We start from the raw sequence: 111,321 nt of genomic DNA, 5'->3' as shown, positions 1-111,321 counted from the left end.
ATCGATATTCTACGGCCCACCGGGCACAGGGAAGACGTACATCGCCAGACAGATTGCATTAAATTTGGCTGGTCATCCAGATAGGGTGAAGGAAATCCAATTTCATCCGTCCTATTCCTATGAAGAGTTTATTCAGGGTATAAGACCGAAATATGACACGGGGGCGGGAGTCCTGAAGTATCCTCCACAATCTGGACATTTCGTAAATTTCTGTGAAAAAGCTGGTCAAGAAAGTACTGAGAACTTCGTTCTATTTATTGATGAAATCAACAGAGCGGAAACGGCTGCTGTATTCGGGGAACTCCTCTATGCGCTCGAAGACAGGGGCCTTCGAAAGGTGGACCTCCCGTATCAGACGCCTGATGGAGACTCTATTGAATTCAGCATTCCCGAAAACGTCTACATAATCGGCACAATGAATACTGCCGACCGCTCAATTGCACTCGTTGATTATGCCCTCCGGAGACGGTTTGCGATGTTCGAGATTCTGCCGAAGTATGAGACTCTCGAAATATACCATGAAAGCACTGGAATCGACGTGAGTGGCCTTATTGATGTTTTAAAAGAAATCAATCAAAAAGCGATTGGAAATCAGGATCAATATTTGGGTATCACATACTTCCTCCGTGATGATTTGGACGAGACACTACCCGATATCTGGGAGACAGAGGTGATGCCATATCTAAAAGAATACTTCGTCGAGGATATCGAGCAGGCGAAGCAGTATGAGTGGGAGAAGGTTCAGGATGACATTGACATATCGTGATGACAGAATCGAAACTCGAATCTTTCTATAGCGACTTGGAGGAAGACTACGACGCCTTTCTGGACTACTGGGAAGAGCATAGAGAGGAGATAACTGAGGGCTTCGACCGGCAACGAATTCTTCTTCCTGAGAACATCCAGACGCCCATCCCGCAATCCGGAAACAAATATGACCTTCCAGGTTTAACTAACGAAAATGTCCGAGAACTCTTGAGTGCATACGGGAGTCTGGTAGGTGTTACCTTTCCAGCCGAAAATACAGATAATATCTGGGTGCTTACAAATGAGGGATACGCAGGGAGTGCGGTCCTCTCTGGTGGGTGGTCAATTGAACTAAGACCAAAGGTACCGTTTGATAACATTCTATCAGTCGAGTCATATGTTGGAGGTCTCGAATCCTTTGAATTCTATGAACAATTTGACCGTGTAGAATCGGTCGAAGGTGTTTACGAACGTTTGGCAGAAATATTAGCAAGCGAGGTCTCCACCCTTGGCAATCGTGGGTTAGACAAATCGTATGAGACTCAGGAGGTCCAGTCTTCTTTCATCCGAGGGAGTATCGACTTCTCCAAAAGCAGCCGAGAGGCGTGGAACCCACAGCTTCATATGAAAACCCGAGAGCTGACCACAGATACGGAAAACAACCAACTAATTCTGTGGACGCTACATAAGATTCTTGAAAGCCATCAGTTCTCCCCTGAGATTCGGCATAATATCCGGCGAGCGTACAAGATTTTGGAAAATCATGTTTCTCTCGAACCCTATTCACCCCAGGATTGTCTGAGGAAAGTATACAACCGCCAGAATCAGATTTACGAGAAAATCCACGGTCTCTGCTACTTTTTTCTGAAGGCACTCGGACCTACAATTCAAGCTGGTGAACGAATCACGAGACCTTACACGGTCCACATGCCAACACTCTACGAGGAGTATATCTCGAAATGGTTAGATGAAGAATTTCTTCCAGAATTCCAGGTGGAGTCCAAGGTCAACGTCCAGATTGATGATGACTTCAAGAAGCGGTTTGAGATTGACTTTCTGCTGTTCAAAAGAAATGAACCAATTTGCGTGATGGATGCAAAATATAAGATTCCGAGTGGTCCATCTCCTGAGACCTTGCAACAATTGGCTGCCTATGCTATTTCTCAAGGTCTGAACGAGGCACTCATTATTCACCCTTACTCTTTCGAAAACCGGGTGAATATGTGGGTTGGACCAGTTCGAATACGGGATATCGTATTCCCTCTTTCAAGCGATATTCATTCAGCCGGTATCGAATTTAATGACGAATTTTCTAACCTATCTAACTCATTTTTGCTGTAAGGCCTGTTATTTGATTCCCCGATGCCGACATAGAATGTCTTATTATCTAACATGTTTTATGTTCTAATAGGGACCACAGAATAACCCGCTCTGGTCAGTCACGGTCAGAGGAACCCGGTGCGAGGACACCGGGCAACTGTGGTTCCCAATGGAGAGCGAACCACGTATGAGTTCATCCACTGGCAAGACTAAGGTTTCACGGTCAATCGCACAGGGCGACAAAGACACGATTCTCGAACGACACCTGGCGCAGGTCAACGGTCACGACCTCGCCAAGTGCGAAGGTTGGGAAGGCCCGCTTACTCCCGAGGAGCGACGGCAGGGAGTCAACCAGTGGTACACCTTCTACGCCTGCGAGAACTGTGCCACGGAGACGACTCTGCCACCCCACCGCTGGGAAACCATCGAGTGCGAGGGTCAGCGATGAGTGGGAATCTGCCACCGGGCGTCACCGCCTCGGACATCGACCGTCACTACGGGGGCGGCATCCCGGACCACGAACACGAGTGGGTTCCGGTCCAAGGGCTGTCGCCAGTCCTCGAAGACATGGCCGCTATCTTTCACGAACAGTGCCACTGGGCCGAGGTCGTCAACTCCTATACCGACCACCGACGCGACGAAACCTACTACGAAACCGGTGCCGAGTGTGAGGCCGAGCGCCACTACCGGTTCGAACTGACCTACGTCGAACTTCCCTGCGGACAACGCCTGGACCGAGACGATATCGACCGGCTGGAAGCAGGGGGCGACGAGTCAATGTTCGAGGCTATGCTGGACGCCGTGATAGGGGCCGAGCGAGCCTTCCCCGAGGATACTGAGGTCGTGGACATCGACCCCTACCCCGAGGTTGGGCAGGTGGTCGTGCGTCACGACGGATACGAACTCGGTTACGGGGGTGAGGCCTGATGTCCTCAGAATCGGTTCAGCCCGAGGTCGAACCCCGAACCATCCGAGCGGCTACTGAGCATATAACGATTATCGAGGAAGCCCGGTCGCTGTTCTCGGTCACCACGGAGTCAGGGTCCGAGTACACGGTGGACCTCCGAGAACCTGCCTGTACGTGCCCGGACTTCGAGCATCGAAGCGAGCAACTGGGTGAGCAGGGTTGCAAGCACATTCGACGGGTCCGCATCGAGGTCGGTCAAGTCGATACCGACGGGCTCAAAACCCGACTCGCAGAGACGGCTGACGACCTCGACGCGAACGCCGCTGACCTCGAACAGCATGCCCTGGAACTCAGGGAAACCGCCGACAAACTCCGTGATACCCTGGACCGGTTAGGGGAGGTGTCGAGTGATGCTTGAACGGTTCGCCTACTGGACTGTGGTGTTGGCCCCTCCGGACGTTCTACTACCCTGCCATCCGTCCGCTGGGACGATTTACGGGACGTAAAGAGCGGGCGGAACGTCTCATCGAGGTTTTAGCGAGGAGAACATCGAGCGTACGATGGACGCGCTGGAGGGAGACGAATGAGCCGTCCTGACCCTGAGGCGGCACTCTCAGGAGTCAGTACGGGTCATATCTGTGACCGATGCAACCGCCGCATCCAGCATGGCGACAAGGCTGGTATATACGTGACGTGGTACGACGAGGGTGGTTGGACACCCCGGCGAACGTGGTGCCTCGACTGTTGTCCCGACGAGGTGAACCCTGGAACAGACGGAGCCGACGAGGCCATTCTACTGGGGGTATTCTTCGCACACAAGCTCGTGGGTGTGACCGTCAGAGACAGGAGCCGTCCGGCCACACTGTAGGGGATGGGACTGACCGGATGAGGCCTTCGTCCTATCACGGCCATGAGGAGGGTAAACATCTCAGACTAAAATATTAAGTGACCGGTGAAGATTTTGTCAGACGTGAATAGACTCCGCAATATATTGCTCGCAATTCGGGAGAGAATAATTCCTATTTTAGCGTCTGTTCCATTAATTGCCTTAGGTATCTTCGCTATGTTGGAATACGTAAATGAGATAAATTACCTGAATATACAGTTCCCACTCGATTCTACTGAGTTTGGACAACTCTCTGGGGCATTTATCTCGATTTTCCTTACGTATGCGCTGGTGATACTGTACTGGCAACAAAAGCGCGTTCAGGAAAACCAGCAGGAGTTATTAGAGCAACAGCATGAGCCGCTTCTGAGTGGGGAAGTGGCAACACTCCATATCGTCTCAGCCCAGTTTCGGATACGGAATACCGGTTCAGCACCAGCTTATGAAGTTGAAGCTAACTGGGAAATCGCCGGTCAATCACGGACATGGGAAATTCCGACGTTGGTGCCCGGAGAGTCATTCGGTTTTCCAATTCTTGTAGATGACAACGATAACTGGCTTTTGAACACGGAAGAGATTGATGAATACCTACAGGACAAAGGCTCCGATGGGAAAATCTCGTATACTATTTCCTGTACGAACCCACAGAAGGAAACTCGAACATTTGAGGGCATTGTGGACTTTTCAATCCTCTCAAAACGCTCTGAAGCTAATGAGCTTTGGGAGACAGAACCATTAGAAGAAATTTCGAACGAGATTGGAAAAATGAGAAAAGATATTCGGAAGATATCTCGATATACTGAGAAAGAAAAGAAAGAGGTTAATTGGCAAGTTAGAGCAACTCAAACTGAATTGATTCTTAGATATATTAGGGAGTTCGGTCCCTTAGATGTCGAAGAGCTTCAAGGATTAACCGGCATTAGAGAGCATGACCTACGGCGGAAAATTGAGCGACTTAATGAATTAGGTGAAATAGCCCACGATGAAAGGACAGATACTCTCAAAATAGGGCCAAGTTCAGGACCCAATCGAACCATAGATGACGATTACAACTAACCATGTTTTGGAAGCTCGGCCCTGGCAATTTTGTGCATTTTGTGATAAGACTGAATCACACTATACAATCTCTGCTTTGCCAGAACAAGATACCTCTGACGACCGGTACCTGAGAGCGTGCATAGACTGTTTCAATGATTTAGTGGCTAATTCTAGCCCATCTGGATGCGCCTACTGTGGAAACTTAGCCCAATATGGTTCTACGCGAGCAGAACGATTCAATAAGTTTGGCTCAAGAACTTCTGTCGATATACGGCACGTACCTGACGAGCGGGTTCTCTGTGAGCACCACTTTACAGAGCTACGTGACCGATTAGAAAAAGAGCGAACACAATACACGCTTGACGATTTTTCCTAACTAAATAGCCGGTACACCCAAAGAGTAATAGAGACATGACACGCGCTCACTGCTAACAGAAGAGTTGGAACTCGGTCAGTACGTTCTGGAGCTACCACGTACCACCTACAGTACGTAGGAGTCCCGCAACTCATTCTGGCTGAAAGAGATTGTGCGAGGATAAACACTAATTCCCATCGATGTGTCGTGCCCACTAACTCAATGACTCGACGCCAAGACCTCGATAGATTCTATTCTTTACTGGATGAGTTAGAGAAGACAGTCGGCGGGAAGCGGAAGCTCAAGAACTGCCATGGTCGGATGGACTGGCCGGACCGAGGAATCTACTTTTTCTTCCACCCGAGCGAAACCAGGGAGTCAACTAACCAGCTACAGCTAACGCGAATAGGGACCCACGCCGTTTCGACAGGGAGTGGAACCTCACTCTGGAACCGGTTGCGAACGCATCGAGGTGCCAAGCGTGGAACCTACGAAGATGGAGGCAATCATCGGGGGTCAGTATTCAGGAAACGTGTCGGAGAAGCACTGATAGAACGGGACGGACAGCACGAGGAGTATCCTGAATGGGGTGTCGGGTCAAGCGCCGCGCGTGAATTACGATTAGAAGAACTGGAAATGGAACAGCGCGTCAGCGAATACCTGCGTGACCTTCCGTTTCTATGGGTGAAGGTCGATGATGAACCCGGCCCAGAGAGTGACCGTGCCTACATTGAGCGAAATTCGATTGCATTGGTGAGCAATGTCGGTAGCGAATTAATCGACCCCAGGGACGAGGAGTGGCTCGGTCACCACAGTCCAGTATCGGATATTCGAGAGTCGGGGCTATGGAATATCAATCATGTCTCTGAGAACTATCGACCTGAGTTTTTGGACACCCTTGCTGGATACATCGACGCCACTCCGGCACTCGACTAAATCCGTTCATTGTACCAGGCGAGTGTCTCCCCGTAGCGCAGGCCGTCAGTAGGCGTCTCGATACCTACCCCGGTATCTGTGAGCAGTGGAAGAAGTTTCTCGGTATAGTCACGTCCAGCATGGAGCACCAGTCTGTTGTCCTCCACGAGCAAACCCTCTCTCTGTAGCTGTTCGTAGATTGTTTGCGACCACTCTCGCTTCCGGCTCACCGATGCCCCGTTCAATGTCTCTTCGTACGGCTCGATAGTTGGTCCGTCAGGGTGGAGCAGATGATGTTTTGCGGAGAGGATGTACCATGCGCCGTGATTCGCTTCGACGTATTCTCGGGCCTTCCTGAAGAACGCTGACTCAGTGTAGAGTTCGGCGGGTTTGGCGGCCTGCTCTAGTTTGCTCTTCGTACAGCTTACCAAACCAATCTCCATGATTGAGATAGATATGGAGACGCTGGGGTCAAGTGCTTTTCTTAGTTAGCGACACGAGCATCTGCTAACAGGAATGGCGGCCTAAAATATCCCGTTTATAGGGTACACGTCTTTCACTCATTCCGGCTATGACGAAACACCACCAGATTATTGCTAATTCGACATGTATTATATTGTGTAATCGCACCACTCAAAGCCATGATGACGAAACGGGTTGAACTCTCGATTCTCTCAAACGGCGAAAATCGAGGGTTTCAATCCAATGGTGAAAATCCACAATCGCAGGAAAGCAACGGGATACCCCGCAAGGGGCTATTGAGATTCAAAGACGGAAGTACATGGACTCGCCGGGATTTGAACCCGGGGCCTCTTCCTTGCGAAGGAAGCGATCTGCCACTGATCTACGAGCCCGCATCTCCCTCTCAAACGCGGGGTCGTAAAAACCCTGCGCGTGAGGGCGTACTTCGATAGCGATTCACACGGAACGTGGTGTGGGTGTGTCCCGGCGTGCGATTCGGGGCGGGTAACGGTGTCGACGCGGCCTCGATTCAGGTCCGAAAGACGTGCGTCTTTCGGCCTTCGTGAGGCGGGTGCCTCACTCAGTCTTCGAGGACGATTTCGATGGAGACGTCGTTGGGCACCTGGATGCGCATCAGTTGGCGCAGCGCCCGTTCGTCCGCATCGATGTCGATGAGCCGCTTGTGGACCCGCATCTCCCAGTGTTCCCACGTCGCGGTCCCCTCACCGTCGGGGGACTTGCGGGTGGGGACTTCCAGCGTCTTCGTCGGGAGCGGGACGGGGCCGGAGAGTTCGACGCCCGTCTTCTCCGCTATCTCCCGCACGTCGGCGCAGATGTCGTCGAGGTCCTCGGGGCTTGTGCCCGCGAGCCGAACGCGTGCCTGCTGGGACATGTGTTATCGCTCGTTGACGCTGAGGACCTTGCCAGCGGCGATGGTCTGACCCATGTCGCGGATAGCGAACGAACCGAGCTCCGGAATCTCGGAGGACGGCTCGATGCTGAGCGGCTTCTGGGGTCGGACCGTGACGACTGCGGCGTCGCCGTTCTGGATGAAGTCCGGGTTCTCCTCGGCGACCTCGCCGGAGGACGGGTCGATCTTCTTGTCGATGGACTCGACGGTACAGGCGACCTGCGCGGTGTGCGCGTGGAAGACCGGCGTGTACCCTTCCGTGATGACGGAGGGGTGCTGCATCACGACGATCTGGGCCTGGAACGTCTCGGCGACCGACGGCGGGTCCTCGGCGGGACCACAGACGTCACCGCGGCGGATGTCGTCCTTGCCGACGCCGCGGACGTTGAACCCGACGTTGTCACCGGGTTCGGCCTGCGGAACCTCTTCGTGGTGCATCTCGACGGTCTTGACCTCGCCAGCGACGTCAGACGGCTGGAAGCTGACGTTGTCGCCGGTCTTGAGGATACCCGTCTCGACACGGCCGACCGGGACCGTCCCGATGCCGGAGATGGTGTACACGTCCTGAATCGGCAGTCGGAGCGGCGCGTCCGTCGGCGGCTCCGGGGCCGGAAGGTTGTTGAGCGCTTCGAGGAGGATTTCGCCGTCGTACCAACCCGTGTTGTCGGAGGCTTCGGCGATGTTGTCGCCCTCGAAGGCCGAGATCGGGATGAACTCGGCGTCGTCGGTGTTGAAGCGGACCTGGTTCAGCAGTTCCTTGACTTCCTCGACGGTCTGCTTGTAGTCGGACTCGCTGTAGTCGACGAGGTCCATCTTGTTGACGGCGACGATGAGTTCGCCGATGCCCAGCGTACGGGCCAGGAAGACGTGTTCCTGCGTCTGCGGCTGAACACCGTCGTCAGCGGCGACGACGAGGACGGCGTTGTCGGCCTGGCTCGCGCCGGTAATCATGTTCTTCACGAAGTCGCGGTGACCAGGACAGTCGACGATGGTGAAGTCGTAGGTGTCGGTGCTGAACTCCTGGTGGGCGATGTCGATAGTGACACCGCGTTCGCGCTCTTCGGCGAGGTTGTCCATGACGTAGGCGAATTCGAAGCCGCCCTTGCCCTTCTCCTCGGCCTCTTCTTTGTGCTGTTCGATGACGTGCTCCGGTACCGATCCTGTCTCGTAGAGGAGTCGGCCGACGAGCGTGCTCTTCCCGTGGTCAACGTGGCCGATGATGGCCAGGTTCTGGTGTTGTTCGTCGCTCATTGTTATTTCTCACGCGCAGGGGCGCTATATCGGAGTCTTTGGCCGGTGGTTCATAAAACGATTTCGAAACCGTTCCTTCGAGAGACGGCCGCTGTCTGGCGATTTGGGAGGGAGTGTCACGCGGGACGGTCGAGAGAAGTAGGCGACGGCTTACAGTTCCGGCAGTCGACCGACGTCTGCGAGGACGGCGCTCGCGGTTTCGGGACCGCCCGCACCGCGTCCGGAGATGTTGAGCCGTCCGGCGTGTTCGGTCTCCAGTTGGACGATGTTGCGAGTCCCGGTGGGGGCGAGCGGCGCGTTCTCGGGGACGAGTCGCGGACCGACGCGAATCGACCCGCCGGCCACTTCGGCGATGAGACGGACGGTGCGGCCGTCCTCGGCGGCCAGTTCCAGCGCGCTCCCCTCGATGTCCTGAATTCCCTCGACTTCGGCGTCTTCGAGGGTGTACTCCTCGTCGTCACCGGCGAGGACGTTCGCGACGATGACGCCCTTGAGGGCGGCGTCGGTGCCGTCCACGTCGAACGTCGGGTCGGCCTCGGCGACGCCGAGGTCTTGGGCTTCGGCGAGGACGTGTTCGTATCCGAGACCCTCGGCGCCCATCCGCGAGAGGATGAAGTTCGCCGTGCCGTTGAGAACGCCGCGAACCGCGTTGATGTGCTCGGGGTCGAAGTCGTCGATGGTCGAGAGCACCGGCATCGCGCCGCCGACAGTGGCCTCGAACAGGACCGCCCCCGCGCTCTCGCGTTCGAGGGCGCGCACGTCCGCGTACCGCTCGGCGACCGGCCCTTTGTTGGCGAGGACGACGTGCCGGTCGCGTTCGAGGGCCGCCTCGACGTGGCCGAACCCGGGTTGGGCGTCGCCGAGCGTCGTCGGCGTCGCCTCGACGAGCACGTCGTACGCGGCGTCGAGCGCATCCGCGGGGCCGTCGTCGCCGACGATGCCGTCGGTCGCCTTCCGGTCGAGGACCGCCTCGGCGTCCAGTCCGTCGGCGTCGACGGCCGCGCTCTGGGAGTCGGCGTAGGCGGTGACAGTGTGGCCGTAGTCTGCGGCGAGTTCGACGACCGAGGAACCGACCGCACCGGCCCCGAGGACGGCGAGTCTCATAGGTCACCTCCCGCCGCGAGGGGTTCGATGACGCGTAAGTCCTTCTCCGCGGCGACCTCCCGAACGGTCGCCATCACGTCCTCGGCCGCACCCTGTTCCGTCGCCAGTCGGATGCGGGCGCTGGAGGCGTCCTCGGTGCCTTCGGGGGCCGACAGCGAGAGGTCGGTCACCGTCGCGTTCGTCGTCCCCTGCACGCGCGAGAGCGTATCCGAGAGGTCCGTGTTGATGAGGTGGCCCGAGAGCACGACCGTCAGCGTCTCGCTGTAGCGTTCGGCCCCGGCCTGGATGACGTTGATACCGGCCTCGCGGACGGCGTCGACGATGCCCTCGAAGCGCTCAGGCGTCGCCTCTAAGTCCACTTCCACGGGGATGTGCCCGCGAGGGGTGACGTTCCCTCGCTCGTGGAAGATAGAGAGGAGGTTCCCCCCGTTGTTCGAGATGGGTTCGAGCGCGCGGAGCAACTCGCCCGGTTCGTCGACCAGCTCCAGTCGCAGTGTGTAGGACCGCACCTCTTCGGTCGAGTCGCTCATCGCCCGCTCACCTCCTGTTGAGTAGTACCGCTCATTGTGGGTCACTCAGCAGGGGCACGTATAAGAAACCGTCCGTTTGGTCGGGCCGGTCAGGGGAGATACCGGTCGTAGATGTCGTCTATCACGTCGTTGAACTGCTCGCCGCGCGGCGACCCCCACGGGTTCCGCGAGAAGTAGTAGATAGCCGCGAACAGCGTCGCAATCCAGAGCGCGACGGCGGGCGGGGCGACGAGGCCCCACAGGTATGTCGAGGACCCGGCGATGAGCGCCGCCACGAGTAAGTCGACGAGTTGGTGGAGTCGGTTGCTCATACCCACCGCTTCCCCGCCGACCGGCCTAAACGTGTGGATGCCCGGCAGTCGCGGCCGTCGGGGGGCTGTCCGGTCGAAACAGCCCCGCGTCACACAGCGTATGCAGACGTGTGACAGTCGCGGTGTGACGAGCGACACGACAGCGGCGGCGCAGTCGATTCGCTCGAAACGGCCGAAATAGCGAGTTTAGCACCCACTTAATCACGGATTATGTCCTGAGTAGGTATCACCGTGGGGGGCCAGTGTTCGAGTAGGACACACCGACGGTGGCTACCGTCACGACGTCCACCAACAACGACCAATGGCTCAAATCATGTGGGACGACGTCAGCTACGTCATCAGCTCCGAGTACAGAATCGCGACGCTGCGCCGACTCGCGACGGGACCAGCGACGCCCTCGAAAATCGCCGCCGACACCGACATCGCTATCGCGCACATCTCCCGCGCGCTACAGGAACTCCGGGAACACGACCTCGTGGAGTTGCTCGTCTCCGAACAGCGCCGGAAGGGGCGCGTCTACGGCCCCACCGAAGTCGGGGACCGCGTCTGGACACAGATAACCGAACAGCAGATGGTCTGATTCGCTAGGCGGTTCGCGACGGCGACCGCTATTCGAACTGGGCCACAGAGAGAGGAGAAGACGGAGAAACCGCCGACAGCGGGCGAGACGCTTAGAAGTAGTCGATAGCGGCGGGCAGTTCCGTCTTCATGCCCTTGCGCTCGCGAATCTCGGTGATTTTCTCCGGCTGGAGGTTGTCGGCCATGACCTGGAAGCCAGCGTTTTCGGTGTTCCAGGAGGCGCGGCCCTCGGTGGCCGAGCGGATGTCGGAGGAGAACCCGATCATCTCGTCGACGGGCGCGACGCCCTCGACGACCATCAGGTCCCCTTCCTGGTACATGTCGTCGACGCGGCCACGGCGGCCCTGGATCTCGCCGGACGCGGCGCCCATGTGGTCGTTAGGCACGTCGATGCGGACCTGCTGAATCGGCTCCAGCAGTTTGATGTCCGCGTCGATGAGAGCGTTGTGAACGGCCTCGCGCACCGCGGGGATGACCTGCGCCGGACCGCGGTGGATAGCGTCCTCGTGGAGGCGGGCGTCGTGGAGACGGATGAGCGACCCCTGGACCGGTTCGGCGGCCAGCGGACCGTCGTCGAGCGCCTCTTCGAGGCCCTCGATGACGAGTTCCATCGTCTCGTTCAGGTGCTGGATACCCTTCGTGTCGTCGATGAGGATGTTCGTCCCGTGGATGTGCTCGACTTCCTGGGAGGTTTCCTTATCGAGACCCGCTTCCTGGAGCGCTTCGCGGCGCTCCAGTTCGGGCATATCCATCGACGCTTCGCCGAGTTTGATGGTCTCGACGACATCCTCCGGCAGCGGTTCGATGGTGATGTAGAACCGGTTGTGGTTGTTCGGCGAGCGGCCTTCGACCTCGCGGGACGCGCTCTGGGGAGCCTCTCGGTAGACGACGATAGGCTCACCGGTGTTGATGGGGATGCCCTGGTTGCGCTCGATACGCTGGCCGATGACTTCGAGGTGGAGTTCACCCTGTCCGGAGATGAGGTGTTCGCCGGTGTCCTCGTTGATTTCGACCTGAATCGTCGGGTCTTCCTTCGCGACCTGCTGGAGCGTCTGGATGAGTTTCGGCAGGTCGTCCATGTTCTGTGCCTCGACGGACTTCGTGATGACCGGCTCCGAGATGTGCTCGATGGACTCGAACGGCGTCATCTCGACGGAAGAGACGGTGGAACCGGCGATGGCGTCCTTGAGGCCGGTGACGGCGGCGATGTTTCCGGCGGGAACGCGTTCGACTTCCTCGCGCTCGCCACCCATGTAGATGCCGACGCTCTGGATGCGGTTCGTGCCCGCGGTCCCGGAGACGTAGAGGTTCTGCCCCTTCTCCAGCGTGCCGGAGAAGACGCGGCCAGCGGCGATTTCGCCCGCGTGGGGGTCGACGCCGATGTCGGTGACCATCAGGACGACTTCGCCGTCCTCGTCGACCAGACGCATGCTCTCTGCGAGTTCGGACTCGGCGTCGCCGCGCCAGATGCGCGGGATACGACGGGGCTGGGCGTCGACGGGGTTCGGGAAGTGCTCACAGACCATGTCGAGCACGACGTCCGAAAGCGGCGTGCGCTCGTGGAGTTCCTGGCGCTTGTCGGCGCGCTCCAGTTCCATGATTTCGCCGAAGTCCATCCCGGTGCGCTGCATCGACGGCATCGAGACGCCCCACTTGTACAGGGCGGACCCAAAGCCGACGGTACCTTCCTCGACGGAGACGGTCCAGTCCTCGACGTCGTCCATCTCCTCTGTCATCCCGCGGATGAGTTCGTTGACGTCCTGGATGACGGCGAGGAGGCGCTGTTGCATCTCCTCGGGACCCTCTTGGAGTTCGGAGATGAGGCGGTCGACTTTGTTGATGAACAGCGTCGGCTTGACGCCCTCGCGGAGCGCCTGTCGGAGCACCGTCTCCGTCTGGGGCATGGCCCCTTCGACGGCGTCGACGACCACGAGCGCACCGTCGACGGCGCGCATCGCGCGGGTCACGTCGCCACCGAAGTCGACGTGGCCCGGGGTGTCGATGAGGTTGATGAGGTGGTTCCGGTCCTCGTACTCGTGGGTCATCGAGACGTTCGCGGCGTCGATGGTGATACCGCGTTCCTGTTCGTCCTCTTCCGTGTCCATGGCCAGCTGCTGCCCGGCCGTGTCGTCGGAAATCATGCCCGCGCCAGCGAGCAGGTTGTCGGTGAGCGTCGTCTTGCCGTGGTCGACGTGAGCGGCGATGGCGATGTTCCGGATGTGCTCCGGGTCGTCCATCAGTGTCTCACATTCTTGCACGATTTTCTTGCGTCGGCCCATTATACAGAAGCGTATCAACAGGAGGGTCAAAAGGATAGTGTTTCCTCGTGAGCGTGTCAGAGACACGCGAACCACGACGGGAGCGACGGCTGTCGAATCCGCTGTTGCTCGTCGGCGTCGGCGGGACGCCGCCGAAGACGGCCGGGACAACCCGGTGACCCACAGTTATGCGGGTGCTACCGAATCGAACGCCCGCAAGAACCATACGGCGGAGCACCGTGTGAACAACACACATGGATGTGCACGTACAGGGCGGTCCGGCCGAACCGTTTCTCGGCGCTCGCAACCTCTTCTCGACGGAGTACGACCTCGAACGCCCGGTGACGGTGCGGATCAAGGAAGACCCGGACGAACGGACGCGCGTCAGCCACGACGACCACGGCCATCGCCTCACTATCTCGCGACAGGCGGCCACCAGCGCGGTGGCCCGCGAACTCGCCCTCCACGAGTTCGCGCACATGCACCACTACGAGCAGGGCCACCCCTCGCACACGCAATCGACCGAGGAAGCCATCTACCTCGCGCTCCCCGGACGTTCCGTCGAGCGGCGAAAGCTCATTCACTGCTACCAGATAGCGAACCACATGAAGGACGTCTACGCCGACGACGTGTGGATGGCGATGGCCCCCGGCGACAAACTCGTCGGCCTCTTGGAGTCCAGCCTCGCGGCCGCCGTCGCCGACCGCCCGGCCGACCCCCCGGCGTGGGAACGCGTCGACGCCGCGCCGCCGCGTCACGAGTGGCCCCTCGAACCCGCGACCAGACTGACCGCCGCCTCGGACCCCGAGATTACGGCGGTCAACGCCGCGTTCGCGCTGGCGCTGTGTGAGCGCCACGACCTCGTGGAGGACGACCACCGACTCTACGACCTCGCACACGCGGCCGCGCACGACGCGACAGACGTGAACTTGGCGGAGTTTAAACGGCACTTCGCGTCACTCTCGCCGGACCCCGACGAGTCGGAGTTCCGGAAGGCGCTGGTCGACGTGACCCGAGCGTACGCGACGGCCAACGGCGGTGCCGCCGCCGACTAGACGAGCGTCAACACCGGCGACAGCGTCAGGGCGACGCCGAGCGCCAGCACAGGGTAGTCGAGTCGCCCGAACGCGAGTCGCGGAAGCGTCGGGTTCCACGCGAAACAGCGTGCCCGGAGCGCGACGGCGAGGCCGTCCGAACGGTCCAGCGTCCGGGCGAGTGACTGCACCGTGAGCACTCGGGCGCGCGTCCACGGCCGCCGCCGGTCGCCGCCGCGGGCCCGAATCGCGTCCCGGACCTCCCGCACGTCGCCGAGGACGACCGGAAACAGGCGGACGACCAGCGCCATCCCGACGCCGAGCAACTGCCCGGCTTTGCCCGGCACGAGGCGCTGGACGGCCGCCCGCGTCTCCCGGACCGGCGTCGTCGTCAGATACGCGGCGCTGACGAACAGCACGGGCACGACCCGGGCGACGAGACGGAGCGAGCGCAACGCGGGGTCGACCCGAAACCACGGCGGCCCGAGCGCCAGACCAGCGAGCAGCGGCGCGAACGCGAGGACGAGGAAGACGGTGCGGTACGAGCGGAGTACCGCGAGCGGCGATAGCCGCGCGGAAGCGAGCGCGAATAGACCCACGAGCGTCGCCCCCGCCAGCCCCGAAACCGTCGGGTACGCGACCACGGCGATAGCGAGGCCGAACTGCACCAGCAGTTTCGACCGCGGGTCGAGGCGGTGGCCGACCGTCTCGCCCGGCCGATAGCTCAGCATCGCGGGTCCCGGACACCGAGGTCCGCGACGCGGTCGAGCGCCGTCGTCGGGTCGTCGTCGAGGACTACTTGCCCGTCGTCGAGGCCGACGATGCGCTCCGCTCGCTCGTGGAGGTCCCGCAGGTCGTGCGTGACGACGACGAGGGCGGTTCCCTGCTCGTGGAGGTCCCCGAGGTGAGCGAGCACCGTCTCGCGGGCGGGCCAGTCCAGTCCCGCGAGCGGTTCATCGAGGACGAGGTAGTCCGGGTCCATCGCCAACGCACCGGCGATTGCCGCCCGCGCCTGTTCGCCGCCGGAGAGTTCGTCCAGTCGCTCGTCGCCCCGCCCCGCGAGGTCCACGGCCGACAGCGCCGCTTCGACTCGTCGGTCGATTTCCTCGTGGGAGAGCCCGAGATTCTCCGGGCCGAAGGCCACATCCGCGCCGACCGTCGACGCGACGAACTGGTCGCGGGGCTGTTGGAACACCATCCCGACGCTCGTCCGGGCGACCACCGGCCGTTCGGTCACGTCGGTCCCGTCGACCGTGACGGTTCCCGACTCCGGCGTCAGCAGGGCGTTGAAGTGCCGGACCAGCGTGGTCTTGCCGCTCCCGTTCGGCCCGACCAGCAGGCAGAACTCGCCGTCGGGAATCGACAGCGAGAGGCCGTCCAAGACGGTCCGCTCGTCGTATCGGAACGTGACGTTCCGGGCTGTTATCATCGCCGCGCGAGGTAGCCACCCTCGACGATGGCGACCGCGATGCCGAGTTTCAGGAGGTCCAGCGGAACGTAGGGAGCCATCACGACGGCGGCGCGGGGAAGCGGGAGACCGGTCACGGCGCTCAGCCACGGGACGCCGATGGCGTAGACGACGACGACGGCGGCGAACAGGCCCGCGACCTGCACGGGGACCGACACCGACGAGAGGTCGCGCGGTTCGACGCCGCGGTGGACGATAGCACCGGCGACGATAGCGCCGACGAGGAAGCCGACGAGGAAGCCGCCGGTCCCCTGTCCGACGAGCACGTACCCGAGTCCCGCGTTCCCGTTGGAGAACACCGGGAGGCCAGCGATGCCGACGAGCAGGAACAACCCGAGCGCCAGTCCGCCCCACACCGGCCCGAGCAACAGTCCGGCGAAGAACATCCCGAACGGCTGGAGCGAGAACGGCGGGAGCGTTCCGGGGAGCGGTATCGACACCTGCGAGAGCGCCGCCGTCAGCGCCGCGAGGAGGACGGCCATCGTGAACTGCTTGACCGTCTCGTCGCCGACGAGTTCGACGGTGCTGTGTTGCTGTGACATGTCCCTACCTCCCACGTCAACCGGAATATAGCCGACGGTTCACAGCGTGGGCGGAAACCACTACGTGACCGGACGTAGAAGTGACGGCATGGGTCCTGACGACACGGCAGACGACCGCCTCGACCGTCGCTGGTGGAAGGAGGCGGTCGTCTATCAGGTGTATCCCCGGAGCTTCAACGACAGCGACGGCGACGGCCTCGGCGACATTCCGGGCGTCACCGAGCGGGTCGGCTACCTCGACGCACTCGGCGTCGACATCGTCTGGCTCTGTCCGGTGTACGACTCGCCGATGGCGGACAACGGCTACGACATCCGCGACTACCGCGCCATCGCCGACGAGTTCGGGACGATGGCCGACTGGGAAGCCCTGCTCTCGGCGCTCCACGACCGAGACATGCGCCTCATCATGGACCTCGTCGTCAACCACACCTCCGACGAACACGAGTGGTTCCGCCGCTCCCGTCGGGGCGACGAGCAGTACGAAGACTACTACTACTGGCGCGACGGGCGACCCGTCGACGCGGCCGACGACGCCACGAACGAGGGGCCCCCCGGAGAAGCCCCACCGAACAACTGGGGGTCGTACATGGGCGGGTCGGCGTGGTCCTACGACGAGGAGCGCGGCCAGTGGTACCTCCACTCGTTCCACGAGAAACAACCGGACCTGAACTGGCGGAACCCCGACGTGCGCGACGCCGTCGCCGAGATGGTGACGTGGTGGCTGGAGAAGGGCATCGACGGGTTCCGCCTCGACGCGATTCAGTGCCTCTCGAAGGCCGATGGCCTCCCCGACGGCGACCCGAACGACGCACCAGTCGGCCTGGCGCAGTTCACGTACGGTCCGCGCATCCACGAGTACCTCCGGGAGTTGTACGAGCGGACCTTCGCGAACTACGACGTGACGACCGTCGCCGAGATGTCCGGGACCACCGTCGAGATGGCCGCCGACTACCTCGGCGAGGACGGCGACGGCCTCCACAGCCTCATCCAGTTCGAGCACATGGACATCGACGCGGGACCGGGCGGTCGCTGGGACCCCGAGGGCTGGGGCGAGTGGTCGCTCCCGGAGTTCAAACGCGTTCTGAGTCGCTGGCAACGGGCCGACGACGTGTGGACGGCGACGTACCTCGGCAACCACGACCAACCCCGTATCGTCTCGCGGTTCGGCGACGACGAGGCCTCCCGAGAGGCGAGCGCGAAACTGCTGGCGACGTTTCTCCTGACGACCCGCGGGACGCCCTACGTGTATCAGGGCGACGAAATCGGCATGACCAACACCGACTTCGAGACGCTCGACGAGTTGGACGACCCGATGACCGTCGGCGCGGTGGAGGACATCATCGAGTCGGGCGCCGCCGACTCCTACGAGGACCTCAGAGCGTTCGTGAACTACACCACGCGCGACCAGTCCCGCACGCCGATGCAGTGGGACGACTCGGCGAACGCCGGGTTCACCGACGGCGACCCGTGGTTCCCGGTCACCGACACCTACCGCGAGGTCAACGTTGCGGCGGCCCGCGCGGACGAGGACTCCATCTGGCACTACTACCGACGAGCGATCGAACTGCGCCACGAGTCTCCCGTACTCGTGTACGGCGACTACGACCTGCACGTGCCCGACGACGAGCAACTGTTCGCGTACACACGCACCCTCGACGACGAGCGGGCGCTCGTCGTCCTCAACTGGTCGGGCGAGCGAGCGACGTTCGACCCCGACGGCCTCGGAGTTGGAGACGCACGCGTCGCGCTCGCGAACTACGACGACCCGCCGACGGCACCGGTCGGAAGCGAGTTCCGACCCTACGAAGCCGCCATCTACCGCTACTGACCGTGGAGAAAATCGAAAACGTAGTCCCGCAGATTAGCGAGCGGCGGCCGCGACGCGCTCTTTCTCTTCTTTCTGGTTGACGGAGTACGTCTGGACGTCGTCGTTGGCGGCACCGATGAGCTGCTGGGCGAGCGCCTCCTCGGCGCTGGTGGTCGTCTTGTACGTGCTGCCGTAGACACCTTCAGCGATGTACTTCAGCGCTTGGTCGACGCGGCGCTGGGGTGCGACGTCGACGGCCTTCGGGACGGAGATGCCACCGTACTTCAGGCGGACCGTCTCCTCGCGGGGCGCGCTGTTCTCGACGGCGCTGACGAGGACCTGCACCGGGTTCTCCTCGGTGCGCTCGTGGACGATGTCGAAGGCGTCCTGCACGATGGACGTCGCCAGTTGCTTCTTGCCCGTGTTCTCGTCGGTCTGCATCAGGCGGTTGATGAGACGCTCGACGACGCTGATTTCGGACTTCTTGAACTGCTTGTCGGCGTGGCGGCCCATCGTGTGCGCGATGGGGGTGACCGTGATGTACCGTTCCGTCGACGGGTCGGTGTACTCGATGTCGGTCACGGACCACTTGCCGAACAGTTCGGCGCGGGCCGTCTCGTCGTCTGTGCCGGCGGGGGCGTCGGGTTCAGGGGTTTCGTCTTCTGCACTCATGATTATCGGACCGGTTTTTCGGCGTTGCCGCGGACCAGTTCGATCATGGAGACGCCGTTGACCTTCTCCACTTTGTAGTTGACACCGGAGAGGTCGCCCATCGCGCGACCCTTCGCACCACCGATACCGGCGATGGTGACCTCGTCGTGTTCGTCGATGAAAGAGATAGCGCCGTCACCGGGACAGAACGCGGTGACCTGTTTGCCGTTCTTGATGAGTTGGACGCGAACGCACTTTCGAATCGCGGAGTTGGGCTGCTTTGCTTCGATGCCCACCTTCTCTAAGACGATACCTCGACCCTGCGGCGCGCCCTCCAGCGGGTCGGACTTCTTGCCCAGCCCGCGTTCGCGGCGCGCGTAGTCAGAGTCGGACCACCGGTGCTTCTGGCGGTCCTTCTTGAGCTTGCGCGCGGCGTATTTGCCGTTTGCCATAGTACGCGTGCTTATCCTGCCGAGGTACTTAAGACTCCTCTTTTCTCGGCGCCGTACCGCCCGCGTGTGGCGGTCTCCCCCACGTGAGACGGTCACATTCGGTCCCGCCCCGATAATTGCTCGTGATAACCGGGGAGTAGGGTTTACAACAGGGGTTGAAAAAGTGATGGCAACGGCGCCGGGGGGCGAGAGCCCGCTGGCCGAGGATTCAGCATGAACAGCGACTCACTCCTTCCAGACGCCATCCGTCGGAGCTACCTTCGGAAGTTCGCGCTCGCCGTGGCCGTCATCGCCGTCGTGGTCACGAGCGCGGGACTGGTAGCACAAAGCGCGATTGCGACGGAACTCACAGAACAGCGGAACAGCGAACTCGCCACGACCACCGAACAGGAGGCCCAGTCGATGTCCGACTGGCTGGAACGGCAGACGCGGACGACCCGACTGCTCTCGAATCACTACTACGTCGCGGGCGCGACGGCGACGCGCGCGCAGGGGACCTTCTCGTACGCACAGCGTCGCCTCAACGGGTCGGTGCACGCCATCAACTACGTTTCGGCGTCGACCAATCACATCGAGCGGAGCACCGTCGACAGCTACCGTAACCAGACGCTGGGCGACTTCGGTGTCGCGTGGCTCCGTGGGATGCTCGTCTTCGAGAACGCCGACGACGTGGCTCGGTCCCGCGTGTTCCGACACGACGACCACTTCTACATCGCCTTCGCGAGCACGGTCCCGGAGAGCAACTACCACACGGTCATCTTCTACAACGTCAGCCAACGCTCCGAACAGTTCAGCCACTCCATCGAGGGGAGCGAGACCGTCGTCGTCGAGTCCGCCAGCGGACGCAACGAAATCGTCTTCGCGGACAACGAGTCGCGCATCTTCAAGCGCTACGATGGCGAGACGAAGTCCGCCGCCATCGCCGAGACGGCGAACGGAACCGGCGGCATCGTCGAAGCCGACGGGCAACTCCTCAGCTACGCCCCCGTCGCGGGGACCAACTGGGCCGTCGTGAAGGAGGCCCCGACGGCGAACGCCTACGCACTCCGCAACCGGGTCCAGCGGGACCTGTTCGCGCTCATCGGACTTGCGCTCGTCGGCGTCGTCGCCTTCGGTGCGTTCGTCGGCCGAGACATCCGCCGGTCGCTGACGCGGGTCACGGAGCGGGCCGAAGCGCTCGCAGACGGGCGTCTCGACGACGGCGCCGAGTCGAGCGACCGCCTCGACGAAATCGGGCAGGTCGAGCGCGCGTTCACCGACATCCAGTCGTATCTGGGAACCGTCGCCGACCAAGCGGACGCCCTCGCCCAACAGGAGTTCGACGACCCCGTCTTGGACGAGGACGTGCCGGGCCGCCTCGGCGAATCCCTCTCGGCCATGCAGACCGAGCTCGAACGGTTCATCACCGAAATCGAGGACGCGAAGGCCGACGCCGAGGCCGCCCAGCGCGAGGCCGAACAGCTGGCCGACTCGCTGGAACGAGAGGCCGAAGAGTTCTCGGCGGTGATGCGCGAGGCCGCCGACGGCGACCTCAGTCAGCGTCTCGACACCGGCACGGACACCGACGCGATGCGAGAAATCGCACAGGCGTTCAACGACATGCTCGCTCAACTCGGCCAGACCGTCGTCCACATCCGCGAGTTCGCCGCCGACGTCGACGGCTCCGCCGACCAGATTACCGCGAGCGCCACCGAAGTTCGGAGCGCCAGCGAGGAGGTCAGCACGTCGGTGCAAGAAATCGCCTCTGGCGCGGACCGCCAGCACGAGAACCTCCAGCAGGCCGCCGACGAGATGTCGAACCTCTCGGCGACCATCGAGGAAGTGGCCGCGCAAGCCGACCAAGTGGCCGGGACCGCAGACGAGGCCGCGCGCATCGGCGAGACGGGCAGCGAACGGGCCAGCGAGGCCATGTCCGTGATGAGCGACATCGAGGAACGGGCCGACGAGACCATCGACCGCGTCGAGGCGCTCGACGAGGAGATGGCCCACATCGGCGAGGTGGTCGACCTCATCGACGACATCGCCGAGCAGACCAACATGCTCGCCTTGAACGCCTCCATCGAGGCCGCGCGCGCTGGCGAGGCCGGTGAGGGCTTCGCCGTCGTCGCCGACGAGATCAAGTCGCTGGCCGCGGAGACCAGCGACGCCACCGACGAGGTGTCGGCGGTCATCACCGATGTGCAGGATTCGACGGACGAAGCGGTGACCGACATCCAGCAGATGGGCGACAGCGTCACCGACGGTATCGACACCGTCGACGACGCCATCGAGTCCTTAGAGCACATCGTCGACCGCGTCGACGCCGTCAACGACGGCATCCAGTCCATCAACGACGCGACCGACGAACAGGCCAGCGCCACCGAGGAGACGGTCGCGATGGTCGACGAAGTCGGCTCTATCAGCGAGGAGACCGCCAGCCAAGCCGAGAGCGTCGCCGCCGCCGCCGAGCAACAGACCGCCACCATCAACGAGGTGACCACGAGCATCGAGTCGCTGTCCGGACAGGCGACGAACCTGCGCGAACTGCTCACGCAGTTCGACGTGCAGACCGGCCAATCGTTCGACGGCGACACGGACGTGTACGACCCCGACGTGGGCGACGCGCCGCTGCCGGAGCAAGACGACTGAGCGCGAAAAGGAATTTGGGACGGCTCAGGTCAGTTCGATGCCGTCGATTTCGAAGTGCCGTTTCGCCAGTTGGCGAGCGGCGTCGATGTTGCGCCCCTCGCGACCGATTGCCGCGCCGCGGTCTTCCTGTGCCACCTCGACGTAGGCGACGGTATCGCCGTTCTCCGAGACGGTGACGTTGTACACCGCCGCGGGGGCCAGCGCGTTCGCGACGAAGTTCTCCGCCGTCTCCGCGTCCTCGACGAGTTTCACGTCCCGGCCGAGTTGCTCCTCGACGACGCCGACGGTCTGTCCGCCGGGGCCGATGGCCTCGGCCATCTCGCCCCGCTTGACGAGATAGACGACTTGGTCGTGAGTCTCGTCGACGACGCAATCCCGGACGGTGACCTCTGCCTCGTCCTCGAAGAGGGCGACCAGTTGGCGCGCTTCGTCCGAGATTTCGACCCGCATGTCTCAGTCCTGACTGGCGCCCATCCGGAGGTCCACGTCCCCCGTTCCGAGTTTGATGGGCTTGCCGACGATGACGTTCTCCGTGACGCCGTCGAGTTCGTCGACTTCGCCGTGGATGGCGGCGTCGAGCAGGTGGTTGACCGTCACCTCGAACGCCGCGCGGGCGAGCACGGAGTCTTTCGACCCGGAGATGCCGTGGCGGCCGATGGACTCGATGGTCCCCTCGTTGGTCATGATGTCTGCGACCAGCATCAGGTGACGGACGTTCACGTCGTCCAGCCCCTGCTCTTCGAGGGTGTTCATCGTCTCGTTGATGAGCGTCTCGCGGGCCGCTTCGACGCCGAGGCTGCGGTAGATTTCGTGGATGTTGTTACACGTCGTCCGGGAGGCGTCCACGCCCTCGATGCCCAGCACTTCGCCGAAGTCCGACCCTTCGGTGTAGAGGACGAACTCCTCGCCGTCCTCCAGTTCTTCCTTGCGGATGACGACGCGGGAGATCTCCTCGATGCCCTTGAACACGATGTCGCGCAGTTCCTCGACCAGTTGCAGGAGGTCGCGGTAACTCGGTTCCTCGGGACCGAACTCGATGACTGTCCCGGCCTGCCGGGCCCCGACGCCCAGTTTCGACTCGATGGTCTCGGCTATCTCCTCAGCGATGGCCTCGGTGTCGCCCACCGTCGGCCACCGTTCGAGCAGGGTATCCTCGTTGAGGTCGATCTGGACGAGCATGTCCGCGACGTTCGTCGAGATGTCGCCCAGCGCGAGGATGCGCGTCGCCTCAATCTTCCAGACGACCTCGTGAGCCTTCTCGCGGTCGTCGGCGTACTCCTCGTCCAGATGGACGGTCATCATCGGCGTGTCCGGCGTCTTCCGGGCGTCCACGAGTTCGATGAGGCGCGGCAGGCCCTGCGTCACGTCGATTTCTGCGACCCCCGCGTAGTGGAACGTGTTCATCGTCATCTGCGTTCCCGGTTCGCCGATGGACTGGGCCGAGACGGTCCCGACCGGGTCCAGCGGGTCGACCCGCGTGTCCATGTAGCGGGACTCGACGGCCTTCGCGACGCGGTCGGCGTCCTCGACGCCGAGGTCGCGGGCGTCGATAGTGCTGTACACCTCGTCTTTCAGCCGTCGGGGCAGGTCCGTGTCCTCGACGACCGCTTCGATGTCTGCGGAAACGTCAGTTGTCGTCATGGTTAGTCATCACCCTCGGCCATCCACCAGTCGTCGGCGTGTTCCGAGAGGTTGGTCCGCTCGGTGCGCTGTCCGAGGAAGCTCTCCTTCTGTTTCTCGCTCTCGAACTCCTCGTTGAGGACGCTCTCTGCGATTTGGTCCACGTCGACGGCCGCCTCGTCCTGATTCGAGGACACGTCGACCGGCGACGTGCCGTCCTCGCCGAACTCGAACTGGACGATGGTGTCGGAGGTGTCCCGAACCGTCCCGTCGTACTGGGTCTCCAGTTCGGAGAGGGCGTTGATGAGACGGCGCTGGAGGTACCCGGACTTCGAGGTCCGGACTGCCGTGTCGACGAGGCCCTCGCGGCCACCCATCGCGTGGAAGAAGAACTCCTTGGGCGAGAGGCCCGTTCGGTAGGAGGCTTCCACGAACCCGTGAGCGTCCGCCGAGAGGTCGCCCTCCTCGAAGTGCGAGAGGGTGCGGTTCTCGTAGCCGCGGTTGATTCGCTCGCCCCGGACTGCCTGCTGGCCGACACAGCCAGCCATCTGGGTCAGGTTCAGCATCGACCCACGCGCGCCGGACTCGGCCATCACGACGGCCGGGTTGTCGTCGTCGAAGTGGTCTTCGGCGATGTCACCGGCGGAGTCACGCGCCTTGCCCAGCGTCTGCATGATCTTCATCTCCAGCGTCTCGTCGACGGTCCGGCCCGGCAGGGATTCGAGGTCGCCGCGCTCGTAGGTCTCGATGAGTTCCTCGACGCGGTCGTAGGCGTTGTCGATGGCGTCGTTGATCTGCTCCTCGGCCGCCCGCGGGATGGACTCGTCGTCGATACCGATGGAGAACCCGAAGTGCATGATGGAGCGCATCGCCAGCGCGGACACCTCGTTGACCAGGATGCGTGCGCGGGTCTTCGAGTAGTCCTTGGCGATGGTGTCGACGACTTCGCCGCCGAACGCGCCGACGGCGTCCTCGTCGATGGTCCCGCTGGTCATCTCGCCGTCCTCGATAACGACCGTGTCACCGGCGGAGGACGTGAACTCCAGGTTCAGGTCGTCCGGCAGGAGTTCCGAGAACAGCGTGCGGCCGGTCCAGTACTCCTCGCCCGCGTCGTCGACGCCGTCTGCTTCCGGCAGTTCGTCGATGCGGGTCGCCCGAAGCAGGTCCAGCGCCTGCGTCTCGTTGAACTGCGGGTTGGTGTGCGTCAGCAGATAGGTCCCGCTGATGTGGTCCTGAATCGCACCGATGATGTTCTCACCGAAGCGCGGCGAGAGCATCTGTTCCTGCACGCGCATGAGGACGCGGGCCTCGGCCCGGGCCTCCTCGTTCTGGAGGGCGTGCATGTTCATCTCGTCCCCGTCGAAGTCTGCGTTGTACGGCGGGCAGACGACGGTGTTCAGGCGGAACGTCTTGTACGGCATCACGACCACTTCGTGGGCCATGATGGACATCCGGTGCAGCGACGGCTGTCGGTTGAAGATGATGACGTCGCCGTCGACCAGATGGCGGGACACTTCCCACCCGGGTTCGACTTTCTCGGCTAGTTCCTCGCAGTTCTTCTCGGTGACCTTGAGGCGGCGGCCGTCCGGTCGGCGGACGTAGTTCGCGCCGGGGTGGCCCTCGGGGCCGTTGGCGACGTAGCGGCGAGCGTTCTCCAGATTCCGCTCGTTGACGTTCATCGTCTGGGTCATCTCGCGGGCGACCCGTTCGGGGACGCCGACTTCGTTCAGCGAGAGGGTCGGGTCCGGCGAGATGACGGTCCGTGCCGAGAAGTTCACGCGCTTCCCGGACAGCGAACCACGGAAGCGCCCTTCCTTGCCCTTCAGGCGCTGGGAGAGCGTCTTGAGCGGGCGGCCAGAGCGGTGGCGCGCCGGCGGCGTGCCCGAAATCTCGTTGTCCATGAACGTGGTGACGTGGTACTGCAGGAGTTCCCAGAGGTCCTCGATGATGAGTTGGGGCGCACCGGCCTCGCGGTTCTCCATGAACCGCTGGTTGATGCGGATGATGTCGACCAGTTTGTGGGTCAGGTCGTCCTCGGAGCGCTGGCCGTTGTCCAGCGTAATCGAGGGGCGAGCGGTGACCGGCGGCACGGGAAGGACGGTCAGAATCATCCACTCGGGCCGCGAGCGCTCGGGGTTCATCCCCAGCACTTCGATGTCCTCGTCCGGGATGTCCTCGAACCAGTCGCGGATGTCCGAGGGCATCAGTTTGTTCATGTCCTCCTCGGTGAGGTCCACCGAGAGGGCCTTCTCCAGGGCGCGGCGGTCCTCCTGTCGCGGGCGGAACTCGCCGCTGAGAATCTCCTGCACGCGGCCGCTGTCGATGCCCGTCTCCTCGGCGAGGTCCGTCGGCGAGATGCGCTCGTCGGACTCCTCCATCGCCTCGGCGATGCGGTCTGGGTAGTCCGCCGCGAGCACCTGCTGGACCTCGTAGTAGGTCGTCGGCTTCTCGTGTTTGATGTCGTACTGCTTCTCGCCGCAGAACGGACAGCGGTCCTTCTTGCGGGCCTGTCGGATGGCGGCCTTCGTCACGTCGTTCAGGTCGCGGCCGAGGTCACGGGAGCGCTGGAGTCGGTCGCGGAACTCCTCGCGTTCCATCTCGTCGAGACAGAGGCGCGAGCAGTCTCGGCAGGTCCCGCGCAGGAGCCGTCGGATGAGCTTCGCGAACCCGACGTGGATGACCGGCGCAGCGAGTTCGATGTGGCCGAAGTGGCCGTTACACGACCCGCTGTGTTTCCCGCAGGTCTTACACTCCAGTCCGGGGTCGATGACGCCGAGACGGGGGTCCATCAGCCCCATGTCGATGGGGAAGCCGTCGTCGTCGTAGGTGTCGGCCGTGATGACCTTCGTGGCCGACATCTCGCGGTACTCCTCGGGGTCCATCAGCCCGAAACTGAGCTGACCGATTTCCTGTGGTGTCTGTTGGGAACTCATGCTAGACTGCGTCCTCCAGTTCGATTCGCGGAGCGATGCCGAGCGCCTTCATCTCGTCGAGCAGGAGTTTGAACGCGTAGGACATCTCCACCTCGTGGATGTCCGTCTCCTCCTCGCAGTTCGGGCAGTAGATGCGGCGTTGCTCGACGTTCTCCACGGCGGTCATGCCACACTGGCCACAGACGTTGATCCACTCGCGGTCAGACTCGTCTAAGAGTCGTTCCTTGAGGGCCATCGCCGCCCCGTGGCCGATGAGCACGTCCCGTTCCATCTCACCCACACGGAGACCACCCTCGCGGGCGCGTCCCTCCGTGGGCTGGCGGGTGAGCACCTGCACCGGCCCGCGCGAACGGGCGTGCAGTTTGTTCGAGACCATGTGGTAGAGTTTCTGGTAGAAGATGTCGCCGACGAAGATGTCGGCTTCAATCTTCTCGCCGGTGACGCCGGAGTACATCGTCTCCTTGCCGCTGGAGTCGAAGCCGTGGGCTTCGAGCGAACCGCGGAGTTCCTCCTCGTCCTCGCCGGTGAAGGCCGTCCCGTCGACGCGGCGGCCTTCGAGCGCGCCGACCTTCCCGCCGATCATCTCCAGAATGTGGCCGACGGTCATGCGCGAGGGGAGCGCGTGCGGGTTGATGACGAGGTCGGGGACGACGCCCTCCTCGGTGAAGGGCATGTCCTCCTGCGGTGCGATGTGGCCGACGACGCCCTTCTGGCCGTGACGGCTCGCGAACTTGTCCCCGAGTTCGGGGATTCGCTCGTCGCGCACGGACACTTTCGAGAGCTTCGAGCCGTCTTCGCCCTCCATCAGCGTGACGGTGTCGACGACGCCGGATTCGCCCGAGCGCATCGTGACGCTCGTCTCGCGGCGCTTCTGCGGGGAGAGGCCGCCCATGTCGTCCGGTTCTTCGAGGAACCGGGGCGGGCTGGTCTTCCCCAGCAGGACGGCGTTCTCGCCCACGTCCGTCTCGGGGTTGACGAGGCCGTCGTCGTCGAGGTGGGTGTACGCTTCCTCGCCGCGAGCGCCCCGCACCTCGTCGTCGGGCATCTCGAAGCGGTCCTCCTGCCCACCGGGGTAGCGTCGTTCCTCGCCCTCGTACGTCCGGAAGAAGTGCGACCGGGCGAGCGCACGCTCGACGGACCCTTTGTTCATGACGAGTGCGTCCTCGATGTTGAACCCCTCGTAGCTCATCACGGCGACGACGAAGTTCTGCGCCGCGGGTCGGTCGTCGTAGCCGATTTGCTCCGTGGTCTGGGTCTTGACCATCGAGAGCTGCGGGTAGTGCAGCAGGTGCTGACGGGTGTCCGGGCGGATGCGGTAGTTCGCGCTCGGCAGGCCGAGCGACTGCTTGATCATCCCCGACCCCATCGTAATGCGCGGGCTGGCGTTGTGTTCGGGGTACGGAATCATCCCCGCGCCGATACCGAACATCAGTTGCGGGTCGACTTCGAGGTGCGTGTGGTTCTCGGTGAGTTCGTCCTCGTCGACGCCGACGAGGATGTCCTCCTCTTCTTCGGCGTCGATGAACTCGACCACGCCCCGCTCGACGAGTTCCTCGAACTGAACGTCGCCGTCCTTTATCTCCTCCACTTCCTCCTCGGTCATCAGCGGTTCGCCGTCCTCGACGACCAGCAGCGGTCGGCGGGCGCGGCCCGCGTCTGCGTTGATGATGACCTCGTCCGTGCGGTCCTTCACAGAGACGTTGACCATCTGGGAAACGTCTCCTCGGCGTCGGGCCTGTCGGACCTGTTCTGCGAGCTGTTCGGGGTCGGGGTGTGTCCCGACCAAACTGCCGTTTACGTATACTTTGGCTTCGCGTCCCTGACTCATGTTAGTCGTCCGCGGGCTGTTGTTCGATAGACTCGATGCCGGGGATGCCCTGAACCCCCATGTCAGCGAGTTCCTGTTTCAGTCCCTGTGCGTCCTCGACGTCCTGTGACAGCTCCATCGCCTGCGCGAAGTTCTTCACCAGCCCACAGTTCGGGCCCTCCGGCGTCTCGGAGGGGCAGATGCGACCCCACTGGGTCGCGTGCAGGTCCCGCGCCTCGAAGTGCGGTTGCGAGCGCGAGAGCGGCGAGCGCAGACGGCGCAGGTGAGAGAGAACCCCCATGAAGTCGGTGCGGTCGACCAGTTGGGAGACCCCGGACCGGCCGCCGACCCAGTTCCCCGTCGCGATGGGGTGTTCGAGCCGTTCGGTCAGCACGTCGGAGCGGACCACCGTGGAGACAGACAGTTGGCGGTTCCGCATGTTCGCGCGTTCCAGCTGGTACTTCACGTCCCGGGCGAGCTTGTTCAGCGCCGTCCGGAACAGGTCGGTCATCAGGTCGCCGCTGACCTTCAGCCGCTTGTTGGCGTAGTGGTCCTTGTCGTCGGACTCGCGGCGCTCCAAGGCGAGTTCGAAGCACGCCTCGGCCATCCGGCAGAGGTAGTAGGCCTTGTTGATGCGGACCTCTTCCTCGTCGACGCCCTCCTCGTGGAGGTGCGGCAGGAGGTAGCGGTCGATGACGTAGTTGGCGCGTTTCAGCTGGTAGTTCTTGCCCTGCCCGGAGGCGACGCGCTTGCCCAGCGTCTCGATGGCCTCTTCGGTCGTCTGGACCTCGGCCTCCTCCAGGTTCTCCAGCATGAACTTCACGATTTCCGGGTCCTCGGAGACGCGGTGGACGATTTCCTCGTCGGACTCGAGTCCGAGTGCCCGCACCAGCGTCACGAAGTCGATACTGCCGGAGACGGACGGGAACGAGACTTCCAGCAGGCCGTCGCGGGTCCGCTCACAGAGAACGAGCGCGCGGTAGCCACGGCGCTGGGAGAACGTCTTGGCGACCTGCACCTCGTCGCCGTACTTCGTGTCGTACTCGGCGAGAATCTTGTTCGGCGCGAGGTCCTCGCTGGTCATCAGGACTCGCTCGGAGCCGTTGACACAGAAGTAGCCGCCGGGGTCGGCGGGGTCCTCGCCGATGTCGATGAGCTCCTCGTCGGAGAACCCGGCGATGTTACACTTGTTCGAGCCGACCATGATGGGCATCCGGCCGATCTTCGTCTCGGTGCGGTCGACGACTTCCTCGGGTTCCTCCTCGCCGCCGCGGACGATAGCCATCTCCATGAACACCGGCGCGGAGTAGGTGATGTTTCGCAGTCGGGCCTCCTGCGGATAGAGCAGTTCCTCGCTCCCGTCGGCCTCTCGGACTCGGGGCGTGACGACGCGAACGTCGCCGAGTTCCACCCACACCGGCTCCTGACCCTCTTTGTCGCCGATGTCCGTCTCGATGGTCTCTTTCTCGTCGACCACCTGTTGCATCCCTCGGTCGAGGAACGCGTTGAACGAGCGGAAGTGGTGTTCTGCGAGCCGTTCCTTTGCGAAGTACTCACGCGAAATAGCGCGTCGGTCCTGTGTGTCCATTATTCGACCACCAGTCGATAGACGACTGCTTCGTCGGTTGTTCGCGAATCCCGAACGATTCGGATGACATCGCCGACCTCCGCGTCGTCCGGAAGTCCCGGGTCGGCGCGTTTGATTTTGGGGAGGTCGGTCTTCCTGATGTCGTACTCGTCGAGCACTGCCTCGAGGTCGTCCTCGTCGACGACGCTGTGGTCGGGGACGAGGTCGTGTTGACTTACATCTACCATGTGTGTGTGCGTGCGTGGGGCCTGCTACTGGAGAAGGTGGCTGTCACGAGATACTACAGGTCGTTATTGTCGGCACGCATATAACACTTACCAACTCTGACGGCAGTAGCTACTCGACCCCACGACCCGCACACGGAATCCGTGGGATGGCCACTCGTACCAACCCTTTCGAGCAGACGAAGTATAGAAGTTTGGGTCCCGCCACGGGTACACATCCCAGAGCGCCTTCCTTTGGAAAGTCTTAATACTACCACCCAGATACGATGAAGTGCAGCAAGGCAGCGTGCCCGGATGGTGTAGTGGCCCATCATACGACCCTGTCACGGTCGTGACGCGGGTTCAAATCCCGCTCCGGGCGTACTTTTGCGACGAACGAATCCGTGAGTCGAAAATCCGTATCGAGCGGATTTGACCCCTGACAGTCGCGTACAGCGAACGACGTGAGCGAGCACGTCTGTTTCCGGTTCAAATCCCGCTCCGGGCGTCTTCTACTGCGAACAACTCCAGCGAGCGTCGCGTGTGCTCGGCCCTGTGAGCAACGAAACGCCGAGAGGGATGTGAACCACGCGAGACGAACGCAGTGCGTCTCGCCCGGATGCAAATGCCGACGGCGCAGTCCGTCGGCGGTCACGCCGTAGAGCGCTCACTCCCGTCGCGAGCGTCTGTCGTTCTGGAATTGCCGTCCGAGTAGCGACCGCGGAACACCAATTCTCGCCGTCGATATCGCGGCTAGCGGACACATAACCATACGGGACCCTCGAGAAGCGCGGCACGTGAGGGGGAGTGGCCCCCTCTCCCTGTCATAGGCCCGCCCCGAGAGGCGGACGTGCGGACAGTCACCACACATCGGCATATGCTTTGTCCCCGCTGACTCCCGAGTCCGCCGCCGACAGACTGTTTAGGCGGCATCACGGAACGTGCCCTATGGACGACGTGGATGGCGAGGAGATGCCGGGGGCCATCGTCGAGGCGTTCCTCGAACGCGAGGAGGGCGTGCGAGCGCTGCTCGAAGAACTGGAGAAGCTGACCATCGAGGGGCGACACGACGAGGTGCGAGAGCGGGTCCGGAACCTCGCCGACAACAGTGAGTCGGTGTTCTACACCGTCGCGTTCAGCCTCACGAACTCCCGGCAGTTCTTCGGCGACGTGGAGGCTCAACTCGACGTGACCGCGGCCGACCGTCTGCGGGCCCTCGCGGAGACGTACCCCACCCTCGCCGGCCCGTTCAACATCGTCCGGACCGAACGGGCCGAGAACCGCCGGAACCCGGTGACCGACACGAGCTATACGGTGACCTACCACCACACCGTCGAGTCGCCGATGGTCACGTACAGCCCGCTCTCGGGCGACCGAGAACTGTACGAGTCCCGCGGGACGCCCAGCGAAGTGCTCCGGGTGTCGACGGACCTCGCGGCGGCGACCACCGACGCCCTGGACGTGGCGCTGGAGAACGACTACTCGGTCAACACCGAGGAGTTGAGCACGCTCATCGACCGCCGCGAGGAGTTAGAGACCGAACTGTCGCGTCTGCGCGACCAACTGGACGAACTGCGGCGCAAACCGGTCGAGGAGTAGCCGCTGGCGGCCGAAGAGCGTCCCGACCCACAACGGCGGCGTTTATGTACCGTCACACAATACGGATACGTAGATTCTCATGGGTCTGGAGAGACTAGCTAATCAGGTCGAGAAGGAAAGCCGCGACTTGGCGATTCTCGAAGTCGTCATCGAACAGGGACCGATTGGCATCGTCCGCCTCTCGGAGGAGACGGGCATTCCGGAGCACAAAGTCCGGTACTCCCTGCGCATGCTGGAGGACGACGAACTCGTCGACCCGACGCCGCAGGGGGCGATTCCGGCCGACGACATCGAGACACGCGTCGCCACAATCAACGAGGGTATCGACGGCCTCGTCGAGCGCTTAGAAGAACTCGAAGAACTGTTTCCCGCGGTCGAAACCGCCGACTGACCAGTTAACCGTTTTGACGACGGCGGCCGAATCTTCGGTATGGACCTCGCGCTCATCAGCGACACGCACATCCCCTCGCGGGCGACGGCGGTTCCCGAGCCGTTCCGCGAGCGCATCGAAGCCGCCGACCACGTCATCCACGCCGGGGACTTCGACAGCGAGGGGGCGCTGTCGAACGTCCGGGCGATGGCGGCGCGACTGACCGCCGTCGGCGGGAACATGGACCCGCGCATCGGCCTGCCGGACGTGGCGACGGTGGAACTCGGCGGCGTCACCTTCGTCGTCACGCACGGCACGGGGTCACATCGGGGCTACGAGGACCGGGTCAGGGGCATCGTCCGCGAGGAAGCGGGGCCGGACGCCGTCGGCGTCTCGGGGCACACCCACGAGGTGCTGGACACGACCCACGGCGGCGTGCGCCTGCTGAATCCGGGGAGCGCCACGGGAGCGTCACCGGCCGACCGCGCGACGATGATGACCGCCACCGTCGGCGACGGCGACCTCAGCGTGCGTCTGCACGAACTGTAGCGGCCGTCTCGAACAGGGCATCGGCCGCGTCCTGCGTGGGCGCGAAGGCGGAGAGCGGCCCCTCGTCGTCGACGGCGGTGACCGCCGCGCCGAAGGTGGAGATGCCCGCGACGAAGTTGTTCGTCCCGTCGAGCGCGTCGACCCCATCGCGTGCAGGAGGAGGAACGCCGCGAGACGGGCGTCCATACCGGCGTTCGGGGGTCGGCGCGCAAAACCGCCACGGACCCCGACCGGACCGCGCGGTCCGCTACCGGCATCGATTGCCACCGTCGGACGCGCTTGCTACTAACGGCGTCCTTTTTCCGGCGGAACCCGCAGAGAGGGTATGGAAGTGTTCGCAGTCGAGGGGTTGCCGGAGGTCCGCCCCGGTGACGACGTGGCCGAACTCGTCGCGGAGCGGGCGGACCTGCGGGACGGCGACGTGGTCTGCGTGGCGAGCACCATCGTCTCGAAGGCCGCGGGTCGGCAGGCGAACCTCGACGACTACGCGCCCGGCGAGCAGGCCCGGCGCATCGCCGACACCATCGGCGCGGTCACGGACGAGGAGAAGGACCCGCGGTTCGCCCAGGCCGTCGTCGAGGAGAGCGAGGAGATTCTGGTCGAAGCGCCGTTCATCCTCGCGGTCACCCGCTTCGGCCACATCACGGTCAACGCGGGCATCGACCGCTCGAACGTGCCCGACGCTGACCTCCTTTTGCTCCCCGAGGACCCCGCCGACTGCGCCGAACGGATTCGCACCGGCATCCGCGAACGGACCGGCGCGGACGTGGCCGTCGTCGTCACCGACACGTCGGGCCGCCCGTTCAGACTCGGCCAGCGCGGCGTCGCACTCGGGTGGGCCGGTGTCCCGGCCGCCCGGGACTGGCGCGGCGAACGCGACCGCGAGGGTCGAGAACTCGGCGCGACGGTCCAAGCCGTCGTGGACGAACTCGCCGCCGCCGCGAACCTCGTGACCGGCGAGGGCGACGGCGGGACGCCGGTGGCCGTCGTCCGCGGCTTCGAGTTCGGCGACCACGCCGGGAGCGACGACCTGTACCGAGACCCGGAAACCGACGTGGTCAGAGACGCACTCAGCGAGTGGTCACATGTACGCGATTGAACTCACCCCCGAGCACCCCGTCGCACAGCTAGCCGACTTCGCCGTCGAAGCCGAAGCCAACGGATTCGACGCCGTCTTCGCCAGTCACCACTACAACAACCGCGACCAGTTCATGGCGCTCGCGTCCATGGCGGAACGGACCGACGACGTGTTACTCGGGCCCGGCATCGCCAACCCCTACGAGACCCATCCGGTGACGCTGGCCTCGCGGGTGGCGACCCTCTCGGAGATGAGCGACGGCCGCGCCCTCTTCGGCGTCGGCCCCGGCGATAAGTCGACCATCCGCAACCTCGGGTTCGACCACGAGAACGCCCTTCGTCGCGTGCTGGAGACGTTCAAAGTCGCCCAGCGACTCTGGGACGGCGAGCGCGTCGACCACGACGGGACCTTCCGGGCGGACGACGCGGGCCTGAACTACGACGCCGGTGAGATTCCCGTCTACGTCGGCGCGCAGGGACCGCACATGACGCGGATGGCGGCGAAGCACGCCGACGGCGCGCTGTACAACGGCGCGCACCCGAAGGACCTCGCGTGGGCACGGGAACAGGTCGATGACATGGCCGACGACAGAGTGGCCGAGGGCAAGTTCGACCTCGCGGCCTACGCCAGCGTCTCCGTCGCCGAGGACGCCGACGAAGCACGGACCGCCGCCCGCCCGCCGGTTGCGTTCGTCACCGCGGGGTCGCCGCCGCCGGTGTTAGACCGCCACGGCATCGACCGCGACGCGGCGAGTGACATCGGCGACGCCATCTCCGCCGGGGAGTTCGAGAGGGCGTTCGACCTCGTGACTGCGCCGATGCTGGAGGCCTTCTGTATCGCTGGGACGCCGGAAGACGTGGCCGAGCGCGTCGAACAACTGCGAGAATACGCAGACAGCGTTGTGTTCGCGTCGCCGCTCGGCCCGGATGTCGCCGAGGCTATTGGGCTTCTTGGGGCGGCGACCGACCGCTTCCCGGCCGAATGAACAGCGAGAAGAACGCGCCCAGCGAGAGGTAGCCGAACACCGCCGAGGCGACTCCGACGAACAGCGCGCCGAAGAGGATGAGAACCGCCGACAGCGGGTCCGCCAGCGCGACGTCTACGAACCGGCCCGGCATGTCGATGATGCTCTGAACGAGTTCCGTGAGTAACCCTTGCATACGCTGGGGTTAGCGGTGCCCCCACTTTGCGCTTCCGCTCGCGGCACGGCGTCACACAGGTATTTGGCGCTCCCGTCCGGACAGAGTCTCATGGACGAAGACGCTTCTCTCGACCGGTTCCTCGGCGAGGAGGGCGACGACCCGGAGCGCGAGGGACGTGCCGACGGTGCTGAATCGGCAACCGGAGCGGCGACCGGCGAGCAACCCGCCGACGAGACATCGACTGACGAGAAACCGACAGGCGACACCGAAACGACCGACGGTATCGTACCGGCGACGACCACGTACGCGTGGTCGCCCGACGGGGCGGCCTGCGGCGCGTGCGGGACAGCGGTCGAGCGGCGGTGGCGACAGGACGGCGACCTCGTCTGCCCGGACTGCAAGGAGTGGGACCAAGCGTAGCTCGGTCGTGTGTGGAAAGTGTGCACCCAGCAGAGTTACGTGTTTTCGTCCCGAACAAGGCGTAACTGGAACCGCGAACGGTGTGGACGAACGCCACGGCGCAGGGAGACCGCGGGAGAAGGATGGGACTGGGAACATCGACCCGTGCTCGGGCGTTCGTCGTGCGGCCCCGCTACTCATGACAGATACGGACACAACACGCGGCCAACAGTCGGACAGTGCACTGCGCGACGCGACGCGCGTGGCGACGCAGGTAATCGAGAACGTCGAGACGGTCATCGTCGGCCATCACACTGAAGTCGAACACATCGTCACCGCGATGCTCGGTCGGGGTCACATCCTCTTAGAAGACGTGCCGGGCGTCGGCAAGACGATGCTGGCCCGGGCCGTCGCCGCCTCGTTCGACGGCGAGTTCAAGCGCGTGCAGTTCACGCCGGACCTCCTGCCGACGGACGTGACCGGCGTCAACGTCTACAACCAGAAGACCCAGGACTTCGAGTTCCGCCGCGGCCCCATCTTCGGCAACGTCGTGCTGGGCGACGAGATAAATCGCGCGCCCCCGAAGACCCAGTCGGCGCTCTTGGAGGCGATGGAGGAGGGGCAGGTGTCCGTCGACGGGACGACCCACGCCGTCCCGCAACCGTTCACCGTCATCGCGACGCAGAACACCGTCGAGCAGAACAAGGCCTACGACCTGCCGATGGCCGAACTCGACCGGTTCATGATGAAACTGCACCTGGGGTATCCCGACGAAGACGAGGAGACGGCGATGCTCGCCGACGTTGTCGGCCATCACCCCATCGAGGAACTGACGCCCGTGGCGTCACTGGAGGAACTTCGCGCGGCCCGAGACACCGTCGCCGAGATTACGGTCGAGGAACCGATTCGGGCGTACGCGACCCGCCTCGCTCGCTACACCCGCGAGAACGCACAACTGGGGGTCAGTCCCCGTGGGAGTATCTCTCTACTGCGCGCCGCGCAGGCCCGCGCGGCGTTGGAGGGGCGTGACTACGTCGTCCCCGACGACGTACAACGGGAGGCCCCGGTGGTGCTCCCACACCGGATTCGGACCGACAGCAGCGAGCAGACCGCCACCGACCTCGTCGCGGCGGCCCTGAACGCAGTCGACGTCGAATGAGGCCCACCCGTCGCGGCGTCGGCGTCCTACTGGTCGTCGCCGTCGCCACGGCAGTCGCCGCCCGCTTCGGACAGCAAGCGCTCGGCGCGGTCATCGGCCCCCTCGTCATCGCGTTCCTCGCGGCGGTCGGGCAGGTGTACGTCGCCGGGACGCCGACCGTCGAACGCACCGTTCCCCGACGGGGGTTCCCCGGCGAGCGCCGGACCGTCGAACTCGACGTCGACGGGAGCGGTATCGCCCGTCTGACCGACACCCTCGGCGACGGCCTCGGCGGCGAGGCGAGCGCCCGCCACTCCCTCCCGGTGACGATGCGCTACGAGGTGACCTACGAGCGACGCGGCGAGCACCGACTCGGCCCCGTCGACGTGCGACTGACCGACGCGCTGGGACTCGTCGTCGCGACCACGACGCTCGACGTGACCGACGACGTGCTCGTCTACCCCTCGGTGTACCGACTCGGCGGCCCGGATGCGTTCGTCCGGACGCTCGTTCCCGACGCCGAGGACCGACAGGCGTTCGACCGCCTGCGCGAGTACGTCCCCGGCGACTCCCTGCGGGACGTCCACTGGAAGTCCAGCGCCAAGCGGGACGACCTGCTGGTCAAGGAGTTCGCCGACCGGAGCAGCGACCGCGGACTCGTCGTCGTCGCGGAGGCCGACGAGGGCCACGACGACGAGATGGCGGCGGCCGCCGCGACGATAGCGATGGGGGCCTTGGAGAGCGGTCTCGGGGTCGAACTGGTCACCCCCGGCGGGGCCGTCGAGCCCGGCTACGGTGACACCCACCGCACCCGCCTGCTCGAGACGCTCGCGCTCACTCCGGCGGGCGAGACGGGACGGGCCGGAGACGCCGACGTGCTGGTACGGGCCGACGAAGCGGGCGTCACCGTCACCGTCGAAGGCCGCCGCCGGGACTTCGAGGACGTGACCGTGAGTCGGGACAACCCGCTCACCGGGGAGGCGGTAACGTGAGCGGCGTCGCCTCGCGGCTTCGCGGACCGGTCCCGTGGCGCGGGACGCGACTGCTGGCCCTGCTGGCGGTGGCGCTGGCGCTCGGCGCGCCGCTCCGGACGATGTACCACCTCATCGACGTGGTCGGCGACCCGACGCTGTTCCTCGCGGTGGCCGCCGGTGCGCTGGTCGCCGCGGCGGTGCTGGCCCGCGTCCTGCACCCGGTGCTGGCGCTCGCCGTCGGGGCACTCCTGTTCGGGGCCGGTCTCGTCTGGTACATCACGAACCTCTCGACGGACCCCGCCTTCAGCGCGTTGCTTCGGGACACGGCCGCGCTCCTCACGGGGCGGCGACTCCTCCAAATCGCCAACGTCCGTCTGTGGGTCATCTCCTTCGCGCCCGCGCCGGTGTTCCTCACCACGTACTTCGCGCTCCGGCGGTGGTACGTCACGGCGGCGCTGGCCGCCGGGACGGCGCTCGGCTTCTTCGTCCTGACGACGGACGCGACGGTGGTGACGACCCTGCTCGGCGTCGTCGGCGCGTTCGCCGCCATCGGCTTCGGAACGCTGGATACGGTGGGAAGCGCGGCGTCGACGACGCGGGACATCCCCGGCGAGTCGTCTCGTCAGCGCGAGGCGAGCGAGGGCATCGACTCCGGCCGTCGCGCGGTGTTAGAGCAGTTGGCGGCCATCATCGTCGTGCCAGCGATACTGTCGCGCCTGCCAGCGGTGGCGGGGACATCCCTCTCGTTCGCCGACGAGGGGGGCACGACGATGGAGGGGAGCCTCATCGAAGCGGACGAGGCGCTGACCGTGCAGGGCGACATCTCGCTGACGCCGACGGTTCGCTACACCGTCGAGAGCGACGATGCCCGGTACTGGCGAGTCGCCGCCTACGACCGCTACACCGGCGACGGCTGGGTCCGAACGGGCAACGCCAACCCTTACGACGGCAACCGACTCCAAGGCCCGCCCGGCGACAGTCGGACGCTCCGGCAGTCCTTCGAGGCCGAATCGGACATCGCGACCGTCCCGTCGGCGTGGCGGCCGGTGCGGTACAGCGGAGACGCCGCCGTCGAACTGACCTCTCACGGGGGGTTCCAACCGGTAACGGGCCTCGCCACCGGCGACAGCTATCAGGTCACCAGCGAGGTGGTGGTGGCGACGCCGCGACAGTTGCGGGAGGCCGGGACCGACTACCCCGACCGTGTCAGCGAGCGATACCTGTCGCTGCCTGACAGCACGCCCGACCGGGTCGGCGAGACGACGGCGACGCTGACCGCGAACGCCGAGAACCCCTACGAGACGGCGCTGGTCGTCGAGCAGTGGCTCCAGAACAACCGCGAGTACTCGCTCGACGTGGACCGACCCGACCGCAACGTCGCCGACCGGTTCCTCCACGCCATGAACCGCGGCTACTGCGTCTACTTCGCCACGACCATGGTCGTGATGCTTCGCACGCAGGGCATCCCCGCCCGCTTCGTCGTCGGCTACACCCCGGGCGAACGGGTCGGGGAGAACCGCTGGGTCGTCCGCGGTCTGAACTCCCACGCGTGGGTCGAGGCGTACTTCCCGGGCCACGGCTGGATACAGTTCGACCCGACGCCGAGCGGTCCCCGCGAGGCCGCCGAACAGGCCCGCGTCGAGGAAGCGCGCGCCGAACCGAACGCCTTCGTCGACACCAGCGAGACGGGCGCGAACAGTTCGTTCACCGAGACGGAGACGCCGACGCCGCCGCCGCTGACCGAGACGAACGGCACCGACACCAACCAGACCGAGACGCCCGCGACGACCAACGGGACGACGCCGACGCCGTTCTCGCGGGACCGTCCCTCCGGACCGACCGGGGGCGCGAACACCGGGCTGCAACTCCCGGACCTCCCCTCACGCGAGGAGGCGGCGCTGGGGCTCGTCGCGGTGCTCGGGACGGCCGCCGGACTGCGGCGGACGGGCGTGACACAGCGCCTCTCCCGGGAGGTATGGCTCCGGTATCAGCGCCGCGAGGATCCGGAGACGGACGTCGAACGGGCGTTCCAGCGCGTGATGTACGTCCTCTCGAAAGAGCATCGGCCCCGCGAGAGCGGCGAGACGGTGCGGGCGTATCTCGACGCGGTCGACGCCGACGAGTCGGTCCGCCGGGTCGCGGCACTGCGAGAGCGACTCCGCTACGGCGGGGACGTGACCGAGGCGGCGGCCGACGAAGCGGTAGACATCGCCAACACCGTCGTCTCGGACCGGTAAGCCCCGCTTTCGCCCGACAGTGTTTAATACGAAGGTTTCGTACGGCCCGATGTAATGTCGGAAGTCTGCTCGACGTGTGGGCTGCCTGAGGAGCTTTGCGTCTGCGAGGACGTGGCCAAAGAATCCCAGGAGATTAACATCCGCATCGACGAGCGCCGTTACGGGAAGGAGGTAACGATTATCGAGGGGTTCGACCCGAAAGACGTCGACATGGACTCACTGTCCTCGGACTTGAAATCCAAGTTCGCTTGCGGCGGGACCGTCGAAGACGGGCAAATCGAACTCCAGGGCAACCACACCGGTCGCGTCGAGGACTTCCTCCGCGATAAGGGCTTCAACGTCGCCTAAACACCTCCCCGTCGGACGGTTCTATCGAGAGTGTCCCCGTGAGTGCCGACAGTGGCGAACAGACCCACAAACCGGCCGAAACAGTAACGTACCCAAATATTAGTATGGTATATACATGGGCAAGGGTGAGGGGGACTCGATACTCGTGGTCAGCGGCGACTCGGCGGGTGAACTCGAAACGGGACTGGCTGTCGACGGCGCGTCGGTCACGCGATTGGCGGACGCGAACGACGTGTTCGACGAACTGACGAACGGCGTCTATCACTGTTTGGTGCTTCCGGCGAACGTCGACGGGCGACCCGGCGCGGACATCGCCCACGGCGTCACGACGCTGTTTCCGGACCTCCCGGTGGTCATCGTCGGGACCGATACTGCGACGGTCCGGACCGACGGTGACGTGCGGGCCGTCGACGCGGCGGTCGGATCGACCGCCGTCGCCGAGGCTGTTCACGACAGTCTCCGATGCGAGACGCCCGCCGTCGCGGGCCGAGAGCCGTCGCCGATGGAGACGCTGTTGCTCTCGTTGTTCAACGAGATGCCAGACCACCTCTACGCGAAAGACGAGCGCGCGAGGCACGTCCTGATGGGGCGGGGGTTCAACGAACCGACCGACCGAATCGGCCGCACGGACCCCGAGGTGTCGGAGTTGGCGACCGAGCACGCCGAGGCCGCCTATCAGGACGAGATGGACGTCATCCGCAGGGAGACGGAGCGCATCGACGTCGAGGAGTTTCTGGACCTCGACGCTTCGTACGTCCGGACGCGGAAGGTTCCGTGGTACGACGCCGACGGCGATATTCGTGGACTGGTCGGCCTGACGCGGGACATCACCGCCCGAAAGAACCGCGAACACGAGTTGCGCCGCCAGCACGAGCGGATGGTGAAAGTCGCTCTCGTGGCCGCCCACGAGTTCCGCAACGAACTCCAAATCGCTCACGGTCGTCTCGAACTGCTCGACGACGGCGATTCCCAAATCGCCCCCATCGACGACTCGCTCGCTCGCATCTCCTCGCTCGTCGACACCGTCGTCCAACTATCCACCAGAGAACACGACGCTGGCGAACAGAAGCCGGTGTGGCTCTCGCGCCTGAGTCGCGAGGTCTGGGACACGTTGGCCGACGAGGCGGCGACGCTCGAAATCGCCTGTGACTCGCGACTCATGGCCGACCAGGAGGCCGTGAGTCTCCTCCTCCAGTTCCTGTTTCAGAACGCCATCGCACACGGCGGGCAGGCGGTCACCATCACCGTCGGCACGACGCCGACCGGCTTCTTCGTCGAGAACGACGGGCGAGCAATCGACGCCGACCCGCCGGAACGCGTCTTCGACGCCGGGTACACGACCGTCGACGGCAACACCGGATTCGGTCTCTACATCGCCCGAACCGTCGCGGAAGACCACGGCTGGTCGCTGTCGCTCACCGACACCGCCGAGAGGTCGGTTCGGTTCGACATCGAGAACGTCGAGATGTGGGTGTGAGCAGGCGGTGCGGCCACTCTGTCGTGCCGTGCCGAACGGAGTGAGGCACGGCCTTTGTCATCGACGTTGTTGCCGTGATGGCCGCAGGCCATCCGAGCGGGAACGAGGTCGGTTCAGAAGAACTGGAACAGGTCGTCGCGCTCCGCTTCGTGCAGGTGGTGGCGGACCGCTTCGGTCAGGGCGTCGATGTTGCCGCGTTTCGCCGAGATGGGGGCGACCGTCTCCTGCCACTGTTGCCACGGCGGATACAGGCCCAGACGGTCACACAGGTCGTTCAGCCGTTCGTCCTCGTCGTCGACCTTGTCCATCTTGTTGACGGCGACGACGGGTTCGATACCCACCTCCCGCAGGAAGTGGAACATCTCAACGTCGTGGGGAATCTCGTCGGGACCGCTGTGGCGGTCGATGATGTCGATGACGGACTTCCCGTCGACGACGAGGATGCCGACGAGAATCTTGTCGGCGTTGGCCTCGACGTAGCGGACAACGTCGGTCTTTATCTGCTCGCGAACCTCGTCGGGAACCCCTTTCATGAATCCGAAGCCAGGGAGGTCCGTCAGGACGAAGTCGGGACCGGCCCAGTCGTAGTGGTTGGGACTGCGGGTGACGCCGGGCCGTTGACCGGTGTCGAACGTGTGGCCGGTGAGTTCGCGCATCAGCGTCGACTTCCCGACGTTGGACCGGCCGACGAGAACTACCTCGGCGTCCCGGTTCGGGCGTTCGTCGAACATACCCCCGATACAGTGCCGACGGGGAAAAGCGCGTCAGTTCGCGTCCGCCGCATCACCCGCCTTTTTGTCCGCCGCCCACTCACCGATAGCCGTGCGTCTAGTCCACCTCTCGGTCCCGACGGGCAAGCGCGAGGCCGCACTCAGCGTGTTGGACGACGAGGGCATCGACTACGTCGTCAGCGCCGAAGACAGCGGCCGGGACATCGCCATCATCGTCGAGTTTCCGCTACCGACGAACGCGCTGGAACCCGTCCTCGAAGCGCTCCGCGAGGTCGGTATCAACGACGACACCTACACCGTCGTCGTCGACGCCAACACCGTCATCTCTCGGCAGTTCGACGAACTCGAAGAGCGCTACGCAGAGGAGGAAGACGAGGACCGTATCGCCCGCGAGGAACTGACTTCGAAGGCCAACGAACTCGCGCCGTCGCTGCCCACCTACGCCATCATGACCGTCATCAGCGCGGTCATCGCCACGGCCGGTCTCCTACTGGACTCACCGGCCGTCGTCGTCGGGTCGATGGTCATCGCGCCGCTCATCGGCCCGGCGATGACCGCCAACGTCGGCACGGTGGTCGACGACCAAGAACTGTTCAGACGCGGGGTCAAACTGCAGGCGTTCGGCCTCGTGTTGGCCATCGCCAGCGGGACGGTGTTCGCACTGGTCGTCCGGACGGCCAACGTCATCCCGCCTATCGCCGACGTCACGTCGGTCGGGCAGATACGCGAACGCATCGCGCCGGACTTCCTCTCGTTGGTCGTCGCGTTGGGGGCGGGTGCGGCGGGCGTCATCAGCCTCACGTCCGGCGTCTCGACGGCGCTGGTCGGCGTGATGATTGCCGTGGCGCTCATCCCGCCCGCCGCGACGGTCGGTATCGGTATCGCGTGGGGCGAACCGCTGGTCAGCCTCGGGTCGGGCGTCCTCCTGCTAGTGAACGTCCTCTCCATCAACCTCGCCGTCCTCGTCGGCCTGTGGTACCAGGGCTATCGGCCCGAACACTGGTTCCGAGAGGACAGCGCCCGCGCGGCGACGATAAAACGCATCGGCGTCCTCGTGGCCGCTATCCTCGTCCTCTCGGCCTTCCTCGGCGGCGTCACCCTCGACTCGTACCAGCGGGCGACGACCGAATCCGAGATACAGGCGAGCATCGAGGAGAGCGTCGACCCGCCGGTGCGCGTCCTCGACGTGACGGTCGAACAGACCAACACCGTCATCTTCCAGCAACCGCGCCGCGTCGTCGTCACCGTCGGCATCCCACCCGACGCAGACCAACCGAATCTGGTCGGCGAACTCGACGCGGTGGCCGACGAGGCCGCGGGTCGGGACGTGTCGACCGAGGTCCACTACGTCGTCGTCCAGCGCACGGACTGACGCTCAAATCCGGTTTTGAACGTTCGACGACATAAATACGGAGCGTCGCGTCCGTAGTGGTATGGTATCCAAACCACTCGCAGTCGCGGGCGCACTGGCCATCCTGCTGGCCGGTGGCGTCGGGTTCGCACTCGCAGACAGCGGCGGTGTCCAGTCGACGGAGAACGCCACCGTCAGCGTCAGCGCCGACGCGACGGTCGAACGCGCACCGGACCGAGCGACGGTCACCGTCGCCGCCGTCGGCCGCGGCGAGACGGCCGCCGAAGCGCGGAACAACCTGAGCGGCGACGCCGACGCCGTCCAGGAGGCCCTCGATGATGCGGGCGCGAACGTCACCTCCTCGCGGTTCAGCATCTACCCCGAGTACGAGCGCACCGAGATGGGGCGTGAACAGGTCGGCTACGTCGCCGTCCACACCGTCGAGGCCGAAACCGGCGACGTGGACTCGGTCGGGAATCTCATCGACGCCGCCGTCGACGCCGGTGCGGACCGCGTCGAGGGTATCCGCTACGAACTGAGCGAAGAGACCCGGCAGGCCGCCCGCGAGGAGGCCTTGACGACGGCGATGGACCGCGCCCGCAGTGACGCCGAAGCGGTCGCCAGCGCCGAGGGCCGGTCCGTCGACGGCGTGTTGACCATCCAGACCAGCGACAGCGGGCGCTACGTCGTCCGCACGGAAGCGGCGATGGCCGCCGACGCTGGCGGGAGCACGACCATCTCGCCCGGACCCGTGACCGTCGACGCGACGGTGTCGGTGACCTACGAACTCGGATAGGCGACGGACTACGGCCGCTCCCCAACCCTTTGGGGACGAAGTTTCATTTTTCCGCCACCGGTAGCACCCACAGCATGGTCGCAGGTGGTCCGCTCGTCCAAGTCGGCGTCATCGTCCTGTCGGTCCTCGGGTTGTGGGTCGGAGCGCGACTCCTCGTGGACGCCGTCGTCCGACTCGCCCGCCGGTTCGGCTTGTCGGACCTCACCATCGGACTGACCATCGTCGCCGCCGGAACGTCGACCCCGGAACTGGCCGTCTCCGTCGACGCCGCGCTCAAGGGATTGGGCGACATCGCCGTGGCGAACGTCCTCGGGTCGAACATCTACAACCTCGCGTTCATCCTCGGCACCGTCTCGCTGATTCGGGCGCTCCCGATTGCCGAGTCACTGGTCCGTCGTGATGGCCTCGCACTACTCGTCAGCACCCTCCTCGGTAGCATCGTCCTGTTCGACGGGACGGTGACCCGACTCGAAGGCGCGCTGCTGGCCGGATTGTTCGTCGCCTACACCGCGTACCTGCTCCGGAGCGGACAGTCGGCAGGCGGGGAAACGCCGTCGGCGTCCGACGAAGCGGTGACGCGAGCGGTCACCGACCGGGTCGCCTTCCGCGGCCGGGACGCACTGCTGTTGGTCGCGGGGCTGGCACTCGTCCTCGTCAGCGGCGACTACATGGTCCTCGCGGCGTCGGCACTGGCCCGCGGCGCGGGCATCTCCGAGTGGGTCATCGGGGGGACCATCGTCGCGGCCGGAACCTCGACCCCGGAGTTCGCCGTCTCGCTGGTGGCGATTCGGCGCGGCAGCCTCGGCGTCTCTGTCGGGAACGTCGTCGGCAGTAACATCTACAACATCACGGGTATCGTCGGCATCGCGGCCGTCGTCCGCCCCTTGGCGGCGAGCGGGACGGTGACGACGACGCTGCTGTGGCTTGGCGCGCTCTCCGTCGTCGTGGTCGCGGCGCTGTGGACCGGACGGGTACTCTCCCGACTCGAAGGGGCGCTGTTCGCCGCCTCCGAGATGGTCCGGTGGGCGCTCGGCCTCGCGGGGATACTCGGCTGACCCGCGCTTACTCGTCGTCGAACGGGAGTTCGATTTCGTAGCCGACGGCGTCGATGGCCGCCTGCAACACGGCGTCGACGTTGTCGTCTTCGGTGACGCTCATGTAGTGGTCGGCCACGACGTCGGTCGAGCGGTCGCTCTTGTTGGCGATGGTCAGCACCGGCGCGTCGAAGCGCGACTCGATGTCGTCCCGGAGATCCAGTTGCTGGGAGAGCGGGTAGCCACACTCCTCGCTCGGGTCGACCAGCACGAGGACGGCGTCCGCGAGGTGTTCCAAGGCGCTGACCGCCTGCGATTCGATTTCGTTGCGGTCCTCCGGCGGTCGGTCGAGCAGTCCCGGCGTGTCTACGAGTTGGTAGCGGATGCGCTGGTCCTCGAAGTGGCCGACGCGAATCTGGGTCGTGGTAAAGGGGTACGAGGCGATTTCGTTGTCGGCGCGGGTGACGCGGTTGACGAACGAGGACTTCCCGACGTTCGGGTACCCCGCGACGACGATGGCGGGTTCGTCCGGTCGGATGTCCGGGAGCACCTTCAGGGCGTCCCGCGCCGTCGAGACGGCCGCGAGGTCGTCCGAAATCTCTTCGACGATGTCCGCGATGCGGGCGAACGCCTGCTTGCGGAGTTTCCGCGCCGTGTCCTTGTCGCCCCGGACGAGGCGGCTCTCGTACTCCTGGCGAATCTCCTTGGTCTTCCGGCCCGCCCACGAAACCGCCGAAAGGTGCTGTTTCAGCGCGTCGATACCGTCGTCTTTCTCGGCGGGGTAGGCCTCGCCGAGGACGGCGTCGGCCAGTTCGACGTAGAAGGGGTCCAAGTCGTCGATGGTCGGCCACGACTGGGCGACGTTCTGGAGGTTGTCAGAGACGATGTTCGAGGCCGTCATCAGCATCGACTGCTGCGCTTCGACGCCCTCTTTCGCACCGCCCGCGCGCTTCGCCCGCGAGAACGCCTTGTCCAGTACCTCCTCAGATGTCGGCGTCGTGGGTAGATTCTCGAAAGGATGGCTCATTGCGGCGGTGTAGACGGCCGGGGCGTAAAAGCGCGTCCAATCGGTGACAGGCGTGTGAGACGTGTGCGTGGCGGTCGCCCCCAACCAGTTGCGAGCCACGTTTTTCCGCCTCCGTCCCCCAGTCTCGGTATGGCACACATCGACGCCAGCGAGATTCTGCCCAACGAGCACGTCCAGCAGATGGCCGCCGCGGGCCGGGTCACCCAGATGCACCGCGGCCACCGCTACGCCGACGAGGGCGACACGTTCGATATCGACGGCCAGACGTTCGAGGTGACCGACGTGACCGAACGGACGCTCGGCGATATGACCGACGAGGACGCCCAGCGCGAGGGGTCGGAGGACTTAGCGGCCTACCGGGAGCGACTGAAACGCGTCCACGACGAGTTCGAGTGGGACGACGACAGCGAGGTCGTCCGACACAGGTTCGCCCCGGTCGAGAAGTAGTCTCAGAACCCGCCGTAGCGCAGGTACACCATGTCGAGGATGAGCAGGAGTTGGACGAGTCCCTGCACGCCGCCGAGCATGGCGTTCTGCTGGCCGATGGCCGAGATAACGCTCGCGTCGGGCGCGGCGGAAGTCATCTGCCGGTAGATGCGGATTTCGCCGGGCATCAGGAAGCCAAAGCCCTGCACCGAGAGGACGGTGACGAGAACGAGAGCGACGGCGATGGCGGGCGAGGTCATCTGGAACTGGCCGATGGTCGTCGCCACCCACGCCAGCGACCCGACGGTGCCGACGGCGAACGCGGCCCGCCAGCGCCAATCGGACCACGCGTTCAGCCGCCACCCCAGCAACAGCAGGATTGGGACGACGTTCGCCGCGGTGAACAGCGCCAGCCACGACCCCGAGTGCGGGAAGATGCCGAGACGGAGCGCGAGCGTCAGGCCGCCAGCGATGGTCAGGAACGCCATCGACGGGAGGAAGAAGGCCGTCTTGGGCGTCAGTCGCTCGAAGACGGCGGCGCTCTCCTCCTCCCCGAGGCCGCCGATGACCGGTCCGAGGACGGCGCCGATGAAGATGTCCGTCCCCGTCCACAGCAGGCCCGCCATGACGTGGACGTAGGTGTGGTGCTGTACCGACGCGACCGTAGTGGCGTAGACGAGGGCGAGAATCGAGACGCCGACGACGCCGCCCGCAAAGGCCGGGTTCGCCCGGCGCGCCATCCCAGCTATCGTCCCCCGTATCGTGTTCCCACTCATGCCTGTGTGGGCACGTAGTGTCAACTTAATTGTACCGCCGCGGTCGCCGAGAACAGTGCCTCCTGCTCAGTGACTCACTCCGTTCCCCGCGTCGTGTCGAGACCACCCGCGTGGCTCGGCGTCTCGCTGCTCACGGGTCGCTCGGTCCCTCGCTACCGTCGCTCGGCCAACTCCGCCCGCAAGTCCTCGACGTCCATGTCCTTCATCGCCAGCAGAACGAGCAGGTGATAGACGATGTCGGCGGCCTCGTGGGCCAGTTCCTCGTGGTCGTCGTCTTTCGCCGCCAGAATCAGTTCCGTCGTCTCCTCGCCGAGTTTCTCCAAGACGGCGTTCTCGCCTTTCTCGTGGGTAAACAGCGACGTGGTGTAGGAGTCCTCCGGCAGTTCCTCCTTTCGGGACTCGATGACCGCGAACAGGTCGTCGATGACGTCGTCGGCGTCGTCCATACGCCGCCAGTCGTCGGCGGCCGCCTTCAGGCCGTCGAAGCGTTACGACTCGACGTTCTCGAAGAAAGCCAGGTCGTGGATGCGCGGGTCGTCGGTGAGTTCCGGGTGAAAGGAGGTGCCGACGACGGGGCCGTCCCGCACCGCGACGGCGCGGTCGTCCCACGAGGCCAGCACGTCCACGTCGTCGGCGACGTAGTCGATGAGCGGCGCGCGGATGAACACCGCCGGGAACGGCGAGGCGAGGCCGTCGATATCGAGGGGGGCCTCGAAGCTGTCCTTCTGTCGGCCGAAGGCGTTGCGTTCGACGGTCACGTCGACGAGGTTCAGCGTCTCCACCCGGTCGTCGTGGGCGTCACTGGCGGCGACGATGAGACCCGCACACGTCGCCAAGACGGGCTTCTCGGCCGCGACGTGGGCCTCGATTTCGCTCGCGATGCCCTCGCGGTGGATGAGTCGGGAGATGGTCGTCGACTCGCCCCCGGGCATCAACAGCACGTCACAGTCGGGGAGGAGTCCGGACTTGCGTATCTCGACGACATCGGCCGTCTCGCCGTGGGCCGCTGCGGCCCGTTCGATAGCCTCGGCGTGTTCGGAGACGTCACCCTGCACGGCGAGGACACCTGCCCGTAGCGTCATACCCCGCGGTAGGTCGGCAACTGTCAAAACCTTCTCGTCTTCACGGAGAATTGCGGCGACGGCGGCGCGACGGCTGTCGGGAGCCAAACCGTTAGGTTGCGCCCACCCCACGAGTGAGCTATGGGAAAGCGACGGCGTGACCCGGTCGCCTCGAACGCGGACCGGTCGACGGACCTCTACGAAATCGCGAACTGGGAGGTCCGGTCCCGGTTGGACCGCTTCGCGCACTGGCTCTACTACGCGGGCCTGTCGACGCTCCGCGTGTTGGTCGTACTGGTCGCCGTCGGCATCCTCGTGCTGCAGATAGCGTTCGGGAGCCTCGGCGCGCTCGGCGTCCAGCCGCTCTTTGCCGGTCTCGCGGCGCTCTCTGCCGTTCCCGCCCTCCTGCTCGCGGCGTACATCTGGTACGCCGACGTGACCACGACGGAGCCACTGACCCTCCTCGTCGGGACGTTCCTGCTCGGCGTCCTGTTCGCCGGGTTCGCGGGCCTGCTGAACGTCGCGCTCGGCGGCCCCGTGCAGGCCATCGGCTCCGGGTTCGGCCTGTTCGAACCGGCGGGGATGGTGTTCTTCTTCTTCCTCGTCGTCGGCCCCGTCGAGGAGAGCGTGAAACTGCTGGCCGTGCGCCTCTACGCCTTCCGCGACGACCGGTTCGACGCGGTCATCGACGGCGCGGTGTACGGCGCGGCGGCGGGACTCGGCTTCGCCACCATCGAGAACGCGCTGTACATCGTCCAGAACACCGAAGTCGTTACCGGGACGCTCGCCGCCATCGACGCCGGGAGCGACATCGCGGCGGTGCGGGCGCTGGCCGGACCCGGCCACGTCATCTACTCGGCGTTCGCGGGGTACTACCTCGGACTGGCGAAGTTCAACCCGGACGACGCCGGGCCAATCGTCCTGAAGGGCCTGCTCATCGCGACGGTCATCCACGCCACGTACAACACGCTCGCCGGACCGGTGACGTTCCTCGTCTCGAACCTCTACGGCGTGAGCCAACTCGTCGCGTTCTTCGGGTTCGTCCTCGTCTACGACGCGATATTCGGCCTGTTGTTACTGCGGAAACTCGACGCCTACCGGAAGGCGTACAAGGACGCACACGCCACCCCGGAGCCGACCTACGAGAGCCAACAGACCGAGTTCGACCCCTAACAGAGCTGTTCGACGTACTTCGCGACCACGTCGACTTCCAGATGGACGGGGTCGCCGACGGACTTCGCAGAGAGCGTCGTCTCCTCGTACGTCGTCGGGATAATCGCCACGTCGAACCCGTCCTCGTCGCGCGCCGCGACGGTCAGGCTGATGCCGTCGACGGTGATAGAGCCCTTCTCCACGAGGTAGTCGCGCTGGGCGTCCGGAAGCGAGAACGTGAACGTCCAGTCCTCACCCTCTCGCTCGATGCCCACGACTTCGGCGGTGGCGTCGACGTGGCCCTGCACGATGTGGCCGTCGAAGCGCCCGTCGGCGGGCATCGCGCGTTCGAGGTTCACCCCGTCGCCCTCCGAGAGGTCGTCGAAGTAGGTCCGGGCGAGCGTCTCGCGGGCGAGGAACACCTCGAACCACTCCCCGTCGGCGAAGTCCTCGACGGTGAGGCAGGCCCCACTGACGCTGATGGACTGACCGTGCGCGAGGCCCTCGAACGGCGCGCCGACGCGGACCCGTCGGCCGCCCTCGTCGTCTACGACTGCCTGTACCTCGCCGGTGGCCTCGACGATGCCAGTGAACATACCCGCCCGTACGGAAGTGGTCCCGAAAGCACTTCTGCTCGGTCGGCGACGCCGATTCCGGCGACCCGCGCCGTCAGTAACTCGGAACCGAGTAATTTTGTTTCGTAATTTTCCACAAGTAATTTACTCGTGAGCGCCGTATCGTGGTGTATGCCTGAGATGGCTGCCCCCGACCCCGACGACGGTGACTGGACGCGCAGACACGGTCGCATGCGTCCGCGAGAGAAACGACCAGTCGCCGTTTACGACCCCGAAGACGGCTGGAAACGCCGCCACGCAGAAACCGACCGCAACCGCAGCGATTAGCGCTGTAGCACTTCGACGCCGACGAGTTCCGCGCCGGTGAGCGCCCGGATGTACGCGCCCCCGGCGATGGAGACGTGGCCGAACTCGTCTTCTTCCATCCCGTACATCTCGATAGCCCGAGAGGTGTCGCCGCCGCCGACGACCGAGAAGCAGTCGGTGTCCGCGATGGCCTCCAGCACGCCCGCCGTGCCGACGGAGAAGCGCTCGTCCTCGAACATGCCGAGCGCGCCCTTCACGAAGACGGCCTCGGAGTCACGGATAATCGGCGAGTACTCCATGACCGTCTCGCTCCCCACGTCGAGGTAGGAGACGGTCTTCTCCTCGATGTCGTCGACGGACTGCTCGGCGCGCGACCCGTCGTCCTCGTACGCGAGGTCGACGGCGAGCGTAATCTGGTCGCGGTGTTCGTCGAGCATCGACTCGATTTTCTCGCTGTTGGCCTCCCACTGGTGGTCGTACAGGTCGGCGTCGTCGATGTCGTAGCCGACCGGGTAATCGGCCGCGCGCAGGAACAGTTCGCCGGCGATGCCGCCCAGCAGGAAGTCGTCGACCTTCTCGTCCAAGTGAGTCATCACGTCGATGACGTCCGTCGCCTTGGTGCCGCCGACGACCATCGTGACGTTGCCCTCGAACTCCTTCTCGGCGATGGCGGTGTTGGCCTCGTACTCCGTCTCCATGACGCGGCCCGCGTAGGCGTCCATCACCAGCGGGAAGCCCACGAGCGAGGCGTGCGAGCGGTGGGCCGCCGAGTAGGCGTCGTTGACGTACGCGTCGAACTCCGGGGCGAGGGTCTGGACGAACTCCGTCTCGGCTTTCACCTCGGGGTCTTCCTCGGGCAGTTCCTCGTCGCACATCCGCGTGTTCTCCAAGACGAGCACGTCCCCGCCCGAGAGGTCGTCGATGGCCGCCAGCGCGTCCTCGCCGAAGGTGTCGGCGACGAAGTCGACGGGGCTGTCGATGTGGTCTTCGAGGATGTCGGCGTGTTGGGAGAGCGAGATGAAGTCGTCACGGCCCGGGCGGCCCTGATGGGCCATGACGGCGGTTTCGAATCCGCGGTCGACGAGTTCGCGAATCGTCTCGGCGTGGCGGTCGAACCGCCGGTTGTCCCGTACCTCGCCGTCCTCGACCGGAGAGTTGAGGTCGAGTCGGACGAGGACGCGCTGTCCGTCCTCGATGTCGTCGAGCGTCTGGAAGGTCATCACGCGAAGACACACCCGCCCCGTGCTTAGGCGTTTCCGAGTCTCGCGGGCCAGCGACCGACGTGCGCGAAAGCGCCGCCGCTGGCGGGTCTGTGAAAAACGGTGCGTGGCCGACGGCCTACTCCTCGGTGATGTACTGCGCCACGTCGAGCATCCGGTTCGAGAAGCCGTACTCGTTGTCGTACCACGTCAGAATCTTCGTCATGCCGCTGACGATGTTCGTCGAGGAGAGGTCGACCTGCGAGGAGTACGGGTCGCCGAGGATGTCCGTCGAGACGACGTCTTCCGTGGTGACACCGAGGACGCCTTCCATCTCGCCTTCGGCGGCTTCCTCGAACGCGGCGTTCACGTCGGCTTCCGTCACTTCCTCGTCGAGGTCCACGACGAACTCCGTGATAGAGCCGTTCGGGACCGGGACGCGGATGGCCATCCCGTCGAGTTTCCCCTCAAGTTCGGGCAGGACCTCGGTGGCCGCCTGTGCGGCACCGGTCGACGTGGGGATGATGTTCTCGGCGGCGGCGCGGCGGCGGCGCGGCTTGCTGTTGGGGCCGTCCATGAGGTTCTGCGAGCCGGTGTAGGCGTGGACGGTCGTCAGCTGTCCCGCGTTGATACCGAACTCACGGTCGAGCACCTTCGCGACGGGCGTGATGGAGTTGGTCGTACAGGAGGCGTTGGAGACGATGTCCTCGCCGTCGTACTCGTCGTGGTTGACGCCGTAGACGATCTGCTTGACCGGCTCCTCGCCTTTCGGCGGCGCGGAGATGACGACCTTGTCGGCACCCGCTTCGAGGTGCTGGCTGGCGTCTTCCTTCGTGCGGAAGATACCGGTCGCCTCGAACGCGACGTCGACGTCGAGGTCGTCCCACGGGAGTTCCGTCGGGTCCGTCTCGTGGAAGACGCCCGCCTCGAAGTCGGTGCCGTCGACGGTCAGGACGCCGTCGTCGACGCTCGCGCCTTCGAGGTTGCCCATGACGGTGTCGTACTGGGCGAAGTAGTCGATTTCGTCGTCGTCCATCACGTCGTTGATGCCGACGATTTCGACGTCGTCGTTCTCCAGCGAAGCGCGGAATACGTTGCGGCCGATACGGCCGAAGCCGTTGAGGCCAACACGAACTGGGTCGCTCATACCGCCTAGAAAACCGCTTGTACCCAGTAAAGTGTTTTCGGAGTTGCGTCAACGTGTGTTTATTTGTGACCATTTTCTACCGATGCTGTGTGTACCTGTCGCATAGTGAATCGTTCGTACCGACTGTCAACCCGCCGTCGTAGCAAAGACTGAGGGCGTCAGAAGGCTTTTCAGACAGAGCGACGTACCCACTCACACCGATGAGACGGGACGATAACGACGACCCTTTCGACGAGTTTTTCCGTGAAATCGAGCGGATGATGGACGAGATGATGGGGTCCGAAGGGGACGTACACATCGAACGCGGCGGCACGCCCGACGGTGCCGACTTGCACGTGGACGTTCACGAGACAGCCGACGAAATCCGCGTCGTCGCCGACATCCCCGGCGTGGACAAGGACGCCATCGAACTGAAATGCGACGGGACGGTCCTCACTATCGACGCCGGGACCGACCAGCGAGAGTACCACGAACGACTCACCCTCCCCAGTCAGGTCGACGAACACTCCGCGGCGGCGACGTACAACAACGGCGTCCTCGAAGTCACCTTCGACCGCGAAGAGGACTCCGCGGACATCGAGTTGTAGGGTCGCCTTTCGTCCCCCTCCACCTTTTTCGTCGTCAGGTCGCCTGCGGCGACCGCTCCTTGAAAAACGTGGTCTTGCTGAGCGAAGCAAGGCTCGTCAGAGCGTCGCTCTGACGGCGGCGAAAAAGGCCGGACGCTCACTTCGTTCGCCTCCGGTCGAACGACGTTACCGCTCCGCAGTCCGCCGAATTAGCCCCGCCAAATCGTCCCAGAACCCGTCTTCGTACTTCGTCGCGCTGTCGATGGTCGGCCGCGCGTTCGTCTCGTTGACCACCGCGCGGTCCTCGGTCACGAGCAAGTCCACGCCGAGGTACGGGATGTCCAGCACCGCGGCGGTTCGCTCGGCGAGCGTTCGGAGGGCGTCCGGGAGGTCCACCCCGTTCGCCTCGGCCCCGCGGTGGACGTTGTGCTTCCAGCGGCCGCGTTCGCGCGCGTCGGCGGGGAGTCGGCGTTCGACCGCACCGACGAACTCGCCGTCGACGACCATCGCGCGGTAGTCCCGCGCGTCCGGGAGGTACTCCTGCACCAGAAACGACCGGTCGCCCGTCGCGCGGTAGTCGTGAACCAAATCGAGATAGTCCGCGACGCCGAGGAAGGAATCGAGGTCGTGGACCGTCGTGACGCCGACGCCCCGAGTCGTGGAGTTGGGCTTGACGACCACCGGCGGGTCGAGTCGCTCGAACGCCGCCGCGAGGGCCGCCTCGTCGGCCGGGTTCGACACCATGACAGAGTCGGGGACCGGTACGTCTGCTCGGCCGAGTCGCGTGAGCACGTCGGCCTTGTTGCGCGAGCGCAGGATGGCCTCGCGGTCGTTCACCCACGGCACGTCGAGCATCGCGTCGGCGACGGCTCCCTCCATGATGCGCGACGGGTAGACGAACCCAACGTCGTAGCCGTCGAACGGGTTCTCGGTCAGGGAGACGGCGCGCTCGCTCGTCTCGACGTGGCCGACGGCGATGTCTCGGGCGGCCAGCGGGTCCCGCATCCGCTCGAACGTCTCGGCGCGGGTCGCGACGGCGAGGTCAAGCATGGCTCCGAGTTAGCGCGCACCGGCAAAAATCCGCTGGCGTCCGGTCACTCCTCGCTGTCGCCACCCCGACCGCTGAGCACGAGCCACGCGAGGATGACCGCACCCTCCGCCCGCGCGATGCTGTACACCCACGGTTTCAGCTCCACGTCGCCGTCCTCGGCCGCGAGGTTCATCCAGAAGTCGACCATCTGCTTCGGCGCGAGCAGTTCGACGACGGCGACCACGAGCAGTAGTAATCTGAGTACCATGTGGGACACTACGACGTGTTAGCTCAATACAATTTCGGCCCCGAGAGACGTGACCGTGCCCGAGGCTGGCGGTGACCGTGAGCGCGCTCCGTCGCGCGAACCACCGACAGAGCAAGCGCTGACGAACCTGCCGCCGCTGCGCTCCGGCAGGTTTTCCCAAATTTTTGCAACGGGAGGTTCCCGAAGGGCCGACGGCCCGTGGAAATCCCCCGAAATAAAAGCGGCTCTACGCGATGAGCAGTTCTTCGCCGCGCTCGACCTTGATGCGGCAGGACGGCGTAATCTTGTTGTACGCGCGACGGAACGCCTCCTTGACGTGTTCGGCGTCCTCGACGTTGCAGTACGCCGTGAACAGGCGCTCACCGGCCTGAATCCGGGCGGCGGTGCCGACGATTTTCCCGAAGGCCTGTCGCATCCCGTCGGAAACACGGTCGGCCCCGGCACCGGTCGCCTGCTTGTTCTCGCGCAGGACCTGGTGGGGGAACTTCCGCAGGGTCATGCGGTAGTCGCCCTCCTCGCCGATTTGCTTGATGAGGTGGCGGTTGGCCGACAGGCGGGAGGCCTCCAGCGAGCCGTGACGGAGCTGGACGGACTCCTCGACGATGAGGCTGATTTGGACGGGGTACGCGTCCTTGTCAGCGACCTTGCGGCCCATCTCGTGCTGTGCAATCTTCGAACCGGGGATGCCCGTGATGTACTCGCGCCGGGTGTACGAGGGCTTGTCGATGTCCCGGTACATCGAGGCGGGTTTGTCCGACATAGGTACTCTTGGCCGAAACGTGGCCGAGCGCCACAATAAGGGCTTCGAAGGGCCGCCGCCATATCGTGCGGGAGAGACACACCCGCGAGCGCCGACAGCGGGTCGGTCTGTGGTGACACTGACGTTACCTCTCTCGGGTGTTTATCCGCGTCGGACGCCTACCTGAGGGCACGATGAACATGCTCGTCGACGGCGAGTGGCGGACCGACGCCTACGAGAGTACGACCGAGGACGGCGAGTTCGACCGGCAAGACACCACCTTCCGAGACAGCATCGAGGACGACCCCGACGCGCGCTTCAAGCCGGAAGCCGGGCGCTACCACCTTTACGTCTCCTACGCGTGCCCGTGGGCGCACCGGACCCTGCTCGTCCGCGCGCTCAAGGGGCTGGACGACGCCATCAGCGTCGACGTGGTGGACCCGTTCCGCGCCGAGGACGGCTGGCAGTTCACGCCCGAGAAGGCGGGCTGTACCGAGGACTCACTGTACGGTGCCGAGTACCTGCGAGAACTGTACGTGAAAGCCGACCCCGACGCCACCTGCCGAGTGACGGTCCCCGTCCTGTGGGACAAACAGGAGGAGACCATCGTCAACAACGAGTCCGAGGAGATTCTGCGGATGCTCGACACCGAGTTCGACGACGTGGCCGAGCACGACGTGGACCTCTACCCGGAGGGGTATCGGGACGAGGTCGACCGCATCATCGGCGACATCTACGACCCCATCAACAACGGCGTCTACCGCGCCGGGTTCGCGAAATCGCAGAACGCGTACGACGAGGCCGTGACCGAGTTGTTCGACGCGCTGGACCACTGGGACGACGTGCTGGCCGACCAGCGCTACCTCGCGGGCGACCGACTCACCGAGGCGGACATCTGCATGTTCACGACGCTGGTGCGCTTCGACCAAGTGTACCACACGCACTTCATGTGCAACCACCAGTACATCCGCGAGTACGACAACCTCTGGCCGTACCTCCGGGACCTCTACCAGACCGGCGTCGCCGAACGAAGCGAGGGGGCGCCGGACGAACGAACGGGGAGCGACCCGACCCGTGAGTCGCCGGGCGTCGCGGAGACGGTGAACATGGACCACATCAAGGAACACTACTACACCACGCACCCCGACGTGACCCCGAGTCGCATCGTCGCGATGGGGCCGGACCTGGACTTCGAGGCCGCCCACGACCGCGACGACCTCCCGGGCGAACCGCCCGAGGACCTGCTCGCGACGGCCTGAGCGACGACGGCACGTTTTACTCGGCGTCGACCTGCCCGCTGCGATGCGATAGCCACTCGTCGAGTGACGAGAATCCGCCGTCGGTTATCTCCCCGGCCGCCCCTCGATAGTATCGAGAATGAACCGGAGGAAGGACGCTTCGTCGCCGGAGTACGAACCGTCCACCGGGCGGACGACCCAGTCGGACCCCGTGGCGCCGACCGGCGTGGACCCGTCGAGTCGCCGGAGGCGGTCGAGCACGTCACCGCCCGCCTGACTGCTCCCGCCGGGTTTGGTGTCCATGCGGGCGTGGTAGTGGCGTTCGACCGCGTCGTTTGTCGGATGCGACGACCGGACCGAGTCGGCGTTAGGGTTCGGTGAGCGTCACTTCGGTCGTCTCGTAGTCTTCGAGGAACGACCCGGGACCGCCGACGGTCACCGTCTCTTCGCCGGTGTCGACGACGAGAGTGTGTTCGATGGGGTAGGAGTTCGTCTTCGGTTCGACGAGTCCCTGTCGCGTGTCGACCACGGTGCCCGTGACCTGCTCCCGTCGGTCGGTCGCTCGGACGGGTTGGACCGCCGCCTCGATGGCGACCGGGGAATCGTCGCGCAGGCGGAGCGTCGCCTGTAGCACCGCGGCCCTGAAGTTACCGTACGTGGCGGGGAGCGGCAGCGGTTCGTCGACGTAACACTCCTCGGCCATCGGCCAGTAGTTGCCGAGGAACGCCCCGGAGATTATCGGGACGATCTGTTGCTGGCCGAACGCGATGGCCCGCTGTTCGGAGTTCGACCGGATTATCATCTCCGCGGGGACGACGACGCCGAACGTGCCGTCGATGGTGAGGATAATCGGCATATCCGGTTCGTGAGCGCGCACGACCGAGGCGCATCCGGCGATAGCGTCGGGGTCGATATCGCTCGTAGAGCTAACGATGAGGAGGACCATCACGCCGCGGTCGACGGCGGCTTTCAGTTCCGCCGAAACCTCAGAGAGGTACTGCTCCGGGACCGACAGCATGACCTCGTTTTCCGCGTTCGAGAGGTACTCGGTCAGCCGTTTGACGACGGTGACCCGGGACTTGATGACGTCGAACTGCTGGATGTCCCGCTCCGTGTCAGAGTAACGCTCGTCCAGCGCCGACCCCATCTCCTCCAGTTGGTCCGACAGCGCCTCGATGACTTCCGAGGGTGGACGGGCGCGTATCGTCGTCGGAACGACGTGGTCGCTGACTTCGACGAAGCCCCGCTTCTCCAGCGATTCGCTGATGCTGTAGACGTACCGTTTCGATACGCCCGTGTCGTCCGCGATTTCACTGGCCTTCGCCTCGCCGTTCCGAAGTATCGAGAGATACGTGTCGACCTCTTTCTCCGAGAGGCCCAGTTCGGTGAGTCTATCCGCGAGCGTCGAATCGTCCATGATATAATGTTGTATCAGCGTTGCGATTAATTTGGTTTCGGTGCAGTCCGGCCCCAACGGGGATGTAGAATCGAGTTGTAATTATTCATTACAAGTTGAGAAACCATTAAGGTACTGGTCGTACAGGCTGTCGTATGACCAGCGAATCGACGCCGACAGCCACAGCGGATGCGACGTGGACGGTCGGGGAGAAGTACGGGTTCGGCACGGTCTGTGACCACGACGACGCCGACCCGTCGCGAGTGTGGTACACGCTGACCGAAGGCGCAGTGACCGAGATACGGTTCCCGCGTATCGACCTGATGAACGTCCGGGAACTGGATTTCCTCGTCACCGACGGCGAGGGGTACGCCGCCCGGACCTTCCGCGAACGGCGCGACCTGCCCACCGCGGTCGAACGCGAGACGACGGCGGCAAGCGAGGACGCGCTGCTGTTCCGACAGACCGCGCGACCGACCGACGACCGCGACTGGGAACTGACCGTCGAACACGCCGCCCATCCCGACGAGGACGCACTGCTTCTCGACGTGGACTTCGCGGGCGAAGGGTACGACCTCCACGTCGTCGTCGACCCGGCGCTGTCCTGTCACGCCGACCACGACGTGGCCCACGCCGACGCGGACGCGTTGCGTGTCGCCCACGAGCAACCCGAGGACGCGGACCCGGTGTTCCTGACCGAGGACGGCGACCCCATCGACGTGGGACTGGGCGTCGCCAGCGCCGACGGGTTCGAGTGGACCACCGCCGACGTTCGAGAGGGCGACGTGGAGACGGCGCTCCTCGAATCCGGGTCGACCGACGAACGGTACGACGAGGCCCGGGGCAACGTCGTCCTCGCCGGGACGCTGGCGAGTCACGAGACGACGCTGTCGCTCGGGTTCGCCGAGGACAGCGACGACGAGGCCGCCCTCGCCGTCGCCGAGACGGCGCTGGACGACACGTTCGAGGACGTGCGCGCGGCCTACGTCGATTCCTGGGACGCCTACCTCGACGAGATTCCGGTCCCGGACAGCGTGAAGGGCGACGACGACCTGCTGGCCCAATATAAGACCGCCGTGATGGTGATGAAGGCCGCCGACTCCAAGGCGTTCCCCGGTGCGGGCATCGCATCGCCGTCGGTCCCGTGGGGCGACGCCGTCGACGCCAACGACCCCGTCGACTACGGCTACAACTACGTCTGGCCGCGCGACCTGTATCAGGCCTACACGGCCTTCGACGCCATCGGCGACACCCAGAGCGCCATCGACGCCACGGAGTACGTCTACGAGTACCAGCAGCGCGAGGACGGCTTCCTTCCGCAGAACACGTTCCTCGACGGGCGCACCCGCTGGGGCGGCGAGCAGATGGACGAAATCGCCTTCCCGCAGGTGATGGCCCAGCAACTCAAGGAGCGTCACGGCTACGACTTCGAGGAAGCGGCCTACGGCTACGAGAACGTCCGCCGCTCCAGCGACTACGTCGCCGCGACCGGCCCCCACACCCAACAGGAACGCTGGGAAGAGGAACCGGGCTACTCGCCGTCGACGACGGCCGCCGAGATCGCGGGCCTCGTCTGTGCGGCCGACCTGGCTATCGACGCTGACGAACCTGCCGACGCCATTGCCTACCTCGGCGTCGCCGACCACTGGGTCGCGAACCTCGAAGACTGGCACGCGACCGAGACGGGGACGGCGAAGCACACGAACACGCCGTACTACGTCCGCATCACCGGCAGGGGCAACCCTGACGACGGGGAACTCCGCACGCACAACAACGGCGGCGGGATGCTCGACGAGCGAAACATCATGGACGGCGGATTCCTCGAACTCGTCCGCCTCGGCGTCTGCTCGGCCGACGACCCGACCATCCGCAACAGCGTCGCCGAGTACGACGACGACATCATGGTCGAGACGCCCCACGGTCCCGGGTGGTACCGATACACCGGTGACGGCTACGGCGAGAAGCGCGTCCAACCCGGCGCGCCGTGGCAACCGGACATGACCGGGAAGGGGCGCATCTGGCCCTTCTTCACCGGCGAACGCGGCGAGTACGAACTCCTGCTCGACGACCCCGACTTCGCCCCCGAGGCCCTGCTGGAGACCCTCGGCGACTTCGCCAACGACGGGCGGATGCTCCCCGAGCAAGTGTGGGACGAATCCGGCGAGAACGACTTCGACTGGACGTTCGGCGAGGGCACGTCCAGCGCGACACCCCTCTCGTGGACCAACGGCCAGTTCGTCCGACTGGCGTGGAGCATCGACGCGGGCGAACCGGTCGAGACGCCCGCCGTCGTCCGCGAGCGTTACGGCGGGTCCGCGCCCGCCGACGGTCCCGAACTCGACGTGAAAATTGAACGCGACGGGGACGACGCCCGCGTCACCGGCCACACCGACGGCGAGGACCTCGTGGTCAAGACACGAAGCGAGACGGTCCACATCGACGGCGGGGACGTAGACGTCGCCGTGGCGGCCGACGAGGGGGCGCGCGTCACCGTCGTCGCCGCGAGCGGCGACCTGCCCGACATCGCGACGACGGTCGTCGACGACACCGTCTGAGCCGTCTCCGCGAGCTGTCGATTAGGTGCGAAAAACAATTACACCAAATTTTATCAACGGGGCCGTGTTGTGTAGTGGCAATGACGCTCCGGACATCACTGAACGATTATAAACGTCACCGGGAGGACGACCGGAAGTTCCCCGGTGAACTCCGGTCGACGACGGGCGTGTTCGCCGGTGATGGCGACCGCCTCGTCCACGTCGACGACGACGGCTCACTGCAGGACTACTCGTATCCGCTCAGCGGCCTCTCAGGTATCGACAGCTCTCGGTTCGGCGTCGGCGACGGCTGGTTCGACGGCGGCGCTTCTCAGCGGTATCACGACGACACGGGCGTCGTCGAGACGGTCCACGAACAGGGCGACTGGCAGGTCAGACAGCAGGACCTGACCGTCGGCCGGACACACGTCACCCGGTTCGAACTCGTCGGCGATGCCCCTGAAGCCGTCGACCTGAACGCCTACGTCAGGTTCGCCCCCGACGGCCGTGAGGGACAGACGAGTCTGCTCGTCCACGACGGGGCGGTCGAAGCGTACCACCGGCGCGAACACGATTACGTCGGCGCGTCGACCGACTTCGACGCCTACGGGCAGATTCCCGAGCGATTCGACGAACTCGTCGCCGACGACCCCGTGGAGTTCCCGCGGACCGCCGACGAGGAACGCTACGAGGATACGGTCCTGACCGGCGGTGCGCACCTGACCGCGCCCTTCGAGAACGGAAGCGTCACCCTCGTCACCCTCGTGGCCGAACGCGGCGAGACGGCCCGTGCGGACGCACTGTCGACCGTCGAGTCGGCCGCGAGCGAGTACGACGACACCGAGACGCTCGTCGCCGCCGCCCGCGACCAGCGCGAGTGGCGGGTGCCGGAGACCGCCCCGCACCGCGAGACGGTCGTCGACGACCTCCGCGTCGTGTCGCTGCTCTCCGCGGAGAACGGCGCGCGCATCGCCGGTCCCGACTTCGACCCCTTCTACGTCTCCTCCGGCGGCTACGGCTACACGTGGTTCCGCGACGACGCGGAGATATCCCGCTTCCTCCTCGAAGGAAGCGAGGTTCTCGGCGTCGACCTCGACGGCTGGCACCAGCGCTCCGCCGAGTTCTACCGCCGAACGCAACTCGACGACGGCAGTTGGCCCCACCGCGTCTGGCCGGGCGACGAGACGCTCGCGCCCGGGTGGGCGAACGCCCGCCTCGAAGACGGCGACGACACCGATTATCAGGCCGACCAGAGCGGGAGCGTCGCCGGGTTCCTCGCGACGTACCTCCGGACCGACGACCCCGAGGACCCCGAGGCTATCGAGGCGACCATCGAGGCCGCCGTCGACAGTCTGGACGACACGCTCGAAGCCGACGGCCTCCCAGTCGCCTGCCAGAACGCCTGGGAGAACATGCAGGGCCGGTTCGTCCACACCGCCGCGACGTTCCTCCACGCCTACGCCGCCGTCGCCCGCGCGCCGGTCTCAACCGACCTGCGGGACCACGCGCGAGCGCAGGCCGACCGCGTCGCCGACGGCCTCGACCGCCTGTGGACCGGCGAGTTCTACGCGCTGCGGGAACACGAGGGCGAACTCGACGAACGCCTCGACTCCGGGTCGCTGGCGCTTCCGGCCGCGATGCGCGAGTACGCGGAGATTACCGACCTCGACGACGAGACGGTGGACCGCCTCGTGACTCACGTCGAGACCACGCTCGACGGCCTCGAACACGAGAGCGACGCCATCCGCGGCCTCGTCCGCTTCGAGGGCGACGACTGGCGGCAGCACGGACAGGGCAACGAGAAGGTCTGGACCGTCTCGACGGCGTGGGGTGCCAACGCCGCCGCCGAACTCGGAAGCCTCCTCGACGCCTGCGACGACGCTCGGGCCGACGACGCCTACCGCCGCTCGCGTGACCTCCTCGCCGAGATACTCCCCGGCGGGTCGCTGGTCCGCGACTGCGGCTACCTCCCCGAACAGTTGTTCGACGACGGCACCGCCGACTCGGCGACGCCGCTCGGGTGGCCTCACGCGCTTCGTCTCGCGACGGTCGCCCACCTCGACGAGGCGGACGAACTCGCCGTTGCGGCGGCCGAACCCGCCGAGTAGGGCGAGACGGTTTCTACGTCGTCGTCACTCGCGGCGAAGTGACACACAGAAAGACGGTGGGCCGAGATCCGAGTCCGTGCAGAACGGCTCTGTTGAAATACTCATCCGCGGATAGTTTTCTGCGGCCGTGCTGAATACAGGGCGCGAATCGCACAAGAGATCCTGTGTTATCGAACAAGGAGTCCCGGCCTCAGTGCGATGTTTGGCTGGAGAACGCAATAAATAACTCACCTGCTGACTCTCGGGCACCGTTCGTCTTTACAGAGAGATAACACTATGTCCGGTACCGGCGTAGGTAGAAATGGTAATGATGAGTGTTATCTCACCACATATTCGAAGGCGGTTGATGATTCAGGGATACCACTGTCCGGACGAACCGTCGTTCGGAGCGGTTGTGCCGTGGATCGGGTTTTCCCCAGGCGTCTGTGCAGCCATTGCCGCAGTTGGGACGGCACTCGCATCTCCGATTATTCTCGTCGCATTGGTACCGTTTGCTGTTCTCGGTGCCGTATTTCCGGTCCATCCATTTGACCTCGTTTACAATCACGGAATTCGACACGTCCTCGGCACGGATCCGCTCCCGAAAGCGAACGCCCCCCGGCGGTTCGCGTGCGTCGTCGCCAGCGTTTGGTTGACAGTAACCGCCGCGGCCTTCTGGGCTGGTTCGTTGCTCGTCGGATATACACTCGGGATCTTGTTCGTCGGCGTGAGTGGACTCGTGGCGACGACCCACATCTGCATCCCCTCCATGGTCTACAGGTTCGTGTTTCGCAAACCCGTCGAAGCCAGCGCTTGAAACCTCCAGTCCAGTTCGACGGTAGCAACGTATGTTCGTTGCTCCGGTCCAGCAGAGAGAGCGGCGGCGCAGAGCTCGCCGATATTAGGCCAACGCTGTCTGGCAAACCTCGAGGAGTCGGACGCTTTCGCCTGGGAGAGGCCCGGGCCACGACCTATCTGCTCACCCTGCGTTTCGGCGGTATCGGGTGACTCGGTCCTGGGTCGTCCCGTTGGCTCTCTCGTTCGGCGCGCTACGTAGCGTTGGTGCTGAGAGCAGTAATGCCGGATTCTCGTGTAATATATATGTACATGAGGGCCATCCGTGCAGTAGTCTCGTGGACGCGGAAACCGCCCGCGAGGGTTGACGACGAAGGCGCGGGGAGCACCGATGGTGGAGTCTCTCGGTTCGGACTCGTCCGGCACGCGTCACGGTATCTGTAGAGGGGAATTCACCACTGCGGACAGTGTGGGACAGTCGACTGCTGTTCCGAGATAGAGGATGTAAAAACTACCAATTCGGACCGGGATGGATTACTCAACGACGAGGTGTGTTTCCAGCGCAACCTCGTTCGTCAGCACGTCAACGAGGGGCGAAGTGGCCTCAACGTGCTGACGCAGCTGTTCAAGTTCCTTCTCGGAGGCATCGGCATCCATGTACACAGTACAGGTGACCGCTTCGTACCCCGGGTGAACATCCTCGGAGATACCCAGGAAACCTCGAAGATCAACGTCACCTTCCATCTCGAAACGGAGACTGTCGAGTTCGATGCCCATAGCAGCGGCGTTCGCTGCATAGCCCACGGTTAAGCATGAACCGAGAGCGCCGAGCAGGGCTTCGACGGCGTTTGGGCTTGTGCGTTCTCCGAGAATTTGCTCGGGCTCGTCCCCCTGTAACGTGAAGTCCTGCGTGCGAACAGTTTCACCAGACTGGTCGAACTCGTTGATCGTTGTGACTGACTTGAGCGCATCCTGCCACTCTGTTTCGGCCCGGAATGTGAACATTCCGACATCAGGGTCGTCACTGATAGCTTCGATTGCTCCCTCGAGCGCCGTAACATCAACACCGTTTACTGTCGATTCGTCCATAGTGGCCATCTATTGTCACCGGTTCATATTGGACTGCTGATACAATAAGATAGTATTAGGGAATAGTGTTTATTTGCATACACTTTCGCGAGAGAAACGCGCGGTATACAGTCCAGTTTTGTGAAGGTTAATTGGTTCTGATGGCATAGTAACTGCCCACTCCCACTTAGCAGCAGATTCAGGACGGAAGGTCTGAAACAAACGCACCCGTTTGGCCTACGACATTCTCTGACGCGCTACGTAGTGTTGGTGACGTGAGTGTTTATGCTGGATTCTATTGTACTAGAAACGGACATGAGACCCATCAGTATAGTGCTCTCGTGGATGAGAGGGGCACCTGCGAGGACTGCCGACGAAGGCGCGGAGAGGAGCACCAACGGGAGTGTCTCTCGGTTTGGACTCGTCCGGAACGCGTCACGATATCTGGAGTCGTCGTACCGCCCGCCGACCGTTTACACGGGCAACCGCGGCCGACACGCCACGTGGCTAGAATTGTTCTTCGATCTCGTATACGTCGTCGCCGTCGCGGAACTCGGACTGCTGCTCCACGAGGACCTGACAGTCACCGGAATCCTATCGTTCGCGGGCCTGTTCGTCCTCGTCTGGTGGACGTGGCTCGGATTCACGGAGTACACCGATGCGTTCGATACGGACGACCTCGTCCACCGCTTCGGGATGGTCGCCGCTATGTTCGGGGTGATTCTCCTCACGGGAACGATTCACGACGTGTTCCACGGCGGTTCGGCGGCGTTCGGTATCGCGTACCTCTTCTTGAGCCTCCTCTCGGTAGGGATGTATGTTCGAGCATGGCACAGCATCCCGTCGCTCCGCTCGTACACATCCTACGTTCTACTCGCCAACGGGGCTGGGGCGCTCGTGTGGGCGCTGGGTCTCTTCGTCCCTGAACCGGGTCGCTACGCAATCTGGGCACTCTCGTTCTTGATCAGTATCAGCGTCGCTGGCGTGTATCTCCGTCTCGAGGACATCCCGAAGCGCACCTCACACTTCCCCGAACGTCTCGGGTTGTTTACCATTCTCGTCCTCGGCGAGTCGATCCTGGCGGTCGCTGTGGGCGTCTCCGGTCTCAACTGGACGTTGGTGCCAGCTCTTACCGCCCTCAGCGGGTTCCTGATTGCGGTCAACGTATGGTGGCTTTACTTTGGAACCATCGACGAGTTTCTCCTCGACCGTTCGTTCCAGGCCGAATCGGAGGGGGAGTGGATCCAGATTCGTAAGCGTATCGTCGCACACGTGCTCGTCCATGTATTCGTCTTCATCGGTATCGTGGCAGCCGGCGTTGGGGTCGCAGTCGCGATAGAGGCTGCAGCCGAAGCACACGCTCTCGGAGAGGGTGGTGTCCGGACGATCGCTGGCGGACTCGCGCTCTTCCTCCTCGGTTCGGCGTTCACAGATCGAAACACACTCGAGTCGCTGCAGGACGAAGTGTTCCTCGCTCGCGGAGTTGCGGGGACGATACTCGGATCGGTCGCACTCTTCGCTCCGACGGTCAGTCCCTCCGCATTCGTCGGAGGTGTCGCTGCACTCCTCGTTTGCCTAACTGTATTTGAGGGTTTCAAGAACTTCCTCGACGAGAATACAACCGAGAGGCTCTGACCCACGTCCGTATAGCTGCGGGGGAGTGCACTTGCGGGCGATCTGAGGGTTGTCAACTAGTCCCGTGCACAACGCCGGTTCTATCCCCCGCCAGTCTGGGAGGAGACTGTCCGCCGTCGCAGTTCCGTACTTCTTGTGGGTTCGCTACTCCACCGATGTAAACTACTGAGCCTGAATCCTGAACACGTAGTTCGAGGAGTCTTGCGGCCGGTTGGTGTCGCGCAGATGCGCCTAAGCCCAGTAACGCCGTCACGCTGGGCACAAACATGACACAATCGTTCTGTCGAGAATCGCAACGATATCAGAACGCGAATATCTCGCACAGAGAGCGACCCGACACCATGTCGTCAGTGCTCGATTCACGCTCTATATTCAGCACGCGACATCTGACATCTGTCACGTCTTGCGGGTTTCAACAGAGCCTGCAGAACAGCAGAACCGACGCTACTGCATCGGCGAGACGGCGGGTTCGCCCTGCGGAGCGACGGCGTCGCCGGTCTCGCCGTCGAACAGGTGGACGGACGACTCCTCGAAGGCGACGCCGACGACGTCGCCGACTTCGGGTTCGATGTCGGCGGGGACACGGGCGATGAAGTCGGGCGCGTCCTCGGTGTCGAAGCTCCGCTGCTCGGTCCCGAGGTCGAGATAGAGATAGTTGTCGCTCCCGATGGGTTCGACCACGTCCACCGTCGCCGGAATAGCGCTCCCGTCCGTACTCTCCTCGACCGTGACGTGTTCCGGGCGGATGCCCAGCACGTAGGAGCCACCAGCGATGTCGCCGAAGGCACTCGCGCGCTCGGACGTGAGGTCGTAGGAGAACGACCCGTCGGCGCCGGTCAGGCGGACGCCGCCGTCGAGCGAATCGGCGGAGACGTCGAGGAAGTTCATCGACGGCGACCCGACGAATCCGGCGACGAACTGGTTGGTCGGGTTCTGATAGACGTGGGTCGGCTTGCCGGTCTGCTGGAGTTCCCCGTCGTTGAGGATGACGATGCGGTCGCCCATCGTCATCGCCTCCTCTTGGTCGTGGGTGACGTACACCGAGGTGATGTCCAGTTCCTCCTGCAAGCGCTGAATCTCGGTGCGCATCGTCGTCCGAAGCTTCGCGTCGAGGTTCGACAGCGGTTCGTCGAACAGGAACACGTCGGGTTCGCGGACGATAGCGCGACCCAGCGCGACGCGCTGTTTCTGTCCGCCGGAGAGTTCGCCCGGGGTGTCGTCCAGCAGGTCCTCGATTCCCATCATCTCCGCCGCCTCGTAGACGCGCTGTTCGCGCTCCTCGGCGGACATGTCGGTGCTCATGCGCAGGCCGAAGGCCATGTTCTGCTCGATGGTCTTGTGCGGGTACAGCGCGTAGTTCTGGAACACCATCGCCACGTCGCGGTGGCGCGCGTGGATGTCCGTGATGTCTGTACCGCCGATGTGAATGCGCCCGCTCGTCGGCCGCTCAAGCCCCGCAATCATCCGGAGCGTCGTGGACTTTCCACAACCCGACGGGCCGACGACCGTCACGAATTCACCGTCGTCGATTTCGAGGTCCACGTCGTCAACCGCGACGATGGATCCACCGTCGAACTCCTTGCGAAGCGATTTCAGTTCGAGACTCGCCATTACTCCCTGTGTATATGTCCCCAATGATAAATTTTGCCCATAATTCTGAATTTGTGAGGGGAAATTTCGTAGGTGTTTTTGTGTACCCGTCCATGAGGCAGACAATGGCACACGCATATCGAGCATTCGGGTGGCACCGATGAGACGGCGACGCGACTTCCTTCGGACGGCGTTCGGAGCGAGTATCGCCGGATTAGCGGGCTGTCCCGGCCAATCCGGGGACGGGGGTTCGGGAGCGGACGCGGACGACGGTTCCGACGGGGATACGGCGACGACGACCCACGCGACGGCGACGCCCGCCTCCATCGAGGCCCGCCCGCCCCGATGGACGACCGGCGAGAAGTACGGCGTTGCGACGGTTCCGGACCACGCCGCCGCCGACCCGTCGCGCGTCTGGGCGACGTTCACCGCGGGCGCAGTGACCGAGGTCAGGTTCCCCCGCATCGACCTCATGAACCTCCGGACGCTGGAGTTTCTGGTCGTCGATACCGTGGCCGGAGAGACGTGGCGGACCCACGACACCGACCGGACCAGCGACGACGGCGTCGAGCGGTCGACGACGCTCGCGAGCGAAGACGGCCTCCTTTACGAACAGACCGCCACGCCGACGGACGGCGACTGGTCGCTCGCCGTCGAGTGGGTCACCGACTCGGCGCGCGAGGCGCTGGTCGGGTCTGTCTCCTTCGATGGCAGCGACCGTCACGACCTCTACGCCGTCGCCCGCACCGCCTGTTCCCACAGCGCCGGGGCGGACGTAGGTCGACGGGCGGGCGAGGACGGCGCGTACACACTCGCGGCGTGGGACGGCGAGGCCAACGACAGCCAGCACGTCGTCCTCGACGACGACGGCGACCCGTACGCCGTCGCGCTCGGACTGGCCTGCGCGGGCGGGTTCGACCGCGCCAGCGCCCTCTCGGACGACGACGGCCGGCGCCTCCTCGAGACGAGCGAGTTGGTCGACAGCGCCGACGCGGAGGGCGTGGTCACCCTCGCCGGGCGAGTGCTCTCGGGGCCGGGCGAGACGACGCTGGCGATGGGCTTTGCGACCGACCGCGACGGCGACGCCGCGACCGAGACCGCGGTTGCCGCCGCCGAGGCCGACTACGGGGCGACGCGGACGACGTATCTGGACGCGTGGCGCGACTATCTGGACGAACTCGAAATCCCGGACAGCGCGTCCGACGGCGACCTCTCGACCCAGTACCGGGTGGCCGCGATGTCGCTGGCGGCCGTCGAGGACAAGACGTACCTCGGGGCGGGTATCGCCAGTCCGTCGGTCCCGTGGGGGGCGGCCGTCGGGGCCATCAACCCCAGCGACTACGGCTACAACTTCGTCTGGGCGCGGGACCTCTACCAGTCCTTCACCGCGCTCCGGGCGATGGGCGACGTGGCGGGCGCGCGGCGGGCCACCGAGTACGTCTTCGAGTACCAGCAGGACGACTCCGGATTCGTCCCGCAGAACACGTTCCTCGACGGGCGCACCCGCTGGGGCGGCGAGCAACTGGACGAAATCGCGTTCCCACTGGTGATGGCCTACCAACTCAGAGAGCGCCACGACATCGGCTTCGCGGACGCGAGCTACGACTTCGCCCAGATACGGGCGTCGGCGAACTACGTCGCCAACAGCGGCCCCGCGACCGCACAGGAGCGCTGGGAGGAGGAATCGGGCTACTCGCCGTCGACCATCGCCGCCGAAATCGCCGGGCTGACCGCCGCGGCGTCGCTGGCCGCCGACGAAGGCGACCGGGACGCGGCACTCCGGTGGCTGGCAACCGCCGACGACTGGGCGCGCAACGTCGAGGACTGGTGTGCGACGACCACCGGCACCGACGAACACACCACGACGCCGTACTACGTGCGCGTCAGCGACGACGCGGACCCAGACGACGGGGCCGACCGACCCCTCGCCAACGGCGGCCCGACGCTGGACGAGCGAAACGTTATCGACGCGGGCTTTCTGGAACTCGTCCGCCTCGGGGTGGTGCCAGCGGACGACCCGACGGTCGAGAACTCCGTCGCGGTGGTCGACGACACCATCCGCGTGGACACGCCCAACGGCCCGGCGTGGTACCGCTACAACGGCGACGGCTACGGCGAACCCGAGAGCGGCGAACCGTGGCAGAGTGACGGACAGGGGCGACTGTGGCCCATCTTCACCGGCGAACGCGGCGAGTACGAACTCCGACGCGGCGACTCGACCACCGACCTCGCGCCGGAGAATCTGCTGACGGCGATGGCGAACTTCGCCAACGAAGGGCGGATGATTCCCGAGCAGGTGTGGGACCGCGAGGACCCAACCGAGTACGGGTGGCAGTTCGGCGAGGGAACCGGGTCGGCGACCCCGCTGTCGTGGTCGATGGCCCAGTTCGTCCGACTGGCCCACGGCATCGACGCGGGCGCGCCCGTCGAGACGCCCGCCGTCGTCGCCGAGCGATTCGGGCGGGAGCGACCGCAACCGTCGCTGTCGGTTCCCGACCTCCCGACGCGAACCGAAGAGTCGCCGCTCACCTACGAGGTGACCACCGACGCCGCCGAAGTCATCGTCCACGCCGACGGGCGGACCCAGCGCTTCGAGGTGACCGACGGCACGGCGACGGTCGAGGCCCCGCTGTCGGGTATCCGGACCACCGTCACCACCGTCGCCGTCGACGACACCGGCGAACTGGTCGAGGCGGGCCTGGCGATGGACCGCCAGTCGGTGACCTACGCCGGGGAGTGAGCGGCTCAGTCGGCGTCTGACTCCGACTGCGCGCCGGGTCGCCAGCCACGAAGAAACGCCACCGCGACGCCGCCGACGCCGAGCGCCAGCGGGATACTCAGCGCGCGAACTACGAGCACCGGCGCGGCCGTCTCCGCCGCCGGCACGCCCGTCACGAGCGCCAACCCACCGCTCAGGAGCACGTCGTAGGCCCCGATGCTCGCCGGAACCGGGACGGCGCTGGCCGCCTGCGGCAGGGGGACGAGCGCGACGATGGGGAGCAGGGGGACGGCCGTCCCAGTCCCGGAGAGCGCGACCCACAGCGCTGTCGCGGTCAGCAGTTGTTCGAGGACGCCGCCGAGTGCGATGAGGACGAGCAGTCCCGGCCGGTCGCGGAACTGGCCGACACGGCGGGTGAACCGCGAGACGGCGTCGGCGACGGCCGCACGGTCGTGGGGACGCTCCCGATACAGCGAGGAGACGACGCGGACGACCGGCGCGAGGACGGCGACGAGTCCCGTCGAGACGACGGCGCGCGACCGGACGAGGAGGGCGCCGACGACGAGGAGACCGACGAGCGCGCCGCCCAGCGTGGTGACGACCGCGCTCGCCGACGGTTGCCCGGCCAGCAACACGACCGCAAGCGCCGTCGAGACGAACAGTTGCGCGCCCGACTTGACGTACTTCGCGACGCCGCGGACGCCCAACGCTTCGCTGTAGGTCGTCTCGGTAGCGACGCCGATGAAGCGGGCCATTATCGGTTCGGAACTCACCGGCCCCGCCGGACTGAGCGTGTCGAAGAAGTCGCCCGCGAACGCGAACTGGACGCTCTTCCCGGACGAGAGACCGCCGCCGAGCGGTCGGACGGAGGCCCACACCCCGATACCGTCGACCACCGCTTCGGCGACGACGAGGCAGGCGACGAGGGCCAGCGCCGCGGGCGCTATCGTCGACGCCCGCGCGAGGACGGCGTCCGTCCCGACGAAGCGGAGGTACGCCGCCAGCGCGCCGACGCCGAGCGTGCTTCCGAGGAGGAAACGGGCGAGGTTCCGTCTGGACGGGGTCACACTGTCGCTACTGGGCGAGAGACTGGTTACCGTTTCGGTGTCCGGTGTCCGGCGCTCCCACGCCGGTTCGTGCGCGCGCGGGAGATACCATCTCAAAAACCATGTCAAAACCGGGCGACGGCGGACCGATTACTCCGCGACGGGGGTGACGACCACGTCGGCGACCCGGAGGCCGCCGTCGGTCCGCGCGTCGGTTCCCGAGAGCAGGTCCTCGCCGGTCACGTCCACGCCGAGCGAGACGGTGGCCGGGTCCGCACCGAAGTTCAGGACGACAGCGAGCGTCTCCGCGTCGTCCGAACGGGTGTACGCGACGACGTTCTCTGCATCTCCGTCGACGATAGCCCACTCCACGGGGTCGACGCCGGGCGCGCGCAGGGCCGGGCGGTCCTGTCGGAGCGCCACGAGTCGGCGGTGGAAGTCGGTCAGGTCGGCGTCGCCGTCGTGCCAGCGCATCGTCCCGCGTTGGTCCTCGACGCCGCGCTCCTGTCCGTAGTAAATCATCGGCGCGCCGGGAACGGTGAACGTCGCGCCGACGGCCGCCCGCAGTGGGGCCTCGCCGCACTCCTCGCGGTAGCGGTCCTCGTCGTGGTTCTCGACGTAGCGCATGTGGACCGACCGCTCGGGGTAGCCACGACGCGGCGATTCGGCGAGAGCGTCGAACAGCGCCGTCGCCGGTTCCTCGCCGGTCCCGATGTCGCGCAGCGTGAAGTAGAAGTCCGTGTCGTAGTGGACATCGAACTCGTTTTCGCGGAACTCGGGCAGTCGCGGGACCGTCTCGTCGAGCAAGAGGAAGTCCGCGTCGTCGGCTTTCACCGCCTCGCGGACCTCCTTCCAGAAGCCGTGGGGCACCCCCCACGCCACGTCACAGCGGAAGCCGTCGACTTCGCCTGCCCACTCGTCGACAACGTCGAGCATCCACTCGCGAACCGCCAGCGAGTCGTAGTTGACGTTGGGTATCTTCGTCCAGGTGAAGTACAGGCCCGGCGCGTCGTCGCCCGCCCAGTCCACGTCGGACACGTCCTGCTCGGCGGGGACGCGCTCGTAGTAGTTCTCGTACCCCGGAACCCCCGCCCGGTGGAACTGGAAGTACGGGTGGTCCCGGGACGTGTGGTTGATAACCAAATCGAAGATGACGCGGATGCCCGCGTCGTGGAGCGTGTCCACCAGCGAGGCGAACTCTTCGCGGGTGCCGAGGTCGTTCGCGGTGTCGAACAAGTCCGTGATGTGGTAGCCGTGCCGGGTCGGGCTCTGGACGACGGGCGTGAACCACACCACGTCGACGCCCAGCGACTCGATGTAGGGCACGCGGCGCTCGATTTCCTCGAAGGACGTCTCGGCGATGTCGCCCACGAACTCGCGGACGAAAATCTCGTAGATGGTGGCGTCGGCGGCCCACTCGGGGGCGTCGGCGGGTCGCTCGAAGGTCACGTCCCCGCCCGCGTCGACCATCAGTGTATCGGCGATGCTGTGTTGCTCGGCGACGGCGACGGCGTGGACGCGCGAGCGAACCGGGAGCGCGTCGACCGGGACGCGGAGTTCGTCGCCGTCGACTTCGGTGTCGGCCGCGTCGAGGCCGTCGCGGTCGTCGAAGTGGAACTCCACGTCGGGGTCGCTCCCGTCGGGTGCCGCGCGAGCGTCTGCCGTGACGACCACGGTGTCGCCCTCGCGTCGGCCGTCGAGTTCGACGCGCGGCCGCCCCGCGCCCTCGACGGTGACCGAATCCGAGGCGAACGGGTCGAACTCACCGTCGAACGCGAAGATGACCTCGTGCGTTCCCGGCGGGAGCGTCGTCTCGAAGGCCCACTCACCGTCGTCGACTTCCGTCGCCCAGTCTCGGCCCATCGTGAAGTCGTTGAACCGGCCCATGACGACACACTCCTCGGCGTCAGATATCTCGTCAGGGTCGCCCTCGACCACGTCGTCGGCCGTGACAGCGAACCGAACCGTCTCGTGTTCGGACGCGGGGAAGGCGCGGACGGTCTGTGTATGCGTGCCGTCCGGCGCGGACAGTTCCACGCGATAGGTGCCGGGCGCGTCCGGTTCGAGGTGGACGACCGGCCCCTGTTCCAGCGTGGCCTCGCTTTCGGTGGGTCGTTCGCGGAGTCGCCAGCGGAACGTCGCCGCCGCGTCCGGTCGACGCGGGGCCAGTTCGACGGACTCGCCGACCGTGCAGAACCGTGGTGGACCGGGGTGGTGCATACGGCAAGGGTTACTAGCCCGGTATTTGACTGTTCCCCCTCGGCCGCGATGTTTGGTGCAGTAGTACACCAAGGTTACAAAATCCAGCCGGTATTTGTGAGGTACAATTTCGTAGCATTTTTGTGCATGGAGGATGATTCATGTTGACAACGGTTGTCAGTCAGACCCGCGCGAAGCGGCGACGCGCGTTCTCTCTGCAGTCTCGACCAGCGGTAGCTAACGAGATATATGTGATAATCAATTGTGTGTATCCGAATGATTTAAGTTGTGAAAGACTATTTCATCCATTATCCATCCATGACAATGGACCGCAGAACGCTGATCAAGCACATCGGTGGCGCCGGTGCCGCGGCGGCACTGGCCGGATGTAGTGTTCAAGAACAGAGCGACGACGGAAGCGACGGTGGCTCGGGGGAGAGTTCCGGCAGCAGTTCCGGTTCCGACGGCAGCGCCGAAAGCACCACGGAGAGCCAAGGTCCGGCCGGGACGGCGACGGCGTGGTACGACGTGACCGAAAGCGAACTGGGGACCCGCGAGGGCGTCATCAGTTCGTTCAACGACCAGAGCCGTCACACCATCGAGGGCGCGGACATCTCCGACCTCCAGCAGAAGACCTCCAGCGCGATTCCTGCTGGCGAAGGTCCGCAGATTTTCGACTGGGCGCACGACTGGGCGGGCAACTCCTACGAGCAGGGGTTCATCGTCGACCAGAGCGACCAGGTGTCGACCGACCTCAGCAACTTCACCGAGACGGCCCAAAGCGCCGTCCAGTACCAGGGTAACCTCGTCGGCCTCCCCTACGGTGCCGAGACGGTCACTCCCATCGCGAACCTCGACATCGTCGACTCCGTGCCCGAGAGCGTCGACGAGATGATTTCGATGATGGAAGAGCACCACGACCCCGACAACGGGATGTACGGCCTCGGCTACCCGTTCGACCCGTACTTCGCCAGCGCGTGGCTGCAGGCCTTCGGCGGCTACTACTTCGACCCGAGCGCCGACGAACCGCTCGGCGTCAACGCAGACGAGACGGTGCAGGGCCTAGAGTTCGCCCTCGAGAACCTCGCGCCGTACATGCCGAACGACCCGAGCTACGGTCCCCAGGCCGCCGCCTTCGCGGAGGGCAACGCCGCCTTCACCATCAACGGCCCGTGGTCGCTCTCCGGCCTCAACGACAACGGCATCAACTACGAAGTGTTCAGCTTCCCCGAGATGAGCGGTGGCTCCCCGAGCCCCTACACGGGCATCTCGGTCTGGTACTTCGCGAAGCCGATGGAAGAAAACGACGCCGCCGCGAAGGCCGGTCGGAACTTCGTCGAGTGGTTCGCGACCAACGAGGACCACCTGCTCGGCCTCGCACAGGACCAGGGTGCCATCCCCGTCCTGAGCAGTCTCGTCGGCAGCAGCGACCTGCCGACCGAAGTGCAGGCGTACTCCGAGTCCGCCGGACAGGGTATCCCGATGCCGAGCGACCCCCGCATGAGCGACGTGTGGGGCCCGGTCGGCACCGCACTCACCCAGGCGTTCAACGGCGACGCCTCCCCGCAGGCCGCACTCGACAACGCCGCAGAGCAGATTCGTAGCAACTGGGAGTAACCGACCGCTATGAGTACGGCAACACGTATCGCGAACCGCGTCGAAAGAGTGCCGTTCCTCAGCCGTGGGGACGCCTCCCTACTGCTGGTGCTCCCCGGCCTGTTCATCTTCTCGGCGTTCATGCTGTTTCCGGTCGTCTACCTGCTCGGGATTTCCTTTACGAACGCGGAACCGGCGAACCTCTTCGCGGGCGAAGGCGTCCTCTCGATTCTGACCTTCGGCGACGCGGCGTTCGTCGGGTTGGAGAACTACGCCGACGTGCTGACGGACCCGCAGTTCTGGAACTCCTTCGGGGTGACGTGGCTGTTCGTCGCCACGAGCGTCACGCTGAAAGTCGTCACCAGCATCTCCATCGCGCTGGTGGTCACCAGCGACTTGGTCCGCGGCAAGCGCCTCCTGCGTTCGTTCATCATCTTCCCGATGGGGCTGCCCGCCATCTTCACCATCACGGTGTGGCGCGGCATCTTCAGTTCGGCGCAGTTCGGGCTGATGAATCAACTGCTGACCGGGTTCGGGATGCAATCGGTGGCGTGGCTCTCCGGCCGCTGGACGGCCTTCATGGCCTACAACATCACGGAAGCGTGGCTCGCGTACCCGTTCATGGTCATCATCACCGTGAGCGCGTTGCAGGACGTCTCGGAGGAACTCCACGAGGCCGCCGTCGTCGACGGCGCCGGTTTCTTCTCCCGGTTCCTCCACATCACGCTCCCGTCGATCAAGCGACCGGTACTGTTCGCGACCATCCTGACCTCTGCGGCATCGTTCCAGCAGTTCCTCATCCCGTTCGTCTTCAACAAGGGCGGCCCCGCCCGGGCGAACGAACTGCTGGTCGTCTACGGCTACCGCGAAGCGCTCCAGTTCCAGGAGTACGGCCGCGGTGCGGCAATCAGCATCGTCGCGCTCGTGTTCATCGGCGCGTTCATGTGGCTGAACGTCAAGAAAGGACGGCTGGCTGACGGGGTGAGCGACTGATGGGTCTGCTCGCCAACATCGGCCGGAAACTCGGCGAGGACGCGAAGAACATCGCAACGACGCCCGCGGAGACGCTTCGCGGCTGGAAACACACCGCCGAAGCGGTCCAACGGGGCGAAGTACCGGCCTCCGAAGTCGTGAAAGTCGCCGTCTCGACGGTGCTCGCGACGCTGATGGTGCTGGCGCTACTCTTCCCTATCTACTGGATTCTGATGGCGGCGCTCTCGGGCAGCGGTGCGTCCCTGTACACCTCCGAGAGTTTCACGCTGTTCCCGAGCGACCCGACGTTGCGCCCGTTCATCTGGGTCGTCGGCGACCTCGTCATCCCGGGGTACGCAATCGGCCTCAACATCCCGCTTTCGGACCTCGCGCTCGTGTTCAACACGCCCGAGGTGACGCTGCTGGAAGCGGCAGACTACGGCATCGAACGGCCGTCCGAGTTCAAGAAGTACCTCTGGAACAGCGTCACCGTCGCTATCCCGACGGTGCTCATCGCGATGTCGCTCATCATCCCGGCGTCGTACGCCCTCTCCCGGCGCGAGTTCCTCTTCCGCCGGAAGATTCTGTTCGTCTACGTCCTGTTGACGCAGGTCGGGGGCGGCCTCGGCGTGGCGCTACTTATCGGGATGTACGCCATCTACGTCCAGTTCGGCATCAACAACAGCAAACTGGCGCTGGCGGTGTACTACGCCGCGACGGCCGTCCCGTTCAACACGTGGCTGTTGAAGACCTACATGGACGGGATTCCCACCTCCTACGAGGAGGCCGCCGTCGTCGACGGGGCGCCGCCGTGGCGGGTCGTCACGGAGGTCATCCTCCCGATGTCCGCCGCCGGACTCGCGACGGTGTTCATCTTCATCTTCCTGACCGGGTGGACGGAGTTCGTCGTCGCCCAGACGCTGTTGGGCACGGAGAACTACACCCTCCCGGTCGGTCTCTACGCGCTGGTCGGCGAGTACTCCATCCCGTGGGCGCGCTTCTCTGCCTTCGCGCTCACCTTCGCGACGCCCATCATGCTCGTGTACCTCTTCGCACAGCGGTACATCGAGGGTGGCCTGTCGTTCAGCGGGATGGAAGGGTAACGCCGACGCCCACTCTCACTCGCCGTTTTCTCCCCGATTCTCCGAGTCCGAGAGCGACCGCAACCGCTCGGCGACCGCCTCGCGGTCGGCCGGGTCGTTGACGTTCGCTACCCACCCCTCCAGCGGGACTGCCTCGACGCGGTGGCCCGCGTGAACGAGCAGGTCGATAGCGGCGGGGAGTTCGTACTCGCCGCGCGCGGACGGGGTTACGAGGCGCACTGCGGGGTCGATTGGTTCACCGAAGACGTAGAAGCCGCGCGTGACCAGCGTCGACGGCGGGTCGTCGGGTTTCTCGACGAGAGCCCTCACTCGGCCGTCGGCGTTCGCCTCGACGACGCCTGTCGTCTTCGCCTGCGCGCGTGAGACGCGTTCGACGAGGAGCGTCGCGGCAGCGTCCGTCTCGCGGTGGCGGGCCAGCACCGCGTCGAGGTTCGCCCGTGCGACGTTGTCGCCGTTCACCACGACCAGCGGCGGGTTGGCCGTCGAGAGCGCACATCGAAGCGCGTGGGCGGTCCCCAACTGTTCGGCCTGCCGAACGTACCGGATGGGCGTCTCGCGATAGCGGTCCCCGTAGTGCGCGACGATGTCCGCGCTCCGGTAGCCGACGACGGCGACGAGTCGGTCGACGCCGACCGACAGCAGGGCGTCGAAGGCGTGTGAGAGCAGCGGCCGGTCCGCCACCTCGACGAGTGCCTTCGGTCGGTCGGCGGTCAGCGGGCGCATTCGCGTGCCCTCCCCCGCCGCGAGGACGACGCCGTCCATACCCCCTCGTTCGGTGGAACGAGGCAAATAGATGCGGGACAGCGCGCGGGTCGGGCAAAAGAGTGAGGTGCCGTGGGGTGAGACAGAGTCGCATGCAAGACGAAGTGTGGCGGTCGGTGGACATCATCCGGAACAACGAGGGCGTCCCGCACGTCCTCCAACAGAAGGAACTCGTCTACACCAGCGGCGTCTCCGAGGAGTCGGCGGGCTACACGAAACCCGCACTCGAACACCGCCTCGTCCCGCTGACCGACCTGACGAAGTTCGGCGACTGACACGTCCGGGTCAGATTTTTTACGCAGTACGACCCAGATACGGTGATGGCGGGCGAGTTGTACGTCGGCGTCGTCTGGAGCGAGGGCACCTATCTCGCGGTGGCATTCGGTCCCGACGGCTACGACCACACGGCGGTGTTCGACGGCATCGGGGACTGCTGGACCCGGTACGAGGAGACGGCGGCCCGAATACTGGTCGGTCTGCCTATCGGCCTCGTCGAGTCGGGTGACCCGGTCCGGCGGTGTGACGAACTCGCCCGGTCGGTCCTCGGTCCGCGAAGCGTCGCGGTGTTCGACCCGCCGGTTCGGGAGGCCACGCGAAAGCGGCGGTACTCGACTGCGAACCGCGTCCACGAGCGAAAGAGCGGGCAGCGCCTCTCGGAGGCCGCCTTCGAGGTCAGCGACGGCATCGCGATGTGCGACGAACTCCTCCAAGAGGTCCCCGAGGCCGCCGCAGTCGTCCGCGAGGCGCATCCGGAACTGTGCTTCCGGGCGTTCGCCGACGAACCGCTGGAGTGTCCGCGCGAGACGGCCGGTGGGTACGCAGAGCGGATGCGGACACTCGCTCACTACGACCGCGACGCCGCGCCGACGGTCCAACGGGCCGCCGCGGATACCACGGGCACGAGCGTCACTATCGCTGACGTGCTAGACGCCGTCGTCCTCGCGTACACCGCTCACCCTGACGAAGGTGAGTTACGGACCCTCCCGGCGGACCCGCCGACGGACGCGACGGGCCTCCCGATGGAGATGGTGTACCGGGCGGCGACGCCGCTGGGCGGCGGATAACTCGAACGACGCCGGTGCTGTCGCTCACCGTTCGGTCTCAATAATGTGGACTGCAGACAGAATCCGCCTTACAGTCGCTGCAGGTTCGTCGCGCGGGGGCCCTTGTCGGCCTGTTCGATGTCGAACTCGACTTCCTGACCCTCTTCGAGGTCGGGGCCGCCGACGTCTTCCATGTGGAAGAACACGTCTTCGTCAGCGTCCTCAGTGTCGATGAAACCGTACCCGCCAGTGTCGTTGAAGAAGTCAACTTTTCCTTTCGCCATAGTTAGAGCCGTGTGACGTTGTTCGCGCGCGGACCCTTGTCCGCCTGTTCGATGTCGAACTCAACTTCCTGCCCTTCTTCGAGGTCCGGACCGCCAACGTCCTCCATGTGGAAGAAAACGTCCTCGTCCGCGTCCTCAGTGTCGATGAAACCGTAACCGCCAGTGTCGTTGAAGAAATCAACCGTTCCTTTCGCCATTGCAACCACAGAGAGACCCGGCCCACGGATAACAGTTCCGGTACGCAGATACCTCGTATCGAGCGATAACACCACGTAGAGCGGGTGTATCCAGATATTTCGGTGGCTAAGCCCCCAATATCCCGCGGTGGAGGTGTCACAACCGGAGAACGACAGCACTCCCGGTGGGACGTCGCGTACCGACGCCACCGGAACGGCCGCGACCGCGGGTTCGTCTAGTCGGTGGTTCGCTGGAGCGTCCCCGACGCACTGCTGTTCGGCGTGGTCGTCACCCTGAGTATCGTCGTCAAAACGGTCGAAAGCGGGCGGTCGACGGGGCGATTGGCGACGACGATTCCGCCGCGCGCGTCGTGGAACGCCGTCGGACCTGCGTCGCCGCGCCCCAACCGTTCTTGCCGGTCGCGGCCGAGTCACGTGATATGCTTCGCCGACTGCGAGAGACCGGTCCCATCGTGCTGGTACCGCTGGCGTGGACGTTCGCCACCGCCGCGCACCTCGATATGCTCGCGCTCCGAACGGTCCGTATCGCCCATCTGGTGATGGTGACCATCATCGCCGCGTTCACCGTCCTCTCGTGGCGCGACATGGACGGCGGCGTGTTGCTCGCGTGGCGGCGCGTTCTCGTCGCGGGCTTTTTCCTGACGGCGCTCGGCCTCGCCGGGTTACTGACCGACCCGCTGACGACGCCGCTGTTGACGCTGACCGTCGCGGGATGGATGGTCGTGCCGGGCGTCGCGCTCGGTTACACCGGGCGCCACGTCGACCGCTATCCGCGAGTCTACACTGTCGGCGGCGCCGTGAGTGTCCTCGGGACCGCGGCGTATCTCGCGGGGGTCCTCGCACCGGTCTCGGCGCTCGTGTTCGTCGGCCTCGTACTCACGAACGTCGGGCAGACTGCGGGCATCGTCGCCGCCGTCTACTCGTAGAGGACGTAGTGGAGGACCTCCCCGAGGTAGGGGACGACGAGGACGAGCCTGATTGCGGCCGACATCAGCGCCGTCGCCGCGGGGAAGACGCCGACCAGCGTGCCGACCTGTTCGAGCGTTGGCGACGGCGAGACCACGCCGACGAACCCCCGAACGAGGAAGAAGAATACCACCGACCCGACGAGGAGGACGACGCTACCACCGAGGCCCTCGACGAGGGCTTTCCCCCGGTTCTCGTAGTCCTCTATCGGGTCGAGTTCGTACCCGACGAACGGCGCCAACGTCACCCCTGCCCACAGCACGACGTTCGAGACGGTCACGACGAGTGCTGGCTTGCTCCCCGTCGCGCTACCGGCCACGTCGAAGAAGCCAACACCGAGTCCGAGCGTGAAGAAACACGCCACGGACACCGCCCCAGCCTGATAGTCCGAGAGGCCGCTCGAGGGGAACGCGTCCGGGCGAACGACGGTTGCTACGCCGACCACCCCGGCAACGACGGCGAGGGCGACTATCGGGGCCGAGAGCTCCAGCGGCGGGATTTGGCTCACCGGGGGGTCACCGGTGTAGTTCGGCCGGGCGAGTTCGAGCGACATTACGAGCAACGCGGCGGGAACCATCAGTCCGGGGAGCCGACGGGTCGAGTCGTCGGCCAGTGGCGTTCCCTCGTTTCGGGGGCCGCCGTTCGTCGTGGAAACTCCAGCAGGGCTAACGTTCGGGCGAAGACGCTCACGCGCGATTTGGTCGCCGAGTCCGTCTTGCAGTTCGAGCGGGATGCGCTCGGCGAGGCGGAGGGTCGCGATAGCGACGAGGACGGTCATGCCCGCGAGTGTGTAGGCGGCGAACGCCGCGTCGACGGGCCGGACAGTCGACAGCGCCCACAGTTCGAGCGCGTCGACGTAGAGGTAGTCGACGAAGAAGGCGGCGAACAGACCCGCCGTCGCGTACAGCGCCCAGATGATTCCGCGCGGCCCGTGCCAGACGGCCGTCGACGCCTGCACCACGCGCTCGGCCACGTCGCGTCTGCTCGGGAGTTCCTCGACGTCGCTCATCACCGCGGCCACGCCGTCGTAGCCGACCACCGAGAGCACCAGCAACTCCGGCAGCGGGAACAGTAGCGAGAGCTCCGCCAAGAGGAGGCCGACGAAACAGACGACGAACAGTTGCTGGGTCACGACGAGCATCCCCTCTGACTCGGCGACGGGGTACACCGACGCGTCGAACGAGTAGAGGAACGGCGTGTCGACCCGTACCGGCGTCACGAACCGCGCGACCAGACAGAGCCCGAAGACGAACAGGACGACCACCGGAAAGAACGCCGTAGGGACGGGCAGCGGCGTCGTCCCGAACCCCAGTGACTCGACGAGCAGTTTCTCCAAGAAGACGCCGACTGCGACGGTGCTGACGGCCATCGTGAACCGGTTCGGGAGGCCGTGTGCCCACTCGTGAAGCCGTCGCGGGAACAGCAACGGCGCCAGTTGGAACACCACGCTGGCGAACAGCGTCCACCCGAGTGCCCATCCGACGGTGCCCCAGTCGAGGACGAACTGGGAGGTGAGGACGAACGCCACCGGTAACAGGAGGCTGTCTCCCAGTCCGAGCAGTTCCGGGACCACCCGGACGAGAACGTCTGTGCCAGCGATTCCAGCGAGCACCCGCTCGTACGACCAGTCGGACCAACGCAGCGACATCGTTCTGACACGCGGTGGCACCTCGCCGTCCGACAAAACGACACCGATACCGTCTCGCTCAATCGGCCTCGACGACGACTTCGTTCTCGCTCATCAGGAGGTACGTCACTGTCGTGTGCTGCGAGTCCGCCCCGACGGCGTCCTCGGGGAACGCCCACGTTCGCGCCAGCGCCTCGTCGTAGTGGAACTGGGCACTGTTCTCTATCGTATCCACGTGGCCGACGACTGCGCCGTAGTACTCGGAGTTCTTCTGGATGGTCATCGTCCGGTTGCCCGAACTCCCGCGGGGAGCGTACACCGCCGCGGTGAGTCCCGCACTCGCGCCCAGCGTGGTATTCCCGTCAGAGGGGCCGTACACCCACAGTCTGGTGGCGTCGTAGTCGCGGTCACCGTCCGCGTCCGAGTCGACGTGGACGCCACCGTTGGTGTCGATAATCATGCTGTCCGGGCCGCGGTTGGTGACGTAGACGTTCACGCGGTGGTCGCCGACGACGCGTACGTCGGACCCGCCGCCGACGTAGAAACTGCCAACCCCCGCGTCGGCCCCGAGCGCGAGGTTTATCGGACCGTCGGTAGTGTCCAAGACTAACTCAGATGAACTGCTCTTGAGGGTCACCTTCTTCAGCGAGTAGTTCCCCGCGGTGAGGGTACAGCCACTGCCACAGTTGTTGGTCTCGATGTCCGTGAGCGTGCTCTGCGAACCGGCGTTGTCGTTGTCGGCGTCGATGGCGTCAACCCGGTCTTCGAGATAGCCGTCCAACACCGTCGAACTGGGGCTCTCACCCGTCGCCGTGATGTCGCCGCCGATGTTGCCAGAGCAACTGGTGCAGTGTGTCCCGTACGCGACGTCACCGGAGATCCACCCGGCGTTGGTGTGTGTCACTCCGCCGCTCGTGTTGACAGATCCCTCGATGTCGACGCTGGAACTCGTCGTCACGTCGTAGCCGATTGTCACGTTCCCGTTCGCGCCCGTGGTGTCGCTGTAGGACCCCTCGTCGGAGTCGTAACTGTCCATTTTCACCGAACTTCTGAGGTCCAAATTCCCGCTATTCGATGGCGAGGTGATGGCTCCGAAGACGCCACCAGAGACGCGGCCGCCGTCGATGTCACGTGCCGAAATCGCGACCGTCACCGTCTCCGCGGCGTGGTCGTACGTGGCGGAACCGTTGAGTTCCTCTTCGAGGAACGGACCCCAGGCACGGTAGAACTCGCTCTGTATCTCGACCACTATCTCGCCTTGGCTGTGTGAGGGATTGGTGTACAGGTCCCCGTCGGGGTAGGTTGCCGAGCGGTTCGGGTACACCTGCGAACTGCCGTCCGTTCGCTGTCTCACCGCGAGCGTCCCGCTGGACATCGACCCCTTCCCGACCACTCGGACCACGGGAACCCGCAGCGTCTCCTCCCGGTACGAGATGGTCGGACGGGCGACCATCACACCTCGGTCGCTTCCGGCGTCGCGCCGCCAGATGCCACCCATCTGGTAGACGACCCGCGTCCCCTCGTGTTCGTAGGCCACCGCCCCGAGGTCGCTCTCGTAGAGGACCACGTCGGTCGTGTTGTCGTACTCGCGGTGGCGGACCGTGATGTGGCCCGCGTCCGACCGGATGGTGTACGTTCCACTCGTCCCGCCGACGTCGACGCGCCGCGTCGACTGCCGACCGAAGGCTACGTCCGAGACGTCGGCGTCGAGGGCCCGCATCGCGTTCTGGGACTGCTCGACGTTGACTGTCCCCATCGTGTCGGCAATCCCGGCAGAGGCGACGGCCAGCGTCGCCGTCGTTCCGAGAAGCACCAACCCGAGCATGAGGGCTACGCCGACGACTTCCGAGGTACCCCGTTCGTCGTCCCGACGCCGTGCCACCCCCGAAGACGGACGACGACGCTCTCTCCCACCGTTCCCTGACTCCGCCGACGTGTTGCGTTGGTTCGACATACCCACCACCGAGATAGGAGCAGGTTATCGGGCACACAAATTGTAAACCAGGTTATAACTCTTCGTAGGGCACATCTACACCTCGAGTAGCAACCGTTTACTCGGCGGAAATGGTTATCTCGGTTCCCGACCAGAACCTGGTATGACGGGGCTTGCACCGCCGAGCGGACGACGACACAGGCGGGTTCGGTCGGCCGTCCGTGGCCTGCCGCCCACTCGTCGGTCCTCCTGCCCACCAGACGGCACCGGCGACCCGGAGATTCTGTCGCTCGTCGCCGACCCCTACACCAACCCCGGAGCGACACACGAACGACTCCGGGCGTTACTGGCGACCTTCGAGGCCCGCGACGACCGACGAGCGGTCTTTCTGTCGATATACGCACGGATGACTCGGGCCGTCGCACGAAGGGTCGACGCGGACGACTTCGCGGACTCCGAGTGGGTCGCCGACTACCTCGTGGCGTTCGCGAATCTCTACCGGCAGGCCGTCTACGACTACGAGCGGGGCGCGCTGGGGGCCGTCGCCGAACCGTGGCGACTCGCGTTCGAAGCCGCCGATAGCGGCGAGTCGCTGGTCGTCCAAGATGCGATGCTGGGCGTGAACGCCCACATCAACTACGACCTCGCCCTCGCGTTGGACGCCGTGGGCACCTCGCCGGACAGGGCGACGAAGCGGGCGGACCACGACCGTGTCATCGGCATCATCGAACGCCTCGTCGACGACGCGCAGGTCTCGTTGGCCGACCGCGACGCCGAGGGTCTCACGGCGCTCGACGGCGCGTTGGGCCGTCTGGACGAACGCGCGACCGTGTTCACCATCGGGGAGTGCCGGGACAGCGCGTGGCGAACCGCCGTCGCGATGGCCTCCCGATTCCGTCTCCGTCGCCGGTTCGCACGTTGGCACAACGCCACCACCTCAACCGGCGCGGCACGCCTCGTCCTGAGTAGCTACACCAGCGACCGCCTCCACGGCACGCTGGTCGACCTCGAACAGCAGTCGGGCGAGGAGTAAGCCCCTCAGCGCTCACCTTCGTAGGCGTCCAGCCATCCCTCGACGGACTGCTGGAGCGCGCCGGTGGTGCTCCCGAGATGCAGCAACTGGTAGCCGTCGTCGACCTTCTGGTTCACGTCGTCCATCCCGAACCCCAGTCCGCCCACCGGAACGCCCGCCTCGACGGCCGCCGACCGAACCGTCTCGACGGCCTCGCGTACGTCGGGATGGTCGAGTTCGCCGGGATGGCCGAGTGAGACGGAGAGGTCCAACGGCCCGACGAACACGAACCCCAGTTCCGGCACGGCGAGAATCTCGTCGAGGTTCTCGACGGCCGCCGCCGTCTCGATGGTCGTCCCGACCAGCGTCTCCCGGTCCTCGGTCTCGACGTAGTCGTCGGCGAGGCCCCATCGCCGCGCCCGCGGCGCGCCCAACCCTCGTTTGCCCGGCCCGCCGTCGTACCGGAACCGGGCCGCCTCGACCGCCGCCCGGACCTCGTCGGCCGTCTCGACGCGCGGCAGAAAGACCGTCCTAACCCCGCAATCCAGCGCCTTCCGCACCAGCGTCGGGTCCGTATCGGGCAGTCGAACGAGCAGGTCGATGCCCGTCCGCTCGCCCGCCCGCAACAACGCCTCCAGTTCCCCCGCGTCCCACGGGTCCGGCCCGCCGTGCTCCAAATCGAGCCAGACGAAATCCAGTCCGAGGTCGCCACAGAATTCCACGATTGTCGGACTGTACGTGTTGTCCAGCAGACCCAGCGCGACGCCGCCCGACGAGAGCGTGCTCGCGATACCGTTCGACGGCTGTGAGACATCCATACCGATAGTTATCAGCAGAAGTGAATAAAGATGTGCCACGACGGGTGACGGGACACGTCGCTCTATGGCCCTCGATAAATGTGGAGCGGGCGGAGGTTTTCGGTTACCAGCGCGCGCGTCGCTTTCGCACAGCCTTCCCAGTCGAGTCATGCGAGCGGGGCGTGAGAACTCCCGTCTCTGGACGGCACGGACAGGAGCGCGGCGTCAAGTCGACCGCGAAACTGCTCGAACGAGAGTTGCGTAGAATCGGAATGCCGCCTCCCGGATTTGAACCGGGGACAGCTCGATCTTCAGTCGAGTGCTCTCCCAGTCTGAGCTAAGGCGGCGCGCATTGCGTAGTCCGGCGATGGAAGAAAAAAGGGTTTCGAAACGCGGGCCGGAAATGACGTAAGAGCGACCGGTTGGTTAGCGGGCCGTCGCGCCGTCGCGACGGCCAACCGGAACGGCGAAGCGAAGTTCGCCCTCTCGGTGAAAAGCGAGGACGCGCACGTCCGCGTCTCCGTCGACGTGGCCCGGTTCGCGTAGCCGCGGCCGCGCGCGCCTACGGCAGGAACAGGTCGGCGCTGTCGTACGCCGCGCCGCAGTCGTCGCACTCGTAGTCCGTCCCGTTCGTCGTCGACACGTGGCCGCCACACTTCGGACACGTCGAGCCGTCAATCATGGCCTGCGGTACCACAGTCCGCGATAAATCGTTTTCGGCAGGTGTCGATGGGGCGACAGGCGCGTGGGCGCGTGTGCCGTTGGTTGGAGTCGAACTGGCGGGGTCCGGGCGGATTCGGACCGAAGACACGACCGGGCAGATTCGAACTGGCAGAAGACGTGCTCGCTTCGCTGCGCGCGACTTCCGGAGTTCGAACCGCGGCAGACCATCCGCTCCGCACGTCCGGTCGTCGCAGGATGGGTCCGGGCGGATTCGAACCACCGACCTCGGCCTTGTAAAGGCCACGTCATAACCAACTAGACCACGGACCCGCGTTCACAGATTTTCCACCGGCAGGAATAACGCTTTCTCTCTCGGTCGGAACCCTTACCTCTCGCGTAGCCCACATTTCGGGTATGAAACGCGGTGCGCTGGCCGTCGTCTTCGGCGCGGTCGGAGTGCTGGCCGTCGCTATCGTCCTCCTCCAGACCGGCCTCTGGGTCGACGTGGTCGGCGTCGGCGAGTACGACGAGGGGACCGTGACGGTGTACGAAAACGGAAACGCGGCGGCCACGGAGACGGCCGCGTCGGAGACAGCGACACCGACCGATAGTCCCACGGCGACAGACGCCCCTGCGACGACGGTGGCGGTCCGCGGCAACGAGAGTCAGCCGTTAGCGGCCGTCGAGGTACGCATCTCAGACACCTTCGAACAGCGCTACACCGGCCTGAGCGACACCGAGTCGCTGGGGCCCGACGAGGGGATGCTGTTCGTCCACGACGAAGAGGGGCAGTACGCCTACGTCATGCGCGATATGGACTTCCCGCTGGACATCATCTTCATCGACGCGAACGGGACCATCACCACCATCCACCACGCGCCGCTGCCGCCGGAGGGGACCAGCGAGTCCGAACTCGCGCGGTACGAGGGCCGCGGGAAGTACGTCCTCGAAGTGAACCGCGGGTGGGCCAACCGGACCGGCGTGAGCGTCGGCGACACCGTCACGCTCCCTGCGGGCGTCGAGTAGCCCGACGCGTTTTTGCGGCTCGACCCGCTACAACGGCCAATGGATATCGACGCGGCGTCGGACGACGACGCCTTCGAAGACGCTCGCGAGCGAGTCGAGCGGCCGATGTGGCGACTGTTCACGGAGTACGGGCGCGGCCAGCGTGGCGCGTTCGTCGTCGGCCTCGTCAGTTCTGTCTTCGCGCGGATGCTTGACCTCCTGCCACCGCTGTTGCTGGCACTGGCTATCGACGCGGTGATTCAGGGGAACGCGACGTACGAACTGCCGTTCGTGCCAGCGGGGTGGATTCCCGCCGGAACGACGGGGCAGTTGTGGCTGACCGCGGGCCTCGTCGCCGGGTCGTTCCTCGGCGGGGCGTTCTTCCACTGGAGTCGAAACTGGGGGTGGAACAAGTTCGCCCAGCACGTCCAGCACGCGGTCCGGACCGACACGTACGAGACGATGCAGCGGCTGAACATGGACTTCTTCGCCGACAAGCAGACCGGCGAGATGATGTCGGTGCTCTCGAACGACGTGAACCGACTGGAGAAGTTCCTCAACGACGGCCTCAACTCCTCCTCGCGGCTGGTCATCATGGTGTTCGGCATCGCCGCGTACCTCTTCTACATGAACTGGCAACTGGCGCTCATCGCGCTGGTGCCGGTCCCGATAATCGCCGTGTTCACCAAGCGGTTCATCGAGACGATTCAGCCGAAGTACGCCGACGTGCGCTCCTCGGTCGGCAAACTCAACTCCCGGCTGGAGAACAACCTGAGCGGCATCCAGATAATCAAGACCGCCAACACCGAGACGTACGAGTCCGACCGCGTCGAGGACAGTTCACAGGACTATCTCGACGCGAACTGGGACGCCATCGAGACGCGTATCACCTTCTTCCCGGGCCTCCGACTCGTCTCCGGCCTCGGGTTCGTCCTCACCTTCATTATCGGCGGCCTGATGGTCATCGGGCAGGCCCCCGGGCCGCTGACCGCGTCGCTCTCGCCCGGCGAGTTCGTCGCGTTCATCATCTACACCCAGCGGTTCGTCTGGCCGATGGCACAGTTCGGGCAGATAATCAACATGTATCAGCGGGCCTACGCCTCCGCAGAGCGCGTCTTCGGCCTGATGGAGACGCCGGGCCGACTCGTCGAGGCCGACGACGCCCCGCCGCTGTCCGTCACCGACGGGGCCGTCGAGTACGACGACGTGACGTTCGGCTACGACGGCGACCCAGTCGTCGAAGACATCTCCTTCGAGGTGGACGGCGGCGAGACGGTGGCGCTCGTCGGCCCGACCGGGGCAGGGAAATCCACGGTCCTCAAACTCCTCCTCCGGATGTACGACGTGGACGACGGCGCGGTCCGCATCGACGAGCAGGACCTCCGGGACGTACAGATACCCTCCATCCGACAGGCCATCGGCTACGTCAGCCAAGAGACGTTCCTGTTCTACGGCACCGTCCGGGAGAACATCGCCTACGGCACCTTCGACGCGACGGACGGAGAGATTCGGGCGGCCGCCGAGGCCGCCGAGGCCCACGGCTTCATCGAGAACCTTCCGGACGGCTACGAGACCATGGTCGGGGAACGCGGCGTGAAACTGTCGGGCGGCCAGCGCCAGCGCATCGCCATCGCCCGCGCGATGCTCAAAGACCCCGAGATTCTGGTGCTGGACGAGGCCACGAGCGACGTGGACACCGAGACGGAGATGCTCATCCAGCGCTCGCTGGACACCCTGACCGCCGACCGGACCACGTTCGCCATCGCCCACCGCCTCTCGACGGTGAAAGACGCCGACCTCATCCTCGTCCTCGAAGACGGCCGAATCGTCGAGCGGGGGAGCCACGACGAACTGCTCGCTTCGGGCGGCCTCTACGCGAACCTCTGGGCCGTCCAAGCGGGCGAAATCGACGAACTCCCCGAGGAGTTCGTTCGGCGGGCGACCGAACGGCGGGCGCGGACCGACGCCGACGACTGACTGTCCGGATACGTCGTTCGGCCTGAGCGAGGCACACGTTCTTCACGGCGGACGTGGTACGGGCGGGAGATGACCGACATTTCGCTCGACGGCCGGACCCTCGCGGCCGTCGAGACCTCCGATTCGGGAACCGTCGACGGTGACACGCGCCTGCACTTTCAGCAGGACAGCGACCGGGTTTCGGCGCGGTACGCCGGTGGCGACATCCTCGACGGCTACCTCACGGGAACGTTCGACGGGGACCGCTGGGACGTTCGGTACGTGCAACTCGAAGCGGGCGGCGAGACAGCGACCGGCCACTCCGTCGGCGAGGTGACGCTGCTCGCCGACGGACGCGTCCGCGTCGAGGACGAGTGGGAGTGGGAGTCCCGCGAGGGCACCGGCGAGACGGTGCTCGTCGAAGTTGAGGACTAAGCGGCCACCTCGGGGTCGCAATTAAGCCGGTGGAGTGACATATAGTGTGCATGCGCGTGCTCGTCACCGGAGCGACCGGATTCATCGGGAGCCATCTCGTGCCCGCACTCCTCGAACGCGGCCACGACGTCGTCGCGCTGACTCGGGACCCCGATAGCTACGACCCACCGGCGGGGGTCGACGTCGTGGAAGGGGATCTGCTCGACCCGGACCTCACCCTGCCCGCCGCCGACGCCGCCTACTACCTCGTTCACTCGATGCAAGCCGGAGAGAACTTCGAGGAGCGTGACCGCCGGGCGGCCCGAAACTTCGTCAAAGCCGCCGGAACGGCGGGCATCGACCGCATCGTCTACCTCGGCGGCCTCGGGACCGAGGACGAGGACCTATCCGAACACCTCCGCTCGCGCCGCGAGGTCGAACACCTCCTCGGCGAGGGAGCACCGCGACTGACGGCGCTTCGCGCGGCCATCGTCATCGGCGCGGGGTCCGCGAGTTTCCAGATAATCCGGCAGTTAGCCGCCCGCCTCCCGGTGATGGTGACGCCGTCGTGGGTCCGCACGGAGTGCCAGCCAATCTACATCGACGACGTGGTGGCGTACCTCGTCGCCGTCCTCGAAGACCCCGAAACGGCGGGCCGAATCTACGAAATCGGCGGCCCGGACGTGCTGACCTATCAGGAGATTCTGACGACGACGGCGCGGTTTCTGCACGGTCGCCCGCCGCTCATCGTCCCCGTGCCCGTCCTCTCGCCGGGACTCTCCGCCCGATGGCTCGGGTTGGTGACGGACGTGCCGGTCAGCGTCGCGAAACCGCTGGTCGACGGGTTGCGAAACCGCGTCGTCGTCACCGACCACAGCATCGACGACGTGGTCCGGCCCGAACTGACGCCGTTCGCCGTGGCCGTCGAGCGAGCGCTGGGCGAGCGCGCGCGTCTCGAACCACGTCCCGTCGAGGCCTGAGTCCGTTGGCCTCCCCGCCGCGGAACGCGCCAACGAGGTCACGTCGACCACGAACAGTTATCATGCCGTGTCATGTACACACGTACCATGACGACTGCATTGCTCGTGAGTACGGCGCTGATGGGACTGCTCGTGGTCGCGGTACTCGGCTGGATCGGCGCGAGTCGGGGTTGGTACCACTACACGCCGACCGCGGACACGCTGGCACTGGCGACTCCCGCCGACGGTGAGACGCAACTCCAACGACTCTCGGACGACCCGATGGCGCTGACCGTGGCGTTCGCACTACTCGTCGTCGGCTTCGTCGGCGGCGTCGTCCTCTACATCTCGGGTCCGGCCGAGATGCAGGCCACGATGGGAATCGGTATCGCCGTCGCTGGCGGCCTCGTGCTGGTGAGTTACCTCCTCTTCGGCGTGTACCTCTCGGCGACGCGCCGCGGCCACGCCTCCTCGCTCGCGGCCGCCGAGTCCGCGACGGTGGCGGGCGTCCTTTTCCTCATCGCCGTCACCGCGCAGTTGCTGCTGGGCTGAGACGGCGACTGTCCGTTTCGTGCTGACCAAGTGCCCCCGAGCGGCCGCGTCGTCGTCGCTCGCGTCCCGGGTGGGGTTGACGTGAGAAAACGGCGGCGGTGCGGGGCGAATTCGCCCCGCAATCGGCGAGCGCCCTCAGGTTATCGAGTAGGCGGCGGCCGCGGTCAGCGCGAGCGCCGCGACGGTGCCACCGACGACGAGGTAGGTCACCGCGCGCGGTTCCCACCGGAGGTGCTGGTAGTAGGCGGCGACGCCGACGGCTTTGATGACCGACAGCACCATGATGATGCCGAAGGCCGCCCAGTAGGCGCTGTCGACGAGGCCAGCGAACTCGACGACGGCCTGTGCGGTTGCGAAGACGAACAACACGACGTATATGATGGTGTATCCTTTCCAGTCCATGATTGTACCTCAGAGGATGTAGAACAGCGGGAACAGGAACAGCCAGACGATGTCCACGAAGTGCCAGTACAGCCCGAAGTACTCGATTGGCTTGTCGTCCCCTTGGTAGGCCCCGTTCCACGCCCTGACCGTCATGTACGCGCAGATGATGAGGCCGATGGTGACGTGTGCGCCGTGCAGGCCGGTGGTGAGGTAGAACGTCGACGACGCGATGTTCGTCGAGAGGTTCCAGCCGTTGGGGAACGCCTCGGTGCTGATGTGGAACAGATGCTCCCACTCTAACCCCTTGTTTATCAGGAACCCGACGCCGAGCGCGAACGTGCCGACGAGGGCACCCACAGTCCCCTTCCGACTCTCTCGCTTGGCGGCGACCATCGCCAGCACGACGAGGAAACTCGACGTGAGCAGGAGGTAGGTGTTGATGAGACCCGGCATCGTGACGTGTTCGGCCGGGATGAGGTCGTGGTGCCAGTCGGTCCAGCCGTAGGCGACCCGGACGAAGGCGTACGACCCGATGAACGCGCCGAAGAGGACGATGTCGCTCGCCAGGAACGTCCACATCCCGAGTTTCATCTTCTCGACCTTCGCGAACGGCCAGCGCTCGGCGATAGCCATCTCCGGGGCGTGGAACGGTTCGCGGGTCATGCCGAACAGCGACCCGAGCGTGAACACGCCGCCGACGACGGCCATCGAGACGTACACCACGCTCCCCGTGCGCACGCCCGAGAGGCCGAGGAACGCGACGAATCCGCCGAGGCTGACGAGGAACGGCCAGAAACTCGCGTGGCTGGCGTGTTCCTCACCGGCCGTCTCGTGGGCGGGCGTCGTCGGCGTCGCGGTGGCGGCGGCCGTCACGGACGCGGTGCCGCCGTCGGTGGCGGCCCCGCCATCGGCGGCCACGCCGCTCCCCTTGGACCCGCTGGTCCGACGGGCGACTTCGGCATCGTCCATGAACTCCAGCGACCCGCTGGCGTAGGTGGGAACGCCGGGGAAGTTCTCCAGCGGCGGCGGCGAGGAGACGGCCCACTCGGCGCTGGTGGCGTACTCCCACGGGTTGTCGCCCACGTCCTCGCCGCGCCACAGCGAGACGAAGAGGTTGTAGAACATGATGAGGAAACTCGCGCCGAGGATGAACCCGCCGACGGTGGCCATCGAGTGCCAAATCTGCAGGTCTTGGGAGTACTCGAACACCCGTCGGGGCGTCTCCCACGCGACGAACATCGGGAAGTACAGCAGGTTGAAGCCGACGAAATAGACGGCGAAGTGGACCTTCCCGAGGAACTCGTCGTACATCTTCCCGGTTATCTTCGGATACCAGTAGTAGAGGCCGCCGAACAGGCCCGTCGCGCCCGCGACCATCACGTAGTGGAAGTGCGCGACGACCCAGTAGGTCCCGCGGAACTGGTAGTCCAGCACGATAGCGCCGAGGAAGACGCCCGTGATGCCGCCGACGATGAACAGGATGAGCGCACCCAGCGCGAAGAGGAACGGCGTCTTGAACCGGACCCGCCCTTTCGCCATCGTGTAGATGAGCGAGAAGACCATCAGGTCGAAGGGCAGGGAGATGCCGATGGTCGTCGCCATGAACACCGTCTTGATTGGGAGGTTGATGCCCGTGAGGAACATGTGGTGCATCCAGACGACGAAGCTCTGGAGCGCCACCAGCACCATCGAGATGATGAACCACTTGCGGCCGACCAGTCGGCGGCCGGTGAACGTCTGGAAGATTTCGGCCATCGCGCCCAGCGCCGGGAAGAAGACGATGTACACCTCGGGATGGCCGAAGAACCAGAACAGGTGCGCCCACAGCAGGGACGCGCCGGGATTGTCGGCGTCCGTTCCCAGCGTCGTCCCGTCGTTGGCGTACTGGAAGTAGGTGGTCCCGATGATGTGGTCCGAGGCCAGAATCATCAGCGCGGCCAACAGCGCCGCGAAGGCGAACAGCATCATCCAGACGGTGAGGTTGATGGACAGCGAGAAGATGGGGATGTCCCGCATCCGGAGGTTCTCGGCGCGCATCCGGTACATCGTCGTCAGGAAGTTCACCGACCCCAGCGTGACGGCGGCGGTGAACATGATGAGCGCGAGGACGACGGAGGTGGCACCGAGGCCCTCGCCGGGGATGTACGCCGGGGTGTTCAGCGGGGCGTACATCGTCCACCCGCCCGCGAACGTCGTCCCCTGGAAAAAGGAGACGCCCATCAAGATACCCGAGAAGAGGTACAGCCAGTACGACAGCGCGTTCAGCCGCGGGAACGCGAGGTCGTCGGCCCCGATTTGGAGCGGGACGACATAGTTGGCGAAGCCGAAGGCAAAGGGCGAGATGAACCAGAACACCATCAACAGGCCGTGCGTCGAGACGGCCTGATTGTAGCCGATAGAGCCGAGCAACTCCGCGCCGGGGCTGATGAGTTCCAGTCGGAACAGCAGGGCCAGCAAGCCGCCGAACACGAGGAAGAACAGCGCGGTGATGAGATAGAGGACGCCGATGTCCTTGTGGTTGGTCGTGAGGAACCAGCGGCTAATCGAGGACTTCGGCGGGAGGCCGTGACTGTGACCCTCGCTCATGCCGGGACACCCCCGACACTCGCGGCGTCGACGCTGGCGGCGGTCCCGTTAGTGCTGTTCGTGCCGTTCGTCCCCGCGTACCACTCGCGGTACTCGTCCTGGGGCATGACCTCCACTGGCGAGACCATCACCGAGTGGCCGCTCCCGCACAGTTCGTAACAGACCGCCTCGTACGTGCCCGTCTCGGGCGCGGTGAACCACGCCTCGGTGGTCTGGCCCGGCATCGCGTCGGTCTTGACGCGCAACTCGGGGATGCCGAAGTTGTGGAACACGTCCCGCGAGGTCACCTCTAACCTGACCACCCAGTTCTGCGGGACCCGCAGGGTCGACGCCTCGTGGCCGTTCGGGTAGATAAAGGCCCATCCGAACCGGTAGCCCTCGACGGTGATGTGGATGTCCTCCTCGCCTTCGATGGTCGGCCCGTCCTCGACGTAGGCCAGCGAACTGTACGTCCAGACGATGAGCGAGACGACGATGAGGGCGCTGATGCCGAACGAGTAGAACACTTTCCGCCCCCCGGACCCGCTCGCGGGCATCTCGCCCATCACCGGGCGTTCGACCTTGTCCGCGTAGGGGTCGTCGCCGCCCCTATCGCGGTACTTCAGCGCGTGATACATCGTGTACGTCACGACGAGGATGCCGACGGCCGTGCCCAGAATCAGGAACACCTCGAAGATGCTCTCGAACACGTCCGCCGGAGCCCTGACGCTCCCGCCGTGGAGCGGGATGCCGACTACGGTGTGTGGTACCAAGTGCCCCATCACTTCCCTCATGATTTTTTGTACGCTCTATTAGGCATTGTGGACAGTTTCCTTACACTTCTCGGCGAGGACTGGGCGCGTGCGCGAACTTTTTTATTCATTGGTATGGTACAACACCACATGGCAGACACTTCCGCGGGGGTCGACGACCCGGTGAACGGCGAAACCGTCGCCGACAACGAAGAGTTCGACAGTTTGGCGGGTATCCTCGCTGACGGCGTCGTCGGGGCGGCGGGCGGTCTCGTCGGCACGGCGATGATGAGCGTCGTCTTCCTCATCGCGCAGTCGCTCGGCGCGTTCAGTTTCGCCGACTTCGCCATCCTCACCGACCTCGTCGGCCTGACAGGGTACGTCCCCGAGGTGTTGTTCGGCTACTTCATCTTCCTCGGCGGCGGGATGTTCCCGTGGCCGCTCCTGTTCGCCGCGCTGAAGGAGTACCTCCCCGGCCGGTCTGACGCCGTCTCCGGCGCGTTCTTCGGCGGCGCGATGTGGACCGGATTCGTCCTCGCGTTCTACACCGGCCAGTCCGGACTGACGCTGGTGCTGTACGCCGTCCTGACGTTCGTGGCCCACGTCGTCTACGGCGTCGGCCTCGGGGCCGTGTTCAACTACTTCGCGACGCGCCCGGACTCTATCGTCTGAGCTGTGTCCGTTTTTTCACCCGAGCCACGACCACTACGCTTGTAGTCCCCGCGCGCACATCGCGTGGTATGCACCTGCGCGACGCGACGTGGACGGACGCCGAGGCCGTCGAGACGGACCTCGCGCTCCTCCCCGTCGGCAGCACCGAGCAACACGGGCCGCACGCGCCACTCGGGACCGACGCGCTGACCGCGGCGGCCGTCGCGGACGCCGCCGCCGAAAGCCACGACGCCGAGGTGGTCGTCGCACCCCCGATTCCCGTCGGCGTCGCCGAGGAACACCGCCACTTCGCAGGGACCCTGTGGGTCAGCGAGGACACCTTCCGGCGGTACGTCCGCGAGACGGTCGCCAGTCTGGCACACCACGGCTGGGACCGGGCCGTCCTCGTCAACGGCCACGGCGGCAACGTCGACGCCCTCCGAGAAGTGTGTGCGCGGATTTCGCGACACGACGACGCCTACGCCGTCGCGTTCACGTGGTTCGACGCCGTCGACGCCGACGACATGGGCCACGGCGGCCCCGTCGAGACGAGTCTGCTCCGGCACAGCCATCCCGAACTCGTCAGGGAGGACCGTCTGGACGAGGCGGCCGCCGACGCCGCCGACGGGTGGGGCGAGTGGGTCAGCGGCGTCAATCTGGCCTACGACACCGACGAGTTCAGCGAAAACGGGACGGTCGGCGACCCGCGCGAGGGCGGGGCCGACCGAGGAGCGCGACTGCTGGACGAGGCGAGCGCGGCGCTCACCGAACTACTCGACCGCGTGGCGACGCGGGAGCGATAACTCAGGCTTCGGCCTCTTCGGCGTCGGCGTCCGTGTCGGCGTCGGCGTCGGCGGCCGCCTCGTCCTCGAACGATTCGAGCGTGCTCCGGAGTTGCGGAATCGTGGAGGTGAGGTCCCCGACCTGTTCCCGGGCGTCGTCGACGTCCTCGATGAGGGCGGCGATTTCCTCGATTTCCTCGGCGAGGTCGTCGGCGTCCTCGAAGGCGTCGGCGCGTTCGCCCATCGTGTACCACTTCTTCGCGTCGCGGAGGTGGTCCTCGGCGTCGCCCACGTCGAGGGCCGTCTTGAGGGCGTTCAGGACGCCGAGCGTGTTGTCGGCCGCCACGTCCCACACCGCGTCGGCATCGGGAAGCGCCTCGCGCGCCTCGGCAAGCGACGCCTCGACGTCGCTTCGCATCTCGGTGGCCGCCTCGCCGAACAGTTCGTCGTCGTCCAGACTCGTCTGACTCATAGTAGCACTTCACGCGGCGGGAGTTTAAAAGCCAGCCTGAAAGTGAAAGTGAAACCGCCGGACGTGAGCGGGCAGTCGGCAGCGAAACCGAAAACGAATCCCCTCAGGTCCGGATATCGTCGCGGACCGTCGGAATAGGGTCCATGTCGGGGTCGATGTCGCCCAGCACGAGCATCGCGTAGTAGCGCAGAAACGTCAGTAGCGGCACTTTGATGAGGTTCGCGACGACGAGCAGCGCCAGCGCGAACAGGGCGAGGAAGACGCTCGCCAGGACGCCCGCGACGAGGCTCTGTCCGAGGCCGAACCAGACGGCGGCCGCGAGGATGCCGAACGGAATCAGGAGGACGACGGCGGCGACGCCGCCGAGGACTGCGCCGACGATGCCGACGCCGATGCCGAGAATCACCGAGAAGAAGAGGTACGCCAGGTACTGTTTCGGCTGGTCCGAGATGGAGCCGAGGAGTCGCCGCCAGCCTTCGAGGACACCGTGGTCGCCCTGAATCATCAGCGGGACGACGAAGACGGTAGTGAACCCGGTGATAGTTCCGAGGACGAGAGCGAACAGCAGGGCACCGACGATGAGGAGTCCCGACGAGGCGATGAGCGCCTCGGGGCCGAGATTCGCCAACTGACCGCCGCTGACGACCACGAAGAAACCGAGGAAGGCGGCAAGTCCGAGCAGGGCCGTGACGATGCTGAGTGCGAGTCGGAACCCGAGCAGTCGGAGACCGTTACCGAGGTTGTCGGTGAAGTACTGCCGGACGTGGACCTCCCGGTCGACGAGGGACTGGATGAGGACAAATTCCATGAAGTTGCTCACGATGCCGAAGAGGAGCGCGAGGAGGAGGATGACGACGAGGGCGGCGATGAGCGCCAGTCCCGCACCGGCGAGTAGTCCCTCGGTGACGCCCGGCGGGAGGCCGGGACCACCCGACCCGCCCGACACTTGCGAGAGCGGCGTGGGGAGGGACCCGAGGAGGTGTTCCAGCGGCCCCGTCAGGGCGAACTCCCCGCCCGTTCCGGTACCGGGACCGGTCGGGACGCTCCCGCCGTCGGCGTTGCTGAAGCTGTTCGCGCTGCGGAGGACGTTCAGGCCGCCGCCACCGCCGCCGATGAAGAAGACGACGAACGCCAGTCGAAGCCACGTTCGGAGGTCGAACGGGAACAGGAACGCCTTCGTGGCGTCGATTGCGTCGTCGATGTCGTCTATCGCGTGGAGGGTCATCACGACATCTGCAGACGGACAGAGGGTAAAATTTTCGGAGAGAGTGGTGTGCCTAACACCGTCCGTCACGGTTACTCGACGACGGAATCAACCCGCATCAGCGGGTAGCCGTCTTCCATCGCCATGCTCGTCTCGACGACACAGCCCTCGTGGTCGATGGTCATCGACACGTCGAGGAACCGGCCGGTGAGTTCCGTGTACTCCGCGCCCGCCTCGGCGATGGCAGCTTCGAGGGCGTCCTCGCGGATGCCGACGGTGACCGACTCGCAGTACGGTTGGTTCTCGATGGCTTCTTCCATCGCCGTCGCCAGCGAGTCGGCGCTGTCGGGGCTGACCGGCGTCCCCGCGAACTGGTGATACAGCGAGCCGAACTTGATACCCGCCTCGAAACAGGCGTTCTGGGCGACTGTCGGGTCCATGCCGATTCGTCGGCTGGGCAGCATATAACGGAATCGCAAGCTACCTATTGGGCGCTCGCTAGCTATCCCGTACGAATGGACGACCCGGTTCTACTCACAGGCGCTGGCGGCGCAGTCGGGGAGGCCATCCTCGAGGGTATCGGGGACGCCTACGAGTGGAAGCTCATGTACCACAGCCCGCCAGCCGAGGAGCCAGCCCACGAGTATCTGGTCGGCGACGTGGCGAACGAGGCGGACGTGGCCGCGGCGATGGAGGGCGTCGGCGCCGTCGTCCACCTCGCGGGCGACCCGCGAAAGACCGCCCCGTGGGACTCGGTGCTGACCAACAACATTGACGGCACGCAGAAGATGTACGAGGCCGCCATCGACGAGGGCGTCGAGAAGTTCGTCTTCGCCTCGTCGAACCACGCCGTCGGCGCGTTCGAGACAGACCGTCGCACCCCCGAGATGTACCGCGAGGACCACGAGTTCCTGCTCGACGGGACGGAGTTCCCTCGCCCCGGTAACCTCTACGGCGTCTCGAAAGCCACCGGCGAGATTCTGGGCCGGTACTACCACGACGAGTACGGCATCAAGGTGTGCAACATCCGCATCGGGAACCTCACCCGCGGACATCCGCCCATCGACTACGAGCGCGGACAGGCGATGTGGCTCTCCTACCCCGACTGCGCCCGCATCCACGAGTGCGCGCTGGAGGCGGACTACGAGTTCGAAATCGTCTACGGCATCTCCGACAACGACCGGAAGTACTACTCGCTGGAGCGCGCCAAAGCGGTGCTGGGGTACGACCCGCAGGACAACTCCGCGCACTTCGAGGACGGGGAACGGGTCGTCGAACCGGACGCGTAACGCTATCCGAACAGTCCCTTCACGTCGTCGTCCTTCTGCCGCTCTCGTCGCACGTGGTCGCGTAGCCGATGGTACACCACCGGGCGGCGCTCACGCTCACGGACGAACGCGAACAGGAGGCCGACGAACCGCCCGTCGCCTCGCTCGGCCAGTTCGTCACGTGCGTACGCGACGGCGTCGGCGACGATGTCCTCGTTGTAGCCGTCGGCCTCCGCAAGCACCCCTGCGGCGACGGCCGTCGCGTCGAAGTCCAGCGACTCGTAGTCGAGGGTGTCGCCGTGGTGGGTCAGTTTCGGCGGGTGCGCCCAGTCGACCGCTTCGGGGTCGGCGGCCACGCGTTCGAGGAACGGCCGCACGGCGTCGAGGTTCACGTCGCGGTAGTCCGGCGGCAAGTCCCCGAGGTACCCGCCAGCGCTCTCGGCGAGGCCCTGCGCTCCCGACCAGTTCTCCGACTGTGCGTGGTGGACGACGGCGGTGAACTGGATGAGGCCGTGGAGAAAGCGCTCGTCGTCGCCCGCGTCGAGAGCGAGCCACCGGTCTTCCCACGCGTCGTGGGCGGCGTGGTACCGCCCGGCGTTGTAGACGGCGATACCGGCCCGGAGGTGGGCGTCCATGTCCCCGGATACGCGACGGGTCGGGAAAAGCGGCGGGTCGGCGGATGGCCCTTGACAGCGGAGCGTCCGGACGGAGATTTGAACCGAGGCGAGACGTTCCGGGCGTGCGGCGCTTCGCACCGTTCCAGGGTTGCGACTCGCGTGTGCAAATCTCCTCGGGAGTGTCTACATTCCGCAGACTCCTCGCTATCGCTCGTCTCGTAGCGGAATTGAAAACGTCCGGACGGAGATTTGAACTCCGGTCCCTGGCTCCGCAAGCCAAGAGGATAGTCCACTACCCTACCCGGACTCATCTTGAGGGAGGGTGGTCGGTTTGAAAAGGGTGACGGTTCGGCCACCGCCACGCGACGGGTGCGCACACCACGGTCAAAGCCGAGTGTGAACCACCACAAGCACCTTCCGTCACCGTGCCGACCTCACGGTATGCAGCGCAGAGTCCTGCTCCGGCGACTCGGCGTGGTCGGCGCCGCCGCGCTCGCCGGATGCGCGTCCAACGGTCCCTCGGACGGTGGCGCGGGGACCGAACGAACGCCGACCCGACCGCCGCGTGTGACCGACACGACGTTCACCGTGTCGAATAGGCAGTCCGGGACGCAGGTGGACGACGCGACGGTGCGCTTCGGCGACGAGCGTGTGGTCGTCGACGGAACGATTTGGGGTGTGGATGGCTGTACGACGGCGGCGTTGACGAGCGCGGAGTACGACGACGCGGCGGACGAACTGACCGTCGCCGTCGCGACGACGCGCGAGACGGACGCCGAGATGTGCACGCAGGCTATCGTCGAAATCGACTACGAGGCGACCGTCGCGTTCGAGAACGGCCTGCCGGGTCGCGTCGTCGTCACGCACGACCACGGCGACGGCCCGCGAGAAGTGGCGGCTGTCGACCGGTAGTCGGCGGCGAGGTTTATCAGGGAAGCCGAGCAGACCACGGCGCATGGCGAAACCGAGAACGGAATCGACAGACGGCAGCGGCCCGCTCGGCCAACGACAACGCTTAAGCGCGGTCCATCCCTGCGTCCCATAGATAATGGGTGCGATAGAGGACATCTACGCGGACTTGGAGACGGACGTTTCCGAGGAGGAGTTTCGCGAGGCCGTCGAGGAGAAGGTCGAACAGATGGGCGGCCTCGCGGACGAGGAGACGGCCGCGATGTTGCTCGCCCACGAACTGAACGAGGGCGAGGTCGAGACCGTCGCCGACGTGGAACCGGGCATGGACGAGGTGAAGTTCATCGCGAAGGTGATGGCTATCGGCGACCTGAAGACGTTCGAACGGGACGGCGAGGACGAGGACGGCCGAGTCATCAACGTCGAGGCGGCCGACGAGACGGCCAGCGTCCGACTGGCGTTCTGGGACGGGCAGGCCGTCGACATCGACGAGGGGAGCCTCGAAGTCGGCGACGTGCTCCGGGTGAAGGGCCGACCCAAGGACGGCTACAACGGACTGGAAGTCTCAGTGGACAAGGCCGAACCAGACGAGGACGCCACTATCGATGTGGAACCCGGTGACGGGTCGTCCATCGAATCGCTGACGATGGGGCAGTCGGACGTGACGCTCCGCGGCCTGTTGCTCGATACGGACACCGTCCGCACGTTCGACCGCGACGACGGCAGCGAGGGCCGCGTCTCGAACCTCACGCTGGGCGACGAGACGGGGCGCGTCCGCGTGACGCTATGGGACGACCAAGCGGGCCGCGCCGAGGAGTTGTCGCCGGGGACCGCCGTCGAAGTCGTCGACGGGTACGTACGCGAGCGAGACGGGTCGCTGGAACTGCACGTCGGCGACGACGGGGCCGTCGACGAGATAGACGAGGCCGTCGACTTCGAACCCGACGCCGACCCCATCGAGGGCGTCGAAATCGGCGACACGGTGGACATCGCGGGCGTCGTCCGCTCGGCGGACCCGAAGCGGACCTTCGACCGCGACGACGGCAGCGAGGGGCAGGTCCGCAACGTCCGCATTCAGGACGCCACCGGCGACATCCGCGTGGCGCTGTGGGGCGATAAGGCCGACAAGGAAATCGCGCCCGGCGACGAGGTGCTGGCCGCCGACGTGGAGATTCAGGACGGCTGGCAAGACGACAAGGAAGCGTCCGCCAACTGGGCGTCGACCGTCGTCGTCTTAGACGACGGAGCGAACGTCGGCACCGCGCCGAGCGCCGACACCGACGACGCGAACGCCGGACTCTCCTCGTTCGCCGACGGCGAGAGCGGCGACAACAGTGGGGGCGCGGGAAGCGCGGGCAACGACAGCGGGGCGAGCGCGACTGCCGAGTCGAGCGGCGGGAGCGCACAGGCCGCCGAGCAGGTGGAGTTCACCGGGACGGTCGTCCAGACCGGCGACCCCGTCGTCTTGGACGACGGCGAGCAGACGATGAGCGTCGAAACCAGCGAGCGCGTCCAGTTAGGCCAAGAGATTACCGTTCGCGGCGCGATGGACGACGACCGACTCGACGCCGACGACGTGTTCTGACCGACGGAGCGACGTTACGGAAACTCTTAAGGCCGCAACACTCGCGCTTTTGGGTATGAGCGTCGAGCTACCGTTCGCGCCGGTCGATGCGGTTATTCGACGGAATGCGGGCGGGTTGCGGGTGAGCGCTGGCGCGGCAGAGGAGTTGGCGCGCCGGATTCAGGAACGGGGGGCGGCGTTGGCGGTGACCGCGGCCGAGGAGGCGACCGCCGACGGCCGGAAGACGCTGATGCCGTCGGACTTCGGCGTCGAGAACGTCGTCGATAAGGACACGCTGGAACTCCCAGTGGCCCCCGTCGACCGCATCGCCCGCCTCGACATCGACGACGACTACCGGGTCGCGATGGACGCCCGCGTCGCGCTCGCGTCCATCTTGGAGCGGTTCGCCGACGACGTGGCCGCCGCCGCCGCGACGCTGGCCCGCCACGCCGACCGACGCACAGTGAAGGCGGCAGATGTCGAGACGTACTTCGAACTCGCCCAGTACTACTGAATGAACTTCGGCTACCGCGAGGTCTGTCTGGACCACGACACGGGCGCGCGCCACCCCGAGAGTCCCGACCGTCTCCGGGCGGTCCGGCGGGCGCTGAAAGAGCGCCACGGCGTCGAGTACGTCGCCGCCAACGACGCCGACGTAGACGTGGTCCGGCGCGTCCACGACCCGGACTACATCGAGGAGGTCCGGGAGTTCTGCGCCGACGGCGGCGGCAACTGGGACGCCGATACGGTCGCCGTCGAGGCGACGTGGGACGCCGCGCTGGCCGCCGCAGGGTTGGCCGTCTGGGCCGCCGAGGCCGCCGACACCGATGTCTCGGCCCGCGATACGCCCTTCGCGCTCGGTCGGCCGCCGGGCCACCACGCCGTCGAAGACGACGCGATGGGCTTCTGTTTCATCAACAACGCCGCCGTCGCCGCACAGGCGGCCCTCGACGCGGACGCCGACAGCGTCGCCATCTTCGACTGGGACGTCCACCACGGCAACGGCACGCAGGACATCTTCTACGACCGCGGCGACGTGTTCTACGCCTCGATTCACGAGGACGGCCTGTTTCCCGGAACGGGCGCTATCGACGAGACGGGGGCGGGCGACGGCGAGGGCACGAACCTCAACGTGAAGTACCGACCCGGCGCGGACACGGCGGACTACCTCGCGGCCATCGACGAGGCCATCGCCCCCGCCATCGCCGACTACGACCCCGACCTGCTGCTCATCAGTGCTGGCTTCGACGCCCACGAACACGACCCCATCTCGCGGATGCGCGTGAGTACCGAGGGCTACGGCGTCATGACCGAGCGGATGCGGACGCTCGCGGACGACTGCGACGCCGGCCTCGGGTTCGTCCTCGAAGGCGGTTACGGCCTCGATACGCTCTCTGACTCGATTACCACGGTCCACGAAGTGTTCGACGGCTACCAACCGATGGAACCCGACGACGACGTGAGCGAGGACGCCCGGGACGTACTCGACGACGTGGCCGCTCAGGGCTTCGGGTCGAAGTAATCGGCCAGTTCGACGCCGACCACCTCGGCGAGCGCGGCGATTTCCACGCCGACCAGTATCTCGTGGCCCGTCTCCAGTGCCGATTCGACGTGCGGGCCGAGTCGCACGTCGTACAGCGCGTCGCTCTGTAAGAACTCGACCGCGGTGCGGAACTCACGCGGCCGTTCGACGACGTACCGGTCGCCGTCGACGTAGGGGCCGCTCACGTCCGGGTCGTCGGCGTACGCCTCGTAGAACCCCGTGGCGTGCTCGCGGACGTGGACCGGCGGCCCCTCGTGGCGTTCGATAGCGGGCCGTTCGGCGACGGCCAGTTCGACCAAGAGGACGGCCGTGCCAGCGTCGTTTGCGTTCTGACTCCCGTCGCCGGTCCCGCTTCCGCCGTCCGTGGCGAAGGCCGCCGAGCGAAACACGTCGAATCCCCGCCGGTCGAGTTCGTCAGTGAGACCCCCGAGTGACTTCCGGAGTTGGGGCCACAGTTGGTCCTCGACGATGTCGGGCGCTGCGAATCGGAGTGCGACCGGCGTCGTGTCTCGACCCTCGACGGCCGCCCGCACCGCGTCGGCGTCGTAGGGGTCCGGAATCGTCGCCTCGAACAACTCCTCGCGGGGAGTCGTCAGCAACTCGCGAGCGTAGTGCTGAAACCGCGCGACGTTCCGGGCCGAACAGACCGCCGCGACGTTGCGCTCGGGGTCGGTGGGGTCGACGACCACGAGGGGGTCGTCGAAGGACCTCGTCCCGTGGTCCTCGGGGTCGAACGTGACCGGCGGATGCCAGTCGGCCGCCGCCGTGACGAGGTCCCGAAATCCGCCGTATTCGAGCACCAGCAGTTCGGTGAGGTAGCCCGAGAACCCCCGCGTCCGGAGGTCGCTGCCGTAGACGCCGATACCCTTCAGGAACTGCTTCGTGACCCGGACCGCACCGGCGAGTCGGTCGTCCAACCGCGATTCGAGATACCGCGTGTGAAACGGCGTCCGGTCGACGGCCGACTGGATAGCCGTCGCGTCGTCGACGGCGTAACACGGCACGAGGTCCACGTCGTACCCGTCGCATTCGCCGACGACGTAGGGGTGTTCGGCGTACTCCTCGCGACCCTCCGGCAGGACGGCGTGGCCGACCTGCAAGCCGTACGCTTCCAGCGTCTCGCGGTCCAACTCCGGCGGAAAGGCGACGAACACGTCCACGTCGCGGTCCCCGGCGGTCCACGTCTCACGGGCCGTCGACCCGACCTGAATCACCTCGGCGTCGACCGGAAGGTCCGAAACGGCCGCCTCAGCGCGCTCTCGCACCGTCCGGGCGGCCCGCTGTAACCGCGCTCGCTCGTCGGCATCGGGCGAAACCCGGTCGCGCACCCGCTCGACGACGGCGTCGAACTCGTCGCTCATGGCCGGGTTACTCACAGAGTGCGTGAAAGCGTGTCGAATGCGGCGCGAAACGAAAGCCCTAATTACAAACTCCGTCAACGGTTGGATGCGAACAAGCCGCCGTAGCTCAGTTGGTAGAGCACCTGGTTGTTACCCAGGTTGTCCCAGGTTCGAGCCCTGGCGGTGGCGTCACTTCTCCGCCGCTCACGATTCCTGAAAGAGGCCCGTCTGTAGGTTCCAATACGTGCGTCGACATCCGGTGAACCAGCCGACACCGACCCGACAGGCTAAAGGGACGCACCCGAGAATCTGACGACGAGGGCCCTTAGCTTAGTCTGGTTAAAGCGATCGGCTCATAACCGATTGAGCGCTGGTTCAAATCCGGCAGGGCCCATCCAACGTCTGCCCGTTTCGTGGCCGAAACAACCGCCGCACACAACGCCTCGTTAGCCGTTCGCCGCGATTGGTGTTCGAATTCGGGTCGGAGTCTAATCAGCGGGTTGTAGATACTGGCTGAGCCTCAGCCACCGAGATAGCCGACGAGCGGACAGAATCGGCGATAGAGCGGTGGTGGCTGTCTGCTCCGGGGTCACAGGTCCGGTCGAAATCCGCCGAACGATTGAAGCGAGACGAGAGTGATAGTCATCCTATATGAAGGGCGTCGGCGAACTAACAATCCTCGTCCCGGTCGACATCTCGGAGGCTGAGCCGCCGGCCCTCGACGTGCTCGACGGCCTCGGTGCCGTCGAAGTGGTCATCCTCGGCTACTTTCCGGTCCCGGATCAGGCCGAACCAGCGCTGCTCAGAGACCAGTACGGTTCGACGGCCGCGGACCGTCTCGACGCGCTCGCGGCCGAGTACGGCGCTTCCGACGGGGTGCTCGTGTTCACGCACGACCGGGAGGCGACCATCGACCGCATCGCCGACGAGTACGGCTGTAACGCGGTGTTGACGGGGGGCCGTGCGACGGCCGCCAACCGCGTGCTCGTCCCGCTCCGCGGGGACGTGAACCTCGACCGTATCCTCGGAGTCGTCGCCGACCTGTTGCTGGCGGGCCACGAGACGGCCACCCTCTTTCACTCGGTCGCGGAGGACGCCGACTCGAGCCACGGCGAGCTACTCCTCATGGGTGCAGTCGACCGACTAGTCGAGTACGGTGTCGACCGCGACCGAGTCGACTGGCGGCTCACAGAGGGTGGTGACCCGCAGGCGGATATCGTCGAACTCGGGGCGGAGTACGACATCGTGGTCCTCGGCGAGACCGAACCGTCGCTCCGCGAACAGATAATGGGGGACGTCCTCTCGGGTATCGTGGACGCGCTCGAGGTCCCGGCGCTCGTCGTGAGGGACGTCGAATGAGCCGCCTCCCCACGCGAACGGAGCGCGACTGATGAGCGGTGAGGGCGGCGAACTCGAACGGACGCTCGGCTTCGTCGAGGCGATGACGCTGGGCGGGGGAACGATGATCGGTGCCGGGATATTCATTCTCCCCGGCATCGCCGCGGAATCTGCCGGCCCCGCGAGTTCGATATCGTACGCTATCGCGGGTTTCGTCGCCCTGCTGGCGGCGCTCTCGCTCTCGGAGCTGGCGACCGGGATGCCAATCGCCGGCGGGAGCTACCACTACGTCAACCGCGCGCTAGGCGGGCTCTTCGGGGCCGTCGTCGGCTGGGGGATGTGGACGGGGCTGATGTTCGCGAGCGCGTTCTATATGATCGGGTTCGGGCAGTACCTCGTCGAACCCATCCCCTTTCTCGACGGGCGAGCGTTCATCGTCGGGCTGGGGCTGGTCGGGTTGGTCCTGCTTCTCGGGGTCAACTACTACGGGACCGAGGAGTCCAGCGCCTTCCAGAACGTCACCATCGGAACCGAGACGGCGATTATCCTCGTGTTCGTCGCCGTCGGCGTGTTCTACATCGACCCCGGGAATCTGGAGCCGTTCGCTCCCTTCGGTCCGAGGGGCGTCGTCGCAACGACCGGTATCGTCTTCATCTCGTTTCTCGGCTTCGAGATTATCGCCACCGTCGCGGGTGAGATAAAGAACCCCAGTCGTATCATCCCGCTGTCGATGATTCTCTCGGTCGTGCTGGTGACGATACTGTACGTCCTCGTCATGCTCGTCAGCACCGGCGTGGTCCCGTTCGAGTCCCTCGGAGACTCGCCGATTCCGGTCTCGGACGTGGCCGTCGTCTACCTCGGGTCGGCGGGGGTGGTCGCCATCGTCTTCGCCGCAATCATCGCGGCGATATCGAGTTCGAACTCCTCGATACTCGCGGCCTCACGGGTCATCTACGCGATGGGGAGAGACGGCGTCGTGACCGACTGGTTCAACGCGAGCCATCCGCGGTTCTACACCCCCCATCGCGCTATCGCGGCGACAGGTGGTATCACGGCGATACTCATCCTCGTCGGGCTCGAAGTGGAGACTATCATCGCGCTGCTGGCAGAGGCGGCGAGTTTCAGTTTCCTCGTCGCGTACTCGCTCGTCCACGTCTCGCTGGTGGTCTTCCGACGGGCCGACCCCGACGACTACGACCCCTCGTTCGCGCTCCCGCGACCGCTGTACCCGGCGGTCCCAGTCCTCGGCGTCGTGTCGTCGCTCGTCGTCGTCTCCCAGATGGCGAGCGTCGTCGTCGTCATCGGGTCGGCCATCGTCGGCTTCGGCGTCCTCTGGTACGCGACCTACACCCGAGGGCGCGTCGTGAGTGAAGGCCTCCTCCGGGAAGCGATTCGCGGACCGCCAGCCGAGCCGTTCCGCGTGGTCGTCCCGGTCGCGAACCCGGCGACACAGCGCGGCCTGCTCCGGCTCGCGGCGGCGAGTGCCCACGCCAACGAGGAGCGAGGGACACCCGAACTCGTGGCAGTCAACGTCACGCCGGTCGAGCACCCCTCGGCGCTCCAGAACGTCGAGGCAGACCGCGCAGACCACCAGCGCGACCTGCTCAAGAACGCCCACGACATCGCGACGGAGATGGACGTGACCCTCCGGACCAAAGCGGTGGTCGCCCCCGACGTGGGCGAGGCGATACTCGACGTTATCAGGGAGGAGGCGGCCGACGAGGTCATCCTCGGCTGGGACGGGACACTGGACCGGGACGGGTACGTCTTCGGCGAGACGGTCGACCCGGTCGTCGAGCAGGCCCGGTGTGACGTCTCGGTGGTCGACCTCAGGAGCGAGACCATCGGTGAGCCAGTCGCGCTGGTCGCGCCGGGACCCAACGCGCCGGTCGTCGCACACCAGGCAGTCGAATTCGCGACCGTCGACGGCACTGTCCCGACGCTACTGAACGTCCAGTCTCCCGGCGGCGGACCCGACTCGGACGCCGAGGAGCGAGGGCGTGCGGTCGTCGCGGACGCGGCCGGGGCGGCCGGACTCGAACCCGGCGAATACGACGTCGAGGTCGTCGTCGACGACGACGTCGGGCAAGCGGTCGTCGAGGCGGCCCGTCGGTACGACACCGTCTGTGTCGGACTCTCCGGTCGGTCCGAAGGGGCTCGGACGCCGTTCGGAACAGTGACCGAACGGACCGTGAGCGACGTCACCGGCAACGTCGCCCTGATACGCGGTTCGAACGCGAGCTAACCTCGCCTCCAGTTCCTCGTCGGGAGGCGGACGGCCGACCCGTCGCTCAGGTCACGACTGGCGTATCCGAAATCCACCCTGTCTCCCATAGTTTGTCGCCGTCAGCGGTGACCCGAACCAGACGGTCGGGCGCGTTCTGCCGGTACTGGCCGACCAGTACGGAGTCGTCGTATCTCCACGCAACGACGTTCGGCGTTGCTAGCTGCCCGCTCAAATCGGGGAGCGACCAGAGCCGTGTCAGGTCGACACGCTGGGCTGCGGTGGTCGTGTTCGCCGTGGTTCCCGTGTCAGTACGACTCTGTTCCGTGTTCGTCACCGTCGGGTCTGCCGTGGCCTCGTCTTCCGTAAGTCGGAGACAACCGGTCAGTGACGCCACCGACCCCCCGAGAACCGTCCCGAGAACTGCTCTCCGGGACGTGACCGGAGTACCGACGTTCGGTTCGTCGACCATTCGCTTAGCAGGTTAGTTCCGAGGGACAAGATGCATAGAATACCGGAAAGGTTTGCCTGGCAAGCGACCTAACTCGGCACACATCCGAAAGTGTGTCTGCCGTTCTTGTGCGTTCTGGACTCGTCCGGCAGACGTCGGACGTCCGGCCGGTTCCCGACGAACCGGTCGACTCGTTGCCAGCGCCGCGGGCTACGAAGACTGCTCTCGTTCGGCGACGTGGACGAGTTGCTTCCCGATGTTCTCGCCCTCGAAGAGGCCGAGGAAGGCGTCGGGTGCGTTCGCCAGCCCCTCGGTTACGGTCTCTCGGTACGTCAGGTCGCCCGACCCCACCCAGCGGCCGAGTCGTTTGGCCGCCGTCTCGAAGCGGGGTTCGAAGTCGCTCACGAGGAAGCCCTCGACGGTGGCCCGCCTCTGGATGAGTTGGCCGAGTTTCCGCGGGCCGACGGGTATTTCCTCGTCGTTGTACATCGAGATTTGGCCGCAGACGGCGACGCTCGCGTCGACGTTCAGTCGGGTGAACACGGCGTCGGTTATCTCGCCGCCCACGTTGTCGAAGTAGGCGTCGACGCCGTCCGGCGCGGCCTCGTCGAGCGCGGCGCGGTAGTCGTCGGTCGTCTTGTAGTTGATGCAGGCGTCGAAGCCCAGTTCGTCTTCGACGAAGGTGACCTTCTCGTCGGACCCGGCGAACCCGACGACGCGTGCGCCCTGTAGTTTGGCGAGTTGCCCGGCGACGGACCCGACGGCGCCCGCCGCACCGGTGACGACGAACGTCTCGCCAGCGGACGGCTGGGCGACCTCGCGCGTGCCGAAGTAGGCGGTCAGCCCGGGCATCCCGAGGACGCCGAGTCGCGTCGAGAGCGGGGCAACGTCGGGGTCGACCGGCGTCAGTTCCGCACCGGGGGCGGTGGTGTAGTCGGCCCAGTCGAGTTCGCCGGTGACCACGTCGCCACTCTCGAACCCTGCGCCGTTGGACGCGACGACTTCGCCGACGACGCCGCCGCGGAGCGCGTCGCCGACGGCCCACGGTTCCGCGTAGGACTCGCCCGCTCGCATTCGGTCGCGCATGTACGGGTCGACGGAGAGATACAGCGTCCGGACGAGCGCCTCGCCCGGTCCGGGGTCCGGAACTCGCTCTTCGGCCAGTTCGAACGCGTCGTGCGTCGGTGTTCCCTCGGGACGTTTCGCCAGCCGATAGACGCGGTTCGTCTCGGACATCGCCGACCGTACACGGGAGGGACCGAAGAGGGCATCGGAAGAGGGGAGAACCACCGGTTGAAAGTTTATTCG

107 protein-coding genes and 7 tRNA genes (1 of these 114 running past the window's edge) are annotated in these 111,321 nt (G+C 65.2%); 58 read left to right on the top strand and 56 right to left on the bottom strand.

Annotated elements, in window-relative coordinates; translation table 11 throughout:
* The 7 genes from NJQ44_RS03440 to NJQ44_RS03410 all read left to right on the top strand — a co-directional run.
* Window positions 1-766, top strand: partial view of an McrB family protein gene (locus NJQ44_RS03440; protein ID WP_254273284.1) — the 3' portion only. 161 nt of this gene lie to the left of the window's left edge; the window shows 766 of its 927 coding nt (coding positions 162-927); the start codon falls outside the window, past its left edge; the stop codon is at window positions 764-766.
* Window positions 766-2,088, top strand: a complete 1,323-nt coding sequence (locus tag NJQ44_RS03435; RefSeq protein ID WP_254273283.1) for an McrC family protein — start codon at window positions 766-768, stop codon at window positions 2,086-2,088. The genes NJQ44_RS03440 and NJQ44_RS03435 overlap by 1 nt, the downstream gene beginning before the upstream one ends.
* Window positions 2,089-2,254: 166 nt before the next feature.
* The gene (locus tag NJQ44_RS03430; protein ID WP_254273282.1) at window positions 2,255-2,515 is read left to right on the top strand and encodes a hypothetical protein; all 261 of its coding nucleotides are present in this window, start codon (window positions 2,255-2,257) and stop codon (window positions 2,513-2,515) included.
* Complete coding sequence (locus tag NJQ44_RS03425; RefSeq protein ID WP_254273281.1) at window positions 2,512-2,994, top strand: hypothetical protein; 483 nt, start codon at window positions 2,512-2,514, stop codon at window positions 2,992-2,994. The genes NJQ44_RS03430 and NJQ44_RS03425 overlap by 4 nt, the downstream gene beginning before the upstream one ends.
* Window positions 2,994-3,392, top strand: a complete 399-nt coding sequence (locus tag NJQ44_RS03420; RefSeq protein ID WP_254273280.1) for an SWIM zinc finger family protein — start codon at window positions 2,994-2,996, stop codon at window positions 3,390-3,392. Before NJQ44_RS03425 ends, NJQ44_RS03420 begins: the two co-directional genes overlap by 1 nt.
* A gap of 552 nt (window positions 3,393-3,944) precedes the next feature.
* Window positions 3,945-4,916: a winged helix DNA-binding domain-containing protein gene (locus NJQ44_RS03415; protein WP_254273279.1), complete on the top strand. Its 972-nt coding sequence runs from the start codon at window positions 3,945-3,947 to the stop codon at window positions 4,914-4,916.
* Between the two features lie 559 nt (window positions 4,917-5,475).
* On the top strand, window positions 5,476-6,189 hold the full coding sequence (locus NJQ44_RS03410; protein ID WP_254273278.1) for a GIY-YIG domain-containing protein: 714 nt from the start codon (window positions 5,476-5,478) through the stop codon (window positions 6,187-6,189).
* Here NJQ44_RS03410 and NJQ44_RS03405 read toward each other — a convergent pair.
* The 7 genes from NJQ44_RS03405 to NJQ44_RS03375 form a co-directional block, all read right to left on the bottom strand.
* Window positions 6,186-6,611, bottom strand: coding sequence for a DUF6884 domain-containing protein (locus NJQ44_RS03405; RefSeq protein ID WP_254273277.1), 426 nt, complete (start codon window positions 6,609-6,611; stop codon window positions 6,186-6,188). The two genes, NJQ44_RS03410 and NJQ44_RS03405, sit on opposite strands and share 4 nt — an antisense overlap.
* A gap of 339 nt (window positions 6,612-6,950) precedes the next feature.
* Window positions 6,951-7,022, bottom strand: a tRNA-Ala gene (locus NJQ44_RS03400).
* A gap of 188 nt (window positions 7,023-7,210) precedes the next feature.
* Window positions 7,211-7,522 (bottom strand): 30S ribosomal protein S10, encoded by a 312-nt coding sequence (gene rpsJ / locus NJQ44_RS03395; RefSeq protein WP_135305362.1) that lies wholly within the window; start codon window positions 7,520-7,522, stop codon window positions 7,211-7,213.
* Between the two features lie 3 nt (window positions 7,523-7,525).
* Window positions 7,526-8,791, bottom strand: coding sequence for a translation elongation factor EF-1 subunit alpha (tuf, locus tag NJQ44_RS03390; protein ID WP_254273276.1), 1,266 nt, complete (start codon window positions 8,789-8,791; stop codon window positions 7,526-7,528).
* Window positions 8,792-8,941: 150 nt separating this feature from the next.
* The gene (locus NJQ44_RS03385; protein ID WP_254273275.1) at window positions 8,942-9,895 is read right to left on the bottom strand and encodes a homoserine dehydrogenase; all 954 of its coding nucleotides are present in this window, start codon (window positions 9,893-9,895) and stop codon (window positions 8,942-8,944) included.
* Window positions 9,892-10,425, bottom strand: a complete 534-nt coding sequence (locus tag NJQ44_RS03380; protein WP_254273274.1) for an amino acid-binding protein — start codon at window positions 10,423-10,425, stop codon at window positions 9,892-9,894. Before NJQ44_RS03380 ends, NJQ44_RS03385 begins: the two co-directional genes overlap by 4 nt.
* 89 nt (window positions 10,426-10,514) lie before the next feature.
* Window positions 10,515-10,736, bottom strand: a complete 222-nt coding sequence (locus NJQ44_RS03375) for a hypothetical protein (RefSeq protein WP_254273273.1) — start codon at window positions 10,734-10,736, stop codon at window positions 10,515-10,517.
* 301 nt (window positions 10,737-11,037) lie between these two features.
* On the opposite strand from NJQ44_RS03375, the gene NJQ44_RS03370 reads away from it, so the two are divergent.
* Window positions 11,038-11,316: an ArsR family transcriptional regulator gene (locus tag NJQ44_RS03370; protein WP_254273272.1), complete on the top strand. Its 279-nt coding sequence runs from the start codon at window positions 11,038-11,040 to the stop codon at window positions 11,314-11,316.
* 91 nt (window positions 11,317-11,407) lie between these two features.
* Here NJQ44_RS03370 and NJQ44_RS03365 read toward each other — a convergent pair whose 3' ends face one another.
* Complete coding sequence (locus tag NJQ44_RS03365; RefSeq protein WP_254273271.1) at window positions 11,408-13,594, bottom strand: elongation factor EF-2; 2,187 nt, start codon at window positions 13,592-13,594, stop codon at window positions 11,408-11,410.
* A 233-nt stretch (window positions 13,595-13,827) separates the two neighbouring features.
* Here NJQ44_RS03365 and NJQ44_RS03360 point away from each other — a divergent pair, with 233 nt between their 5' ends.
* Window positions 13,828-14,628, top strand: a complete 801-nt coding sequence (locus tag NJQ44_RS03360) for a DUF5781 family protein (protein WP_254273270.1) — start codon at window positions 13,828-13,830, stop codon at window positions 14,626-14,628.
* Here NJQ44_RS03360 and NJQ44_RS03355 read toward each other — a convergent pair.
* Genes NJQ44_RS03355 through NJQ44_RS03345 form a run of 3 tightly spaced genes read right to left on the bottom strand, consistent with a single transcriptional unit; the run spans window position 14,625 to window position 16,617 of the window.
* Complete coding sequence (locus NJQ44_RS03355) at window positions 14,625-15,338, bottom strand: energy-coupling factor transporter transmembrane component T family protein (protein ID WP_254273269.1); 714 nt, start codon at window positions 15,336-15,338, stop codon at window positions 14,625-14,627. The two genes, NJQ44_RS03360 and NJQ44_RS03355, sit on opposite strands and share 4 nt — an antisense overlap.
* Window positions 15,332-16,036: an energy-coupling factor ABC transporter ATP-binding protein gene (locus tag NJQ44_RS03350; RefSeq protein ID WP_254273268.1), complete on the bottom strand. Its 705-nt coding sequence runs from the start codon at window positions 16,034-16,036 to the stop codon at window positions 15,332-15,334. Before NJQ44_RS03350 ends, NJQ44_RS03355 begins: the two co-directional genes overlap by 7 nt.
* Complete coding sequence (locus tag NJQ44_RS03345) at window positions 16,033-16,617, bottom strand: biotin transporter BioY (protein ID WP_254273267.1); 585 nt, start codon at window positions 16,615-16,617, stop codon at window positions 16,033-16,035. The genes NJQ44_RS03350 and NJQ44_RS03345 overlap by 4 nt, the downstream gene beginning before the upstream one ends.
* Before the next feature lie 88 nt (window positions 16,618-16,705).
* Between NJQ44_RS03345 and NJQ44_RS03340 the strand changes: the two genes are divergently transcribed.
* Window positions 16,706-18,445 carry a glycoside hydrolase family 13 protein gene (locus tag NJQ44_RS03340; RefSeq protein WP_254273266.1) on the top strand — a complete coding sequence of 580 codons (1,740 nt, stop codon included), beginning with the start codon at window positions 16,706-16,708 and terminating at the stop codon, window positions 18,443-18,445.
* Window positions 18,446-18,478: 33 nt separating this feature from the next.
* On the opposite strand, the gene NJQ44_RS03335 is transcribed toward NJQ44_RS03340, so the two are convergent.
* Together NJQ44_RS03335 and NJQ44_RS03330 are read right to left on the bottom strand one after the other, a co-directional pair.
* Window positions 18,479-19,096, bottom strand: coding sequence for a 30S ribosomal protein S7 (locus NJQ44_RS03335; RefSeq protein ID WP_254273265.1), 618 nt, complete (start codon window positions 19,094-19,096; stop codon window positions 18,479-18,481).
* A gap of 2 nt (window positions 19,097-19,098) precedes the next feature.
* Window positions 19,099-19,527 (bottom strand): 30S ribosomal protein S12, encoded by a 429-nt coding sequence (locus NJQ44_RS03330; protein WP_135305350.1) that lies wholly within the window; start codon window positions 19,525-19,527, stop codon window positions 19,099-19,101.
* A gap of 213 nt (window positions 19,528-19,740) precedes the next feature.
* Between NJQ44_RS03330 and NJQ44_RS03325 the strand changes: the two genes are divergently transcribed.
* Complete coding sequence (locus NJQ44_RS03325; RefSeq protein ID WP_254273264.1) at window positions 19,741-22,155, top strand: methyl-accepting chemotaxis protein; 2,415 nt, start codon at window positions 19,741-19,743, stop codon at window positions 22,153-22,155.
* A gap of 24 nt (window positions 22,156-22,179) precedes the next feature.
* Here the strand turns inward: NJQ44_RS03325 and NJQ44_RS03320 are convergent, their stop codons facing one another.
* Genes NJQ44_RS03320 through NJQ44_RS03295 form a run of 6 tightly spaced genes read right to left on the bottom strand, consistent with a single transcriptional unit; the run spans window position 22,180 to window position 30,330 of the window.
* The gene (locus tag NJQ44_RS03320; protein WP_254273263.1) at window positions 22,180-22,605 is read right to left on the bottom strand and encodes a NusA-like transcription termination signal-binding factor; all 426 of its coding nucleotides are present in this window, start codon (window positions 22,603-22,605) and stop codon (window positions 22,180-22,182) included.
* A gap of 3 nt (window positions 22,606-22,608) precedes the next feature.
* The gene (gene rpoA2 / locus NJQ44_RS03315; protein WP_254273262.1) at window positions 22,609-23,796 is read right to left on the bottom strand and encodes a DNA-directed RNA polymerase subunit A''; all 1,188 of its coding nucleotides are present in this window, start codon (window positions 23,794-23,796) and stop codon (window positions 22,609-22,611) included.
* A gap of 2 nt (window positions 23,797-23,798) precedes the next feature.
* Window positions 23,799-26,708: a DNA-directed RNA polymerase subunit A' gene (locus NJQ44_RS03310; RefSeq protein WP_254273261.1), complete on the bottom strand. Its 2,910-nt coding sequence runs from the start codon at window positions 26,706-26,708 to the stop codon at window positions 23,799-23,801.
* A gap of 1 nt (window position 26,709) precedes the next feature.
* Window positions 26,710-28,536, bottom strand: a complete 1,827-nt coding sequence (rpoB, locus tag NJQ44_RS03305; RefSeq protein WP_254273260.1) for a DNA-directed RNA polymerase subunit B — start codon at window positions 28,534-28,536, stop codon at window positions 26,710-26,712.
* A gap of 1 nt (window position 28,537) precedes the next feature.
* Window positions 28,538-30,103 carry a DNA-directed RNA polymerase subunit B'' gene (locus NJQ44_RS03300; protein ID WP_254273259.1) on the bottom strand — a complete coding sequence of 522 codons (1,566 nt, stop codon included), beginning with the start codon at window positions 30,101-30,103 and terminating at the stop codon, window positions 28,538-28,540.
* Entirely contained in the window at window positions 30,103-30,330 is a 228-nt protein-coding gene (locus NJQ44_RS03295; RefSeq protein WP_254273258.1) for a DNA-directed RNA polymerase subunit H, read from the bottom strand. The genes NJQ44_RS03300 and NJQ44_RS03295 overlap by 1 nt, the downstream gene beginning before the upstream one ends.
* A 285-nt stretch (window positions 30,331-30,615) precedes the next feature.
* On the opposite strand from NJQ44_RS03295, the gene NJQ44_RS03290 reads away from it, so the two are divergent.
* From NJQ44_RS03290 to NJQ44_RS03265, 6 genes are all read left to right on the top strand, one after another.
* A tRNA-Asp gene (locus tag NJQ44_RS03290) sits at window positions 30,616-30,688 on the top strand.
* 566 nt (window positions 30,689-31,254) lie between these two features.
* Complete coding sequence (locus NJQ44_RS03285) at window positions 31,255-31,905, top strand: hypothetical protein (protein WP_254273257.1); 651 nt, start codon at window positions 31,255-31,257, stop codon at window positions 31,903-31,905.
* Between the two features lie 79 nt (window positions 31,906-31,984).
* Window positions 31,985-32,296, top strand: a complete 312-nt coding sequence (locus tag NJQ44_RS03280; RefSeq protein WP_254273256.1) for a winged helix-turn-helix transcriptional regulator — start codon at window positions 31,985-31,987, stop codon at window positions 32,294-32,296.
* 39 nt (window positions 32,297-32,335) lie between these two features.
* Entirely contained in the window at window positions 32,336-32,824 is a 489-nt protein-coding gene (locus NJQ44_RS03275) for a metallophosphoesterase family protein (RefSeq protein WP_254273255.1), read from the top strand.
* A gap of 325 nt (window positions 32,825-33,149) precedes the next feature.
* The gene (locus NJQ44_RS03270) at window positions 33,150-33,923 is read left to right on the top strand and encodes a coenzyme F420-0:L-glutamate ligase (protein WP_254273254.1); all 774 of its coding nucleotides are present in this window, start codon (window positions 33,150-33,152) and stop codon (window positions 33,921-33,923) included.
* Entirely contained in the window at window positions 33,910-34,887 is a 978-nt protein-coding gene (locus NJQ44_RS03265) for a 5,10-methylenetetrahydromethanopterin reductase (RefSeq protein ID WP_254273253.1), read from the top strand. The genes NJQ44_RS03270 and NJQ44_RS03265 overlap by 14 nt, the downstream gene beginning before the upstream one ends.
* Here NJQ44_RS03265 and NJQ44_RS03260 read toward each other — a convergent pair.
* On the bottom strand, window positions 34,841-35,062 hold the full coding sequence (locus tag NJQ44_RS03260; RefSeq protein WP_254273252.1) for a DUF8024 family protein: 222 nt from the start codon (window positions 35,060-35,062) through the stop codon (window positions 34,841-34,843). The two genes, NJQ44_RS03265 and NJQ44_RS03260, sit on opposite strands and share 47 nt — an antisense overlap.
* Before the next feature lie 90 nt (window positions 35,063-35,152).
* Here NJQ44_RS03260 and NJQ44_RS03255 point away from each other — a divergent pair, with 90 nt between their 5' ends.
* The 6 genes from NJQ44_RS03255 (at window position 35,153) to NJQ44_RS03230 (ending at window position 41,617) form a co-directional block, all read left to right on the top strand.
* Complete coding sequence (locus NJQ44_RS03255; RefSeq protein ID WP_254273251.1) at window positions 35,153-35,464, top strand: DUF7573 domain-containing protein; 312 nt, start codon at window positions 35,153-35,155, stop codon at window positions 35,462-35,464.
* Between the two features lie 178 nt (window positions 35,465-35,642).
* Entirely contained in the window at window positions 35,643-36,602 is a 960-nt protein-coding gene (locus NJQ44_RS03250) for an AAA family ATPase (protein ID WP_254273250.1), read from the top strand.
* Window positions 36,599-37,573, top strand: a complete 975-nt coding sequence (locus NJQ44_RS03245; protein ID WP_254273249.1) for a DUF58 domain-containing protein — start codon at window positions 36,599-36,601, stop codon at window positions 37,571-37,573. The genes NJQ44_RS03250 and NJQ44_RS03245 overlap by 4 nt, the downstream gene beginning before the upstream one ends.
* Window positions 37,570-39,792, top strand: coding sequence for a transglutaminase TgpA family protein (locus NJQ44_RS03240; protein WP_254273248.1), 2,223 nt, complete (start codon window positions 37,570-37,572; stop codon window positions 39,790-39,792). Before NJQ44_RS03245 ends, NJQ44_RS03240 begins: the two co-directional genes overlap by 4 nt.
* Window positions 39,793-39,846: 54 nt before the next feature.
* Window positions 39,847-40,140, top strand: a complete 294-nt coding sequence (gene yciH / locus NJQ44_RS03235; protein WP_004516073.1) for a stress response translation initiation inhibitor YciH — start codon at window positions 39,847-39,849, stop codon at window positions 40,138-40,140.
* A gap of 115 nt (window positions 40,141-40,255) precedes the next feature.
* Complete coding sequence (locus NJQ44_RS03230) at window positions 40,256-41,617, top strand: sensor histidine kinase (protein WP_254273247.1); 1,362 nt, start codon at window positions 40,256-40,258, stop codon at window positions 41,615-41,617.
* A 113-nt stretch (window positions 41,618-41,730) separates the two neighbouring features.
* Here NJQ44_RS03230 and engB read toward each other — a convergent pair whose 3' ends face one another.
* Window positions 41,731-42,348, bottom strand: a complete 618-nt coding sequence (gene engB, locus NJQ44_RS03225; protein ID WP_254273246.1) for a GTP-binding protein EngB — start codon at window positions 42,346-42,348, stop codon at window positions 41,731-41,733.
* Between the two features lie 91 nt (window positions 42,349-42,439).
* Here engB and NJQ44_RS03220 point away from each other — a divergent pair, with 91 nt between their 5' ends.
* From NJQ44_RS03220 to NJQ44_RS03210, 3 genes are all read left to right on the top strand, one after another.
* Window positions 42,440-43,720: a TIGR00341 family protein gene (locus NJQ44_RS03220; protein WP_254273245.1), complete on the top strand. Its 1,281-nt coding sequence runs from the start codon at window positions 42,440-42,442 to the stop codon at window positions 43,718-43,720.
* Between the two features lie 61 nt (window positions 43,721-43,781).
* Window positions 43,782-44,495, top strand: coding sequence for an SIMPL domain-containing protein (locus NJQ44_RS03215; RefSeq protein ID WP_254273244.1), 714 nt, complete (start codon window positions 43,782-43,784; stop codon window positions 44,493-44,495).
* 74 nt (window positions 44,496-44,569) lie between these two features.
* A complete protein-coding gene (locus NJQ44_RS03210; RefSeq protein ID WP_254273243.1) occupies window positions 44,570-45,550 on the top strand; it encodes a calcium/sodium antiporter in 981 nt (326 codons plus the stop codon).
* Window positions 45,551-45,557: 7 nt separating this feature from the next.
* Here the strand turns inward: NJQ44_RS03210 and NJQ44_RS03205 are convergent, their stop codons facing one another.
* Window positions 45,558-46,556: an NOG1 family protein gene (locus NJQ44_RS03205; RefSeq protein ID WP_254273242.1), complete on the bottom strand. Its 999-nt coding sequence runs from the start codon at window positions 46,554-46,556 to the stop codon at window positions 45,558-45,560.
* A gap of 129 nt (window positions 46,557-46,685) precedes the next feature.
* Here NJQ44_RS03205 and NJQ44_RS03200 point away from each other — a divergent pair, with 129 nt between their 5' ends.
* Window positions 46,686-47,003: an ASCH domain-containing protein gene (locus tag NJQ44_RS03200; protein WP_254273241.1), complete on the top strand. Its 318-nt coding sequence runs from the start codon at window positions 46,686-46,688 to the stop codon at window positions 47,001-47,003.
* A 2-nt stretch (window positions 47,004-47,005) separates the two neighbouring features.
* Here NJQ44_RS03200 and NJQ44_RS03195 read toward each other — a convergent pair whose 3' ends face one another.
* From NJQ44_RS03195 to pdxT, 3 genes are all read right to left on the bottom strand, one after another.
* Window positions 47,006-47,722, bottom strand: coding sequence for a hypothetical protein (locus NJQ44_RS03195; RefSeq protein WP_348533094.1), 717 nt, complete (start codon window positions 47,720-47,722; stop codon window positions 47,006-47,008).
* A gap of 188 nt (window positions 47,723-47,910) precedes the next feature.
* Entirely contained in the window at window positions 47,911-48,204 is a 294-nt protein-coding gene (hisE, locus tag NJQ44_RS03190) for a phosphoribosyl-ATP diphosphatase (RefSeq protein WP_254273239.1), read from the bottom strand.
* 42 nt (window positions 48,205-48,246) lie between these two features.
* Window positions 48,247-48,840 (bottom strand): pyridoxal 5'-phosphate synthase glutaminase subunit PdxT, encoded by a 594-nt coding sequence (gene pdxT / locus NJQ44_RS03185; RefSeq protein WP_254273238.1) that lies wholly within the window; start codon window positions 48,838-48,840, stop codon window positions 48,247-48,249.
* 120 nt (window positions 48,841-48,960) lie between these two features.
* On the opposite strand from pdxT, the gene NJQ44_RS03180 reads away from it, so the two are divergent.
* Complete coding sequence (locus NJQ44_RS03180) at window positions 48,961-49,992, top strand: PrsW family intramembrane metalloprotease (protein WP_254273237.1); 1,032 nt, start codon at window positions 48,961-48,963, stop codon at window positions 49,990-49,992.
* Here the strand turns inward: NJQ44_RS03180 and NJQ44_RS03175 are convergent.
* The 3 genes from NJQ44_RS03175 to gap form a co-directional block, all read right to left on the bottom strand.
* On the bottom strand, window positions 49,989-50,567 hold the full coding sequence (locus tag NJQ44_RS03175) for a riboflavin synthase (protein WP_254273236.1): 579 nt from the start codon (window positions 50,565-50,567) through the stop codon (window positions 49,989-49,991). The genes NJQ44_RS03180 and NJQ44_RS03175 overlap by 4 nt on opposite strands.
* Before the next feature lie 302 nt (window positions 50,568-50,869).
* Complete coding sequence (locus NJQ44_RS03170; protein WP_254273235.1) at window positions 50,870-52,072, bottom strand: phosphoglycerate kinase; 1,203 nt, start codon at window positions 52,070-52,072, stop codon at window positions 50,870-50,872.
* 118 nt (window positions 52,073-52,190) lie between these two features.
* The gene (gene gap / locus NJQ44_RS03165) at window positions 52,191-53,198 is read right to left on the bottom strand and encodes a type I glyceraldehyde-3-phosphate dehydrogenase (RefSeq protein ID WP_254273234.1); all 1,008 of its coding nucleotides are present in this window, start codon (window positions 53,196-53,198) and stop codon (window positions 52,191-52,193) included.
* Between the two features lie 200 nt (window positions 53,199-53,398).
* Between gap and NJQ44_RS03160 the strand changes: the two genes are divergently transcribed.
* Complete coding sequence (locus NJQ44_RS03160; RefSeq protein ID WP_254273233.1) at window positions 53,399-53,785, top strand: Hsp20/alpha crystallin family protein; 387 nt, start codon at window positions 53,399-53,401, stop codon at window positions 53,783-53,785.
* Window positions 53,786-53,950: 165 nt separating this feature from the next.
* Here the strand turns inward: NJQ44_RS03160 and NJQ44_RS03155 are convergent, their stop codons facing one another.
* The 3 genes from NJQ44_RS03155 to NJQ44_RS03145 all read right to left on the bottom strand — a co-directional run bounded on the left by NJQ44_RS03155 (window position 53,951) and on the right by NJQ44_RS03145 (window position 55,822).
* Window positions 53,951-54,814 (bottom strand): ATP-grasp domain-containing protein, encoded by an 864-nt coding sequence (locus NJQ44_RS03155; RefSeq protein ID WP_254273232.1) that lies wholly within the window; start codon window positions 54,812-54,814, stop codon window positions 53,951-53,953.
* Window positions 54,815-54,858: 44 nt separating this feature from the next.
* The gene (locus NJQ44_RS03150) at window positions 54,859-55,062 is read right to left on the bottom strand and encodes a hypothetical protein (RefSeq protein WP_254273231.1); all 204 of its coding nucleotides are present in this window, start codon (window positions 55,060-55,062) and stop codon (window positions 54,859-54,861) included.
* A 226-nt stretch (window positions 55,063-55,288) separates the two neighbouring features.
* Window positions 55,289-55,822: a 50S ribosomal protein L16 gene (locus NJQ44_RS03145; RefSeq protein ID WP_254273230.1), complete on the bottom strand. Its 534-nt coding sequence runs from the start codon at window positions 55,820-55,822 to the stop codon at window positions 55,289-55,291.
* A gap of 173 nt (window positions 55,823-55,995) precedes the next feature.
* On the opposite strand from NJQ44_RS03145, the gene NJQ44_RS03140 reads away from it, so the two are divergent.
* Entirely contained in the window at window positions 55,996-57,060 is a 1,065-nt protein-coding gene (locus NJQ44_RS03140) for a glutathione S-transferase family protein (RefSeq protein ID WP_254273229.1), read from the top strand.
* 84 nt (window positions 57,061-57,144) lie between these two features.
* Here the strand turns inward: NJQ44_RS03140 and NJQ44_RS03135 are convergent, their stop codons facing one another.
* On the bottom strand, window positions 57,145-57,342 hold the full coding sequence (locus tag NJQ44_RS03135) for a hypothetical protein (protein WP_254273228.1): 198 nt from the start codon (window positions 57,340-57,342) through the stop codon (window positions 57,145-57,147).
* Window positions 57,343-57,406: 64 nt separating this feature from the next.
* On the bottom strand, window positions 57,407-58,456 hold the full coding sequence (locus tag NJQ44_RS03130; protein WP_254273227.1) for a TrmB family transcriptional regulator: 1,050 nt from the start codon (window positions 58,454-58,456) through the stop codon (window positions 57,407-57,409).
* A 134-nt stretch (window positions 58,457-58,590) separates the two neighbouring features.
* On the opposite strand from NJQ44_RS03130, the gene NJQ44_RS03125 reads away from it, so the two are divergent.
* The 3 genes from NJQ44_RS03125 (at window position 58,591) to NJQ44_RS03115 (ending at window position 63,873) form a co-directional block, all read left to right on the top strand.
* Window positions 58,591-60,990 carry a glycoside hydrolase family 15 protein gene (locus NJQ44_RS03125; RefSeq protein ID WP_254273226.1) on the top strand — a complete coding sequence of 800 codons (2,400 nt, stop codon included), beginning with the start codon at window positions 58,591-58,593 and terminating at the stop codon, window positions 60,988-60,990.
* 80 nt (window positions 60,991-61,070) lie between these two features.
* The gene (locus tag NJQ44_RS03120) at window positions 61,071-63,077 is read left to right on the top strand and encodes a DUF7997 domain-containing protein (RefSeq protein WP_254273225.1); all 2,007 of its coding nucleotides are present in this window, start codon (window positions 61,071-61,073) and stop codon (window positions 63,075-63,077) included.
* A gap of 346 nt (window positions 63,078-63,423) precedes the next feature.
* A complete protein-coding gene (locus tag NJQ44_RS03115; RefSeq protein ID WP_254273224.1) occupies window positions 63,424-63,873 on the top strand; it encodes a DUF4395 family protein in 450 nt (149 codons plus the stop codon).
* Between the two features lie 512 nt (window positions 63,874-64,385).
* Here NJQ44_RS03115 and NJQ44_RS03110 read toward each other — a convergent pair.
* Window positions 64,386-64,949 carry an OsmC family protein gene (locus NJQ44_RS03110; protein ID WP_348533070.1) on the bottom strand — a complete coding sequence of 188 codons (564 nt, stop codon included), beginning with the start codon at window positions 64,947-64,949 and terminating at the stop codon, window positions 64,386-64,388.
* Between the two features lie 285 nt (window positions 64,950-65,234).
* On the opposite strand from NJQ44_RS03110, the gene NJQ44_RS03105 reads away from it, so the two are divergent.
* On the top strand, window positions 65,235-66,554 hold the full coding sequence (locus NJQ44_RS03105; RefSeq protein WP_254273222.1) for a low temperature requirement protein A: 1,320 nt from the start codon (window positions 65,235-65,237) through the stop codon (window positions 66,552-66,554).
* A 444-nt stretch (window positions 66,555-66,998) separates the two neighbouring features.
* Here the strand turns inward: NJQ44_RS03105 and NJQ44_RS03100 are convergent, their stop codons facing one another.
* Window positions 66,999-68,165, bottom strand: a complete 1,167-nt coding sequence (locus NJQ44_RS03100) for an ABC transporter ATP-binding protein (RefSeq protein WP_254273221.1) — start codon at window positions 68,163-68,165, stop codon at window positions 66,999-67,001.
* Window positions 68,166-68,304: 139 nt separating this feature from the next.
* Here NJQ44_RS03100 and NJQ44_RS03095 point away from each other — a divergent pair, with 139 nt between their 5' ends.
* The gene (locus NJQ44_RS03095) at window positions 68,305-70,884 is read left to right on the top strand and encodes a glycoside hydrolase family 15 protein (protein WP_254273220.1); all 2,580 of its coding nucleotides are present in this window, start codon (window positions 68,305-68,307) and stop codon (window positions 70,882-70,884) included.
* A gap of 5 nt (window positions 70,885-70,889) precedes the next feature.
* Here NJQ44_RS03095 and NJQ44_RS03090 read toward each other — a convergent pair whose 3' ends face one another.
* Both NJQ44_RS03090 and NJQ44_RS03085 read right to left on the bottom strand, forming a co-directional pair.
* On the bottom strand, window positions 70,890-71,930 hold the full coding sequence (locus tag NJQ44_RS03090; protein WP_254273219.1) for a lysylphosphatidylglycerol synthase transmembrane domain-containing protein: 1,041 nt from the start codon (window positions 71,928-71,930) through the stop codon (window positions 70,890-70,892).
* Window positions 71,931-72,059: 129 nt separating this feature from the next.
* Window positions 72,060-74,129 (bottom strand): alpha-amylase family glycosyl hydrolase, encoded by a 2,070-nt coding sequence (locus NJQ44_RS03085; RefSeq protein ID WP_254273218.1) that lies wholly within the window; start codon window positions 74,127-74,129, stop codon window positions 72,060-72,062.
* Window positions 74,130-74,426: 297 nt separating this feature from the next.
* Between NJQ44_RS03085 and NJQ44_RS03080 the strand changes: the two genes are divergently transcribed.
* From NJQ44_RS03080 to NJQ44_RS03070, 3 genes are read left to right on the top strand one after another with little or no spacing between them, the layout of a single operon-like run.
* Window positions 74,427-75,725: an extracellular solute-binding protein gene (locus tag NJQ44_RS03080; protein ID WP_254273217.1), complete on the top strand. Its 1,299-nt coding sequence runs from the start codon at window positions 74,427-74,429 to the stop codon at window positions 75,723-75,725.
* Window positions 75,726-75,734: 9 nt separating this feature from the next.
* Window positions 75,735-76,697, top strand: a complete 963-nt coding sequence (locus NJQ44_RS03075) for a carbohydrate ABC transporter permease (protein ID WP_254273216.1) — start codon at window positions 75,735-75,737, stop codon at window positions 76,695-76,697.
* Entirely contained in the window at window positions 76,697-77,779 is a 1,083-nt protein-coding gene (locus NJQ44_RS03070) for a sugar ABC transporter permease (RefSeq protein WP_254273215.1), read from the top strand. The genes NJQ44_RS03075 and NJQ44_RS03070 overlap by 1 nt, the downstream gene beginning before the upstream one ends.
* 15 nt (window positions 77,780-77,794) lie before the next feature.
* Here NJQ44_RS03070 and NJQ44_RS03065 read toward each other — a convergent pair whose 3' ends face one another.
* Window positions 77,795-78,541: a nucleotidyltransferase family protein gene (locus NJQ44_RS03065; protein WP_254273214.1), complete on the bottom strand. Its 747-nt coding sequence runs from the start codon at window positions 78,539-78,541 to the stop codon at window positions 77,795-77,797.
* 92 nt (window positions 78,542-78,633) lie between these two features.
* On the opposite strand from NJQ44_RS03065, the gene NJQ44_RS03060 reads away from it, so the two are divergent.
* Entirely contained in the window at window positions 78,634-78,816 is a 183-nt protein-coding gene (locus tag NJQ44_RS03060; protein ID WP_254273213.1) for a hypothetical protein, read from the top strand.
* Window positions 78,817-78,861: 45 nt separating this feature from the next.
* Window positions 78,862-79,605, top strand: a complete 744-nt coding sequence (locus NJQ44_RS03055) for a DUF429 domain-containing protein (RefSeq protein WP_254273212.1) — start codon at window positions 78,862-78,864, stop codon at window positions 79,603-79,605.
* Window positions 79,606-79,673: 68 nt separating this feature from the next.
* On the opposite strand, the gene NJQ44_RS03050 is transcribed toward NJQ44_RS03055, so the two are convergent.
* Both NJQ44_RS03050 and NJQ44_RS03045 read right to left on the bottom strand, forming a co-directional pair.
* Window positions 79,674-79,868, bottom strand: coding sequence for a cold-shock protein (locus tag NJQ44_RS03050; RefSeq protein WP_254273211.1), 195 nt, complete (start codon window positions 79,866-79,868; stop codon window positions 79,674-79,676).
* Between the two features lie 2 nt (window positions 79,869-79,870).
* Entirely contained in the window at window positions 79,871-80,065 is a 195-nt protein-coding gene (locus tag NJQ44_RS03045; protein WP_254273210.1) for a cold-shock protein, read from the bottom strand.
* A gap of 419 nt (window positions 80,066-80,484) precedes the next feature.
* Here NJQ44_RS03045 and NJQ44_RS03040 point away from each other — a divergent pair, with 419 nt between their 5' ends.
* Window positions 80,485-80,991, top strand: a complete 507-nt coding sequence (locus tag NJQ44_RS03040; protein WP_254273209.1) for a hypothetical protein — start codon at window positions 80,485-80,487, stop codon at window positions 80,989-80,991.
* Here NJQ44_RS03040 and NJQ44_RS03035 read toward each other — a convergent pair.
* Together NJQ44_RS03035 and NJQ44_RS03030 are read right to left on the bottom strand one after the other, a co-directional pair.
* Window positions 80,982-82,679 (bottom strand): hypothetical protein, encoded by a 1,698-nt coding sequence (locus NJQ44_RS03035; RefSeq protein ID WP_254273208.1) that lies wholly within the window; start codon window positions 82,677-82,679, stop codon window positions 80,982-80,984. The genes NJQ44_RS03040 and NJQ44_RS03035 overlap by 10 nt on opposite strands.
* Before the next feature lie 58 nt (window positions 82,680-82,737).
* Window positions 82,738-84,612 (bottom strand): DUF7289 family protein, encoded by a 1,875-nt coding sequence (locus tag NJQ44_RS03030; RefSeq protein WP_254273207.1) that lies wholly within the window; start codon window positions 84,610-84,612, stop codon window positions 82,738-82,740.
* A 142-nt stretch (window positions 84,613-84,754) separates the two neighbouring features.
* Here NJQ44_RS03030 and NJQ44_RS03025 point away from each other — a divergent pair, with 142 nt between their 5' ends.
* Window positions 84,755-85,624: a DUF5995 family protein gene (locus tag NJQ44_RS03025; RefSeq protein ID WP_254273206.1), complete on the top strand. Its 870-nt coding sequence runs from the start codon at window positions 84,755-84,757 to the stop codon at window positions 85,622-85,624.
* A gap of 5 nt (window positions 85,625-85,629) precedes the next feature.
* Here NJQ44_RS03025 and NJQ44_RS03020 read toward each other — a convergent pair whose 3' ends face one another.
* From NJQ44_RS03020 to NJQ44_RS03010, 3 genes are all read right to left on the bottom strand, one after another.
* Window positions 85,630-86,421 carry an HpcH/HpaI aldolase family protein gene (locus tag NJQ44_RS03020; RefSeq protein WP_254273205.1) on the bottom strand — a complete coding sequence of 264 codons (792 nt, stop codon included), beginning with the start codon at window positions 86,419-86,421 and terminating at the stop codon, window positions 85,630-85,632.
* Between the two features lie 252 nt (window positions 86,422-86,673).
* Window positions 86,674-86,747, bottom strand: a tRNA-Phe gene (locus NJQ44_RS03015).
* A gap of 572 nt (window positions 86,748-87,319) precedes the next feature.
* A tRNA-Val gene (locus NJQ44_RS03010) sits at window positions 87,320-87,393 on the bottom strand.
* 84 nt (window positions 87,394-87,477) lie between these two features.
* Between NJQ44_RS03010 and NJQ44_RS03005 the strand changes: the two genes are divergently transcribed.
* From NJQ44_RS03005 to NJQ44_RS02985, 5 genes are all read left to right on the top strand, one after another.
* Complete coding sequence (locus NJQ44_RS03005; RefSeq protein ID WP_254273204.1) at window positions 87,478-88,089, top strand: DUF192 domain-containing protein; 612 nt, start codon at window positions 87,478-87,480, stop codon at window positions 88,087-88,089.
* 39 nt (window positions 88,090-88,128) lie between these two features.
* Window positions 88,129-90,045 (top strand): ABC transporter ATP-binding protein, encoded by a 1,917-nt coding sequence (locus tag NJQ44_RS03000; RefSeq protein WP_254273203.1) that lies wholly within the window; start codon window positions 88,129-88,131, stop codon window positions 90,043-90,045.
* A 69-nt stretch (window positions 90,046-90,114) separates the two neighbouring features.
* Complete coding sequence (locus NJQ44_RS02995; RefSeq protein WP_254273202.1) at window positions 90,115-90,459, top strand: avidin-fold protein; 345 nt, start codon at window positions 90,115-90,117, stop codon at window positions 90,457-90,459.
* A gap of 50 nt (window positions 90,460-90,509) precedes the next feature.
* On the top strand, window positions 90,510-91,418 hold the full coding sequence (locus tag NJQ44_RS02990) for an NAD(P)H-binding protein (RefSeq protein ID WP_254273201.1): 909 nt from the start codon (window positions 90,510-90,512) through the stop codon (window positions 91,416-91,418).
* Between the two features lie 87 nt (window positions 91,419-91,505).
* Complete coding sequence (locus tag NJQ44_RS02985) at window positions 91,506-91,949, top strand: hypothetical protein (protein WP_254273200.1); 444 nt, start codon at window positions 91,506-91,508, stop codon at window positions 91,947-91,949.
* 135 nt (window positions 91,950-92,084) lie between these two features.
* Here the strand turns inward: NJQ44_RS02985 and NJQ44_RS02980 are convergent, their stop codons facing one another.
* The 3 genes from NJQ44_RS02980 to coxB are packed head-to-tail and all read right to left on the bottom strand — an operon-like array spanning window position 92,085 to window position 95,680.
* Window positions 92,085-92,351, bottom strand: a complete 267-nt coding sequence (locus NJQ44_RS02980; protein ID WP_254273199.1) for a cytochrome C oxidase subunit IV family protein — start codon at window positions 92,349-92,351, stop codon at window positions 92,085-92,087.
* 9 nt (window positions 92,352-92,360) lie between these two features.
* Complete coding sequence (locus NJQ44_RS02975; protein ID WP_254273198.1) at window positions 92,361-94,919, bottom strand: cbb3-type cytochrome c oxidase subunit I; 2,559 nt, start codon at window positions 94,917-94,919, stop codon at window positions 92,361-92,363.
* Entirely contained in the window at window positions 94,916-95,680 is a 765-nt protein-coding gene (gene coxB / locus NJQ44_RS02970) for a cytochrome c oxidase subunit II (RefSeq protein ID WP_254273197.1), read from the bottom strand. Before coxB ends, NJQ44_RS02975 begins: the two co-directional genes overlap by 4 nt.
* A 120-nt stretch (window positions 95,681-95,800) precedes the next feature.
* Between coxB and NJQ44_RS02965 the strand changes: the two genes are divergently transcribed.
* Both NJQ44_RS02965 and NJQ44_RS02960 read left to right on the top strand, forming a co-directional pair.
* Window positions 95,801-96,322, top strand: a complete 522-nt coding sequence (locus NJQ44_RS02965; protein WP_254273196.1) for a DUF6789 family protein — start codon at window positions 95,801-95,803, stop codon at window positions 96,320-96,322.
* Between the two features lie 68 nt (window positions 96,323-96,390).
* The gene (locus NJQ44_RS02960) at window positions 96,391-97,104 is read left to right on the top strand and encodes a creatininase family protein (RefSeq protein WP_254273195.1); all 714 of its coding nucleotides are present in this window, start codon (window positions 96,391-96,393) and stop codon (window positions 97,102-97,104) included.
* 1 nt (window position 97,105) lies between these two features.
* On the opposite strand, the gene NJQ44_RS02955 is transcribed toward NJQ44_RS02960, so the two are convergent.
* From NJQ44_RS02955 to NJQ44_RS02945, 3 genes are all read right to left on the bottom strand, one after another.
* On the bottom strand, window positions 97,106-97,555 hold the full coding sequence (locus NJQ44_RS02955; protein WP_254273194.1) for a DUF5790 family protein: 450 nt from the start codon (window positions 97,553-97,555) through the stop codon (window positions 97,106-97,108).
* A 103-nt stretch (window positions 97,556-97,658) separates the two neighbouring features.
* Window positions 97,659-98,780, bottom strand: coding sequence for a DUF7544 domain-containing protein (locus tag NJQ44_RS02950; protein WP_254273193.1), 1,122 nt, complete (start codon window positions 98,778-98,780; stop codon window positions 97,659-97,661).
* 71 nt (window positions 98,781-98,851) lie between these two features.
* A complete protein-coding gene (locus tag NJQ44_RS02945; RefSeq protein ID WP_254273192.1) occupies window positions 98,852-99,199 on the bottom strand; it encodes a dihydroneopterin aldolase family protein in 348 nt (115 codons plus the stop codon).
* 75 nt (window positions 99,200-99,274) lie between these two features.
* On the opposite strand from NJQ44_RS02945, the gene azf reads away from it, so the two are divergent.
* Window positions 99,275-100,048, top strand: a complete 774-nt coding sequence (gene azf, locus NJQ44_RS02940) for an NAD-dependent glucose-6-phosphate dehydrogenase Azf (RefSeq protein WP_254273191.1) — start codon at window positions 99,275-99,277, stop codon at window positions 100,046-100,048.
* A 2-nt stretch (window positions 100,049-100,050) separates the two neighbouring features.
* Here azf and NJQ44_RS02935 read toward each other — a convergent pair whose 3' ends face one another.
* Window positions 100,051-100,662, bottom strand: a complete 612-nt coding sequence (locus NJQ44_RS02935; protein ID WP_254273190.1) for a DUF309 domain-containing protein — start codon at window positions 100,660-100,662, stop codon at window positions 100,051-100,053.
* 216 nt (window positions 100,663-100,878) lie between these two features.
* Window positions 100,879-100,951, bottom strand: a tRNA-Arg gene (locus tag NJQ44_RS02930).
* A 134-nt stretch (window positions 100,952-101,085) separates the two neighbouring features.
* Between NJQ44_RS02930 and NJQ44_RS02925 the strand changes: the two genes are divergently transcribed.
* The 4 genes from NJQ44_RS02925 (at window position 101,086) to NJQ44_RS02910 (ending at window position 104,639) form a co-directional block, all read left to right on the top strand.
* A complete protein-coding gene (locus tag NJQ44_RS02925; RefSeq protein ID WP_254273189.1) occupies window positions 101,086-101,556 on the top strand; it encodes a hypothetical protein in 471 nt (156 codons plus the stop codon).
* Window positions 101,557-101,692: 136 nt separating this feature from the next.
* Window positions 101,693-103,138, top strand: a complete 1,446-nt coding sequence (locus tag NJQ44_RS02920) for a single-stranded DNA binding protein (RefSeq protein ID WP_254273188.1) — start codon at window positions 101,693-101,695, stop codon at window positions 103,136-103,138.
* Between the two features lie 55 nt (window positions 103,139-103,193).
* Window positions 103,194-103,631, top strand: coding sequence for a histone (locus NJQ44_RS02915; protein WP_254273187.1), 438 nt, complete (start codon window positions 103,194-103,196; stop codon window positions 103,629-103,631).
* Entirely contained in the window at window positions 103,632-104,639 is a 1,008-nt protein-coding gene (locus NJQ44_RS02910; protein WP_254273186.1) for a histone deacetylase family protein, read from the top strand.
* Here the strand turns inward: NJQ44_RS02910 and cca are convergent.
* Window positions 104,618-106,021, bottom strand: coding sequence for a CCA tRNA nucleotidyltransferase (gene cca / locus NJQ44_RS02905; RefSeq protein WP_254273185.1), 1,404 nt, complete (start codon window positions 106,019-106,021; stop codon window positions 104,618-104,620). The genes NJQ44_RS02910 and cca overlap by 22 nt on opposite strands.
* A 95-nt stretch (window positions 106,022-106,116) precedes the next feature.
* Between cca and NJQ44_RS02900 the strand changes: the two genes are divergently transcribed.
* The 4 genes from NJQ44_RS02900 (at window position 106,117) to NJQ44_RS02885 (ending at window position 109,583) form a co-directional block, all read left to right on the top strand.
* A tRNA-Asn gene (locus tag NJQ44_RS02900) sits at window positions 106,117-106,189 on the top strand.
* Window positions 106,190-106,319: 130 nt separating this feature from the next.
* Window positions 106,320-106,394 (top strand) — tRNA-Ile (locus NJQ44_RS02895).
* A gap of 257 nt (window positions 106,395-106,651) precedes the next feature.
* Window positions 106,652-107,359, top strand: coding sequence for a hypothetical protein (locus tag NJQ44_RS02890; protein ID WP_254273184.1), 708 nt, complete (start codon window positions 106,652-106,654; stop codon window positions 107,357-107,359).
* A gap of 31 nt (window positions 107,360-107,390) precedes the next feature.
* Complete coding sequence (locus NJQ44_RS02885) at window positions 107,391-109,583, top strand: amino acid permease (protein WP_254273183.1); 2,193 nt, start codon at window positions 107,391-107,393, stop codon at window positions 109,581-109,583.
* Between the two features lie 46 nt (window positions 109,584-109,629).
* Here NJQ44_RS02885 and NJQ44_RS02880 read toward each other — a convergent pair whose 3' ends face one another.
* Both NJQ44_RS02880 and NJQ44_RS02875 read right to left on the bottom strand, forming a co-directional pair.
* Window positions 109,630-110,034: a hypothetical protein gene (locus tag NJQ44_RS02880; RefSeq protein ID WP_254273182.1), complete on the bottom strand. Its 405-nt coding sequence runs from the start codon at window positions 110,032-110,034 to the stop codon at window positions 109,630-109,632.
* A gap of 189 nt (window positions 110,035-110,223) precedes the next feature.
* Window positions 110,224-111,249 (bottom strand): NADP-dependent oxidoreductase, encoded by a 1,026-nt coding sequence (locus NJQ44_RS02875; protein WP_254273181.1) that lies wholly within the window; start codon window positions 111,247-111,249, stop codon window positions 110,224-110,226.
* Between the last annotated feature and the right edge of the window lie 72 nt (window positions 111,250-111,321).

The organism is Haloarcula marina (assembly GCF_024218775.1).
Taxonomy (GTDB): domain Archaea; phylum Halobacteriota; class Halobacteria; order Halobacteriales; family Haloarculaceae; genus Haloarcula; species Haloarcula marina.
The sequence above is the reverse complement of the archived record's forward strand: the minus strand, read 5'-3'. Positions and strand labels throughout refer to the sequence as shown.

Excerpts from the sequence above, each read along its gene's own strand:
- NJQ44_RS02960 (WP_254273195.1), top strand. The coding sequence starts at position 96,391 with ATGCACCTGCGCGACGCGACGTGGACGGACGCCGAGGCCGTCGAGACG.
- NJQ44_RS02965 (WP_254273196.1), top strand. The coding sequence starts at position 95,801 with ATGGCAGACACTTCCGCGGGGGTCGACGACCCGGTGAACGGCGAAACC.
- NJQ44_RS03135 (WP_254273228.1), bottom strand. The coding sequence starts at position 57,342 with ATGGACACCAAACCCGGCGGGAGCAGTCAGGCGGGCGGTGACGTGCTC.
- NJQ44_RS02885 (WP_254273183.1), top strand. The coding sequence starts at position 107,391 with ATGAGCGGTGAGGGCGGCGAACTCGAACGGACGCTCGGCTTCGTCGAG.
- NJQ44_RS02975 (WP_254273198.1), bottom strand. The coding sequence starts at position 94,919 with ATGAGCGAGGGTCACAGTCACGGCCTCCCGCCGAAGTCCTCGATTAGC.
- NJQ44_RS03360 (WP_254273270.1), top strand. The coding sequence starts at position 13,828 with ATGGATGTGCACGTACAGGGCGGTCCGGCCGAACCGTTTCTCGGCGCT.
- NJQ44_RS03050 (WP_254273211.1), bottom strand. The coding sequence starts at position 79,868 with ATGGCGAAAGGAAAAGTTGACTTCTTCAACGACACTGGCGGGTACGGT.
- rpsJ (WP_135305362.1), bottom strand. The coding sequence starts at position 7,522 with ATGTCCCAGCAGGCACGCGTTCGGCTCGCGGGCACAAGCCCCGAGGAC.
- NJQ44_RS03145 (WP_254273230.1), bottom strand. The coding sequence starts at position 55,822 with ATGTCGGACAAACCCGCCTCGATGTACCGGGACATCGACAAGCCCTCG.
- NJQ44_RS02910 (WP_254273186.1), top strand. The coding sequence starts at position 103,632 with ATGAACTTCGGCTACCGCGAGGTCTGTCTGGACCACGACACGGGCGCG.
- NJQ44_RS03105 (WP_254273222.1), top strand. The coding sequence starts at position 65,235 with ATGAGACCCATCAGTATAGTGCTCTCGTGGATGAGAGGGGCACCTGCG.
- NJQ44_RS03370 (WP_254273272.1), top strand. The coding sequence starts at position 11,038 with ATGGCTCAAATCATGTGGGACGACGTCAGCTACGTCATCAGCTCCGAG.
- NJQ44_RS03095 (WP_254273220.1), top strand. The coding sequence starts at position 68,305 with ATGAGACGGCGACGCGACTTCCTTCGGACGGCGTTCGGAGCGAGTATC.
- NJQ44_RS03035 (WP_254273208.1), bottom strand. The coding sequence starts at position 82,679 with ATGTCGCTGCGTTGGTCCGACTGGTCGTACGAGCGGGTGCTCGCTGGA.
- NJQ44_RS03280 (WP_254273256.1), top strand. The coding sequence starts at position 31,985 with ATGGGTCTGGAGAGACTAGCTAATCAGGTCGAGAAGGAAAGCCGCGAC.
- NJQ44_RS03430 (WP_254273282.1), top strand. The coding sequence starts at position 2,255 with ATGAGTTCATCCACTGGCAAGACTAAGGTTTCACGGTCAATCGCACAG.
- NJQ44_RS03160 (WP_254273233.1), top strand. The coding sequence starts at position 53,399 with ATGAGACGGGACGATAACGACGACCCTTTCGACGAGTTTTTCCGTGAA.
- NJQ44_RS02955 (WP_254273194.1), bottom strand. The coding sequence starts at position 97,555 with ATGAGTCAGACGAGTCTGGACGACGACGAACTGTTCGGCGAGGCGGCC.
- yciH (WP_004516073.1), top strand. The coding sequence starts at position 39,847 with ATGTCGGAAGTCTGCTCGACGTGTGGGCTGCCTGAGGAGCTTTGCGTC.
- hisE (WP_254273239.1), bottom strand. The coding sequence starts at position 48,204 with ATGGACGACGCCGACGACGTCATCGACGACCTGTTCGCGGTCATCGAG.
- NJQ44_RS03250 (WP_254273250.1), top strand. The coding sequence starts at position 35,643 with ATGACAGATACGGACACAACACGCGGCCAACAGTCGGACAGTGCACTG.
- rpoB (WP_254273260.1), bottom strand. The coding sequence starts at position 28,536 with ATGAGTCAGGGACGCGAAGCCAAAGTATACGTAAACGGCAGTTTGGTC.
- tuf (WP_254273276.1), bottom strand. The coding sequence starts at position 8,791 with ATGAGCGACGAACAACACCAGAACCTGGCCATCATCGGCCACGTTGAC.
- NJQ44_RS03350 (WP_254273268.1), bottom strand. The coding sequence starts at position 16,036 with ATGATAACAGCCCGGAACGTCACGTTCCGATACGACGAGCGGACCGTC.
- NJQ44_RS02925 (WP_254273189.1), top strand. The coding sequence starts at position 101,086 with ATGCAGCGCAGAGTCCTGCTCCGGCGACTCGGCGTGGTCGGCGCCGCC.
- NJQ44_RS03425 (WP_254273281.1), top strand. The coding sequence starts at position 2,512 with ATGAGTGGGAATCTGCCACCGGGCGTCACCGCCTCGGACATCGACCGT.
- rpoA2 (WP_254273262.1), bottom strand. The coding sequence starts at position 23,796 with ATGACGACAACTGACGTTTCCGCAGACATCGAAGCGGTCGTCGAGGAC.
- NJQ44_RS03195 (WP_348533094.1), bottom strand. The coding sequence starts at position 47,722 with ATGGCGCGCCGGGCGAACCCGGCCTTTGCGGGCGGCGTCGTCGGCGTC.
- cca (WP_254273185.1), bottom strand. The coding sequence starts at position 106,021 with ATGAGCGACGAGTTCGACGCCGTCGTCGAGCGGGTGCGCGACCGGGTT.
- NJQ44_RS03020 (WP_254273205.1), bottom strand. The coding sequence starts at position 86,421 with ATGGATGTCTCACAGCCGTCGAACGGTATCGCGAGCACGCTCTCGTCG.
- NJQ44_RS02985 (WP_254273200.1), top strand. The coding sequence starts at position 91,506 with ATGACGACTGCATTGCTCGTGAGTACGGCGCTGATGGGACTGCTCGTG.
- azf (WP_254273191.1), top strand. The coding sequence starts at position 99,275 with ATGGACGACCCGGTTCTACTCACAGGCGCTGGCGGCGCAGTCGGGGAG.
- NJQ44_RS03175 (WP_254273236.1), bottom strand. The coding sequence starts at position 50,567 with ATGTTCACTGGCATCGTCGAGGCCACCGGCGAGGTACAGGCAGTCGTA.
- NJQ44_RS03060 (WP_254273213.1), top strand. The coding sequence starts at position 78,634 with ATGCAAGACGAAGTGTGGCGGTCGGTGGACATCATCCGGAACAACGAG.
- NJQ44_RS03085 (WP_254273218.1), bottom strand. The coding sequence starts at position 74,129 with ATGCACCACCCCGGTCCACCACGGTTCTGCACGGTCGGCGAGTCCGTC.
- NJQ44_RS03140 (WP_254273229.1), top strand. The coding sequence starts at position 55,996 with ATGAACATGCTCGTCGACGGCGAGTGGCGGACCGACGCCTACGAGAGT.
- NJQ44_RS03200 (WP_254273241.1), top strand. The coding sequence starts at position 46,686 with ATGGCACACATCGACGCCAGCGAGATTCTGCCCAACGAGCACGTCCAG.
- NJQ44_RS03110 (WP_348533070.1), bottom strand. The coding sequence starts at position 64,949 with ATGGCCACTATGGACGAATCGACAGTAAACGGTGTTGATGTTACGGCG.
- NJQ44_RS03205 (WP_254273242.1), bottom strand. The coding sequence starts at position 46,556 with ATGAGCCATCCTTTCGAGAATCTACCCACGACGCCGACATCTGAGGAG.
- NJQ44_RS03100 (WP_254273221.1), bottom strand. The coding sequence starts at position 68,165 with ATGGCGAGTCTCGAACTGAAATCGCTTCGCAAGGAGTTCGACGGTGGA.
- NJQ44_RS03380 (WP_254273274.1), bottom strand. The coding sequence starts at position 10,425 with ATGAGCGACTCGACCGAAGAGGTGCGGTCCTACACACTGCGACTGGAG.
- NJQ44_RS02890 (WP_254273184.1), top strand. The coding sequence starts at position 106,652 with ATGAAGGGCGTCGGCGAACTAACAATCCTCGTCCCGGTCGACATCTCG.
- NJQ44_RS03285 (WP_254273257.1), top strand. The coding sequence starts at position 31,255 with ATGGACGACGTGGATGGCGAGGAGATGCCGGGGGCCATCGTCGAGGCG.
- NJQ44_RS03080 (WP_254273217.1), top strand. The coding sequence starts at position 74,427 with ATGACAATGGACCGCAGAACGCTGATCAAGCACATCGGTGGCGCCGGT.
- NJQ44_RS03180 (WP_254273237.1), top strand. The coding sequence starts at position 48,961 with ATGGGAAAGCGACGGCGTGACCCGGTCGCCTCGAACGCGGACCGGTCG.
- NJQ44_RS03355 (WP_254273269.1), bottom strand. The coding sequence starts at position 15,338 with ATGCTGAGCTATCGGCCGGGCGAGACGGTCGGCCACCGCCTCGACCCG.
- NJQ44_RS03270 (WP_254273254.1), top strand. The coding sequence starts at position 33,150 with ATGGAAGTGTTCGCAGTCGAGGGGTTGCCGGAGGTCCGCCCCGGTGAC.
- NJQ44_RS03115 (WP_254273224.1), top strand. The coding sequence starts at position 63,424 with ATGATTCAGGGATACCACTGTCCGGACGAACCGTCGTTCGGAGCGGTT.
- pdxT (WP_254273238.1), bottom strand. The coding sequence starts at position 48,840 with ATGACGCTACGGGCAGGTGTCCTCGCCGTGCAGGGTGACGTCTCCGAA.
- NJQ44_RS03435 (WP_254273283.1), top strand. The coding sequence starts at position 766 with ATGACAGAATCGAAACTCGAATCTTTCTATAGCGACTTGGAGGAAGAC.
- NJQ44_RS03325 (WP_254273264.1), top strand. The coding sequence starts at position 19,741 with ATGAACAGCGACTCACTCCTTCCAGACGCCATCCGTCGGAGCTACCTT.
- NJQ44_RS02980 (WP_254273199.1), bottom strand. The coding sequence starts at position 92,351 with ATGGACTGGAAAGGATACACCATCATATACGTCGTGTTGTTCGTCTTC.
- NJQ44_RS03410 (WP_254273278.1), top strand. The coding sequence starts at position 5,476 with ATGACTCGACGCCAAGACCTCGATAGATTCTATTCTTTACTGGATGAG.
- NJQ44_RS03150 (WP_254273231.1), bottom strand. The coding sequence starts at position 55,062 with ATGGTACTCAGATTACTACTGCTCGTGGTCGCCGTCGTCGAACTGCTC.
- NJQ44_RS03065 (WP_254273214.1), bottom strand. The coding sequence starts at position 78,541 with ATGGACGGCGTCGTCCTCGCGGCGGGGGAGGGCACGCGAATGCGCCCG.
- NJQ44_RS03210 (WP_254273243.1), top strand. The coding sequence starts at position 44,570 with ATGGTCGCAGGTGGTCCGCTCGTCCAAGTCGGCGTCATCGTCCTGTCG.
- NJQ44_RS03230 (WP_254273247.1), top strand. The coding sequence starts at position 40,256 with ATGGGCAAGGGTGAGGGGGACTCGATACTCGTGGTCAGCGGCGACTCG.
- NJQ44_RS03215 (WP_254273244.1), top strand. The coding sequence starts at position 43,782 with ATGGTATCCAAACCACTCGCAGTCGCGGGCGCACTGGCCATCCTGCTG.
- NJQ44_RS03125 (WP_254273226.1), top strand. The coding sequence starts at position 58,591 with ATGACCAGCGAATCGACGCCGACAGCCACAGCGGATGCGACGTGGACG.
- gap (WP_254273234.1), bottom strand. The coding sequence starts at position 53,198 with ATGAGCGACCCAGTTCGTGTTGGCCTCAACGGCTTCGGCCGTATCGGC.
- NJQ44_RS03365 (WP_254273271.1), bottom strand. The coding sequence starts at position 13,594 with ATGGGCCGACGCAAGAAAATCGTGCAAGAATGTGAGACACTGATGGAC.
- NJQ44_RS03030 (WP_254273207.1), bottom strand. The coding sequence starts at position 84,612 with ATGTCGAACCAACGCAACACGTCGGCGGAGTCAGGGAACGGTGGGAGA.
- coxB (WP_254273197.1), bottom strand. The coding sequence starts at position 95,680 with ATGGGGCACTTGGTACCACACACCGTAGTCGGCATCCCGCTCCACGGC.
- NJQ44_RS03275 (WP_254273255.1), top strand. The coding sequence starts at position 32,336 with ATGGACCTCGCGCTCATCAGCGACACGCACATCCCCTCGCGGGCGACG.
- NJQ44_RS02920 (WP_254273188.1), top strand. The coding sequence starts at position 101,693 with ATGGGTGCGATAGAGGACATCTACGCGGACTTGGAGACGGACGTTTCC.
- NJQ44_RS03040 (WP_254273209.1), top strand. The coding sequence starts at position 80,485 with ATGCTTCGCCGACTGCGAGAGACCGGTCCCATCGTGCTGGTACCGCTG.
- NJQ44_RS03005 (WP_254273204.1), top strand. The coding sequence starts at position 87,478 with ATGAAACGCGGTGCGCTGGCCGTCGTCTTCGGCGCGGTCGGAGTGCTG.
- NJQ44_RS03170 (WP_254273235.1), bottom strand. The coding sequence starts at position 52,072 with ATGACCTTCCAGACGCTCGACGACATCGAGGACGGACAGCGCGTCCTC.
- NJQ44_RS03255 (WP_254273251.1), top strand. The coding sequence starts at position 35,153 with ATGGACGAAGACGCTTCTCTCGACCGGTTCCTCGGCGAGGAGGGCGAC.
- NJQ44_RS03025 (WP_254273206.1), top strand. The coding sequence starts at position 84,755 with ATGACGGGGCTTGCACCGCCGAGCGGACGACGACACAGGCGGGTTCGG.
- NJQ44_RS03260 (WP_254273252.1), bottom strand. The coding sequence starts at position 35,062 with ATGCAAGGGTTACTCACGGAACTCGTTCAGAGCATCATCGACATGCCG.
- NJQ44_RS03155 (WP_254273232.1), bottom strand. The coding sequence starts at position 54,814 with ATGCTTGACCTCGCCGTCGCGACCCGCGCCGAGACGTTCGAGCGGATG.
- NJQ44_RS03130 (WP_254273227.1), bottom strand. The coding sequence starts at position 58,456 with ATGGACGATTCGACGCTCGCGGATAGACTCACCGAACTGGGCCTCTCG.
- NJQ44_RS02935 (WP_254273190.1), bottom strand. The coding sequence starts at position 100,662 with ATGGACGCCCACCTCCGGGCCGGTATCGCCGTCTACAACGCCGGGCGG.
- NJQ44_RS02880 (WP_254273182.1), bottom strand. The coding sequence starts at position 110,034 with ATGGTCGACGAACCGAACGTCGGTACTCCGGTCACGTCCCGGAGAGCA.
- NJQ44_RS03335 (WP_254273265.1), bottom strand. The coding sequence starts at position 19,096 with ATGAGTGCAGAAGACGAAACCCCTGAACCCGACGCCCCCGCCGGCACA.
- NJQ44_RS02995 (WP_254273202.1), top strand. The coding sequence starts at position 90,115 with ATGACCGACATTTCGCTCGACGGCCGGACCCTCGCGGCCGTCGAGACC.
- NJQ44_RS03310 (WP_254273261.1), bottom strand. The coding sequence starts at position 26,708 with ATGAGTTCCCAACAGACACCACAGGAAATCGGTCAGCTCAGTTTCGGG.
- NJQ44_RS03330 (WP_135305350.1), bottom strand. The coding sequence starts at position 19,527 with ATGGCAAACGGCAAATACGCCGCGCGCAAGCTCAAGAAGGACCGCCAG.
- NJQ44_RS02945 (WP_254273192.1), bottom strand. The coding sequence starts at position 99,199 with ATGGACCCGACAGTCGCCCAGAACGCCTGTTTCGAGGCGGGTATCAAG.
- NJQ44_RS03120 (WP_254273225.1), top strand. The coding sequence starts at position 61,071 with ATGACGCTCCGGACATCACTGAACGATTATAAACGTCACCGGGAGGAC.
- NJQ44_RS03405 (WP_254273277.1), bottom strand. The coding sequence starts at position 6,611 with ATGGAGATTGGTTTGGTAAGCTGTACGAAGAGCAAACTAGAGCAGGCC.
- engB (WP_254273246.1), bottom strand. The coding sequence starts at position 42,348 with ATGTTCGACGAACGCCCGAACCGGGACGCCGAGGTAGTTCTCGTCGGC.
- NJQ44_RS03300 (WP_254273259.1), bottom strand. The coding sequence starts at position 30,103 with ATGGACACACAGGACCGACGCGCTATTTCGCGTGAGTACTTCGCAAAG.
- NJQ44_RS03375 (WP_254273273.1), bottom strand. The coding sequence starts at position 10,736 with ATGAGCAACCGACTCCACCAACTCGTCGACTTACTCGTGGCGGCGCTC.
- NJQ44_RS03055 (WP_254273212.1), top strand. The coding sequence starts at position 78,862 with ATGGCGGGCGAGTTGTACGTCGGCGTCGTCTGGAGCGAGGGCACCTAT.
- NJQ44_RS03070 (WP_254273215.1), top strand. The coding sequence starts at position 76,697 with ATGGGTCTGCTCGCCAACATCGGCCGGAAACTCGGCGAGGACGCGAAG.
- NJQ44_RS03385 (WP_254273275.1), bottom strand. The coding sequence starts at position 9,895 with ATGAGACTCGCCGTCCTCGGGGCCGGTGCGGTCGGTTCCTCGGTCGTC.
- NJQ44_RS03345 (WP_254273267.1), bottom strand. The coding sequence starts at position 16,617 with ATGTCACAGCAACACAGCACCGTCGAACTCGTCGGCGACGAGACGGTC.
- NJQ44_RS03245 (WP_254273249.1), top strand. The coding sequence starts at position 36,599 with ATGAGGCCCACCCGTCGCGGCGTCGGCGTCCTACTGGTCGTCGCCGTC.
- NJQ44_RS02875 (WP_254273181.1), bottom strand. The coding sequence starts at position 111,249 with ATGTCCGAGACGAACCGCGTCTATCGGCTGGCGAAACGTCCCGAGGGA.
- NJQ44_RS03340 (WP_254273266.1), top strand. The coding sequence starts at position 16,706 with ATGGGTCCTGACGACACGGCAGACGACCGCCTCGACCGTCGCTGGTGG.
- NJQ44_RS03420 (WP_254273280.1), top strand. The coding sequence starts at position 2,994 with ATGTCCTCAGAATCGGTTCAGCCCGAGGTCGAACCCCGAACCATCCGA.
- NJQ44_RS03295 (WP_254273258.1), bottom strand. The coding sequence starts at position 30,330 with ATGGTAGATGTAAGTCAACACGACCTCGTCCCCGACCACAGCGTCGTC.
- NJQ44_RS03045 (WP_254273210.1), bottom strand. The coding sequence starts at position 80,065 with ATGGCGAAAGGAACGGTTGATTTCTTCAACGACACTGGCGGTTACGGT.
- NJQ44_RS02990 (WP_254273201.1), top strand. The coding sequence starts at position 90,510 with ATGCGCGTGCTCGTCACCGGAGCGACCGGATTCATCGGGAGCCATCTC.
- NJQ44_RS03000 (WP_254273203.1), top strand. The coding sequence starts at position 88,129 with ATGGATATCGACGCGGCGTCGGACGACGACGCCTTCGAAGACGCTCGC.
- NJQ44_RS03075 (WP_254273216.1), top strand. The coding sequence starts at position 75,735 with ATGAGTACGGCAACACGTATCGCGAACCGCGTCGAAAGAGTGCCGTTC.
- NJQ44_RS03265 (WP_254273253.1), top strand. The coding sequence starts at position 33,910 with ATGTACGCGATTGAACTCACCCCCGAGCACCCCGTCGCACAGCTAGCC.
- NJQ44_RS02950 (WP_254273193.1), bottom strand. The coding sequence starts at position 98,780 with ATGACCCTCCACGCGATAGACGACATCGACGACGCAATCGACGCCACG.
- NJQ44_RS03320 (WP_254273263.1), bottom strand. The coding sequence starts at position 22,605 with ATGCGGGTCGAAATCTCGGACGAAGCGCGCCAACTGGTCGCCCTCTTC.
- NJQ44_RS02915 (WP_254273187.1), top strand. The coding sequence starts at position 103,194 with ATGAGCGTCGAGCTACCGTTCGCGCCGGTCGATGCGGTTATTCGACGG.